The organism is Gibbsiella dentisursi, from assembly GCF_039539505.1.
GTDB classification, from domain to species: Bacteria; Pseudomonadota; Gammaproteobacteria; order Enterobacterales; family Enterobacteriaceae; genus Gibbsiella; species Gibbsiella quercinecans.
The window spans coordinates 1,492,436-1,607,778 of the sequence record NZ_BAABDG010000002.1 but is presented as its reverse complement, the minus strand read 5'-3'; the positions used below and the strand labels follow the sequence as shown (position 1 = coordinate 1,607,778).

General features: G+C 56.3%; 102 protein-coding genes, 1 tRNA gene, 1 pseudogene and 1 other annotated feature (1 of these 105 cut by a window edge). Of the genes and pseudogenes, 52 read left to right on the top strand and 52 right to left on the bottom strand.

What is annotated here, in order from left to right; all coding sequences use genetic code 11:
* Positions 1 to 282: 282 nt before the first annotated feature.
* Positions 283 to 1,233 (top strand): DUF1471 family protein YdgH, encoded by a 951-nt coding sequence (ydgH, locus tag ABFX35_RS07800; RefSeq protein ID WP_346080151.1) that lies wholly within the window; start codon positions 283 to 285, stop codon positions 1,231 to 1,233.
* Positions 1,234 to 1,470: 237 nt separating this feature from the next.
* Entirely contained in the window at positions 1,471 to 2,862 is a 1,392-nt protein-coding gene (locus tag ABFX35_RS07795) for an amino acid permease (protein ID WP_346080149.1), read from the top strand.
* A gap of 24 nt (positions 2,863 to 2,886) precedes the next feature.
* Here the strand turns inward: ABFX35_RS07795 and ABFX35_RS07790 are convergent, their stop codons facing one another.
* Entirely contained in the window at positions 2,887 to 3,300 is a 414-nt protein-coding gene (locus ABFX35_RS07790) for a hypothetical protein (protein WP_346080148.1), read from the bottom strand.
* A 239-nt stretch (positions 3,301 to 3,539) separates the two neighbouring features.
* Here ABFX35_RS07790 and folM point away from each other — a divergent pair, with 239 nt between their 5' ends.
* The 4 genes from folM (at position 3,540) to ABFX35_RS07770 (ending at position 7,884) form a co-directional block, all read left to right on the top strand.
* Positions 3,540 to 4,262: a dihydromonapterin reductase gene (gene folM, locus ABFX35_RS07785; protein ID WP_279023906.1), complete on the top strand. Its 723-nt coding sequence runs from the start codon at positions 3,540 to 3,542 to the stop codon at positions 4,260 to 4,262.
* A 65-nt stretch (positions 4,263 to 4,327) separates the two neighbouring features.
* Positions 4,328 to 5,050, top strand: a complete 723-nt coding sequence (gene rstA, locus ABFX35_RS07780) for a two-component system response regulator RstA (protein ID WP_279023905.1) — start codon at positions 4,328 to 4,330, stop codon at positions 5,048 to 5,050.
* The gene (gene rstB / locus ABFX35_RS07775; protein ID WP_279023904.1) at positions 5,050 to 6,354 is read left to right on the top strand and encodes a two-component system sensor histidine kinase RstB; all 1,305 of its coding nucleotides are present in this window, start codon (positions 5,050 to 5,052) and stop codon (positions 6,352 to 6,354) included. Before rstA ends, rstB begins: the two co-directional genes overlap by 1 nt.
* Before the next feature lie 33 nt (positions 6,355 to 6,387).
* On the top strand, positions 6,388 to 7,884 hold the full coding sequence (locus tag ABFX35_RS07770) for a carboxypeptidase M32 (protein WP_279023903.1): 1,497 nt from the start codon (positions 6,388 to 6,390) through the stop codon (positions 7,882 to 7,884).
* Positions 7,885 to 8,177: 293 nt separating this feature from the next.
* Here the strand turns inward: ABFX35_RS07770 and ABFX35_RS07765 are convergent, their stop codons facing one another.
* Positions 8,178 to 8,633 (bottom strand): hypothetical protein, encoded by a 456-nt coding sequence (locus ABFX35_RS07765; protein WP_346080146.1) that lies wholly within the window; start codon positions 8,631 to 8,633, stop codon positions 8,178 to 8,180.
* Between the two features lie 402 nt (positions 8,634 to 9,035).
* On the bottom strand, positions 9,036 to 9,947 hold the full coding sequence (locus ABFX35_RS07760; protein ID WP_279023899.1) for an alpha/beta fold hydrolase: 912 nt from the start codon (positions 9,945 to 9,947) through the stop codon (positions 9,036 to 9,038).
* 237 nt (positions 9,948 to 10,184) lie between these two features.
* Between ABFX35_RS07760 and ydgU the strand changes: the two genes are divergently transcribed.
* On the top strand, positions 10,185 to 10,265 hold the full coding sequence (gene ydgU, locus ABFX35_RS24250; RefSeq protein WP_095848765.1) for a small membrane protein YdgU: 81 nt from the start codon (positions 10,185 to 10,187) through the stop codon (positions 10,263 to 10,265).
* Between the two features lie 113 nt (positions 10,266 to 10,378).
* Positions 10,379 to 11,188, top strand: a complete 810-nt coding sequence (locus tag ABFX35_RS07755) for a trypsin-like serine peptidase (protein ID WP_346080144.1) — start codon at positions 10,379 to 10,381, stop codon at positions 11,186 to 11,188.
* Positions 11,189 to 11,219: 31 nt separating this feature from the next.
* Here the strand turns inward: ABFX35_RS07755 and hrpA are convergent, their stop codons facing one another.
* On the bottom strand, positions 11,220 to 15,107 hold the full coding sequence (gene hrpA / locus ABFX35_RS07750) for an ATP-dependent RNA helicase HrpA (RefSeq protein WP_346080142.1): 3,888 nt from the start codon (positions 15,105 to 15,107) through the stop codon (positions 11,220 to 11,222).
* A 271-nt stretch (positions 15,108 to 15,378) separates the two neighbouring features.
* On the opposite strand from hrpA, the gene ABFX35_RS07745 reads away from it, so the two are divergent.
* Positions 15,379 to 15,984, top strand: coding sequence for an FMN-dependent NADH-azoreductase (locus ABFX35_RS07745; RefSeq protein WP_279023896.1), 606 nt, complete (start codon positions 15,379 to 15,381; stop codon positions 15,982 to 15,984).
* Positions 15,985 to 16,069: 85 nt separating this feature from the next.
* On the opposite strand, the gene ABFX35_RS07740 is transcribed toward ABFX35_RS07745, so the two are convergent.
* Genes ABFX35_RS07740 through ABFX35_RS07730 form a run of 3 tightly spaced genes read right to left on the bottom strand, consistent with a single transcriptional unit; the run spans position 16,070 to position 19,207 of the window.
* Complete coding sequence (locus ABFX35_RS07740; RefSeq protein WP_279023894.1) at positions 16,070 to 16,390, bottom strand: YdbL family probable chaperone protein; 321 nt, start codon at positions 16,388 to 16,390, stop codon at positions 16,070 to 16,072.
* A gap of 10 nt (positions 16,391 to 16,400) precedes the next feature.
* Positions 16,401 to 16,577, bottom strand: coding sequence for a YnbE family lipoprotein (locus tag ABFX35_RS07735; protein ID WP_413541211.1), 177 nt, complete (start codon positions 16,575 to 16,577; stop codon positions 16,401 to 16,403).
* A gap of 17 nt (positions 16,578 to 16,594) precedes the next feature.
* Complete coding sequence (locus tag ABFX35_RS07730; RefSeq protein ID WP_346080139.1) at positions 16,595 to 19,207, bottom strand: YdbH family protein; 2,613 nt, start codon at positions 19,205 to 19,207, stop codon at positions 16,595 to 16,597.
* Between the two features lie 383 nt (positions 19,208 to 19,590).
* Here ABFX35_RS07730 and ABFX35_RS07725 point away from each other — a divergent pair, with 383 nt between their 5' ends.
* Positions 19,591 to 20,583, top strand: a complete 993-nt coding sequence (locus tag ABFX35_RS07725) for a 2-hydroxyacid dehydrogenase (RefSeq protein ID WP_095848772.1) — start codon at positions 19,591 to 19,593, stop codon at positions 20,581 to 20,583.
* Positions 20,584 to 20,639: 56 nt separating this feature from the next.
* Here the strand turns inward: ABFX35_RS07725 and ABFX35_RS07720 are convergent, their stop codons facing one another.
* Both ABFX35_RS07720 and ABFX35_RS07715 read right to left on the bottom strand, forming a co-directional pair.
* On the bottom strand, positions 20,640 to 20,906 hold the full coding sequence (locus tag ABFX35_RS07720; RefSeq protein ID WP_121552566.1) for a putative hemolysin: 267 nt from the start codon (positions 20,904 to 20,906) through the stop codon (positions 20,640 to 20,642).
* Between the two features lie 261 nt (positions 20,907 to 21,167).
* Complete coding sequence (locus ABFX35_RS07715; RefSeq protein ID WP_279023888.1) at positions 21,168 to 21,500, bottom strand: DMT family transporter; 333 nt, start codon at positions 21,498 to 21,500, stop codon at positions 21,168 to 21,170.
* Between the two features lie 294 nt (positions 21,501 to 21,794).
* Between ABFX35_RS07715 and nifJ the strand changes: the two genes are divergently transcribed.
* Both nifJ and ABFX35_RS07705 read left to right on the top strand, forming a co-directional pair.
* Positions 21,795 to 25,328, top strand: a complete 3,534-nt coding sequence (nifJ, locus tag ABFX35_RS07710; protein WP_279023886.1) for a pyruvate:ferredoxin (flavodoxin) oxidoreductase — start codon at positions 21,795 to 21,797, stop codon at positions 25,326 to 25,328.
* A gap of 183 nt (positions 25,329 to 25,511) precedes the next feature.
* Positions 25,512 to 26,369 carry an arginase family protein gene (locus tag ABFX35_RS07705; protein WP_346080135.1) on the top strand — a complete coding sequence of 286 codons (858 nt, stop codon included), beginning with the start codon at positions 25,512 to 25,514 and terminating at the stop codon, positions 26,367 to 26,369.
* Positions 26,370 to 26,441: 72 nt separating this feature from the next.
* On the opposite strand, the gene fraE is transcribed toward ABFX35_RS07705, so the two are convergent.
* Positions 26,442 to 27,485: a fructose-asparagine asparaginase gene (gene fraE / locus ABFX35_RS07700; protein WP_279023882.1), complete on the bottom strand. Its 1,044-nt coding sequence runs from the start codon at positions 27,483 to 27,485 to the stop codon at positions 26,442 to 26,444.
* 567 nt (positions 27,486 to 28,052) lie between these two features.
* Between fraE and ttcA the strand changes: the two genes are divergently transcribed.
* Positions 28,053 to 28,988: a tRNA 2-thiocytidine(32) synthetase TtcA gene (gene ttcA, locus ABFX35_RS07690; protein ID WP_095848778.1), complete on the top strand. Its 936-nt coding sequence runs from the start codon at positions 28,053 to 28,055 to the stop codon at positions 28,986 to 28,988.
* A 229-nt stretch (positions 28,989 to 29,217) separates the two neighbouring features.
* Here the strand turns inward: ttcA and zntB are convergent, their stop codons facing one another.
* The gene (gene zntB / locus ABFX35_RS07685) at positions 29,218 to 30,201 is read right to left on the bottom strand and encodes a zinc transporter ZntB (RefSeq protein WP_346080132.1); all 984 of its coding nucleotides are present in this window, start codon (positions 30,199 to 30,201) and stop codon (positions 29,218 to 29,220) included.
* Between the two features lie 255 nt (positions 30,202 to 30,456).
* Here zntB and ABFX35_RS07680 point away from each other — a divergent pair, with 255 nt between their 5' ends.
* Positions 30,457 to 30,705, top strand: a complete 249-nt coding sequence (locus ABFX35_RS07680) for a hypothetical protein (protein ID WP_346080130.1) — start codon at positions 30,457 to 30,459, stop codon at positions 30,703 to 30,705.
* A gap of 103 nt (positions 30,706 to 30,808) precedes the next feature.
* Here the strand turns inward: ABFX35_RS07680 and ABFX35_RS07675 are convergent, their stop codons facing one another.
* Together ABFX35_RS07675 and ABFX35_RS07670 are read right to left on the bottom strand one after the other, a co-directional pair.
* Positions 30,809 to 32,410, bottom strand: coding sequence for a peptide ABC transporter substrate-binding protein (locus tag ABFX35_RS07675; protein ID WP_346080882.1), 1,602 nt, complete (start codon positions 32,408 to 32,410; stop codon positions 30,809 to 30,811).
* A 251-nt stretch (positions 32,411 to 32,661) separates the two neighbouring features.
* Positions 32,662 to 33,012: a hypothetical protein gene (locus ABFX35_RS07670; protein ID WP_095848782.1), complete on the bottom strand. Its 351-nt coding sequence runs from the start codon at positions 33,010 to 33,012 to the stop codon at positions 32,662 to 32,664.
* Positions 33,013 to 33,178: 166 nt separating this feature from the next.
* Between ABFX35_RS07670 and mpaA the strand changes: the two genes are divergently transcribed.
* Both mpaA and tpx read left to right on the top strand, forming a co-directional pair.
* Positions 33,179 to 33,886 carry a murein tripeptide amidase MpaA gene (gene mpaA / locus ABFX35_RS07665; RefSeq protein WP_346080129.1) on the top strand — a complete coding sequence of 236 codons (708 nt, stop codon included), beginning with the start codon at positions 33,179 to 33,181 and terminating at the stop codon, positions 33,884 to 33,886.
* Positions 33,887 to 34,084: 198 nt separating this feature from the next.
* On the top strand, positions 34,085 to 34,588 hold the full coding sequence (gene tpx, locus ABFX35_RS07660) for a thiol peroxidase (RefSeq protein WP_095848784.1): 504 nt from the start codon (positions 34,085 to 34,087) through the stop codon (positions 34,586 to 34,588).
* A gap of 96 nt (positions 34,589 to 34,684) precedes the next feature.
* Here tpx and tyrR read toward each other — a convergent pair whose 3' ends face one another.
* The 7 genes from tyrR to pspA form a co-directional block, all read right to left on the bottom strand.
* On the bottom strand, positions 34,685 to 36,256 hold the full coding sequence (tyrR, locus tag ABFX35_RS07655; protein WP_346080127.1) for a transcriptional regulator TyrR: 1,572 nt from the start codon (positions 36,254 to 36,256) through the stop codon (positions 34,685 to 34,687).
* Between the two features lie 278 nt (positions 36,257 to 36,534).
* Positions 36,535 to 37,596 (bottom strand): TIGR01620 family protein, encoded by a 1,062-nt coding sequence (locus tag ABFX35_RS07650; protein ID WP_346080125.1) that lies wholly within the window; start codon positions 37,594 to 37,596, stop codon positions 36,535 to 36,537.
* Entirely contained in the window at positions 37,593 to 38,990 is a 1,398-nt protein-coding gene (locus ABFX35_RS07645; protein WP_279023868.1) for a YcjX family GTP-binding protein, read from the bottom strand. The genes ABFX35_RS07650 and ABFX35_RS07645 overlap by 4 nt, the downstream gene beginning before the upstream one ends.
* Entirely contained in the window at positions 38,971 to 39,237 is a 267-nt protein-coding gene (gene pspD, locus ABFX35_RS07640; RefSeq protein ID WP_095848788.1) for a phage shock protein PspD, read from the bottom strand. The genes ABFX35_RS07645 and pspD overlap by 20 nt, the downstream gene beginning before the upstream one ends.
* Positions 39,238 to 39,327: 90 nt before the next feature.
* The gene (pspC, locus tag ABFX35_RS07635) at positions 39,328 to 39,687 is read right to left on the bottom strand and encodes an envelope stress response membrane protein PspC (protein WP_279023866.1); all 360 of its coding nucleotides are present in this window, start codon (positions 39,685 to 39,687) and stop codon (positions 39,328 to 39,330) included.
* Positions 39,687 to 39,914 carry an envelope stress response membrane protein PspB gene (pspB, locus tag ABFX35_RS07630; RefSeq protein WP_095848790.1) on the bottom strand — a complete coding sequence of 76 codons (228 nt, stop codon included), beginning with the start codon at positions 39,912 to 39,914 and terminating at the stop codon, positions 39,687 to 39,689. The genes pspC and pspB overlap by 1 nt, the downstream gene beginning before the upstream one ends.
* A gap of 61 nt (positions 39,915 to 39,975) precedes the next feature.
* Positions 39,976 to 40,641 (bottom strand): phage shock protein PspA, encoded by a 666-nt coding sequence (pspA, locus tag ABFX35_RS07625; protein ID WP_121552559.1) that lies wholly within the window; start codon positions 40,639 to 40,641, stop codon positions 39,976 to 39,978.
* A gap of 184 nt (positions 40,642 to 40,825) precedes the next feature.
* Between pspA and pspF the strand changes: the two genes are divergently transcribed.
* The 7 genes from pspF (at position 40,826) to ABFX35_RS07590 (ending at position 49,195) form a co-directional block, all read left to right on the top strand.
* Positions 40,826 to 41,848, top strand: a complete 1,023-nt coding sequence (pspF, locus tag ABFX35_RS07620; RefSeq protein WP_346080121.1) for a phage shock protein operon transcriptional activator — start codon at positions 40,826 to 40,828, stop codon at positions 41,846 to 41,848.
* A gap of 453 nt (positions 41,849 to 42,301) precedes the next feature.
* The gene (gene sapA / locus ABFX35_RS07615) at positions 42,302 to 43,954 is read left to right on the top strand and encodes an ABC transporter substrate-binding protein SapA (RefSeq protein ID WP_346080119.1); all 1,653 of its coding nucleotides are present in this window, start codon (positions 42,302 to 42,304) and stop codon (positions 43,952 to 43,954) included.
* Positions 43,951 to 44,916, top strand: coding sequence for a putrescine export ABC transporter permease SapB (sapB, locus tag ABFX35_RS07610; protein WP_279023859.1), 966 nt, complete (start codon positions 43,951 to 43,953; stop codon positions 44,914 to 44,916). The genes sapA and sapB overlap by 4 nt, the downstream gene beginning before the upstream one ends.
* Positions 44,903 to 45,793 carry a putrescine export ABC transporter permease SapC gene (sapC, locus tag ABFX35_RS07605; protein ID WP_279023857.1) on the top strand — a complete coding sequence of 297 codons (891 nt, stop codon included), beginning with the start codon at positions 44,903 to 44,905 and terminating at the stop codon, positions 45,791 to 45,793. The genes sapB and sapC overlap by 14 nt, the downstream gene beginning before the upstream one ends.
* Positions 45,793 to 46,785, top strand: a complete 993-nt coding sequence (sapD, locus tag ABFX35_RS07600) for a putrescine export ABC transporter ATP-binding protein SapD (RefSeq protein WP_279023855.1) — start codon at positions 45,793 to 45,795, stop codon at positions 46,783 to 46,785. Before sapC ends, sapD begins: the two co-directional genes overlap by 1 nt.
* A gap of 1 nt (position 46,786) precedes the next feature.
* Complete coding sequence (sapF, locus tag ABFX35_RS07595; RefSeq protein ID WP_279023854.1) at positions 46,787 to 47,599, top strand: putrescine export ABC transporter ATP-binding protein SapF; 813 nt, start codon at positions 46,787 to 46,789, stop codon at positions 47,597 to 47,599.
* A gap of 399 nt (positions 47,600 to 47,998) precedes the next feature.
* Entirely contained in the window at positions 47,999 to 49,195 is a 1,197-nt protein-coding gene (locus tag ABFX35_RS07590; RefSeq protein ID WP_346080115.1) for a CMD domain-containing protein, read from the top strand.
* Here ABFX35_RS07590 and ABFX35_RS07585 read toward each other — a convergent pair.
* Positions 49,163 to 50,080, bottom strand: coding sequence for a LysR family transcriptional regulator (locus ABFX35_RS07585; RefSeq protein WP_346080880.1), 918 nt, complete (start codon positions 50,078 to 50,080; stop codon positions 49,163 to 49,165). The two genes, ABFX35_RS07590 and ABFX35_RS07585, sit on opposite strands and share 33 nt — an antisense overlap.
* Positions 50,081 to 50,403: 323 nt before the next feature.
* On the opposite strand from ABFX35_RS07585, the gene ABFX35_RS07580 reads away from it, so the two are divergent.
* From ABFX35_RS07580 to ABFX35_RS07570, 3 genes are all read left to right on the top strand, one after another.
* A complete protein-coding gene (locus tag ABFX35_RS07580; RefSeq protein WP_346080113.1) occupies positions 50,404 to 52,704 on the top strand; it encodes an FdhF/YdeP family oxidoreductase in 2,301 nt (766 codons plus the stop codon).
* A gap of 196 nt (positions 52,705 to 52,900) precedes the next feature.
* On the top strand, positions 52,901 to 54,835 hold the full coding sequence (locus ABFX35_RS07575; protein WP_346080878.1) for an exoribonuclease II: 1,935 nt from the start codon (positions 52,901 to 52,903) through the stop codon (positions 54,833 to 54,835).
* Between the two features lie 224 nt (positions 54,836 to 55,059).
* On the top strand, positions 55,060 to 57,126 hold the full coding sequence (locus tag ABFX35_RS07570; RefSeq protein ID WP_346080111.1) for a carbon starvation CstA family protein: 2,067 nt from the start codon (positions 55,060 to 55,062) through the stop codon (positions 57,124 to 57,126).
* A 51-nt stretch (positions 57,127 to 57,177) separates the two neighbouring features.
* On the opposite strand, the gene fsa is transcribed toward ABFX35_RS07570, so the two are convergent.
* Positions 57,178 to 57,843 carry a fructose-6-phosphate aldolase gene (gene fsa / locus ABFX35_RS07565; RefSeq protein ID WP_279023213.1) on the bottom strand — a complete coding sequence of 222 codons (666 nt, stop codon included), beginning with the start codon at positions 57,841 to 57,843 and terminating at the stop codon, positions 57,178 to 57,180.
* Positions 57,844 to 58,166: 323 nt separating this feature from the next.
* On the opposite strand from fsa, the gene osmB reads away from it, so the two are divergent.
* Positions 58,167 to 58,379, top strand: a complete 213-nt coding sequence (gene osmB, locus ABFX35_RS07560) for an osmotically-inducible lipoprotein OsmB (protein ID WP_095848806.1) — start codon at positions 58,167 to 58,169, stop codon at positions 58,377 to 58,379.
* Between the two features lie 165 nt (positions 58,380 to 58,544).
* Here osmB and yciH read toward each other — a convergent pair whose 3' ends face one another.
* Entirely contained in the window at positions 58,545 to 58,871 is a 327-nt protein-coding gene (gene yciH, locus ABFX35_RS07555) for a stress response translation initiation inhibitor YciH (protein ID WP_121552552.1), read from the bottom strand.
* 10 nt (positions 58,872 to 58,881) lie between these two features.
* Positions 58,882 to 59,610, bottom strand: coding sequence for an orotidine-5'-phosphate decarboxylase (pyrF, locus tag ABFX35_RS07550; RefSeq protein WP_346080109.1), 729 nt, complete (start codon positions 59,608 to 59,610; stop codon positions 58,882 to 58,884).
* 252 nt (positions 59,611 to 59,862) lie between these two features.
* On the opposite strand from pyrF, the gene ABFX35_RS07545 reads away from it, so the two are divergent.
* Positions 59,863 to 60,114 (top strand): hypothetical protein, encoded by a 252-nt coding sequence (locus tag ABFX35_RS07545; protein WP_095848809.1) that lies wholly within the window; start codon positions 59,863 to 59,865, stop codon positions 60,112 to 60,114.
* Between the two features lie 122 nt (positions 60,115 to 60,236).
* Here ABFX35_RS07545 and lapB read toward each other — a convergent pair whose 3' ends face one another.
* The 3 genes from lapB to pgpB form a co-directional block, all read right to left on the bottom strand.
* Positions 60,237 to 61,409 (bottom strand): lipopolysaccharide assembly protein LapB, encoded by a 1,173-nt coding sequence (gene lapB / locus ABFX35_RS07540; RefSeq protein ID WP_095848810.1) that lies wholly within the window; start codon positions 61,407 to 61,409, stop codon positions 60,237 to 60,239.
* 6 nt (positions 61,410 to 61,415) lie between these two features.
* Positions 61,416 to 61,715, bottom strand: a complete 300-nt coding sequence (locus tag ABFX35_RS07535; protein WP_095848811.1) for a LapA family protein — start codon at positions 61,713 to 61,715, stop codon at positions 61,416 to 61,418.
* A gap of 301 nt (positions 61,716 to 62,016) precedes the next feature.
* Complete coding sequence (gene pgpB, locus ABFX35_RS07530) at positions 62,017 to 62,772, bottom strand: phosphatidylglycerophosphatase B (protein WP_279023205.1); 756 nt, start codon at positions 62,770 to 62,772, stop codon at positions 62,017 to 62,019.
* A 279-nt stretch (positions 62,773 to 63,051) separates the two neighbouring features.
* Here pgpB and ribA point away from each other — a divergent pair, with 279 nt between their 5' ends.
* Positions 63,052 to 63,645: a GTP cyclohydrolase II gene (gene ribA, locus ABFX35_RS07525; protein WP_095848813.1), complete on the top strand. Its 594-nt coding sequence runs from the start codon at positions 63,052 to 63,054 to the stop codon at positions 63,643 to 63,645.
* 70 nt (positions 63,646 to 63,715) lie between these two features.
* On the opposite strand, the gene acnA is transcribed toward ribA, so the two are convergent.
* From acnA to topA, 3 genes are all read right to left on the bottom strand, one after another.
* The gene (acnA, locus tag ABFX35_RS07520) at positions 63,716 to 66,388 is read right to left on the bottom strand and encodes an aconitate hydratase AcnA (protein ID WP_279023203.1); all 2,673 of its coding nucleotides are present in this window, start codon (positions 66,386 to 66,388) and stop codon (positions 63,716 to 63,718) included.
* Between the two features lie 232 nt (positions 66,389 to 66,620).
* Complete coding sequence (gene cysB, locus ABFX35_RS07515) at positions 66,621 to 67,595, bottom strand: HTH-type transcriptional regulator CysB (protein ID WP_095848815.1); 975 nt, start codon at positions 67,593 to 67,595, stop codon at positions 66,621 to 66,623.
* A gap of 357 nt (positions 67,596 to 67,952) precedes the next feature.
* Positions 67,953 to 70,550 (bottom strand): type I DNA topoisomerase, encoded by a 2,598-nt coding sequence (gene topA / locus ABFX35_RS07510; protein WP_279023200.1) that lies wholly within the window; start codon positions 70,548 to 70,550, stop codon positions 67,953 to 67,955.
* Positions 70,551 to 70,976: 426 nt separating this feature from the next.
* Between topA and ABFX35_RS07505 the strand changes: the two genes are divergently transcribed.
* Complete coding sequence (locus tag ABFX35_RS07505; protein WP_279023198.1) at positions 70,977 to 71,228, top strand: YciN family protein; 252 nt, start codon at positions 70,977 to 70,979, stop codon at positions 71,226 to 71,228.
* A 51-nt stretch (positions 71,229 to 71,279) separates the two neighbouring features.
* Here the strand turns inward: ABFX35_RS07505 and sohB are convergent, their stop codons facing one another.
* Positions 71,280 to 72,326, bottom strand: a complete 1,047-nt coding sequence (gene sohB, locus ABFX35_RS07500) for a protease SohB (protein ID WP_279023197.1) — start codon at positions 72,324 to 72,326, stop codon at positions 71,280 to 71,282.
* Positions 72,327 to 72,665: 339 nt separating this feature from the next.
* Between sohB and ABFX35_RS07495 the strand changes: the two genes are divergently transcribed.
* Positions 72,666 to 73,427, top strand: a complete 762-nt coding sequence (locus tag ABFX35_RS07495) for a YciK family oxidoreductase (protein ID WP_279023195.1) — start codon at positions 72,666 to 72,668, stop codon at positions 73,425 to 73,427.
* Positions 73,428 to 73,439: 12 nt separating this feature from the next.
* Positions 73,440 to 74,030, top strand: coding sequence for a cob(I)yrinic acid a,c-diamide adenosyltransferase (gene cobO, locus ABFX35_RS07490; protein ID WP_279023194.1), 591 nt, complete (start codon positions 73,440 to 73,442; stop codon positions 74,028 to 74,030).
* 47 nt (positions 74,031 to 74,077) lie between these two features.
* Here the strand turns inward: cobO and rluB are convergent, their stop codons facing one another.
* The 4 genes from rluB to rnm all read right to left on the bottom strand — a co-directional run bounded on the left by rluB (position 74,078) and on the right by rnm (position 77,149).
* The gene (gene rluB / locus ABFX35_RS07485; protein ID WP_279023192.1) at positions 74,078 to 74,974 is read right to left on the bottom strand and encodes a 23S rRNA pseudouridine(2605) synthase RluB; all 897 of its coding nucleotides are present in this window, start codon (positions 74,972 to 74,974) and stop codon (positions 74,078 to 74,080) included.
* 144 nt (positions 74,975 to 75,118) lie between these two features.
* Complete coding sequence (locus tag ABFX35_RS07480) at positions 75,119 to 75,481, bottom strand: Rap1a/Tai family immunity protein (protein ID WP_346080103.1); 363 nt, start codon at positions 75,479 to 75,481, stop codon at positions 75,119 to 75,121.
* Positions 75,482 to 75,592: 111 nt separating this feature from the next.
* Positions 75,593 to 76,213 carry an L-threonylcarbamoyladenylate synthase gene (locus ABFX35_RS07475; protein ID WP_095848823.1) on the bottom strand — a complete coding sequence of 207 codons (621 nt, stop codon included), beginning with the start codon at positions 76,211 to 76,213 and terminating at the stop codon, positions 75,593 to 75,595.
* Between the two features lie 42 nt (positions 76,214 to 76,255).
* Positions 76,256 to 77,149: an RNase RNM gene (rnm, locus tag ABFX35_RS07470; RefSeq protein WP_346080100.1), complete on the bottom strand. Its 894-nt coding sequence runs from the start codon at positions 77,147 to 77,149 to the stop codon at positions 76,256 to 76,258.
* A gap of 231 nt (positions 77,150 to 77,380) precedes the next feature.
* Positions 77,381 to 77,484: a sequence feature (Trp leader region), on the top strand.
* Between the two features lie 24 nt (positions 77,485 to 77,508).
* On the opposite strand from rnm, the gene ABFX35_RS07465 reads away from it, so the two are divergent.
* The 6 genes and pseudogenes from ABFX35_RS07465 (at position 77,509) to ABFX35_RS07435 (ending at position 84,569) form a co-directional block, all read left to right on the top strand.
* Positions 77,509 to 79,071, top strand: coding sequence for an anthranilate synthase component 1 (locus ABFX35_RS07465; protein WP_279023185.1), 1,563 nt, complete (start codon positions 77,509 to 77,511; stop codon positions 79,069 to 79,071).
* Positions 79,071 to 80,668 (top strand): annotated as a pseudogene (gene trpD, locus ABFX35_RS24245) (bifunctional anthranilate synthase glutamate amidotransferase component TrpG/anthranilate phosphoribosyltransferase TrpD). Before ABFX35_RS07465 ends, trpD begins: the two are co-directional and overlap by 1 nt.
* A 3-nt stretch (positions 80,669 to 80,671) precedes the next feature.
* Positions 80,672 to 82,033 carry a bifunctional indole-3-glycerol-phosphate synthase TrpC/phosphoribosylanthranilate isomerase TrpF gene (gene trpCF, locus ABFX35_RS07450; protein WP_346080876.1) on the top strand — a complete coding sequence of 454 codons (1,362 nt, stop codon included), beginning with the start codon at positions 80,672 to 80,674 and terminating at the stop codon, positions 82,031 to 82,033.
* Positions 82,034 to 82,073: 40 nt separating this feature from the next.
* Positions 82,074 to 83,264: a tryptophan synthase subunit beta gene (gene trpB / locus ABFX35_RS07445; RefSeq protein WP_279023181.1), complete on the top strand. Its 1,191-nt coding sequence runs from the start codon at positions 82,074 to 82,076 to the stop codon at positions 83,262 to 83,264.
* Complete coding sequence (gene trpA / locus ABFX35_RS07440) at positions 83,264 to 84,070, top strand: tryptophan synthase subunit alpha (RefSeq protein WP_121552539.1); 807 nt, start codon at positions 83,264 to 83,266, stop codon at positions 84,068 to 84,070. The genes trpB and trpA overlap by 1 nt, the downstream gene beginning before the upstream one ends.
* 184 nt (positions 84,071 to 84,254) lie before the next feature.
* Positions 84,255 to 84,569 carry a BON domain-containing protein gene (locus tag ABFX35_RS07435; protein WP_095848831.1) on the top strand — a complete coding sequence of 105 codons (315 nt, stop codon included), beginning with the start codon at positions 84,255 to 84,257 and terminating at the stop codon, positions 84,567 to 84,569.
* 49 nt (positions 84,570 to 84,618) lie between these two features.
* On the opposite strand, the gene ompW is transcribed toward ABFX35_RS07435, so the two are convergent.
* Positions 84,619 to 85,263 carry an outer membrane protein OmpW gene (gene ompW, locus ABFX35_RS07430; RefSeq protein WP_279023178.1) on the bottom strand — a complete coding sequence of 215 codons (645 nt, stop codon included), beginning with the start codon at positions 85,261 to 85,263 and terminating at the stop codon, positions 84,619 to 84,621.
* Positions 85,264 to 85,547: 284 nt separating this feature from the next.
* Between ompW and ABFX35_RS07425 the strand changes: the two genes are divergently transcribed.
* The 4 genes from ABFX35_RS07425 (at position 85,548) to yciA (ending at position 88,169) form a co-directional block, all read left to right on the top strand.
* Positions 85,548 to 86,012: a YkgJ family cysteine cluster protein gene (locus tag ABFX35_RS07425; protein ID WP_279023176.1), complete on the top strand. Its 465-nt coding sequence runs from the start codon at positions 85,548 to 85,550 to the stop codon at positions 86,010 to 86,012.
* Between the two features lie 150 nt (positions 86,013 to 86,162).
* Entirely contained in the window at positions 86,163 to 86,915 is a 753-nt protein-coding gene (locus tag ABFX35_RS07420; RefSeq protein ID WP_279023174.1) for a YciC family protein, read from the top strand.
* A gap of 222 nt (positions 86,916 to 87,137) precedes the next feature.
* Positions 87,138 to 87,677, top strand: coding sequence for a septation protein A (locus tag ABFX35_RS07415; protein WP_279023172.1), 540 nt, complete (start codon positions 87,138 to 87,140; stop codon positions 87,675 to 87,677).
* 63 nt (positions 87,678 to 87,740) lie between these two features.
* Positions 87,741 to 88,169: an acyl-CoA thioester hydrolase YciA gene (yciA, locus tag ABFX35_RS07410; protein ID WP_095848836.1), complete on the top strand. Its 429-nt coding sequence runs from the start codon at positions 87,741 to 87,743 to the stop codon at positions 88,167 to 88,169.
* A gap of 68 nt (positions 88,170 to 88,237) precedes the next feature.
* Here the strand turns inward: yciA and ABFX35_RS07405 are convergent, their stop codons facing one another.
* Both ABFX35_RS07405 and ABFX35_RS07400 read right to left on the bottom strand, forming a co-directional pair.
* Positions 88,238 to 89,023, bottom strand: coding sequence for an energy transducer TonB (locus ABFX35_RS07405; RefSeq protein WP_346080094.1), 786 nt, complete (start codon positions 89,021 to 89,023; stop codon positions 88,238 to 88,240).
* 511 nt (positions 89,024 to 89,534) lie between these two features.
* Entirely contained in the window at positions 89,535 to 90,188 is a 654-nt protein-coding gene (locus tag ABFX35_RS07400) for an epoxyqueuosine reductase QueH (protein WP_279023168.1), read from the bottom strand.
* A gap of 171 nt (positions 90,189 to 90,359) precedes the next feature.
* On the opposite strand from ABFX35_RS07400, the gene ABFX35_RS07395 reads away from it, so the two are divergent.
* Entirely contained in the window at positions 90,360 to 90,656 is a 297-nt protein-coding gene (locus tag ABFX35_RS07395) for a YciI family protein (protein ID WP_095848839.1), read from the top strand.
* Positions 90,657 to 90,838: 182 nt separating this feature from the next.
* Positions 90,839 to 91,420, top strand: coding sequence for an electron transport complex subunit RsxA (gene rsxA / locus ABFX35_RS07390; protein WP_279023166.1), 582 nt, complete (start codon positions 90,839 to 90,841; stop codon positions 91,418 to 91,420).
* A gap of 59 nt (positions 91,421 to 91,479) precedes the next feature.
* Here rsxA and ABFX35_RS07385 read toward each other — a convergent pair whose 3' ends face one another.
* Complete coding sequence (locus ABFX35_RS07385; RefSeq protein ID WP_279023164.1) at positions 91,480 to 92,493, bottom strand: Ppx/GppA phosphatase family protein; 1,014 nt, start codon at positions 92,491 to 92,493, stop codon at positions 91,480 to 91,482.
* Between the two features lie 368 nt (positions 92,494 to 92,861).
* On the opposite strand from ABFX35_RS07385, the gene ABFX35_RS07380 reads away from it, so the two are divergent.
* Positions 92,862 to 93,353 (top strand): Dps family protein, encoded by a 492-nt coding sequence (locus ABFX35_RS07380; protein ID WP_121552533.1) that lies wholly within the window; start codon positions 92,862 to 92,864, stop codon positions 93,351 to 93,353.
* A gap of 44 nt (positions 93,354 to 93,397) precedes the next feature.
* Here the strand turns inward: ABFX35_RS07380 and ABFX35_RS07375 are convergent, their stop codons facing one another.
* A complete protein-coding gene (locus ABFX35_RS07375) occupies positions 93,398 to 93,574 on the bottom strand; it encodes a YciY family protein (protein ID WP_095848843.1) in 177 nt (58 codons plus the stop codon).
* A 322-nt stretch (positions 93,575 to 93,896) separates the two neighbouring features.
* Here ABFX35_RS07375 and cls point away from each other — a divergent pair, with 322 nt between their 5' ends.
* Positions 93,897 to 95,357, top strand: coding sequence for a cardiolipin synthase (cls, locus tag ABFX35_RS07370; protein WP_279023160.1), 1,461 nt, complete (start codon positions 93,897 to 93,899; stop codon positions 95,355 to 95,357).
* 56 nt (positions 95,358 to 95,413) lie between these two features.
* Positions 95,414 to 95,737 carry an HI1450 family dsDNA-mimic protein gene (locus ABFX35_RS07365; protein ID WP_346080090.1) on the top strand — a complete coding sequence of 108 codons (324 nt, stop codon included), beginning with the start codon at positions 95,414 to 95,416 and terminating at the stop codon, positions 95,735 to 95,737.
* Positions 95,738 to 95,803: 66 nt separating this feature from the next.
* On the opposite strand, the gene oppF is transcribed toward ABFX35_RS07365, so the two are convergent.
* The 6 genes from oppF to ABFX35_RS07335 all read right to left on the bottom strand — a co-directional run bounded on the left by oppF (position 95,804) and on the right by ABFX35_RS07335 (position 102,650).
* Entirely contained in the window at positions 95,804 to 96,805 is a 1,002-nt protein-coding gene (gene oppF, locus ABFX35_RS07360) for a murein tripeptide/oligopeptide ABC transporter ATP binding protein OppF (RefSeq protein ID WP_346080088.1), read from the bottom strand.
* Positions 96,802 to 97,806: an ABC transporter ATP-binding protein gene (oppD, locus tag ABFX35_RS07355; RefSeq protein WP_346080874.1), complete on the bottom strand. Its 1,005-nt coding sequence runs from the start codon at positions 97,804 to 97,806 to the stop codon at positions 96,802 to 96,804. Before oppD ends, oppF begins: the two co-directional genes overlap by 4 nt.
* A gap of 11 nt (positions 97,807 to 97,817) precedes the next feature.
* Positions 97,818 to 98,726 (bottom strand): oligopeptide ABC transporter permease OppC, encoded by a 909-nt coding sequence (gene oppC, locus ABFX35_RS07350; RefSeq protein WP_346080086.1) that lies wholly within the window; start codon positions 98,724 to 98,726, stop codon positions 97,818 to 97,820.
* Positions 98,727 to 98,739: 13 nt separating this feature from the next.
* The gene (gene oppB / locus ABFX35_RS07345) at positions 98,740 to 99,660 is read right to left on the bottom strand and encodes an oligopeptide ABC transporter permease OppB (protein ID WP_346080084.1); all 921 of its coding nucleotides are present in this window, start codon (positions 99,658 to 99,660) and stop codon (positions 98,740 to 98,742) included.
* 79 nt (positions 99,661 to 99,739) lie between these two features.
* On the bottom strand, positions 99,740 to 101,377 hold the full coding sequence (gene oppA / locus ABFX35_RS07340) for an oligopeptide ABC transporter substrate-binding protein OppA (protein ID WP_095844458.1): 1,638 nt from the start codon (positions 101,375 to 101,377) through the stop codon (positions 99,740 to 99,742).
* Positions 101,378 to 102,005: 628 nt separating this feature from the next.
* The gene (locus ABFX35_RS07335) at positions 102,006 to 102,650 is read right to left on the bottom strand and encodes a YchE family NAAT transporter (RefSeq protein WP_095844459.1); all 645 of its coding nucleotides are present in this window, start codon (positions 102,648 to 102,650) and stop codon (positions 102,006 to 102,008) included.
* 543 nt (positions 102,651 to 103,193) lie between these two features.
* Between ABFX35_RS07335 and adhE the strand changes: the two genes are divergently transcribed.
* On the top strand, positions 103,194 to 105,881 hold the full coding sequence (gene adhE / locus ABFX35_RS07330; RefSeq protein WP_346080082.1) for a bifunctional acetaldehyde-CoA/alcohol dehydrogenase: 2,688 nt from the start codon (positions 103,194 to 103,196) through the stop codon (positions 105,879 to 105,881).
* 221 nt (positions 105,882 to 106,102) lie between these two features.
* Here adhE and ABFX35_RS07325 read toward each other — a convergent pair whose 3' ends face one another.
* Positions 106,103 to 106,693: a thymidine kinase gene (locus tag ABFX35_RS07325; RefSeq protein ID WP_095844461.1), complete on the bottom strand. Its 591-nt coding sequence runs from the start codon at positions 106,691 to 106,693 to the stop codon at positions 106,103 to 106,105.
* A 698-nt stretch (positions 106,694 to 107,391) separates the two neighbouring features.
* On the opposite strand from ABFX35_RS07325, the gene hns reads away from it, so the two are divergent.
* A complete protein-coding gene (hns, locus tag ABFX35_RS07320) occupies positions 107,392 to 107,799 on the top strand; it encodes a histone-like nucleoid-structuring protein H-NS (RefSeq protein WP_279023148.1) in 408 nt (135 codons plus the stop codon).
* Positions 107,800 to 107,972: 173 nt separating this feature from the next.
* Here hns and ABFX35_RS07315 read toward each other — a convergent pair whose 3' ends face one another.
* The 5 genes from ABFX35_RS07315 to rssA form a co-directional block, all read right to left on the bottom strand.
* On the bottom strand, positions 107,973 to 108,983 hold the full coding sequence (locus ABFX35_RS07315) for an NAD-dependent epimerase (protein ID WP_095844463.1): 1,011 nt from the start codon (positions 108,981 to 108,983) through the stop codon (positions 107,973 to 107,975).
* 9 nt (positions 108,984 to 108,992) lie between these two features.
* Positions 108,993 to 110,336: a UDP-glucose dehydrogenase family protein gene (locus tag ABFX35_RS07310; protein WP_346080079.1), complete on the bottom strand. Its 1,344-nt coding sequence runs from the start codon at positions 110,334 to 110,336 to the stop codon at positions 108,993 to 108,995.
* A 42-nt stretch (positions 110,337 to 110,378) separates the two neighbouring features.
* Complete coding sequence (galU, locus tag ABFX35_RS07305; RefSeq protein ID WP_346080077.1) at positions 110,379 to 111,296, bottom strand: UTP--glucose-1-phosphate uridylyltransferase GalU; 918 nt, start codon at positions 111,294 to 111,296, stop codon at positions 110,379 to 110,381.
* Positions 111,297 to 111,480: 184 nt separating this feature from the next.
* A complete protein-coding gene (gene rssB / locus ABFX35_RS07300; protein WP_346080075.1) occupies positions 111,481 to 112,494 on the bottom strand; it encodes a two-component system response regulator RssB in 1,014 nt (337 codons plus the stop codon).
* Positions 112,495 to 112,599: 105 nt separating this feature from the next.
* A complete protein-coding gene (gene rssA, locus ABFX35_RS07295) occupies positions 112,600 to 113,514 on the bottom strand; it encodes a patatin-like phospholipase RssA (RefSeq protein ID WP_279023144.1) in 915 nt (304 codons plus the stop codon).
* 171 nt (positions 113,515 to 113,685) lie between these two features.
* Here rssA and ABFX35_RS07290 point away from each other — a divergent pair, with 171 nt between their 5' ends.
* The 3 genes from ABFX35_RS07290 to ABFX35_RS07280 all read left to right on the top strand — a co-directional run.
* Positions 113,686 to 114,150, top strand: a complete 465-nt coding sequence (locus ABFX35_RS07290; protein ID WP_346080073.1) for a YchJ family protein — start codon at positions 113,686 to 113,688, stop codon at positions 114,148 to 114,150.
* 70 nt (positions 114,151 to 114,220) lie between these two features.
* A complete protein-coding gene (gene purU, locus ABFX35_RS07285) occupies positions 114,221 to 115,069 on the top strand; it encodes a formyltetrahydrofolate deformylase (RefSeq protein ID WP_279023142.1) in 849 nt (282 codons plus the stop codon).
* 208 nt (positions 115,070 to 115,277) lie between these two features.
* Positions 115,278 to 115,343 (top strand) — tRNA-Tyr (locus ABFX35_RS07280); it runs 19 nt beyond the window's last position.

Here is a 115,343-nt window from a genome sequence, read left to right as displayed (position 1 = left end):
TAACCCTATCGGACCGATAACCTCATGGCCCCGCAGGCGGATGCGTCAAAGGTAAAAGTTGGAAATCTGTAGATAACTAATCTTGATAGAGCCAAACAGTTTATTATTGAAACTTATAACAATTTAAACATCATGACAGGAAAACACCGCAAACCGATTTGTCCAGCGTATGCAACAAAATGCTGAGACAGTTACGGAGGTACATGTAATAATCGGCGGCTGAATACCACTCAACAGTTCAGCACGTTATCAATGTTAATGCGCTAGGCGAAAGGATTTTTTATGAAGCTGAAGACCACGATCATCGCGTCTGCCCTGCTCTCTCTTACCGCTCTGTCTGCTCATGCGGCACAGGAATTAACGCCAGAGAAAGCAGCGGCCATTAAGCCGTTTGATCGCATCACCATTAGCGGCCGCTTCAATGCTATCAATGAAGCCGCCGATGCCGTATCCCGCCGTGCAGATAAACTGGGTGCCGACGCGTTCTACATTCAGGACATCAACAACAGCAACAACGGCGGCAACTGGCGTGTTACTGCGGACATCTACCATAAAGATGCCCCGGCGGTGAGCCAGGAACAAAACTATCGCGAATTTAATGGTGTGAAAGAGCTGCCGAAAACCGAAGCTTATCTGCTTGAACCTTACGATACCGTCAGCGTGAGCGGTTTTTACCGCAGCCAGCCAGACATCAATGACGCCATCTCGCGTAAGGCGAAGGAAAAAGGCGCTTATTCGTTCTTTATCGTGCGCCAGGTTGACGCTAACCAGGGCGGTAACCAGTATGTCACCGCCTATGTTTACAAAGCCGATGCGCCAAAACGCGTCGTGCAAAGCCCTGATGCCATCCCGGCCGATTCAGACGCCGGCCGCGCAGCGCTGGCCGCCGGTGGCGCGGCAGCAGCCAAAGTGGAGATCCCAGGTGTGGCCTCTTCTGGCTCCCCTAGCCGCAACGTAGGCCGTTTCTTCGAAACCCAGTCTTCCACTGGCCAACGCTATACGGTCACCTTGCCGAACGGCACGAAAATTCAGGAAGTGAACAACGTCACGGCGGCGCAAATGCAGCCGTTTGATTCCGTCACCTTCACCGGCCACTTCAACAGCATGACGGATGTTTCCACCGAGGTGGCGAAACGCGCCGCGGCCAAGGGCGCCAAGTACTACCACATTACCCGCCAGTGGCAAAACAAGAGCGGCGGCAACCTGACCGTCAACGCCGATCTCTTCAAATAATCTGCAGCGTCAGCCTCTTCTGCGGGCAGGCCGGTTGGCCTGCCCGTTTTTTTCCGTAATCGAATAATGAATAACTTTTTACCCACCCCGCATATTCAATCATTGCATGCTGTAGCCTCCCACCGTAAAATCTGCGGCAAAAATTAGGGTAATCCTCTTTTTAATTGCGAATGGTTATTACTTTGTTGCAACCATTTAATGCCCCGTAGTTGATTATTCTGCATTCAAGGTCTGTCATTGGAAAAAAAACTTGGTCTTACCGCATTAACCGCACTGGTGCTCAGCTCCATGCTTGGCGCTGGGGTGTTCAGCCTGCCGCAGAACATGGCCGCAATCGCCAGCCCGGCGGCACTGCTGCTGGGCTGGGGGATCACCGGCGTGGGCATTCTGTTCCTGGCGTTCGCCATGCTGTTGCTGACCCGGCTGCGCCCCGATCTGGACGGCGGCATTTTTACCTACGCCAAAGAAGGCTTTGGCGATTTGATCGGTTTTTTCTCTGCCTGGGGTTACTGGTTGTGCGCGGTGATCGCCAACGTGTCTTATCTGGTGATTGTCTTTGCCGCCCTGAGCCTGTTTACCGATCGCAGCGGCGTGGTGATTTTTGGCGACGGGAATACCTGGCAGGCGTTGCTGGGGGAATCCTTGCTGCTATGGATGGTTCATTTGCTCGTGCTGCGCGGCGTACAGACCGCTGCCGGCATTAACCTGGCGGCGACGCTGGCGAAGCTGTTGCCGCTTGGCCTGTTTACCGTGCTGGCTATCTTCGCATTCAGGCTGGATGTATTCACCCTGGATTTTCACGGCGTGGCCCTGGGCAAACCGGTTTGGGAACAGGTCAAAAACACCATGCTGATCACACTGTGGGTGTTTATCGGCGTGGAAGGCGCGGTGGTGGTCTCCGCCAGGGCGCGCCAGAAGAAAGACGTTGGCCGCGCTACCCTGCTTGCCGTGCTGGCGGCGCTGGCGGTTTACCTGCTGATAACGTTGCTCTCTCTGGGCGTAGTGCCGCGGCATGAGCTGGCACAAATGCGCAACCCGTCAATGGCCGGATTGATGGTGACGCTGCTCGGCCCATGGGGCGATATTATTATTGCCGCAGGTTTGGTGGTATCGGTCTGCGGCGCCTACCTGAGCTGGACCATTATGGCGGCGGAAGTCCCGCTATTGGCGGCGCAACACGGCGCTTTCCCCAAAATTTTCCGCCGGCAGAATCGCCACCACGCCCCGGCCGCTTCGCTGTGGCTGACCAATGGCGCAGTGCAGGCCGCACTCTTGCTGATTTGGCTGACCGGCAGCAACTATAACGCATTGCTGACCATCGCTTCCGAGATGATTTTAGTGCCGTATTTTCTGGTGGGCGCGTTCTTATTTAAAATCGCAAGGCAACGCCGGGATAACCGCCTGCTGCTGGTGGCTCTGGGCGCATGCGCCTATGGCCTGTGGTTGTTGTACGCTTCAGGGATAATGCACTTATTGATGTCGGTGCTGTTGTATGCGCCTGGGCTGCTGGTCTTTACCGCCGCCCGCCGCAGCCATCAGGCCGCTGAACTGCTAAACCGGTTGGAGAAAGGCGGGGTTTGCCTGCTGCTGCTGGCTACCGTGCCCGCCGGCTGGTTCTTACTGCATTAGTAAAGCTGGCCGGGCAAGCCCCGGTCAGCCGTCCTGACAATGGGTGATAACGATGCGCTCCCCCACTTGAGCAATCACGATATGCGCAGCGCACTCACGCTGAATGGCCTTCAACTGCCCGGCATCCAACGCGTAAGGCAGTTGAATATCAAAGGCCGACAGCCCTTGTTTCTCCGCCAGATCGATCAGCCGCACAATATTGGTTTCATCGCTGACTTGCGTCGAGACCACCTGCAACGCCAGCTCTTTTAAGCGCTCGTTACGCGTTTGTGCCGCCGCAGCGCCACGCGATTTTAAAACCATGCCAAAAATTGGCATCACGCCATAAATGGCATCGACAAAACGCCAATGCTTCTTGCACGATGCGGACAGAAAATCCATGTAATCAAAACAGATTTTCTCACTGTGCTCGACGGATGCAAGGTGACTGCTGCTCATCCCTTCCTTCCTCTCATGGCCAGTGGATACATCCCTATTGGGGACTCAACGCGAAGCCCTGCCCCAAATAATTAGCGTTGCAGGCCGGCGGCAACCAAACAAACCCCGATGGGCTTACTCAAGTAAGTGATTCGGGAGCCAACACACCTGTAACTTGAAGTATGATGGGTATACCTATTTTCCGCCGTATAATGGCATAATTCCCCTACTGTTTGCCAGCCTGCTCAGGAGCTTTATTAATGGAATCACATCACCCGGCCCCCATACTGATTACTGGCGGCGCCCGCAGGATTGGGCTTGCACTCGCCAGGTCATTTTTACAGCGGGATATTCCGGTGATCATCGCTTACCGCAGCGATTACCCTACGCTGGCGGAATTAAAACAGCTTGGCGCCATTTGTATTCAGGGTGATTTTTCCACTCACGAAGGCATCTACCATTTTGCCGGGCGCGTACAGCAGGCCGCGCCCAAACTGCGAGCGATTATCCATAACGCCAGTGCCTGGCTGGCGGAATCATCCGATATGCCGCCGGAACAGGTTATGGCGGCGATGCTGCAAATCCACGTCTATACGCCCTATCTGCTTAATCAGTTGCTGGAGCAGAACCTGCGCGGCCAGGGGCTGGCCGGCGCGGACATCATCCACCTGACCGACTACGTGGTGGAAAAAGGCAGCGATAAGCATATCGCCTATGCCGCCAGCAAAGCCGCGTTGGACAACATGACGCGCTCATTTGCCCGCAAGCTGGCGCCGGAGGTGAAGGTGAATGCCATCGCCCCTTCGCTGATCCTGTTCAACCCGGGCGATGACGCTGCCTACCGCCAGCAGGCGCTGCAAAAATCGCTGATGAAAATCGCGCCGGGTGAAAATGAGGTGGTCAACCTGGTCGATTATCTGTTGGGCAGTTGCTATGTCACCGGGCGCACCCACGGCGTCGACGGCGGCCGCCCGCTGCGCTAAAGGCATGGCGCAGGCCATAGCGGCGCGTTATGCTGCTTACGGTGTCCCTAACGAAACGACGAATAATGCATAAAATTGTTTTTGTAGAAGACGATCTGGAAGTGGGCAAACTGATCGCTGCCTATTTAGGTAAACACGACATCGATGTGCTGATTGAACCACGCGGTGATACCGCCCAGGCGCGTATTGAGCAAGAACAGCCGGATTTGGTGTTGCTGGATATTATGCTGCCGGGCAAAGACGGTATGACGCTGTGCCGCGATCTGCGCCCGATATTCCCCGGCCCGATTGTGCTGCTCACCTCGCTCGACAGCGATATGAACCATATCTTGTCGCTGGAGATGGGCGCCAATGACTATATTTTGAAAACCACGCCGCCGGCCGTGCTATTGGCCCGTCTGCGGCTGCATCTGCGCCAACACGGCAACCAGCCGAAAGAAGCGCTGACGCAAGCCATTACCCCGCATAACACCCTGCATTTTGGGCTGCTGTGCATCGATCCGACCAACCGGCAGGTGACGCTCGGCGATGAAAATATCACCCTGTCCACATCGGATTTTGATCTGCTGTGGGAGCTTGCCACCCACGCCGGGCAAATCATGGATCGCGAAGCGCTGCTGCAAAACTTGCGTGGCGTGAGCTATGACGGGCAGGATCGCAGCATTGATGTGGCGATCTCACGGCTGCGCCGCAAGCTTTACGATAATGCGCTGGAACCTTTTCGCATCAAAACCGTGCGCAACAAAGGCTATCTGTTCGCACCGAACGCCTGGGATGCGGTGCAGTAATGAAAAAACTTTTCATCCAGTTTTTTCTCCTGCTTTTTGTCTGCTTTCTGGTGATGACCATGCTGGTTGGCTTGGTCTACAAGGTTACCGCCGAACGTGCCGGCCGGCAGTCAATGGACGATCTGATGAAAAGCTCGCTGTATTTGATGCGCAGCGAGCTGCGGGAAATCCCGCTTAAAGACTGGAATAAAACCATCGCCACGCTGGATCTGAACCTGTCTTTCAAACTGCATATTGAGCCGCTGGGCAAACAGGCGCTGAGTGAAGATTTGAAAAAGCGCCTGCGGCAAGGGGAGATTGTCGCGCTCGACGATCAATATACCTTTATGCAGCGCATACCACGCAGCCATTACGTTCTGGTGGTCGGCCCGATCCCTTATCTGTTTTATCTGCACCAGATGCGCCTGCTCGATCTGGCGGTGCTGCTGTTAATCGGCATGTCCCTGGCGCTGCCGGTGTTTCTCTGGATGCGCCCGCACTGGCGCGATTTAATGAAGCTGGAAAACGCCGCGCAGCGCCTGGGCGCCGGGCACCTAGATGAACGCGCCCATTTTGAGCCTACCTCCAGCCTCAGCCGGCTTGGCGTGGCGTTCAACCAAATGGCTGATAACATCAATACCCTGATCGCCAGCAAGAAACAGTTGATTGACGGTATCGCGCACGAGTTGCGCACGCCGTTGGTGCGGCTGCGCTACCGCCTGGCGATGAGTAATAACCTGACGGATGACGAACAACAGGCGCTTAATCGCGATATCGGCCAGTTGGAATCGCTGATCGATGAACTGCTGACTTACGCACGCCTGGATCGCCCGCAGGTGGCGCTGAATATCGGGCCGATTGATTTACCCGCCTGGCTTGAGGATAAAATTGCCGATGTGCGCCTGATCCACCCTGACCGCGAAATTTTGCTGGATATCCCGCATCCGGGCAACTTCGGTGGCGCCGATGTGCGTTTAATGGAACGGGTGCTGGATAATCTGGTCAACAATGCATTGCGCTACTGCCGGCAACGGCTGCGCATTAGCCTGTGGCTGGATGGCGATTTGGCCTGCCTGCAGGTTGAGGACGATGGGCCGGGCATCCCACTGGAAGAGCGTGAACGGGTATTCGAACCCTTTGTTCGCCTTGATCCCAGCCGCGATCGCGCCACCGGCGGTTGCGGGCTGGGCCTGGCCATCGTGCATTCCATTGCCCAGGCATACCAGGGGCAGGTTTTTGTTGAGGGGAGCCCGCTAGGCGGCGCCAGTTTCCGTTTCTGCTGGCCCGTGAAACACCCTCTTGGTTTAACCGCCGAGCCGGTTTAACGCCCGCCGGCCGCAGGCACTTGGGAGCTGACTATGACTGCTGCAACATCTTCATCCGCCTATGGCGAACTTTGTACTCTGTTCACTCGCCTGGCGCGTTTTGATCATCTTTCTGCCATCGCCGGTTGGGATATGCAGACCATGATGCCGCCCGGCGGCAGCAAAGCGCGAGCAGAAGCTTTGGCAGAACTCAGCGTGCTGCGGCACCAGCTTTTGTCGGCACAGACAACCGGCGCCCTGCTCGATCGCGCCTGGCAGGAAACGCTAAGCGATGTTGAGCGCGCCAACCTGGTGGAAATGCGGCGCCAGTATGATAATGCCGTGGTGGTGCCGGCCGATCTGGTGGAGGCCAAATGGCTGGCCGGCGCGCGCTGCGAACATGCCTGGCGTGTGCAGCGCCCGGCCAACGACTGGCAAGGCTTTGCCGAAAACCTGCAGGAGGTGGTGAAACTCAGCCGCCAGGAAGCGCAGATCCGTGCGCAGGCCGCAGGCTGCGGCCGCTATGACGCCCTGCTGGCTATGTTTGAGCCCGGGCTGCGCAGCAGTGAGTTGGATCGTATTTTTGCCGATCTGACCACCTGGCTGCCGGATCTGCTGCAACGGGTGGTCGCTAGGCAGCAGCAGGAAGCGGTTCTGGCGCCGCAGGGGCCATTCGACATTGAGCGCCAGCGCCAATTAGGGCTTAGCGCGATGAAATTGCTCGGCTTCAACTTTGACGCCGGCCGTGTGGACGTTAGCGCACACCCCTTCTGCGGCGGCGTGCCGGAAGACGTTCGGATCACCACCCGCTATAACGAAACGGAATTTCTTACGGCGTTGATGGGCATCGTGCATGAAACCGGCCACGCCCGTTACGAACAGAACCTGCCGCGCGAATGGCTGGGACAACCGATTTCCTCCGCCCGCTCCACCGCCATTCACGAATCACAAAGCCTACTGTTTGAAATGCAGTTGGCGCGCACCGAGGGTTTTCTAAAGCACCTGCGCCCATTAGTGGTTGCACAGTTTGGCGAACAGCCGGCGCTGGCTGAAGACAACTTCATCCGCCTTAACCAGCAGGTAAAACCGGGCTTAATCCGCGTTAACGCCGACGAAGTCAGTTACCCTGCGCACATCATCCTGCGCTATGAAATAGAAAAGGCACTGATTGAAGGCGATATCGAGGTGGCGGATATCCCCGCGTTGTGGAACGAGAAAATGCAGCGCTATCTGGGGCTGGACACCGTTGGCAACTACCGTGACGGCTGTATGCAGGATATTCACTGGACCGATGGCGCCTTTGGTTACTTCCCTACCTATACGCTGGGCGCCATGTACGCGGCACAATTGTTCAATGCCGCACGCCAGGCAATCCCAACGCTGGATAGCGATATCGCCCAGGGTAACCTCACCTCGCTGTTCCATTGGCTGCAACAAAATATCTGGCAACACGGCAGCCGCTACCCGACGGCCGAGTTAATCGGCAACGCCACCGGCGAGCCATTAAATCCACGTTATTTCCGGCAACACCTGGAAAGCCGTTACCTGTAATCAAAGACGGTATTCGCCTCCGTAAATACTCTGCGCTATTACATAGCGCAGAGTATCTGGTGGATTAATTTTTAGGTTCAAGACAATGGCTGAGCATTTCAACGAGGAAAAAGAGCGAGAGTTCAAAAATGTAAGTCTGCAACCATCGTCTTTGTAGCTTAATGACCATTGTCACTTTATGATCATCATCAGCAATAATTAACTTATTTTTTAAAAATGCCATTTGATTTATTTATGCGCATAATAATACCTTATTTCAACATCGGTCATATGCATACATGTAGGGTATAATATCATTTGGTCTGCCACATACGGTATTGCCCCCAAAATCTGATTTCTGTAACATAATCTTGAGGAGTACCATCAGTAATAATATTTAGAGTCTTTCTCATCCCTAAACTCATAACATGGCATTCATTGCTGACTTTTAAGCTATGGGAACCGTTTTCAAGGTATGCCGTCACAAACTGATTTTGACGGAGTAGCGCCACATCTTTATTATCAATAGAAACCAAGAATTTGCACACCCCGCCACTTCCACCACCAATAAATTGCTTCAATCGAGTAATGGTGACTTTTGTTTGTTTCTCTGCTGGGTTTGGAACGACCATCTGTTCGTTTAAAACTTTTTCTGCCGGGCCATATGGTCGGGCACAACCAGCTAATGTTAAAACTGCCAATACTAAAACTATTTTTTTCACATCATCACCTATAGCAAAAATAGCGGCCATAAAGATATGGCTAAACAAGGATTACTACTTAGTAAAATTTAAATCGATTATTTTTAAACCAATCTGTTATTACAAGATGTTAATAGTAGCAGTATTTAAAATCAGAATCACCGCCCAAACTCGCTATATTTAAAATATAGCGCTCTAGTCATATCAAGAGATATAATAAGCATCGAAAGCGTGGAGAGTACTTGCCCGCGAACTTAGTCTATCTGACGAAGTGACAATAAAATCCGCTATTCCGCCAATATATCCCCCCCTACCGTCGTACCTCCCTGGCGGTTGGCGTAGGGATGTTACATAGCGCTATATCGCTGCGTCTTTGCACTACTGCTGCAGATTGCTGGTTGTACTGCCTCTAGATGTATGTTGTAACTAAAATCACTGCCGCATTGCTACTTTCCGTTGGCAATGCCCCCTTTAATCTCCCGCCGCCAGGGCGTGTTTAGCAATCATTTCGGCCAACTGCGGCCGCAGCGGCTGCGGCAAATCATGCCCCATGTCGGCGATAATTTGCAGCCTGGCGTTAGGTATCGCCCGCGCTACTGCCACCCCGCCGGCTTTGCGCACCAGACGATCGGCGCTGCCGTGGATCACCAGCGTCGGCACCTGAATACGCCGGCTATAGCGGCGCAGATCTCCGCTGCCTAACAGGGCCGACAATTGGCGTTGTAACCCCTCGCTATCCACGCCGCGTGCGCAGATGCGCGCCACCATGGCATCCAGCTCGTGCTCATCCATGGGATAGGCTTTACTGGCGATCTTGCGCAGGTGCGCCTTGATGTATGCCTGTTGCTGTTCCGCGCTGCCCACCGCCGGCTTTTTCAACAGCAGGTAAAGCAACGATGGCGAAGGCGGCGGCAATAGTGGCTGATTGGTGCTGGAGAACAGAATACTCAGGCTGCTTACGCGCTGCGGATACTCGGCCGCCAACACCTGGGCGATCATGCCGCCCATAGAGCCACCGAGCACATGGGCGCGCGCAATCTGCAAATAATCCAGCACCTGCACAGCGTCCGCCGCCATGTCCGCCAGCGAATACGGTACCGGCGTCTGCCAGCCGAGCTGGGCACGCAGGATCAAGCGCCACAGCGGCAGGCGCCGCCGGCCCTGCGTTTTGCCCGACAGCCCCACATCGCGGTTATCAAAACGAATAACACGCAGGCCACGCTTAACCAGCGCCCGGCAAAAATCATCCGGCCACAGCAACATTTGGGCGCCGATGCCCATGATCATCAATAACGCCGGCGCATGTTCATCGCCCCAATCCTCATAGGCTATCGGTACGGCGCCGCCGGCCGTCACCCCACTGCGGATAGCTATATCAGTCATGTTCATTCCTGTTATCGGCGGCCCAAGGTGGCCAGTAATACAATCATCATAGCGGGCCCGGCCGGTAAAACCCAGGTTGTACATTGGGTTACATACCGAAACCAATAGTTTACGGAAAGCATTGCGGCCGTTCTTTATGATATCCACTCTGGCGCCGGGCTGAAATACCCGCTGCCGCCAGCGGCCATTGCATCAACCCCCGGTTCACCGGGCGTTTTATTATCGGGGGGCATACCCATGCTGCAGCGTTATCGGTTCGAAATCATATTGGTCATTTTGATCGCCTGTGGCCTGATCGCCTTCTTTTTTTATCTTTAACCCCGTTTGGCGTAATGCCGGAATTGTCGAAAAACCATTGCCGGGCACCCGTGCGCGGGTTAAGTTAGCGCGATGAATTTATGGATGTTCTGTCGTTGTCAGGCAAGAGACTTATGCATAAACCCCTATTGCTGTTGCTGTGCGCGTTTCCACTTTCATTATCCTTATCAGCCCAGGCTGACGAATCGCTCGCCGAGCAAACGCGGCTGTTCTTCGGCAAGGACGACCGCGTCAAAATAACGGAAACCAACACCTTGCCCTGGCAAGCCATCGGCCAGGTTGAAACGGCCAGCGGTAATCTGTGCACCGCAACGCTGATTTCCCCACACCTGGCGCTCACCGCCGGGCACTGCGTGCTGGCGCCGCCCGGCAAGCTGGATAAGGCGATTGCCCTGCGGTTTGTGGTTAATAACGAGCATTGGCGTTACCAGGCCGGGAAGATTGAAACGCTGGTGGACAGAAAGCTGGGGAAAAAACTGCAGCCGGATGGCGAGGGCTGGATTGTGCCGCCGGCCGCGGCGGCCTACGATTTTGCTCTGATCCGCTTGAAAGATCCCAAGCCGTTGCCCATCACCCCACTGCCGTTGTGGCAAGGCGACAGCAAAGCGCTGACCCAGGCGCTAAAAGAGGCCGGGCGGTTGATCACCCAAGCCGGTTACCCGGCCGATCACCTGGGCGATTTGTACAGCCACCAAAACTGTAAAATTACCGGCTGGGCGCAACAGGGCGTGCTGTCACACCAGTGCGATACCCTGCCAGGCGACAGCGGCTCCCCGTTGTTGCTGAAAACCGCAGAAGGCTGGCGGCTGATCGCCATTCAAAGCTCCGCCCCGGCGGCAAAAGACCGCTACCGCGCCGATAACCGAGCGCTGGCGGTAACCGCCATCAGCGATGCCCTGCAGGCACTGGCGGCCAGAAAGTAACGCGGCCGGCTTGCTGCAGGCTGCCTTGCGCCTATGCCGATAGCTGATCGATGGTTTGCAAGATACGCTTGTCGGAGATCGGGTACGGCGTACCCAACTGCTGAGCAAACAGGCTCACGCGCAGCTCTTCAATCATCCAGCGCACTTCTTTCACCTCATCGTCCTCCCGGCGTTTGGCAGGCAGCTTGTTGAGCCACTGCTGCCACGCCTGCTGCACCTGCTCCACCCGCAGCATCTGCGCGCGGTCACGGTGCGGATCGATGCTGAGCTTCTCCAGCCGGCGCTCGATGCCGTGCAGGTAGCGCTGGGTATCCGCCAGGCGCTTCCAGCCGTTGGCGGTGACGAAACCGCGATAGATCAGGCCGCCAAGCTGGGTTTTGATGTCGGAAAGCGCCAGCGCCAACGATATATCCACGCGCCCTTTCAAACGCTTATTGATGTTGAATACGGTCGTCAGGATTTGCTCCACCTGTTTGGCGATCTCGACCACCGTTTCATTTAGCTCGGCGCGCACCTTCTCCTGCAACGCGGCAAACTGCGTTTCCTGCCACACCGGCCCACCGTGCTCGGCAACCAGTTTATCCACCCCGCAGGCGATGCAGTCGTCGATCAGATCCAACACCTTGCCGTACGGGTTGAAATACAGCCCCAGTTTGGCTTTGTTGGGTAATTTCTCATGCAGGTATTTGATTGGCGATGGGATATTCAACAGCAGCAGGCGGCGCGTGCCTTGCCACATCATCTGCTGCTGTTCCAGTTCGCTGTCAAACAGGCGGATTGCAACGCTGTCTTTTTCATCGACCAGCGCCGGGTAGGCCTTCACCGCGTAGCCGCCGCGTTTTTGTTCGTAGAACGCCGGCAGGTTGCCAAAACTCCAGACGTGCAGATCGCGCTGCTCCAGCCCGTCATCAGCCACGGCGGAAAGCGTTTGCTGCACTTTATCCTTCAGGCTGAGTTTCAGCGCCGCCAAATCCTTTCCCTCGCGCAGCGCTTTGTTTTTTTCTCCCACCACGCGGAAGGTCACTTTCAGGTGATCGGGCACCTGATCCCACTGCCAGTCATCACGTGACACCGTAACACCCGTCATGCGGCGCAGTTCCCGCTCCAGCGCATCCAGCAGCGGCATGTCCAGCGAGGTCACCCGCCCCAGAAACGCTTCCGCATAGTTGGGCGCCGGCACGAAATTGCGCCGCACCGGCTTCGGCAATGATTTAATCAGGGCGATAATCAGTTCGCGCCGCAGGCCGGGAACCTGCCATTCGAAGCCGGCTTGCTCAACCTGGTTGAGGATCGGCAACGGGATATGCACCGTGACGCCATCGGCGTCGGCGCCCGGCTCAAACTGGTAGCTCAACCGCAGCTTCAGGTTGCCCTGGTGCCAAGCGTTCGGGTAATCCAGCGCGCTCACCTTATTGGCACCGTCTTTGATCAGCATCTCTTTTTCAAAACTGAGCAAATCCGGCTGCTGCGCGGCGGCGGTTTTCCACCATTGATCAAAGTGACGTGCCGAAACCACCTCGTTCGGGATACGACGATCGTAAAAATTAAACAACGTTTCATCGTCCACCAGAATATCGCGGCGGCGCGACTTGTGCTCCAGCTCTTCCACTTCGGCCCGCAGCTTGAGGTTGGCGCCAAAAAACGCATGCCGCGTCTGCCAATCCCCTTCCACCAGCGCGTGGCGGATAAACAGCTCGCGGCACAGCAGCGGATCGATACTGCTGTAATTCACCAGGCGCGCCGCCACGATCGGCAGGCCAAACAACGTGACCTTTTCCGTGGCCATCACCGCCCCCTGCGATTTTGACCAATGCGGCTCACTGTAGCTGTGCTTCACCAGATGCTGCGCCAGCGGTTCCACCCACTCCGGTTCGATACGCGCGGCAATCCGCCCCCACAGGCGGCTGGTTTCCACCAACTCGGCCACCATCACCCACTTCGGCGGCTTCTTGAACAGCCCCGATCCAGGGAAAACGGCAAAGCGGGCGTTGCGCGCGCCGGTGTATTCCTGCTTATCCGCGTCTTTCTGGCCGATGTGCGACAGCAGGCCGGTGAGCAGCGCCAGGTGAACGGCGCGGTAATCGGAAGGCACGCTGTTCACCGGCAGCCCCAGCTCTTTCACCACCTGGCGCAGTTGGGTGTAGATATCCTGCCACTCACGCACCCGCAGGTAGTTCAGGAATTCATTGCGGCAGAGCCGGCGGAACTGGTTCGATGAATGCTCTTTCTGCTGCTGTTGCAGGTAGTCCCACAGGTTGACGAACGCCATGAAGTCGGAGTCTTTATCGGCAAAGCGGCGGTGTTTTTCATCCGACGCCTGCTGTTTTTCCAACGGCCGTTCACGCGGATCCTGAATGGAGAGCGCCGCGGTGATGATCATGACTTCGCGCACGCTGCCGGTTTTTTGCGCTTCCAACACCATGCGCGCCAGGCGCGGATCGATCGGCAACTGCGCCAACTGCCGGCCCTGCGGCGTGAGCTGGTAATGCCCGCTGGCGGCGGTTTTGATGGCGCCAAGCTCTTCCAGCAGGCGCACACCGTCTTGAATATTGCGTTTATCCGGGGCTTCGACAAACGGGAACGCGGCGATATCCCCCAGCCCCAGCGACGTCATCTGCAGGATAACCGATGCCAGGTTGGTGCGCAGAATTTCCGGATCGGTAAATTCCGGGCGGGAGAGAAAATCCTGCTCGGAGTACAGCCGGATACAGATACCTTCCGAAACGCGGCCGCAGCGCCCTTTACGCTGGTTGGCCGATGCCTGGGAAACCGGTTCGATCGGCAGGCGTTGCACCTTGGTGCGGAAGCTGTAACGGCTAATGCGTGCGGTGCCCGGATCGATCACGTATTTGATGCCGGGCACGGTGAGCGAGGTTTCCGCCACGTTGGTCGCCAGCACAATGCGGCGGCCGTGGTGCGATTGGAAAACGCGATTCTGTTCGCTGTTCGACAAGCGGGCATACAGCGGCAGCACTTCCGTGTGCGGCAGATTCAACCGCGCCAACGCATCGGCGGTATCGCGGATTTCACGCTCGCCGCTCATAAAGATCAGAATGTCCCCCGGCCCTTCGCGGCCAAGTTCGTCCACGGCGTCAAAAATGGCCTGTAGCTGATCGCGCTCAGTATCGTCGGCATCATCCACCACCGGGCGGTAACGCACTTCAACCGGGTAAGTGCGGCCGGAAACCTCAATAATCGGCGCGTTGTTGAAATGGCGCGAGAAACGCTGCGGATCAATGGTCGCCGAGGTGATAATCACTTTCAGATCGGGGCGTTTCGGCAACAGTTCGCGCAGGTAGCCGAGGATAAAATCGATGTTCAGGCTGCGTTCGTGCGCCTCATCGATGATCAGCGTATCGTATTGCATCAATAGCCGATCCTGCTGGATCTCCGCCAACAGGATACCGTCTGTCATCAGTTTGACCAGCGTGTTGTCGCCAACCTGATCGTTAAAGCGCACCTTGTAGCCCACGCTGCCGCCGAGCGGGGTTTCCAGCTCATCGGCGATGCGGTTGGCGACGGTGCGTGCGGCCAGGCGCCGTGGCTGGGTATGGCCGATCACGCCTTTCACCCCGCGCCCCAGCTCCAGGCAGATTTTTGGCAGCTGCGTGGTTTTACCCGAACCGGTTTCACCGGCGACGATCACCACCTGATGATCGCGGATCGCATTAAGAATATCGTCTTTTTTCTGGCTGACCGGCAGGCCGGCCGGATAGGTGATTTTCGGGCACGATGCCTGGCGCTGCTGCACCTTCAGGCGTGCGGCGGCGATATCCTGGGTTATTTCGTCGATGACGGCCTGCTGCGCCGCAGGATCGTTTATTTTTTTGCTGCCGTGCAGCCGGCGGCGCAGGCGTTGTTGATCACGGAGCATCAGTTCATTCAACGGGCCTGATAGTGCCGCGAGCGGTGATTTCACTGTCGGTATTCCTTGTTTCTTCGCTGCCCGGATGACGTTTTGAGCAACGTTTTCAAAATGGGATCAGCAATTTTCAGCTGCGGCGCCTAGGGTAGCACATCGCAAAAAATTCCCGTAATCCATCTGGTTAGCGCAAACCATGCTCATTCAATAAAATCGAACGAAGATCTCGAAATATTCCGCTATCTCTGTTGAGGAAAGCTATTTACAGTGTGTTCCATGCAACGGGCATAAGCCCTGATGTCACCGTCACAACTGAAAGGAATTATTGATGAGCAACGTACTGGTTCTTAAATCAAGCATCCTGGCGACCTATTCACAGTCTAACCAACTGGCTGATTTCTTTGTTGAGCAGTGGTCTGCAACGCACAGCGGCGATACCATCACCGTGCGCGATCTGGCTGCCGATCCGGTTCCGGTTCTGGACGGTGAACTGGTCAACATTCTGCGCCCTTCCGATGCGCCGCTCAGCCCACGCCAGCAAGACGCGTTGGCGCTGTCTGACACACTGATCGCCGAACTGCAGGCCAACGACATCATCGTGATCGCAGCGCCGATGTACAACTTCAACATTTCCACCCAGTTGAAGAACTATTTTGATCTGATCGCCCGTGCCGGCGTGACCTTCCGTTACACGGAAAATGGCCCGGAAGGCCTGGTTAAAGGCAAACGCGCGATCATCCTGACCAGCCGCGGCGGCATCCACAAAGGCACGCCGACCGATCTGGTTGAGCCATACCTGCGCCTGTTCCTGAGCTTCATCGGCATCACCGACGTAGAGTTTGTCTTCGAAGAAGGCATTGCCTATGGCCCGGACATGGCGACCAAAGCCCAGGCCGAAGCCAAGGCCGCACTGGCAGAAATCGCCGGCGCCTAACGCCGCCTGTTTATCACCTGCGTTATCCTCATAATAATCAAAAGTGTCTACATTATTGCGCGCCATCAGGCGCGCTTTTTTTATTTTACTTTTTCAACCATTGGCCGTTGATGCCGCGCACATACTCCCCGGCCGGCGCCCGCGCCACCAATTTCTGCCCCGCCATCCGCGCCACCTCATCAAGCGCGATGCTGTTGCTGGCCGCCACCTGCTGGTATTGCTCGGTGCGCCCGGTATTAATACGCTCGACCAGCGCCAGCGTTTGCGCGTCCTGCTTTAGCGGCGCCACATAGCCGCTCAGCGTTTCGCCTACGCGCCCTTGCTGCTTGGCCTCGTTCAGCGTCAGCGCCATTGCCGTGCCGCACACCAACCAGGCCGCCAACAACCACAGATATCGTTTTTTCATACCCAGCCCCTTAGAACAGATCGCTGCGGTTTTTCAGCATATTTTCCACGTCTTTATCCACTTTGATATGGATCTCATGCTCAATCTTGACGTTCATATTAATGGTTATCGGGTCTTTAGGCGTGGCCACTTCAATGCGCGGCACACAGCCGGCAAGGCCACAAACAGAGAGTACGGCAGCCAGCATCGGCCCGGTCACGGTCTTCATTGTTGATCCCCAGATTTTGAGAGGGCCTGCTCCAGCCACTCTTGTAAATTGTCGCCAAAGCGTAAACTACGCCAGAGTTGGAACACGTTTTCCTGATGGCTGTAGTTGAGAATAACCTCGCGTTTGGCGTTTTTCTGCGGGTTTAACCCCTCAATCTTCGCCCGCAACGCCAATTCGCCCAGGTTATTGAGATCGACCCGGGCCTGGGTGCGGTTAATTTCCATATAGCGCAGCCAGTCGATAGCCATGCCGCTGACTAAATTTTTGCTGCCAATGGCATCGGCCATGTCTTTATCCAAACGCAGCGTCAACATACCGGCATTGGCGATCCAGCCGTTGCGCACCAGCCACTGCGGATCGTTCAGGTACAAAGGCAGTTCGCCGTTCACCCGGCCGGACATGGCAAACTGCTTGGGCTTGAGGGCGGTAAACAGCGCGCTAAGATCGATCCGTTCCAGCTTCAGCACCGCGGCGGCGTGCTGCGGCAGGCGCAGCGCCGACAGGCTGATATGCCCGTTCAACATATCGACGCCTACGTTGCTGAGCGTCAGCGGCCGCGCTTCACTGTATGGGTAGCTGCCTTGCAGATCGGCAGTGATATTCTGCATCTGGAACAGGTTATTCAGCGCCGCTATCCGCAGCGCCACCGGCTGCCTGGCGCCCAACTGCCAGATGTGATCCTTCAGCCGATAAGGCAAAACAAAATCCAGCCCGCTGACGTCACCGTCTTGCAACCACAGACCGCCGTTTTTCACCACCCAGTGCCCGCCGGCCTCAAAACCTTGCTCGCGCGCAGCGGAAAATGCCGCCTGGGCATAAAATTCGCCGTTGTTCAGCGTGATGTTGGCGTCTTTAGCCAGCAATGGCTGGAATACCGTCAATGACTGCTTCGGCCACCAGCCCTCGCCGCGCAAACGTTCGCCGTCCCAGCGGCCACGCAGCTTAATCGGCCCAATATCCCGCGCCTGCAGTTGCCCGCGCAACAGGAAGTGTAAAGGATCGCTCCCGGCAAGTTGCAAATCCAGCACCGGCGCCGGCAGGCGCCCGCCGTTGCTGAAACCAATCTGCTCCGCCACCAGTTGCAACGCCCCGCCGAGCGATGGGGCTGCATCACCCCGCTGCCACACCAGCGGTTCACGCAGGCTAAGGCGCGGCGCCGCTACGGTGACCAACCCATACTGCAGGCGATCAAAACCGCTGGAGAGACGTTCGAGCACCAGCGTCGGCCCTTGCCAACGGCCGCTGCCCGCCACATCCCAATTAGCCTGCAGCGGCGGAAGGCGGCCACGGCCCCAATAGCGCCACTGCCAATCGCCGCTGTCCGGCCAGAAATCCTGCGCCTTGCCATCCAGATGCACATGCACCTTGCCCCAGTAACTGTCACTGGCCCGGATTATCGCCTGTAAACGCCCACTGATCCCGGCCAGCGTCACGTTAACCCCGGCCAACGGCAAACGCATCTCTTCCAGCTTCATCTCTGGCGATACATTGCCCCAGGCCCGCAATAACGAACCCGGCTGCAGCGATAACGTGGGGTTCAGCGCACTGCCGCCGATCACACCGGGAATCGACGCCGTGGCGGAAAAATCCGCAAAGTTGGCCTGTCCGGTCAGGCGGAAGGCCAGATCGCTATCAACCAGGCTCAGTTTGCCCGGCCCCAGCGTCAACACGGCGTTACCTTTGCCGTTATGCCCCGCGGTGATCACATTGAGGCGGGCGCTGATCTGCATCGCATCCAGCCCCTCGGCCCAGTTGCCTACCCCGGCGCTGACGCCGCCGCTCAGCGGTTGGCCGGCGTATGGCCAGCGCCACTGCCCCTGGTTGATGTTCAACGCCTGTGCGCTGACTGACCACGGCAGCGTTGCCAGCGGCTGCCCGGCGCCCTTTTCCTGCAGCACCAGTACCCCTTGCTGTTGCCGCCACTGTAGATCCAGCAGCAACGGTTGCTGCAGATACGGCGTCAGCATCTCCCCCTGGAGCGCCCCCTGTTCCGGCAGGCGATCCAGGCTGAGCGGCACGGTCAATTTGCCGTTGAGGTGCAAGGGCTGGGTGCCGCCAGGCGGCATTATCGTGAGGTTGTTCAGGGTGAGCTGCTGTTTATCGTCAAGCCATGCGGCCAGGCTGAGGTTATCGCCCTGGTAGCTCAACTGCTGACCGCCGCTGGCGGCATGCAACTGCAGTTTGCCGGCATACTGTTGCCATGGCAGCAGCGTGAAATGCGCCACGGTGACATCCAGCGCCGGCAACCGTTGCTGAAGCTTGTCGATAGAAAGCGGTTCGCCAGCGTTATCCCCTGCCGGGAGCCTGGCCAGGCAGGCGGTGTCCACACTGACGCGCTCACTGGCCAACAGCCAGCGCCCGTTCGCATAGCCCAGGCGGACCGCGCCCACCGTAGCCAGCGGGCAGTCCTGGGCGCGCAGGCTAAGCCCCGGCAACTGCAGTGCCCCCTGGTGCCAGCGCAATGGGCCGGCCAGTGTGAGTTGCGTGCCCGGCGGCAACCAGTGCGCAGCCAGGCGGGGCAACCAGCGCGGCAGGGTTTGCCACAGCGTGGCCAGCAGGATAGTGCCCCCAGCGGCAACCCCGATAACAATTTTCAGGCGCTTATTCATTAAATAATTGCTTCATTCCTGTTGAAGGCATCACTGTACCCGATGGCCGAAAGTATAATAGTAGGCCACGGCGGCAGTGAGCCTGTCCCTATTCTGGCCGTTATGATGGCATGAATTAGCCGGGGGATGAAGTTACCGGCCAAATTCGGCATTCTTCTTAATATAGGCAGTTAGTCGATAGCAGAGGTGTTAACCTGAATCCCAGAAGGGGTATTCGCAGAGAGAATTTTACATCTTTCGCCCTGGTTGATTAACAATCATAGAAATAGAAATAAAAGCACAAAAACAATTAGTTAACGCATCAATTGTAGGGTTGTAAATTCATTGTCCGATGGTGTGAAACTCATTAAGATGGCCGCAGGATCACAGTGGGAGAAACCACGATGAAATTGGCGATATACAGCACCAAACAGTATGACCGTAAATACCTCGAGTTGGTAAACCAGCAGTTCGGCTATCAACTGGAGTTTTTCGATTTTATGCTCAGCCCAAGGACCGCCAAAACCGCCGCCGGCTGTAATGCCGTGTGTATTTTCGTTAATGACGATGGCAGCCGCAAGGTACTGGAGGAGTTGGCGCAGATGGGGATCAAGATCCTCGCGCTGCGCTGCGCCGGCTTTAACAATGTCGATCTGGCGGCCGCCAGCGAATTGGGGATTAAAGTAGTGCGCGTGCCGGCCTATTCGCCAGAAGCGGTGGCAGAACACGCCGTCGGCATGATGATGTGCCTTAACCGCCGCATTCACCGCGCCTATCAGCGCACCCGCGATGCCAACTTCTCGCTCGAAGGGCTGATTGGCTTCAACATGTACAACCGCACCGCCGGCGTTATCGGCACCGGCAAAATCGGCGTGGCGGCGATGCGTATCCTGAAGGGCTTCGGTATGACGCTGCTGGCTCACGATCCCTATCCCAGCGAACAGGCGCTGGAACTGGGTGCCGAATATGTGCCGCTGAAAACGCTGTACGCACGTTCGGACGTGATTACCCTGCACTGCCCGCTGACGCCGGAAAACCACCACTTGCTGAATGCCGAAGCCTTTGCGCTGATGAAAAAAGGGGTGATGATAGTTAACACCAGCCGCGGCGGGCTGATTGATTCATCGGCCGCCATCGAGGCGCTTAAGCAACAAAAAATTGGCGCGCTGGGCATGGACGTCTATGAAAATGAGCGGGATCTGTTCTTTGAGGACAAATCCAACGATGTGATTCAGGACGATGTATTCCGCCGCCTTTCCGCCTGCCACAACGTGCTGTTTACCGGCCATCAGGCGTTCCTGACGGAAGAGGCGTTAACCAGCATCGGGCAGACCACGCTGAAAAACATCGAGCAGCTTTCACGCGGCGAACCGTGCCCCAATCTATTGAACGAATAAAACCGACGGGGTGCCTGCCGCACCCCGCTTCATGCCCTGCCCGTTAGCCGCGGCAATCAGCCGGCCGCGGAGCACGCTCCCTGGCCCAGCGCCCACTCTTCGCAACGCTTGCCGTTCGGCATCTGGCACATTTTCACCGCATCGCCATTCAAAGAATGAGCGATAGTAGTGACGCCGCCAGCGCGAGCACAGAGCGCACTGGTCGGTAACGTATTAATATTCAGGCTGGTTGCCTTTTGAACGGGTTCATCATTACTGCCGTTGCTGCTACAGGCAGCCAACAGCAACACGGCACTGGCAAACAACCCTCTCGCTACGATCATTCTTCCACTCCCGAACCGATATTACGCTATCCCCGCCAATTAACTTTTCACGATAACCCACGGAGCTAATTTGTGCAGATACAAACTGACCAAGCCAATAATTGGCCAGGCATTGACGTTTGACGATGTGCAGCGTCTAATTTAGACCGATAAATAAATAATGAAAATAGACTTTCACGTTTATTTCGGCACGAAAGAAAAAATAATCCACATAGGTTAAAACGCAGATAATGCCGCTCGTATCAACATATACAAAACTGCCTAGTGCACCGACGCCTTCGACCACAGATTAATCACCAAAACACCGGCGATGATCAACGCCAGGCCGAACACCGCCGGCCAGTCGAGCTTTTGCTGATAAATAAACATCGCGGCAATCGTCACCAACACGATACCCAGCCCCGACCAGAGCGCATACACAATCCCCAGCGGCATGGTTTTTACCACCACGGAAAGCCCATAAAATGACACGGAGTAACCGGCAACCACCAACAGCGAAGGCCAAAGCCGGGTAAAACCTTCCGATGCTTTAAGCATCGTCGTGGCAATAACTTCCGCAATAATCGCCATGATTAAATACATCAATCCAGACATAGGCTTCTTCCATGTGTCGTCATATTGACAAAAAAGGTTCTGCGCTACCGCAACCGTTTTAAGCGAAACCCGGCTGAAATAGCCGTAATACTGGCCCAGTATATTAGGGCAGCGTTAAACTGACGTTAAAGCAATGTGGCACCAACAAAAATTCCGTGCCACTCCCCCCGCCATTCTATTCATTCGGCCACACAAATGCGATAGAGAGCCAATGCGCCACTCTGCTAGACTTCGCCCATTACTGCAAAAGCACAGATCCTTTTGCAGCTTTGCGAGCAATGAAAGGTACTATTAATGATTACTACAGACGGTAATAATGCAGTAGCGTCCGTGGCCTATCGCACCAATGAAGTGATTGCCATTTACCCGATTACCCCCAGCTCCACCATGGCGGAACAGGCGGACGCCTGGTCTGGCGATGGCCGTAAAAATATCTGGGGCGACGTACCACGGGTGGTGGAAATGCAATCCGAAGGCGGCGCTATCGCCACGGTGCACGGTGCGTTGCAGACGGGCGCATTATCAACCTCGTTTACCTCATCGCAGGGCCTGCTGCTGATGATCCCCACGCTGTACAAACTGGCCGGTGAACTGACGCCGTTTGTGCTGCACGTTGCGGCGCGCACCGTCGCGACCCACGCGCTGTCAATTTTCGGCGATCACTCCGACGTGATGGCCGTGCGCCAAACCGGCTGCGCGATGCTGTGCGCCAGCAACGTCCAGGAAGCGCAAGATTTTGCCCTGATTTCACAAACGGCGACCCTTAACAGCCGCCTGCCGTTTATTCACTTTTTCGACGGTTTTCGCACGTCGCATGAAATCAATAAAATCGTTCCGCTGAGCGATGACACGCTGCAGCAAATGCTGCCGCAAGACGCCATCGCCGCACACCGCCGCCGCGCGTTGTCGCCGGATCATCCGGTGGTGCGCGGCACGTCCGCCAACCCGGATACCTATTTCCAGTCGCGTGAAGCCACTAACCCCTGGTACAACAACACCTACCAGCACGTCGCAGACGCCATGGCGAAATTCGGCCAGCTAACCGGTCGCCATTATCAACCCTTCGAATATTACGGCCACCCGCAGGCCGAACGCGTAGTGATCCTGATGGGCTCTGCCATCGGCACCTGCGAAGAAGTCATCGATACTCTGCTCACCCGCGGGGAAAAGGTCGGCGTGCTGAAAGTGCGCCTGTTCCGCCCCTTTGCGGCCGAACACCTGCTGGCGGTGCTGCCGCAAAGCGTCAGGAAAATCGCCGTGCTCGATCGCACCAAAGAGCCGGGCGCCCAGGCCGAACCGCTGTATCTGGACGTGATCACTGCGCTGGCGGAAGCCTTCAGCCGCGGCGAACGCGACACCCTGCCGTTAGTGATCGGCGGCCGTTACGGCCTCTCTTCCAAAGAGTTCGGCCCGGACTGCGCGCTGGCGGTGTTCAACGAGCTGGCGCAGGATAAGCCGCGCCCACGCTTTACCGTCGGCATCTTTGACGATGTTACCGGCCTTTCGCTGCCGCTCAGTGACGAAACCCTGCCTTCGCGCGCCACATTGGAAGCGCTGTTTTACGGGCTGGGCAGCGACGGTTCCGTCTCCGCCACCAAAAATAACATCAAGATTATCGGCAACAGCACGCCGCTGTTCGCCCAAGGTTACTTCGTTTACGATTCCAAAAAGGCCGGCGGTCTGACGGTTTCGCACCTGCGCGTAAGTGAACAACCCATCAATTCGGCCTACCTAGTCAGCCACGCCGATTTCGTCGGCTGCCACCAGTTGCAGTTTATCGACAAATATCAAATGGCGGAGCGGCTGAAACCCGGTGGGATTTTCCTGCTCAATACGCCGTACAGCGCCGATGAGGTATGGGGCCGTTTGCCGAACGAAGTGCAGGCGGTGCTGAACCAACGCCAGGCCCGTTTTTACATCATCAACGCCGCAAAGCTGGCGCGTGAATGCCAACTGGGCGCGCGCATCAACACCGTGATGCAGATGGCGTTCTTCCACCTGACGCAAATTCTGCCCAGCGACATCGCCCTGCAACAGTTGCAGGACGCCATCGCCCGCAGCTACAGCAGCAAAGGCCAGGAAATCGTTGAGCGCAACTGGCAAGCGCTGGGCGCCACCCGCGAAGCGCTGATCGAAATTCCGCTGCAGCCGGTTGACGACAGCAGCCCAATGCGACCGCCGGTAGTTTCCGATGCCGCACCGGACTTCGTCAAAACCGTGACCGCCGCCATGCTGGCCGGGTTGGGCGATGCGCTGCCGGTCTCTGCCTTCCCGCCGGACGGCACTTGGCCAGTGGGCACCACCCAGTGGGAAAAACGCAACATCGCCGAAGAGATCCCAATCTGGCAGCCGAACTTATGCACCCAGTGCAACCACTGCGTGGCCGCCTGCCCGCACTCGGCGATCCGGGCGAAAGTGGTGCAACCATCTGCTCTAGAGGGCGCCCCGGCTTCGCTGCAATCGCTGGACGTGAAGGCCCGCGATATGCGCGGCCAGAAATACGTACTGCAAGTTGCCCCGGAAGACTGCACCGGCTGTAACCTGTGCGTTGAAGTCTGCCCGGCGAAAGACCGCCAGAACCCGGAAATCAAAGCCATCAATATGGCTTCGCGGCTGGATAATCTGGTGGAGGAAAAACAGCACTACGATTTCTTCCTGCAGTTGCCGGAAATCGATCCTGCGCAACTGGAGCGTATCGATATCCGCACTTCGCAGTTGATCACCCCGCTGTTCGAATACTCCGGCGCCTGCTCCGGCTGCGGCGAAACCCCGTACATCAAGCTGCTGACCCAGCTGTATGGCGATCGCCTGCTGATTGCCAACGCCACCGGCTGTTCGTCGATTTACGGCGGCAACCTGCCGACCACGCCCTACACCACCAATGCCGAAGGCCGCGGCCCGGCGTGGGCCAACTCGCTGTTTGAAGATAACGCCGAATTTGGCCTGGGCTTCCGCCTGACGGTGGATCAGCACCGCAAGCGCGTATTGCGGCTGTTGGAAACCCTGGCGCCGCAGTTGCCGGCCCAACTGGTAGCCAGCTTGCAGATGCCGGATATCGCCCCGGAACCGCGCCGCCAGCAAATTGCCGAGCTGCGCGCGCAACTGATTGCCATCGACAGCGACGATGCGCGCCAGTTGGCGACCGACGCCGACTATCTGGTGGATAAATCCATTTGGCTGATCGGCGGCGACGGCTGGGCCTACGACATTGGCTTCGGCGGCCTGGATCACGTGCTGAGCCTGACGGAAAACGTCAATGTGCTGGTGCTGGATACCCAGTGCTATTCCAACACCGGCGGGCAGCAGTCGAAGGCCACGCCGCTTGGGGCCGTGACCAAATTTGGTGAGAACGGCAAGCGCAAGGCGCGCAAGGATCTGGGCGTCAGCATGATGATGTATGGCCACGTGTACGTGGCGCAGATCTCGCTAGGCGCGCAGCTTAACCAAACGGTCAAAGCAATTCAGGAAGCCGAAGCCTACCCAGGCCCTTCGCTGATCATCGCTTACAGCCCGTGTGAAGAGCATGGCTACGATCTGGCGCTCAGCCACGATCAGATGAAACAGTTGACCGCCACCGGCTTCTGGCCGCTGTACCGCTTTGATCCGCGCCGCGCGCAGGAAGGAAAAGTCGCGCTGGCGCTGGATTCCCGACCGCCAAGCAGCAACCTGAGCGAAACCTTGCTGAAGGAACAGCGTTTCCGCCGCCTCAACGCGCAGCAGCCGGACGTCGCCAGCGCACTGTATCAGGCCGCGGAAAAAGAGCTGCAGGAAAAATACGATTTCCTCAGCATGCTGGCTGGTAAAGCGGAGAAATCCACCAGCGAGTAAACCGCAAAGGGCGCGCCGCCGCGCGCCCTTTTTTTATTGCCTGCCGTCGCTACCGCCTTGCAGACCGCCCTCACATTCTGTTCATTCGCTTGCATTAATGGCATAGCCGAAAAGATATACTTGTTCACGTCATTGCGGCCATAAACCCGGATACGTTCATTTCTGCGACCGAGGAGCCAACCCATGATCCATCAGTTAATTTGTATTCCCTATGACTCCGGGCACCCTCATGCCCGGATGGGCGCTGGCCCCATGTACCTTGCCAAATATGGGGCCGTTGAGCGGCTGCAGCAGTACGGCTCGGTTATGCTGCAAACGCTCGACATATCCCCCCGATTCCCGACCGAAATTGGCACCGCCTTTGCGCTGCATCGCGCGGGGGCATCGGCGGTTGAAGCGGCCTTAAGGGCGGGCAAACGGCCCATCGTATTATCCGGCAACTGCAACAGTTCGTTGGGCACGGTAGCCGGCATACAACGCGCCGGCCCAGAGAAACTGCTGGGGGTGATCTGGTTTGATGGGCATGGCGATTGTAATACGCCGGCAACCTTCAACGGGGATTTTCTGGATGCGATGGGAATCAGCACCCTCACCGGCCGTTGCTGGCAGGCGCTTGTCACCACGGTTGCCGGCTTCCGCCCGCTTCCCGATGAAAATGTCGTCCTGGTGGGCGGCCACGGAGCCGATCTGGGCGACAAACGCGTTCTTTCCCAATCGGCCATTGAGCAGATCCCGCCCGATGCGGATATTCTCAACAGGCTGATGGCGGCAATACATCGCCTGACCGGCCAAGGCATTACCCAGATTTATTTCCACCTTGATGTCGATGTTCTTGATCCGACGTTTGGCATGGGGAATGAATTCGCGCCGCCGGGCGGGCTGCGGCCAGAAACGCTGATTCAGTGCGCCGAGTTGCTTTCTGCCCACGCTGCGGTGGCCGCGCTGGGGATCGCCTCTTTTGATCCCGCGCTGGATATTAACGGCACGGTTACTGAGGTTGCACTTGAGGTGATCGCCGCCATAGCGCGTAACGTGCATTAACAAGCGCGCGCTGGGTTACCGATAGCAAAAGGCCCGTATCGTTGCGGGCCTGTCGTGATTAGCGAGCTTAACTTAGTAAGTATGGAAATACTGCTGGATCAGCGCGGGATCCTTGGTTTGGGTCAACGCCGTCATTAGCAGAATACGTGCTTTGGCGGGGTTGAGGGAATCGGCAACCAGGCCGGGCTGGCCGTCATCCGGCGGCACCACACCGCTGCCGGTACGTGATGCCCTGACCACGATAATGCCGGCTTTTTGCGCCTTTTCAATCCCAGCCTTGCTTCTGACAGAAACCGAGCCGGCACCGGTGCCCACATAGATGATGCCATCCGCATGATGCGCGATGGCGGCATCATACATATATTCAGGATCGTCCTGGTAGCCATAGATCATCACTACCTTCGGCAATGTTTTGATATTGCGTGAATCAAACACCGAACGCAGCGTATGAATTTTATCAACGCGGGTTTCAAACTGCGGTTTGCCACCGACAATCACGCCTAAATAGCCTTGTTCCGGCGCCTTGAAGGTATCGAGAGTGGTTGCATTGGTTTTGGTCGCAAAGCGCGCCGCGGCAATGCGGTCATTCAGCACCACCATCACACCACGCCCTTTGGCCGCAGGATCCGCCGCTACCGTAACTGCCTCCAGCAGGTTCATCGGCCCGTCTGCGCTGATGGCCGTCGCCGGCCGCATTGCCGCCGTGAACACCACCGGTTTATTGCTTTTTACCGTCAGGTTGAGGAAATACGGCGTTTCATCTAACGTATCGGTGCCATGGGTAATCACCACGCCATCAACATCGTCGCGCGCCAGCAGTTCATTGACCCGCTGCGACAGTTTCAGGATGATGTCGCTGGTCATGTTTTCACTGCCGATATTGGCGATCTGCTCGCCATCAACCTGCGCCACATTTTTCAATTCAGGCACTGCATTTATCAGCGTCTCAACGCCGATCGCCCCCGCTTTATACCCGGTGGTCTGCGTATTGCTGGCGGCAGAACCGGCAATGGTGCCACCCGTGGCAAGGATCACCACATGGGGTAATTTTGTCGCGCTGAAAGCGCAAGTGGTTATTGTGAATAACGCTACAGCAAGCAATGCTCTAAAATTCATAGTTCAACATCCCCAAAAAAAAGAAACCAGCAAAAACTGGCGGCAACCCTAATGCAAACCCTGCGCCAGAATTTATCGCGTTAACCCACGGTATAATGTTCAAATATCAGACAAAAATACCTTTGCATCATTATTATGCCCCAAATCAGTGCATTGGTGCGCCATGCCGGGGCAATGAGCCGCGCTAACACCGGCACGGCCTGATCAAACCAGGGTAAAAACCGCGCTATTGGCGATTATTGTTCGGCACAAGGTGAGCGCGGCGTAAAACGCGCTGGCATTCGCCGCCGTAATCCGTACCATACGCGGCATACTTTTATACTCGTCATACTTCAAGTTGCAGGTGTGTTGGTTTTCCTACAACTCGAATTATTTAGTGTATCTAGGCTGGCGATTGCCAGCCGGTGAAACCCGTTTTTTATCGTGAATCGAATGGGGCATGATAAGGCGCAAATGATGTCTGTAATTTGTGGCGCACGGATTGAATAATCAGCAGGCCCGGCGACAGGCTTGCACGATGATAGGTTTTGCCCCAACGTTGCCCCTTTGAGATTGAGAAGTTTAAAAATGACAGAAAATCAGTCAGTTACTCCTAAAGAGCAGTATAACCTGAACAAATTGCAAAAGCGCCTGCGCCGCAACGTGGGTGAAGCCATCGCCGACTACAACATGATTGAAGAAGGCGATCGCATCATGGTTTGCCTGTCCGGCGGCAAAGACAGCTACACCATGTTGGAGATCCTGCGCAACTTGCAGCAAAGCGCGCCGGTGAATTTCTCTCTGGTGGCGGTGAATCTGGATCAGAAACAGCCGGGGTTCCCTGAGCACATTCTGCCCGCGTATCTGGAAAATTTGGGGGTGGAGTACCTGATCGTTGAAGAAAACACCTACGGCATCGTGAAAGAAAAAATTCCGGAAGGCAAAACCACCTGTTCGCTGTGTTCCCGCCTGCGCCGCGGCATCCTTTACCGCACCGCCACCGAGCTGGGTGCGACCAAAATCGCCCTTGGCCACCACCGCGACGACATCCTGCAGACCCTGTTTCTCAACATGTTCTACGGCGGCAAAATGAAAGGCATGCCGCCTAAACTGATGAGCGATGACGGCAAGCACGTGGTGATTCGGCCGCTGGCTTACTGCCGCGAGAAAGACATTGAACGCTTCGCGCAGGCCAAAGCCTTCCCGATCATCCCCTGCAACCTGTGCGGTTCACAGCCCAACCTGCAACGCCAGGTGATCGGCGATATGCTGCGCGACTGGGATAAACGCTACCCAGGCCGCCTGGAAACCATGTTCAGCGCCATGCAGAACGTGGTGCCCTCGCACATGTGCGATACCGAACTGTTCGATTTCAAAGGGATCCATCACGGCAGCGAAGTGGTGGGCGGCGGCGATCTGGCGTTTGACCGTGAGGAGCTTCCTCTACAACCGGTGGGCTGGCAGCCGGAAGATGCCGAAGACGCGCCGGTGGTTCAACGCCTGGACGTGCTGGAAATAAAATAAGCCCCGGCCTGCTGCAGCGCGGCGGCAGGCAAAAAAAATGCCGGCGTTTAGGCCGGCATCATACGAATTAAATGTGCTATGCAGTAATTCTAAATAAGAAAGTAAGACAATTATGGAGCGCAACGCCCATCGCTTGACGTTGCATTCACCTGCGAGATAAAGAATGCCGTAGTTTGCCCGGCCAAATATTGATTTTGCTCAATAGAAAACCGAATTATCCCCGCTTTCACTACAGCCAACGGCTGCGTTTCAGCCACCAGGCGACGCCCAGCACCAACCCCACCAGCATCAGGCAAAAGACGGCGAATCCATAGCTATCGGTATTGCCCGGGATCCCACCCAGGTTCACGCCAAACAGCCCGGTCAGAAAGGTGGTGGGCAGGAACACCATCGCCAACAACGACATGGTATAAGTACGGCGGTTCATGGCGTCCGCCATCACCGTGGTGATTTCGTCGGATAACACCGCGGTGCGGGCGATGCTGCTGTCCAGATCGTCCAGCGCGCGCCCCAAACGGTCGGAGATATCCTGCATTCGGCGGCGATCGTCATTTTCCATCCACGGTAAGCGCTCGCTGGCCAGGCGGGAATAGACGTCGCGCTGCGGCGCCATGTAGCGGCGTAGCACAATCAGCTGTTTGCGTATCAGCGCCAGTTGGCCACGCTCCGGGATCTGCTGCTCCAGCAAGGCGTCTTCCAGATCGATGATCTTATCGTGCAAATCTTCAATAAATTCGCTGGCGTGGTCGGTCAACGCATCGGAAATCTCCACCAGCCAGTCGCCGCTGTTGATCGGCCCGGTGCCGCTTTGCAGATCGTTAACCACTTCATCAATCGAGTACACCTTGCGGTGGCGGGTAGAAACAATCAGCCGATCGGTCATATACACCCGGAAGGTCACCAATTGATCCGGCCGCGAGTCGGCATTGAAGTTTATAGCGCGCAGCGTAATCATGGTGCCGTCGCCCAACCGGCTGACCCGTGGGCGGGTGCTTTCACCGGCCAAGGCTTCGCGCACCGAATCAGGCAGCAGCGGCGTGGTGTTCAGCCATTGCGCACTGGCCGGGTGGGCGTAGTCTAGATGCAGCCAGCAAGGCTTTTCACTGGTAATTGCGGCTTCATTATCGATGGGGGTTACACCGCCCTTGCCGTCAAACTGATAGGCATAGACCGCGTCAGAAACCTGTACTGTTCGCCCTTCAATGACATCCATCCGTCATCCCCTTTGTTGTGCCAATACGCGTGAGTCTAGCGTTAATAGCTTACAAATCAAAGACGCAGCTGGGGAGTAATTGCCGATAACGTAACGTGCAATTGCCCCTAACAGCCCGCAGGCCGGCCAGCGCCTTATCAAGCGATAACATAATCGCATCAATCATAATGAAAAAATAAAATAAAAAATTAACATAAGTTTGTTTAACCTCACTTATATGAGGCCTATACTCTATTTAACTACGAGGAGGTAGTTATGTTAAGAGATCACTTGAAAATCGATAAAAGCTGCACGTTAGAGAAAGTACGCAATATTCACCTGCATAACCAAGGCCAAGAAGAAATCAGCGAATTTATTGTGAAAGACGCTTCCGGCAAGCCGGTGGGCAAAGTTTCAGTACACGATCACTTCAGCACCCGCCGTTCTTACCCCACTTCTTACCGCGTGACGCAAACCGATATGGCCGGGCATGTCGTCGTTGATATCATGCCGGATCGGCTCTGATAACGGCACACTGATTCTATCCCCCGCCTCATCCGCAAAGGGGCCGCAATGACCCCTGACGCAGATAAGCGTGCTGAATGAAAAGCGCGTATGCCTTCCAACTTTAGTGCTTGATGATATACATCGTATGGCTGTACGCCACGTCTTCCGGATTGGTGATCGGGTAGCCTTTTACCCAAGGCTTAATCAAACGACCATTGGTATATTGATAAATCGGCGCAATCGGCGCCTGTTCGGCGATGATCTGCTCGGCCCGGTTGTAATCGGCGTTGCGTTCGGCAGGATCGGTTTCGCGGCTGGCCTGTTCCAACACCCGATCGTAATCGGCGCTGCGGAATTTGGCGATATTGCCGCTGTGGCTGGAAGTCAGCAACGAAAGGAACGTTGAGGCTTCGTTATAATCCCCCACCCAAGAGGCGCGGATCACATCGAAATTCCCGCTGTTGCGGCTATCAATGTAGGTTTTCCACTCCTGGTTTTGTAGTTTCACCTCCACGCCCAGCTTTTTCTTCCACATTGAGGCGACGGCGATGGCGATCTTCTGATGGCTTTCCGAGGTGTTGTACAGCAACGTCAGTTTCAACGGATTGCCTGGCCCGAAACCTGCCGCCTGCAGCAGCGTTTTGGCCTGTGCGTCCAGTTCGGCCTGGGATTGTTGTTTCAGCAGGCCGTTGTCCGGCGTGAAGCCGGCGGTAACGTCCGGAGTGAAATGGTAGGCCGGTTTTTCACCGGTGCCGAGTACCTTTTCGGCAATGATTTTACGATCGATGGCATAGGACAACGCCTGGCGCACCCGCACATCGCTGGTCGGCGGCCGTTGGGTATTGAAAGCATAATAATAGGTGCCGAGCTGATCCGGGGTGTACACCTGGCCAGGGATATCTTTCAACAGTTTCTGGTACAGGTTTTTCGGGAAAGACTCGGTAATATCGATATCTCCCGCCAGGTAGCGCTTGGTCGCGTTGGACTCCTGATTAATCGGCACAAAGGTGACCTTGGTCAGCACCGTATGGGCGTGGTCCCAATAGTGTGGGTTGGGCGCCAGCACCAGCTTTTCATTTACCACCCTTTCCTGCAGTTGATAGGCGCCGTTGCCGACCAGGTTACCGACTTTGGTCCAGTCGTTGCCGAACTTTTCAACCACCGCTTGCGGCACCGGGAACAGGCTGAAATTGGCCGTCAGGCTGGGGAAGTACGGTACGGGTTTATCCAACTGTACTTTCAGCGTATGGTCATCCACCGCGCTGACGCCCAGTTGATTAACCGGCAGTTTGCCGGCGATGATATCGCCGGCATTCTGGATGCCGGCCAACTGTGCAAACCAGGCAAACGGCGACAGACTTTTCGGATCTACCAGCCGCTGCCAGCTATAAACAAAATCTTTTGCCGTGACAGGGTCACCGTTAGACCAACGTGCGTCTTTGCGCAGCGTGAAAATGTAGGTCTGGTTATCGGTGGTGCTCCACGCCGTGGCCACGCCGGGAATGATTTTGCCGTTGGCATCCTGGTTCACCAGGCCTTCGAACAAATCGCGCGCCACCTGTGCTTCCGGCAGGCCCACCGCTTTGATTGGATCAAGCGAGGCCGGCTCATCCTTGATATGGCGCACGATTTCCTGCTTGTCCGCCAGCACGGTGCCGGCTGGCACCTCGGCAGCCACCGCGCTGTTGATCCCCATACTAACAAACACCGCGCACAGCGCCATCCGCCCTTTGATTCCCGCCATCGTCAATTATCCCCGTTAACCCTACGAATTATTTATCCTATATACCCAAAATAATTCGAGTTGCAGGAAGGCGGCAACACAGCGAACCCCCAGGAGCTTACTTGAGTAAGTGACTGGGGTGAGCGAGGAAAGCCAACACACCTGCAGCTTGAAGTATGAAGGGTATAGCACAAGATCGGCACCCACTAGCGCTTTAGCGGGGCGTTCAATACCAACCCACGGCAGGCAGCTTAGTCGTACAGGTGAATACTGGCGATCTGGTAGCAGAACTCTTCACCCTCTTCATCATCATAAATGGTGAAGTAGCCTTTTTCCGCCAGCGGGCTTTGTTGAATGTCAATGCGCTGCAACTGCCGGGCATTGATATCGTCATAGCCGTAATCCAGATAAAAGGCAGCGTTTTGGTAGTCAATATGCAGCGTGAATGGATAGTTGGATTCGTCACCGCGGCCATCGTCGTTTCTCACTACGCCAAACCATGCCCCCTGGCGGATCTGTTTTTCATCATCCACACCACACAGCAACGTCAGGCTGTCATTTTCGTTTTCGGTGTAGCGGGCAATTATTCTGGCAATGGGCATAGAACATCCTCTTGATATGGTTAGGCCGATGCCTGGATAGTATAACAACAGCGTCAGCGCATATGGCATCAGCCACACAGTAAACATTATCTGTCGCTAGCGGCACAAGCCTAATACACTGAATAAAATAATTATCACCTTTTCCTGGCGCACGGAGCGATAAACCATGATCCCACCACGCCCGCGCAGTGAACGTGGCCAATTGACCATAGCCGGTGAAAGCTATGGCAAATCGTTATTGGGCGCACCGCTGCTGTATTTCCCCGCGGCAACCGGCACCACCGAAGCCGGTCTGGTGCTGGCCGGTACCCACGGTGACGAAACCGCCGCCGTGGTGGCGCTATCATGCGCGCTGCGCAGTATTGCGCCCAACCAGCGCCGGCACCATGTGGTGTTGGCCGTGAACCCCGACGGCTGCCAACTGGGGCTGCGGGCCAACGCAAACGGCGTGGATCTCAACCGCAACTTCCCCGCCGCCAACTGGCGCTCCGGCGATACGGTTTACCGCTGGAACAGCGCGGCCAAGACGCGGGATGTGCGCCTTTCCACCGGCGGCCGGCCCGGCTCGGAACCGGAAACCCAGGCGCTGTGCCGCCTGATCCATAGCCTGAAGCCGCAGTGGGTAGTTTCCTTTCATGAACCGCTGGCGTGCATTGAAGATGCCGGCAGCTCGCGCCTTGGGATCTGGCTGGCGCGCCAGTTTGCCCTGCCGCTGGTGAGCAGCGTTGGTTATGAAACGCCGGGATCGTTTGGCAGTTGGTGCGCGGATTTATCGTTGCCGTGCATCACCGCAGAACTGCCGCCGATTTCCGCCGACGCGGCCAGCGAACAATACCTTGAGGCGATGGTGGAACTGTTGGCCTACCGCGCCTGACCCCGCTTTCGGCCATGCCGTTAGCGGTTGCAGCCGGTTGATTTATGGCGCAGTTTAACCTGGCGGACACAGTCTATTAGCAAACTTTATATATCCAATTTACCCATGTTGACATAAACTTGCGTCACGAGTAAGCCGCAGGCGGTATTCGTATCGGCTGTGCCCTTTGTTATCAACACCTGTAAAAGGAACCCAGCAATGACCCAGACAGTACATTTTCAAGGCAACCCGGTAACCGTTGACGGTAAACTGCCGCAAGCTGGCGAACAGGCCAAGCCTTTCACGCTGGTCGCCAAAGACCTGTCCGACGTAACGCTGAATAGCTTCGCGGGGAAACGCAAAGTTCTGAACATTTTCCCAAGCATTGATACCGGCGTCTGCGCCACATCCGTGCGCAAATTCAACCAATTGGCCAGCGAATTGGATAACACCGTGGTGCTGTGCATCTCTTCCGATCTGCCGTTTGCCCAGTCCCGCTTCTGCGGTGCGGAAGGGTTGACCAACGTGGTTACCCTGTCCACCCTGCGTGGCGCCGAGTTCAAACAGGATTACGGTGTGGCGATCGCCGCAGGTCCGCTGGCCGGCTTGACTGCGCGCGCGGTGGTGGTGTTGGACGGCCAGGATAAGGTGATCTACAGCGAACTGGTGAATGAAATCACCAACGAGCCTGATTACGATGCAGCGCTGGCGGCTCTGAAATAAAGCGCCAGAAGCCAGGCATTTCTTGGTTTGAATAAACAATAAGCAGCGCAACCGCGCTGCTTATTTGTTCTTATCGCCGCATTGCGCGGCGCGGGGTTATTCTTCGCCGTCGTCTGCCGCCTTACGATTGCCCAACCCATACTCACGCAGCTTGTTGGCGATCGCCGTATGGGATACGCCCAGCCGCTTTGCCAGCTTGCGCGTGCTCGGGTAGGTGCGATACAGGCGCGTCAGCACCGAGCGTTCAAAACGCTTGCTGATATCGTCCAGCGACCCATCCAGCGCCTCATCGCCCAGCGGTATTTCCGATTCAAACTCCGGCAGCACAATATCCTGCGGGCGCAGTTCATAGCCTTCGGTTTGGGTGAGCGCACGGTAAATGGCATTCTTCAACTGGCGCACGTTACCGGGCCAGCCGTATTTGCTTAGAAAGGCATTCAGATCGTTAGAAAGCTTGGGCCGCGCCACGCCCTGCTCGTCGGCAAAGCGCGCCACGAACAGCTCGGTCAACGGCATGATGTCCTGCGGACGTTCGCGCAGCGGTGGGATGTTCAGCGCCAGCACGTTAAGGCGGTAGTACAGATCTTCACGGAACTCGCCGCGCTGCACCAGTTCGATCAGGTTCTTCTGCGTGGCGCAGATCACGCGCACATCCACGTGCACTTCGTGCTCTTCACCCACACGGCGGAAAGTGCCGTCGTTGATAAAGCGCAGCAGTTTGGCCTGCATCCGCGACGACATTTCGCCAATCTCATCCAGCAACACCGAGCCGCCGTTCGCCTGCTCAAAGAAGCCTTTCTTGCCTTCGGTCGCCCCCGGATAGGCGCCTGGCGCATGGCCGAACAGCTCGCTTTCCGCCACGTCATCCGGCAGGGCCGCACAGTTCAGCGCCAGGAAGGGTTGCTTGCCGCGCGGGCTGCGCAGATGGCAGGCGCGCGCCAGGATGTCTTTACCGGTGCCGGTTTCGCCAATCAGCAGCAGCGGCGCGTCCAGCATCGCCAGTTTGCGCGCCTGTTCCAGCACCTGGCGCATTTTCGGGCTGGTGGCGACGATATGTGCAAATTCGCTGTCGTCATTAACCGCCAGATTCTGCAACTGGCGCCCCATGCGCGCGGTGGATTTCAGCATCACCACGGCCCCGACCGTCGCCTGCTGCTGGCTTTCGTCTTCCAGGCAAATCGGCGTGATCTCCATCAGGAAATCCTGGCTGCGGATCACTACCCGCTCGGAGTGCGGCGTACTGTTGCCGGTCTCCAGCCAGCGGCCGAAATTATAACCGCCGATCAGCGCCCCGGCGGTCTGGTTGCGCAGCTTGTCCTCATCCAGGCAAAACAGCGCCTGCGCCGCCGGGTTAGCCAGTTCGACCTTCCCTTTCATATCAATGGAAAATACCGGTTCCGGCATCGATTGCAGCAGCGCACGCAGCGAGCGATGCTCATGCTCCGAAGGCATAAAGCTCACGGTGCGCACATCGGTCACGCCGTCGATACGGCGGATCTCCATCATCAGCGTGCTGAAGGTGTCAAAATCCAATTGGGCAAAATTCAGGTAAATTCGGCCGATCGACGCGATCTCGATACCGCGCAAATCGATATTACGCAAAACCAAAAGATCGAGCAGCTCTCGGGCCAGGCCGAGCCTGTCTTCGCAAAATACTTCCAAACGCATCAGTAAGACCTTCTCTCTGCAGGTGCGGGATAACTGGCAACGATAATACTCTCTCCCCCTGCGGGGAAGAAGCCATCTGTCAGCAAAAGTTGACAGGAATCCGTATTCGCGTGCTTTCCGATGGCTTTTGCACCAGGCAAGCAACAATCGGCGATGATTTACCACACGGCTGGTGGATGATTGCACGGGGCGGCGGTTTTTTAGCGCAACATCTCGCGGGCGGCAAATTAACCTTACGCCGCAGTGTTGGCTGCGCCCGGCCAGGCGCAGCCGGCGGGCTATTTATCCTTTTTGGCCCCTTTCGCCATCACGTCTTTCAACTGGCCGATCAACTGGCCACGGAAATCAGACAGCTTTGGCTTATCGCCATCCAGCCACGGCAACGGGCGGCACAGCTCCATCGCCTTTATCCCAAGGCGCGCGGTCAGCAGGCCGGCGCCGATGCCCTGCGCCGCCCGCGCAGAAAGGCGTGCCGCCAGATCCTGCGATACCCAGTCCATCCCCACTTCTCGCACCAGCTCCGAAGCGCCGGCAAAAGCGATGTTGAGTAACACCAGCCGGAACAGACGGATACGGCTGAAATAGCCCAGCTCAATGCCGTATATCGCCGCGATACGGTTAATCAAGCGGATATTGCGCCAGGCGATAAACGCCATGTCCACCAGCGCCAGCGGGCTGACGGCGATCATCAGCGTCGATTCCGCCGCCGAGCGGCTGATTTCCCGCCGCGCCTGTTCGTCCAGCACCGGCTGCACCAGGCTGGCGTACAGCGCCACCACTTCACGATCGTTTTGCGTTTCATGCAGCGATGCCTGCCAGCGCTGCAAGGCCGGGTGGCCCTGATCCAGGCCGGCCTGGCGCGCCAGTTTCTCGCAAAACGCCCGCCCCTGGCCCAGGCCGTGGCTGTGCAGCAATTCACGCGCCACGTCACGCTCCTGCGCGCGCTGGCGCAGGCGGTACAGGCGGCGCCATTCGGTCGCCAGCGCCCCCACGCCGGCAAAGACGATCAAACCGCCGGCGACGCCGCCGCCAAGGGCAATCCAATCCTGCTGTACCCAGGCGTTATGCAGCCACTGCACGCCCTGCGCCACCACGCTGACGCCGAACAGCGCCAGCCCGGCGTTAACCATCTTGCGCCACAGGCTGCGTTTAGGTTTCAGCGCCGCGTTAACGATGCCTTCAGCGCGCCCTTCCTCATCCTCCAGTTGGCGTTCCGGCTCAGCCGGGTGAAAATATTCCGCCTGGCGTTCGTCAAAGGTCAGGCCCGAACGGAGCGGCGGTTCTTGCGGCGGCTGCAACGGCGTTTCGAAATCAATACGGGGTTTCAATGGTTCGCTCATCGCAACTTATCTCCCAGTAAAAACGCCATCACGGCATCCAGCCGGATATGCGGCAACGGACTATCCGGGCTCATCGGGCGTGGACGAAAGGCGTCAAAGTGGAACCCCTGATTTTGCCAAAACGGCAGCCCCGGCAAACGGGCCGGCACTTCGCCGGGAAAGACCGTCAGCGGCGCGCCGTCTGCCAGGCGGTTGCCTTTCAGCGCCGGAATAAGCTGGCCCTGATACTCCACCATGCCGCTTTCGGTCGCCTGCACCGAAGCCAGGCCGACGCAGTCCATACTGATGCCTTCAAAGGCGGCGTTTTGCCACGCTTCCTGCACCAGTTGCTGCAACAGCGAAACCAGGTTGGCGTGCTGATCGGCAGTGATGTGGTCGGCCTTGGTGGCAGCGAACATCAGCTTGTCGATGGTGGGAGAAAACAGACGGCGGAACAGGGTGCGTTTGCCATAGTGGAAACTTTGCATCAGTTGGGTCAACGCCAGGCGCATATCGTTGAACGCCTGTGGCCCGCTGTTGAGCGGTTGCAGGCAATCGACCAAGACGATCTGGCGATCAAAGCGCACAAAGTGCTCTTTATAAAAATCTTTAACGACCGACTGGCAATAGTAGTTAAAGCGGGTGCGCAACATCCCGAAATTACTCTGTTTATCCGCCTGGGCCAGCTTCGTTTCGCCGCTGTCATCAATATTCGGCCACGGGAAAAACTGCAACGCCGGCGCGCCGGCCATATCCCCCGGCAGCACAAAGCGCCCGGGCTGGATAAAATGCAGCCCTTCGGCTTTGCAGCGCAGCAGGTAGTCGGTATAAGCCTGGGCAATCGCCGCCAGCCGGTTTTCGTCGGCGGGCGCCAGCGGATCGAGGGTTTGGCACAGCGCCAGCCAGGGTTTGGCCCATTCGGCGCGCTCGCCCTGCAACAGCCCGGCCATCTGGCGCGACCAGGCCAGGTAATCCTGCTCCAGCATCGGTAAATCGAGCAGCCATTCGCCGGGGTAATCGACAATTTCCAGGTAGAGGGTGGATGTCTCTTTGAAATGTCGCAGCAGCGAATCAGTGGAGCGGTAGCGCAGTGCCAGGCGGATCTCGCTCACGCCGCGCGTCGGCGTCGGCCAGCTCGGCGGCACGCCGTACAGTTGCGCCAGCCCTTCATCATAGGTAAAGCGTTGGATGCCCAGATCGCGTTGCGGAATGCGTTTCACGCCCAGCAAGCGCTCCTCGCGCGCGGGGGAAAACAGCGGCAAGCGCGCGCCGCTGTGAATATGCAGCAATTGGTTGACGAATGCGGTAATAAAGGCCGTTTTGCCGCTGCGGCTCAGGCCGGTGACGGCCAAACGCAGGTGGCGATCCATCCCCCGGTTGACCAGTGCCGTTAACTCATTTTGCAGTCGTTTCATTATTCTCCTTGGCAAAGCGCCCAAAGGCCTTGGTTAACCCTTTGCGAAACATCGGTTCCAGTATCATAGCCAGGATCAGGCGCAGCGGCTTGCGGCTAACGGTTTTCAGCAGCCATGAGGTGGCGCCCGCCGGCCCATAGCTCATTAGCGCTATGATGAGCACTTTCGCCAGTGTCTTCAACACTGCACCTGCCCCTTGTTTAAATGCATGCGATTTTGGGGCGTTCGCGCTTAAAGTTTTCGTCATTATGCTTGCCCTCCGGCATTAGATATGGGGAATACAGGCGCACCTTTGGCCCGCCATCCGGCATGATGCGGGCCTTTGATGGTAGGCGGGTTACAGGTTGCGAAAGCGGCTGCGCACGCCGAAGGCGTCGGAAGTGACATAACGCTCAATCTGGCGCAGCTGTTGTTCGCCGCTGCCCAACTCATACTCCAGTTGGTCCAGCAACTGGCGCGGCGTTTTCTGCTGTTCGCCGGCAAAGCTGCTGGAGGGCGCTTCGTCCAGCACAAACGCCAGTACGATATAGGCCACCACGGTAAAGAAAAACAGCCCGAAAAACAGCGACAGCACCACGATCACGCGAATCAACCGCACCGGCACGTCCAGATAGTGTGCCAGGCCGGCGCAAACCCCTTTCAGCATGCCCTCTTCCGGCACGCGATACAGTTTCTTACTGCCCAACGGATTGCTCATTAAGACTGTCTCCAGTTCGGGTGTTCTGCATCCAGAATTTCTTCCAGCGCCTGAATGCGTTCACGCATACGTTTGGCGTTGTCCGTCAGTTGCGCCAGGCGTTGCATTTCCTGGCCGCTGAGTTGGATACCGTTCTGCTGGCGATTGCTGTAATGCAGCCAAAGCCAAATCGGTGCGACAAACAACACGAAAATTGTCAACGGGATGGCAAGTAACAAGGCAGTCATTGGTTTTCCTTCTTATTCATTTTGATTGGGCGGCCACACTCACTGTGGCCACGCCGCTACATTACTCTGAACGGTTCATTTTTGCTTTTAGCGCCGCCAACTGTTCACTGATGGCGTCATCCGCTTTCAGTTCAGCAAACTCCTGATCGAGCGATTTCTTTTTACCGATGCTGACGCTTTCCGCTTCGGCTTCCATATGGTCGATGCGGCGTTCGAACTGCTCAAAACGCGCCATCGCTTCATCCAGCTTGCCGCTGTCCAGTTGGCGGCGCACGTCGCGTGAAGAAGACGCCGCCTGGTGGCGCAACGCCAGCGCCTGTTGGCGGGCGCGGGTTTCGGTCAGCTTGTTTTCCAGCTCGCCGATCTCGCCTTTCATGCGGCTTAGGGTTTCCTCCACCGCGGCCACTTCGCTGCTGAGCGTGGTAATCAGATCGGCGACCTTTTGTTTTTCGATCAGCGCCGCGCGGGCCAAATCTTCCTTATCCTTGCGCAACGCCAGTTCGGCCTTGTCCTGCCAGTCGCTGAGCTGGGTTTCCGCCTGCTCAATACGGCGCAGCAGGTGTTTTTTCTCTGCCAGCGCCCGGGCCGAGGTTGAACGCACTTCAACCAGCGTATCTTCCATCTCCTGGATCATCAGGCGCACCAGTTTTTGCGGGTCCTCCGCCTTATCCAGCAGCGTGTTGATGTTGGCATTCACGATATCGGCAAAACGAGAAAAAATACCCATAATTCACTTCCTCTTTGTTTCTGGCGGCGTCTACAGCGCCACATGAGTTGGTACAGCTTGCTACTGGATTAATCAAAACCCGTGCCAACTTTTATTACATTGAAATTTAAGGAATATTTATTTTTGACTCTCTGGCAGCATGCTGTAGAGTGAGTATTTTCACCAAACATTGGCGAATTTCATCATGACTACACCGATCGAAAACCTGCTGGGCGAGGCCAACTCATTTGTCGAGGTGCTGGAACAGGTTTCGCAACTGGCCAAACTGGATAAGCCGGTGTTGGTGATTGGCGAGCGCGGCACCGGTAAAGAGCTTATCGCCCACCGGCTGCATTACCTTTCCAACCGCTGGCAGGGGCCGTTTATTTCACTTAATTGTGCGGCGCTCAATGAGAACCTACTGGATTCCGAACTGTTCGGCCACGAGGCGGGCGCCTTTACCGGCGCACAAAAGCGCCACCTGGGGCGTTTTGAACGCGCCGATGGCGGCACGCTGTTTCTTGATGAGTTGGCAACCGCGCCGATGCTGGTGCAGGAAAAGCTGCTGCGGGTGATTGAATACGGCCGGCTGGAGCGCGTGGGCGGCAGCCAGCCGTTGCAGGTGGACGTGCGGCTGGTTTGCGCCACCAATGACGATCTGCCTGCGCTGGCCGCGCAGGGCAAGTTCCGCGCCGATCTGCTCGATCGGTTGGCGTTCGACGTGGTGCAATTGCCGCCGCTGCGCCAACGCCAGCAGGACATCATGTTGCTGGCGGAGCATTTCGCCATTCAGATGTGCCGTGAGCTTTCGCTGCCGCTGTTCCCGGGGTTCACCGCCAGGGCGCGTGCCACGTTGCTGGGCTATGGCTGGCCCGGCAATGTGCGCGAGCTGAAAAACGTGGTTGAACGCTCCGTTTACCGCCATGGCACCAGCGACAGCGAGCTGGACGAGATCGTCATCAACCCGTTCGCCCGGCACGATACGCCGCCGCCAGCCGCCCAAAGCGAACCAAATAGCCACCTACCCGCGCTGCCGCTGGATTTGAAAGTCTGGCAGTTGGAGCAGGAAAAGGCGCTGTTGGAAACGGCGCTGAAACAGGGCCGTTTTAACCAGCGCAAAGCGGCCGATCTGCTCGGGCTGACCTACCACCAACTGCGCGGAATGTTGAAAAAACATGCGTTAGTGCAAAACGGCCATGAAGAAGAAGACGGACAAATGGCGGGTTAATAGTCGGCGGGCAAAAAAAAAAGCCAGCACCCGAGCTGGCTTAAAAAACACTGGAAGCAATGTGAGCAATGTCGTGCCTTCCACAAAAAGCAACGAGGCGTTACCTTCCGTGAAGTGCAAGGTGATGATAATGGTTATCAGTATCAGCTGTAAAGTGCTTTGTTGAGAATTTTTCTCATTACCATATCAACATTGTGCGTTCTCCCCCCGGTAACGGGGGATCTGCAAATCCGTTACGCATTCAAAGGCGGGTAATCGTGCCCGATACGCCGCGGATTTGGCCTGCGGCGCTTGCCATGAAAACGCCCGCCGGCCAAAACCGGCGATTGCCCACTGCAATCTGCCGCAGAGTTGGCCAAAAAGTAGAAAATTCAACCATTTTTCGCAAGGAATTGGGTCGCTCGCCAGAGTACGGTACACTATCGCCATTGCTTAATAACTCATGAAGCGTCTATGCGTGCTTTACCCCTTTGGATACTGTCGTTGAGCTGCCTGGCAGGCTCCGCCATCGCCTCAACACCCGCTGCCCCTGCCGCCGCAGCGCCGCTGCCGGATATCCGCCAAAGCGGCTTTGTTTATTGCGTCAGCGGCATACTCAATACCTTCAATCCGCAGATGGCCAGCAGCGGCCTGACGGTCGATACCCTGGCGGCACAGCTGTACGATCGCCTGCTGGATGTCGATCCTTACACCTATCGCCTGATCCCTGAACTGGCGCAAAGCTGGGAAGTGCTGGATAACGGCGCCGCCTACCGTTTCCACCTGCGCCGTGACGTGCCGTTCCAGACCACCGCTTGGTTTACGCCAACGCGCCTGATGAACGCCGACGACGTGGTATTCAGCTTCGAGCGCGTATTCGATCAAAAACACCCGTATCACAACGTCAATGGCGGCGAATACCCGTATTTTGACAGTCTGCAGTTTGGCGATGCGATCCAGAGCGTGAAAAAGATTGATGACTATACCGTTGAGATCCGCCTGCAGGCGCCGGACGCCTCATTCCTGTGGCATATCGCAACCCACTACGCGCCGATTCTCTCGGCCGAATATGCCGGCGCGCTGACCAAACGGGATAAACAGCCGCTGATCGACCGTGAGCCGGTCGGCACCGGGCCATTTATGCTCAATGAATACCGCTCCGGGCAATATATTCGCCTGGCGCGTAATCAGGCCTATTGGAAAGGCCTGCCGCGCATGGCGCAGGTGGTGATCGATCTGGGCGCCGGCGGCACCGGGCGCTTGTCCAAACTGTTAACCGGCGAGTGCGACGTGCTGGCCTACCCGGCGGCCAGCCAGCTGTCGATCCTGCGCGACGATCCACGCCTGCGCCTGACGCTGCGCCCGGGGATGAACATTGCTTACATGGCCTTTAACACGGAAAAACCGCCGTTTAACAATGTGAAAATCCGCCGGGCGGTTGCGCTGGCCATCAATAACCAGCGCCTGATGCAATCCATCTATTACGGCACGGCGGAAACCGCAGCTTCGATTCTGCCGCGCGCCTCCTGGGCCTATGATAACGATGCGCACATCACCGAATATAACCCGGCGCTGGCCCGTGAGATGCTGCGCCAGGCCGGTGCAGAACAACTGCACTTAAAGCTATGGGTGCCGACCGCTTCACAGGCTTATAACCCAAGCCCGCTGAAAACCGCCGAACTGATCCAGGCCGATCTGGGCCAGGTCGGCATCCGGGTTGATATCGTGCCGGTGGAAGGCCGCTTTCAGGAAGCCCGCCTGATGGAGCGCAACCACGATTTAACCCTGACCGGCTGGGCCACCGACAGTAACGATCCGGACAGTTTTTTCCGCCCGCTGTTAAGCTGTGCGGCAATCCGTTCGCAAACCAACTATGCTCACTGGTGCAACCCCGCATTTGATGAGCTGCTGCAAAACGCCCTGCTGTCGCAACAGTTGTCACAGCGGATCGACAGCTACCAGCAAGCGCAAAAAATTCTTGAGCAAGAGCTACCGGTATTGCCGTTGGCCTCTTCGCTGCGCCTGCAGGCCTACCGCTATGATATCCGCGGGCTGGTGCTAAGCCCATTCGGCAACGCGTCGTTTGCCGGGGTGTACCGTGAATCTGACGAGGGGGCGAAAAAGTGATTATCTTTACCTTGCGCCGCCTGCTGCTGCTGGTGATCACACTGTTCCTGCTCACGCTGGTTAGCTTTAGCCTCAGCTACTTTACGCCGCATGCGCCGCTTAGCGGCGCCGGGCTGTGGGATGCCTACCGCTTTTACCTGGTCAGCCTGCTGCATTGGGATTTTGGCGTTTCCAGCATCAATGGCCAGGCGATCAACGCTCAACTGCGCGAAGTGTTTCCCGCCACCATGGAACTGTGCCTGTTGGCCTTTACCCTGGCGTTGTTTATCGGTATCCCGCTGGGCATTATCGCGGGCGTGATGCGCGGAAAATGGCAGGATACCGCCATCAGCACCTTCGCACTGATCGGCTTTTCCATGCCGGTATTCTGGCTGGCGCTATTGCTGATGCTGTTTTTCTCGCTGCACCTTGGCTGGCTGCCGGTTTCCGGGCGTTTTGATTTGCTATACCAGGTGCAGCCCGTAACCGGCTTTGCCCTGATCGACGCCTGGCTGTCGGATTCGCCGTACCGCACGGAAATGATCGCCAGCGCCCTGCGCCATATGGTGCTGCCGGTGGCCGCGCTGGCGGTGGCGCCGGTAACGGAAGTGATACGCCTGATGCGCATCAGCACCGACGATGTCAGCGACCAGAACTATATCAAAGCGGCCGCCATTCGCGGCCTGTCGCGCTTCACTATTATCCGCCGCCACGTGCTGCACAATGCGTTACCGCCGATCATTCCCAAGCTGGGGCTGCAATTTTCCACCATGTTGACGCTGGCGATGATTACCGAAGTGGTTTTCAGTTGGCCTGGGCTTGGGCGCTGGCTGGTAAACGCCATCCGCCAACAGGATTTTGCGGCGATTTCTGCCGGCGTGATGGTGATCGGCATGCTGGTCATCACCATCAACGTGCTGTCAGATATTTTGGGCGCTGCAACTAACCCGCTGAAACATAAGGAATGGTATGCCCTTCGATAACGTATACCGCGAAAAGAAAATGCCCAGCCCGCTGCGCTATACCTGGCGGCTGTTTTACGGCGATGCGCTGGCCATGATCGGCTTTTACGGCGTCATCCTGCTTTTGCTGCTGTCGGTTTTCGGCGGTTGGCTGGCGCCTTACGCGCTCGATCAGCAATTTCTTGGCTACCAACTGTTGCCGCCTTCCTGGTCGCGCCATGGCAATGTTTCTTTCTTCCTCGGCACTGACGATCTGGGCCGCGATATCCTCAGCCGCCTGCTGACCGGCACCGCCGCCACCTACGGTTCCGCGTTGATCGTCACCGTGGCCGCCGCCTGTTTCGGCGTGGTTCTTGGCGTCTTCGCCGGCGTTACCCACGGCCTGCGTTCGGCGGTGCTCAACCATATTCTTGATACCCTGCTCTCCATCCCTTCGCTGTTGCTGGCGATCATTGTGGTGGCGTTTATCGGGCCGGCGTTACCGCACGCCATGCTGGCGGTGTGGCTGGCGCTACTGCCGCGCATGGTGCGCACCATTTACAGTGCGGTGCATGACGAGCTGGAAAAAGAGTATGTGATCGCCGCGCGCCTGGACGGCGCCTCAACCCGACAGATACTGTGGTATGCCATTTTGCCGAACATTGCCGCCGTGCTGGTGACCGAATTCACCCGCGCGCTGTCAATGGCCATTTTGGATATCGCCGCGCTGGGTTTTCTCGATCTCGGCGCGCAGTTGCCTTCCCCGGAATGGGGAGCCATGCTGGGTGATTCGCTGGAACTGGTGTACGTTGCGCCTTGGACGGTGATGCTGCCAGGCGCGGCGATCCTAATTAGCGTGCTGTTGGTTAACCTGTTGGGCGATGGTATACGCCGGGCAATTAATGCGGGAGTGGAATAATGCCGTTACTCGATATCCGCAATCTGACCATTGAGTTTATGACCGCCGAAGGGCCGGTCAAAGCCGTCGATCGCGTCAGTATCACGCTCACCGAGGGCGAAGTGCGCGGCCTGGTCGGGGAGTCCGGCTCCGGCAAAAGCCTGATCGCCAAGGCCATCTGTGGCGTGACCAAAGACAATTGGCGGGTGACCGCCGATCGCATGCGCTTTAACGACATCGATCTGCTCCAATTGACGCCGCGCGAGCGGCGCAAACTGGTCGGCCACAATGTTTCCATGATCTTTCAGGAACCACAGTCCTGCCTGGATCCTTCTGAAAGCATCGGCCGGCAGTTGGTGCAAGCGATCCCCGGCTGGACGTATAAAGGCCGCTGGTGGCAACGCTTCCATTGGCGCAAACGCCGCGCCATAGAGCTGTTGCACCGCGTCGGCATCAAAGATCACCAGGACATCATGGGTTCTTTCCCCTACGAACTGACCGAAGGGGAATGCCAAAAGGTGATGATTGCCATCGCGCTGGCCAACCAGCCGCGGCTGTTGATCGCCGATGAGCCGACCAACGCCATGGAACCGACCACCCAGGCCCAAATTTTCCGCCTGCTGGCGCGGCTCAACCAGAACAACAACACGACGATTTTGCTGATTAGCCACGATCTGCAAATCATGAGCAAATGGGCGAACCGGGTAAACGTATTGTACTGCGGCCAAACGGTAGAAAGCGCCCAGTGCGAGGATTTGCTGGCCGCGCCGCATCACCCGTACACGCAGGCGTTGATCCGCGCCATGCCGGATTTTGGCCGTTCGTTGCCGCATAAAAGCCGGCTGAACACCTTGCCGGGGGCGATCCCCTCGCTGGAACACCTGCCGATTGGCTGCCGCCTGGGGCCGCGCTGCCCTTATGCACAGAAAAAATGCATCGAAGCGCCGCAGTTGCGCCCGGTCAAAACCCACCTTTTTGCCTGCCACTTCCCGCTGAATATGGAGGATAACTAAAATGGAAACGCTGTTGGAAGTGCGCAATCTGACCAAAACCTACCGCTACCGCACCGGGCTGTTCCGCCGCCAGCATGTGGAAGCGGTGAAATCCGTCAGCTTTACCCTGCGCGAAGGCCAGACGTTGGCGATCATCGGTGAAAACGGCTCGGGGAAATCCACGCTGGCAAAGATGCTCTCCGGCATGATTGAGCCCAGCGAGGGGGAACTGCTGATCGACGATCATCGCCTGGAATATGGCGACTATCGCTACCGTAGCCAGCGCATTCGCATGATTTTCCAGGATCCCAGTACGTCGCTCAATCCGCGTCAACGTATCGGCCAGTTGCTGGACGCTCCGCTGCGCCTGAATACCGATTTGGACAGCGCCGCGCGTGAACAGCGCATCAATCTCACGCTGCGCCAGGTAGGGATGCTGCCGGATCACGCCTATTACTATCCGCATATGCTCGCTTCCGGCCAGAAACAGCGCGTTGCCCTGGCGCGTGCGCTGATCCTGCAACCGAAAGTGATCGTGGCCGATGAGGCGCTGGCCGCGCTCGATATGTCAATGCGTTCGCAGATCATTAACCTGATGCTGGAACTGCAGGAAAAACACGGCATCGCCTATATCTACGTGACCCAGCACCTTGGCATGATGAAACACATCAGCGATCAGGTGCTGGTGATGCACGAAGGCGAGGTGGTGGAACGCGGCAGCACCGCAGATGTGTTGGCCGCGCCACTGCACGATCTCACCAAGCGTCTGATCGCCAGCCACTTTGGCGAGGCGCTGACCGCAGACGCCTGGCGGCGTGACGGCGGCCGCTTCTGATTGCCCAGCCGCAAACCGCGCCCTGATGGGCGCGGCAACCCCATCCTGCACGTGACGTTATCCATTAAACTCAAATGTAAATTACTTTTTAATATATCTCAGTATATTTTATTCACTTTAGTTATTTATTAGCACGTAACATTATTTTATCTCGCCATAACTATCGGTGAAGATATCCTGCACGAAAAGTCCACTCTTCAACAGGATATCAATCTGATGGGAAAGCAAGAGCACTGCCGGCCCGCCATCGCGGCTATCAGCGGAACATGCGCCGCAGCATGTTGTGATAACGGCCACCGCTACCCGCTTTCCCTTGCACTCCTGCGCAGCTGTTGCCCCTTCACTCAACCACCGCGCTTACCTGAACGGTGGTTTTGGTCATGATTAAGGATTAAGCCAATGGAACCGTTACGTCGACAACACAATACCCAGTGGTATCACGAAACCCAGAGCAGCGTATACAGCGGTAACCTGTTGGAGCCCGGCGCGGCCACCATCCGCGATCGCTTTCTGCAAGGCTTTGGCGCTTTGGCCGACGAAACGCTGAACGCCGCACTGACTGCGCGGGCAGGTGTGTTCGACGCCTCGCTGGCCTGTTACCACCGGCTGTTTCCCAAGCGCGTGGTGTTAAGCAGAAAAGTGACGTTGTCACTGTATGATCGCCTCAGCACCGCCCTGACCGTTGCCCAGGTGACCGGTATCCAGCCGCTTTGTAGCCACTACGCGGCCCGCCTCGCCCCGCTGGATAGCCCAGAAGCCTCGCGCAAAAGCAACATCCGCCTGGCGCAGATCACCCAATATGCCCGCCAGTTAGCCACACACCCTACACAGATCACCCCGCAGGCCCTGCAACAGTTGGTTGACGTTGAGTTGAGCACCGAAGATATCGTCACTTTTTCGCAAATCATCGGCTTCGTCAGCTATCAGGCGCGCGTTATCGCCGGCATCGCGGCGCTGGCCGGGCGGCCGGCGGTGGTGGTGCCGGGCTTCCCGGTGGTGGACGATGCCGAAGCCCTCGGCGCCGCAGAGCAACCGCAGGTATGGCAAGCGCGGTTGCCGGAAATCACGCTGGAGGCCGCCGCCGCCGAACAGTTGGACGTGCTCGATCAAAGCCACCCTGAGGCGCGTAATGACGCCTATTACCGGCTGCTGGCGCACGACGCCGCCGCGCTACGCGAACGCAACGGGGTCTTCAACCAGATTAACGCTGGTGACTATGGCCTGCCGGCCGAATTGAAAGCGCTGGCTGCGCTGGTGGTTTCACGCATTAACGGCAGCGCTTACTGCGTCGCCAGCCTGATACCGCAGGTGGCCGATGCAACACTGACCCATGCGTTGCTGGAAAGCGTCAATACCGCCCAGAGTACGGCTGAACCGCTGGCGCAGGCGGTGATCGCCACCGCCGCGGAGCTTACCCGCTCACCGGAGAAATTCACGCCGCAAAGCGTCCAACCGCTGTTCAATATCGGGCTAAGCCAGGCCCAGGTGCTGGAAGTGATCCTCAGTAGCGCGCTCTATGGCTGGGAAAACCGCCTGCGCCATAGCCTGGGTGATTTTGCGCCTTTAGCCGGCGCGGAAGAGAGCGTCTTGCAGTAGCCATGCCTGGGCGGCATCGAAAAAATGCTGGGCCAGCGGCGTGGCCCGCCCCGGTTCGGCAATCACCACCGCCGCATGCCGCGACATCGGCGCAATAGCGAGCGGGCGGCGCTGCAAATCTGGCGTCATCTGCGCCAGCAGATTGCCGCGGGGAAACAGCCCGCAGCCCAACCCTACCCAAATCCCCTGCAACAGTTGAAAGATGGACGTGGTCTCCAGGCGCGCATGCAGCGCCAGGCCGGCGGCGTGAAAGTGATGATCGAGATAGCGGCGGAAATAGCGCGTCGGTTCCGCCAGGCATAGCGGCAGCGCGGCAACCTGCGCCAACGGCAACGGAGCTTCTCCCAGCAACTGCGGGAAATGCTGCGGATGAAACACCAGGTCTATGCCGCCGTCGGCGAGCGGCTGCGACTGAAAATGCAGCTTTTCCAGCGTGGGCAGTTCAAAAAAGCCGATGCCGATGTCCACCGTATGCGCGGTGAGCGCATCCAGCAGTTGATCGGCACTGAGCACCGCCACCCGGTAATCAAGCTGCGGGTAGCTTGCGCTGACGGCCTTCAACATCTGCGCCAGCGAAACGCTGCACTGCGGCACCGCACCGATGCGCAACCGGCCGTTCAGACCGTGCTTGAGCGATTCCACTTCCAGCTTCAGCCCCTGGTAGACCGAGACGATCTCCCGCGCCCACGCCAGCACCCTTTCCCCTTCGGCAGTAAAGCCCTCAAAGTTGTTGCCGCGATTAATCAACGCGACGCCCAGTTCCTTTTCCAGGTTCTTCAGGCGCATGGAAAGCGTGGGCTGGCTGACGAAGCTGGCTTCGGCGGCGCGGCCAAAATGGCGTTCCTGTTCAAGATTACACAGGTAGATCAGTTGCTTGATGTCTATTTTTTTATTCCAATCAGCGACAAAAAGATAAAAGACGATTCACCTGACGGCGGTTTCAGCTTTCCAGCCACTGGCAGCCGGATAACCGCCAGTTTATCATCGAACGCGTTACCCGCGATAAACAATCAGGCCCGGCGATTTGTGCAGAGCGGGAATGGCATAACGTTCGCGCCCTTGCAACCGTGATAAACCGCCTCTATCCCGCCATTGCCTTATTCAATTAGACGCTATGTCGCCACACTCCTACACTTGTGACATAACAGACTCAAAAACGTAAAGAACCATTTACTTTTTGATTACAGTCATCACCTGCGAAGATCATTATGAAATTCAAACCGGCAATTAAACCCTACACCGGCGCAGCCGGCGGCTGGGGTTCGTTAGAAGCCACCACCCGCTACGTGCTGGACAGCAAGCAGGCGCTGAAAAACCTGCGCAACCTGATGCGCGTTAACAAAGTGCGCGGCTTTGACTGCCCGGGCTGCGCCTGGGGCGACGACAACCACAGCACCTTCAGCTTTTGTGAAAACGGCGCCAAGGCCGTCAGTTGGGAAGCCACGCGCAATGCGGTGGATCCGGCGTTTTTTGCCGCCCATACCGTCAGCAGCCTGCGCCAGCAAAGCGACTACTTTCTGGAATATCAAGGCCGCGTAACCCATCCTATGCGTTACGACGCCGCCAGCGATCGCTACCTGCCCATCAGTTGGCCGGATGCGCTGGCGCTGATCGCCGAACACATCCGCCAGATGGACAACCCTAACCAGATCGAGCTGTATACCTCTGGGCGCGCCAGTAACGAAGCCTCTTACCTGTACCAACTGTTTGGCCGCATGCTCGGCACCAGCAACTTTCCCGATTGTTCGAATATGTGCCACGAAGCCAGCGGCGTGGGGCTAAAACAAAGTATCGGCGTGGGTAAAGGCACCATCCGCATGGATGATTTTACGCAAGCAGACGCCATTTTCGTCTTCGGCCAGAACCCGGGCACCAACCACCCGCGCATGCTGCACAGTTTGAAAGACGCGGCCCGGCGCGGCGCACGTATCGTCAGTTTCAATACCCTGCGTGAACGTGGGCTGGAGCGCTTTGCCGATCCGCAAAGCCCCATTCAGATGCTAACGCCGATCTCCTCGCCCATCAGTTCCGCCTACTTCCAGCCGAAGCTGGGCGGCGATATGGCCGCGGTGCGCGGTATGGTCAAAGCATTGCTGGAAACCCACCGCCAGCGGCTGGCGCAAGGCGAGCCGCCACTGTTCGATCTGGCGTTTATTGAGCAGCACTGCACCGGCGTTGAGGGCTATCTGGCACAGGTAGACGCCACCTCCTGGGCACAAATCACCCAGCAATCCGGCCTGAGTGAGGCGCAACTGCGCCAGGCGGCGCAGATTTATCAAAGCGCTGAACGCGTGATCTGCACCTGGGCCATGGGCGTGACCCAGCACAAACACTCGGTGGCGACGGTGCGTGAAATCACCAATCTGCAACTGCTGTTCGGCCAATTAGGCAAGCCGGGCGCCGGCCTGTGCCCGGTGCGTGGGCACAGCAATGTGCAGGGCAACCGCACCATGGGGATTGACGAGAAAGCGCCGCCGGCGCTGCTCGACAGCCTGGAGAAGCATTTTCACTTCACCGCGCGCCGTGAACACGGCCACAATACGGTAGAAGCGATCGAGGCCATGTTGCGGGGCGAGGTCAAGGTGCTGATTGCGCTGGGTGGCAATTTCGCCGCGGCGGCGCCGGATACCGACCGCACCGCCAGCGCCCTGCGCAACTGCGATTTAACCGTGCATATCAGCACCAAGCTCAACCGTAGCCATCTGATCACCGGCCGAAAAGATGCCCTGATCCTGCCGACGCTGGGGCGCACCGAATGCGACATCCAGGCCAGCGGGCCACAGTTTATTACGGTGGAAGACTCCTTCAGCATGGTGCACGCCTCGGAAGGCGTGAGTAAACCGTTGGCGGAAACACAGTGGTCTGAAACCGCCATTGTCTGCGGTATCGCCGATGCGGTGTTGGGCAAGCGCTATCTCGACTGGCCGGCGCTGGCGGAGGACTATGCGCAGATCCGCAATCTCATTGAAGCAACCCTTCCCGGCTTTCAAGACTTCAACCAGCGCTGCGAACAACCCGGCGGCTTTTACCTTGGCAACGCCGCCGCCGAACTGCGCTTCGCCACGCCAAGTGGCAAGGCCGAGTTCAGCGCCGCCGAGCTGCCGGCAACGCTGTTCCCGCAACCGGCGCCGTTCACCTTGCAAACCCTGCGCTCGCACGATCAGTACAACACCACCATCTATGGACTGGACGATCGCTACCGCGGCGTGTACGGCCAGCGCGAAGTGCTGTTCATCAACCCTGCAGATCTGGCCGCGTTGGGCATGCAAGACGGCGACGAGGTAGAAATCGAAACGCTGTGGAACGATGGGATCACGCGGAAAGTCCAGGGGTTCAAACTGGTGAGTTATGACATCCCGCGCGGCAACCTGGCGGCCTACTACCCGGAAACCAACCCGCTGGTACCGCTGGCCAGCTTTGGCGACGGCACCGGTACGCCGACTTCCAAATCCATTCCGGTGGCGATCCGCCGCTGCGCTGCGGCACCAAAAACCTTGAGGATCGCCTGAAAATCCGCCCGCGGTATGCGCCCCTTTGCTCCCGGCCTTGAGGGCCGGGTTTTACCGGCAATCGCCCCGTCCACCCATCAGGTAAAATGATGCGCAGCAACGGGAAAACCGTGATGTTACGCTTGCCCGCAGCGGGTGATTAGCGTAAAACTGTCTGCCGCAAATCATGCCACTCATAACCCATTCACTGGACGATATGTTTCAAGACAACCCGCTGCTGGCGCAGCTTAAACAGCAACTTCACTCTCAGACCCCGCGCGTCGAAGGCGTGGTGAAAGGTACTGAGAAAGGTTTTGGCTTTCTTGAGGTCGATGGCCAGAAAAGCTATTTCATCCCACCGCCGTACATGAAGAAAGTCATGCACGGGGATCGTATCGTTGCCACCTTGCATACCGAAAAAGAGCGTGAGATTGCCGAGCCGGAAACGCTGGTTGAACCGTTCCTGTCGCGCTTTGTCGGCCGGGTGCAGAAAAAAGACGATCGGCTGTCTATCGTGCCGGATCATCCGTTGTTGAAAGACGCGATTCAGTGCCGCCCGGCGCGCGATCTGGCGCATAACTTCCAGGCCGGCGATTGGGCGGTGGCGCAAATGCGCCGTCATCCGTTAAAGGGCGATCGCGGCTTTTACGCGGACCTGACCCAGTTCATCACGACCGGTGACGATCACTTCGCGCCGTGGTGGGTTACGCTGGCGCGCCATAATCTGGAAAAAGAAGCGCCGGAAATGGTCAGCATGCAAACGCCGGATGCCAGCCTGCCGCGTGAAGATCTAACCGCACTGGATTTTGTCACTATCGACAGCGCTAGCACCGAAGATATGGATGACGCGCTGTTCGTGCAGGAAAACGCCGACGGCTCGCTACAGTTGACGGTCGCCATTGCCGATCCAACGGCGTACGTCGCCGAAGGCAGCCAACTGGATGATATCGCTCGCCAGCGCGCATTCACCAACTATCTACCGGGCTTTAACATCCCGATGCTGCCGCGCGATCTGTCTGACGATCTGTGCTCGCTGCGTGCCAACGAACACCGCACGGTGCTGGCCTGCAACGTCACCGTCGGCGCTGACGGCGCGCTGGGCAGCGATATTCGTTTCTTCGCCGCAGAAATCGAATCCAAAGCCAAACTGGCGTATGACGACGTTTCCGACTGGCTGGAAGGCATTGCCGGCTGGCAGCCGCCAAGCGACGCCATCGCGCGCCAAATCACCCTGCTCAAGCGCGTGAGCGATGCCCGCAGCGCCTGGCGCACCCAACACGCGCTGGTGTTTAAGGATCGCCCGGATTACCGCTTTGTGCTGGGCGAAAAAGGCGAAGTGCTGGATATCATTACCGAACACCGCCGCACGGCCAACCGCATCGTGGAAGAGTGCATGATCGCCGCCAACGTCTGCGCCGCCATCGTGCTGCGCGATCGGCTGGGCTTTGGCATCTATAACGTACACAGCGGCTTTGATCCGGCGCTGGTTGAGCAGGCGGTTGCCGTTCTGCAGGCCAACGGCGTGGAAGCCGAGGCGGAAAAGCTGCTGACGCTGGATGGCTTCTGCGAACTACGCCGCCATCTGGATGCGTTGCCGACTTCGTTCCTCGACAGCCGCATTCGCCGTTTCCAGACCTTTGCAGAAATCAGCACCACGCCGGGGCCGCACTTTGGCCTGGGGCTGGAAGCCTACGCCACCTGGACGTCGCCGATCCGCAAATACGGCGACATGGTGAACCACCGCTTGCTCAAGGCAATTATCAGCGAACAGGCGGCTGAAAAACCGCAGGAGGAAGTCACGGTGCAGTTAGCAGAACGCCGCCGCCTGAACCGCATGGCGGAGCGCGACGTCGGCGACTGGCTGTACGCGCGCTTCCTGCAAGACAAGGCCGGTACGGATACCCGCTTCAATGCGGAGATCATCGACGTAACCCGCGGCGGCCTGCGCGTGCGCCTGGTGGACAACGGTGCCGTTGCCTTTATCCCGGCACCGTTTATCCACTCGGTGCGTGACGAGCTGGTTTGCAGCCAGGATACCGGCACTGTGCAGGTGAAAGGTGAAGAGGTGTATCGCCAGGGCGATGCGCTGCAAGTCACTATCGCCGAAGTGCGCATGGAAACCCGCAGCGTGATTGCCCGGCCGGCTGCCTGATCGGCCGCCGCGGCGTTGACTCAAGGCGATGCTTGGCATCGCCTTTTTGTTGGCCGCAATAACCGATGGCCGGCACACATCATCTTGTTTTTACCATTTACCCTACCGCGCTCACACTTCTTATTCATCCGGCTTCTTTTTGTACACAAAACCCCTATTTTTAACCTGTTAGCCACCTCTCGAAAATAATTATTTTACCTCTGTATACCAAGGAGTCGTTGACTATGAAAAACGTCAAGTCCGGGATTATCTGGCTGATAGTGGCGTTCGTCGGTGCGTTTGCCTTCGCGATGCTGGCCCTAAGCCGGGGTGAGCATGTGAACGCGGTCTGGCTGGTCGTGGCCGCAGTGGCCTGCTACAGCATCGCCTACCGTTTCTACAGCCTGTTTATCGCTAAAAAAGTATTCGAGTTGGACGATCGTCGGCTAACGCCGGCGGAACGGCATAACGATGGCCTGGATTATGTACCGACCAACAAATGGGTGCTGTTCGGCCACCATTTTGCGGCTATCGCCGGGGCCGGGCCGCTGGTCGGCCCGATTTTGGCCGCGCAAATGGGCTTCCTGCCCGGGACGATCTGGATCCTGGTCGGCGTGATGATGGCCGGGGCGGTGCAGGACTTTCTGATCCTGTTTATCTCAACCCGCCGCGACGGCCGTTCGCTGGGAGAAATGGCCAAACAGGAACTGGGCGCCTTTGCTGGCGTGGTAACTATGCTTGGGGCGCTGGGCGTGATGATCATCATCCTGTCTGCGTTGGCGCTGGTGGTGGTTAAGGCGCTGGCCGATAGCCCGTGGGGTCTGTTCACCATCGCGGCCACCATTCCCATCGCGCTGTTTATGGGGATTTACATGCGCTTTATCCGCCCGGGTAAAATCGCGGAAGTCTCCATCATCGGCTTTGTATTGATGATGCTGGCGATCGTGTATGGCGGCAACGTGGCGCAGCACCCTTACTGGGGGCCTTTCTTCACGCTGCACGGCACCACCCTGACCTGGGTGCTGGTGATTTACGGCTTTGTCGCTTCGGTGCTGCCGGTGTGGCTGCTGCTGGCGCCGCGCGATTATCTGTCGACCTTCCTGAAAATTGGCGTCATCGTCGGGCTGGCGATTGGGATCGTATTCGCCATGCCGGAATTGAAAATGCCGGCGGTGTCGCGCTTTATCGATGGCAGCGGTCCGGTGTTCTCAGGCGCCTTGTTCCCCTTCCTGTTCATCACCATCGCCTGCGGCGCGATCTCGGGTTTCCACGCGCTGGTTTCCAGCGGCACAACGCCAAAACTGGTGGAACGCGAAAGCCACATCCGCTTTATCGGCTATGGCGCGATGCTGATGGAATCGTTTGTCGCCATTATGGCGCTGATCTGCGCCTCCGTGCTTGAGCCGGGCGTTTATTTCGCCATGAACTCGCCGGCGGCGCTGATCGGCACCACGGTAGAAAGCGCCTCGCAGGTGATTAACAGCTGGGGCTTTACCATCACGCCGGAAACCCTGGCGCTGATCGCCAAAGACGTGGGTGAGAATTCGGTGCTTTCCCGCGCAGGCGGCGCACCGACCTTTGCCGTTGGCATGGCCTACATCATCAGCGAGATCTTCAATAGCCGGGCGATGATGGCCTTCTGGTACCACTTCGCCATCCTGTTCGAGGCGCTGTTCATCCTCACTGCCGTTGATGCCGGCACCCGCGCCTGCCGTTTCATGGTGCAGGATCTGGTTGGCGTTGCCGTACCGAGCCTGGCCAACAGCCGTTCATGGTTCGGCAACCTGGCGGGCACCACTGTTGCGGTAGCCGGCTGGGGGTTCTTTGTCTATCAGGGGGTGGTGGATCCGCTGGGCGGCATCAACACGCTGTGGCCGTTGTTCGGCATCGGTAACCAGATGCTGGCGGCGATGGCGTTGATCCTTGGCACGGTGGTGCTGTTTAAAATGAAAAAACAGCGCTATGCCTGGGTGACCATTTTGCCTACCCTTTGGCTGTTCATCACCTCAATGACTGCCGGCTGGCAGAAAATCTTCCACGAGAAGCCCAGCATCGGCTTCCTGGCGCAGGCGAACAAATTCGCCGCCGGCATTGAGCAAGGCGTGGTCATCGCACCGGCGAAAACACTGCGGGATATGGAAACCATCGTATTCAGCAACCAGGTTAACGCCGCGCTTTGCGCTTTCTTTATGTTGGTGGCGGTCACCATGCTGGTTTCCGCGTTCCTGGCTATCCGCCGGGCGCTCCGTACCGATACGCCGACGGTACATGAATCAGAGATCGTCCTGCGGGAAAGCGCCAGCCGCAGCTAACCACGGCGCGCCATTCTGCCGCCTTACCGGGCGGCAGAATAAGCCGCATGGTTAACTCAACACCGTAGAGCCGAAGGCGCCCTGCCAATCCTGTTCAAATTTCTCCACCGCTGCCTGCACCGCAGGCGCGGCCAAAAACTGTTCCGCGACATCCACCGGCAACGTGATCGCTTCGCAGCCCGCCAGCAGGCAGGCCAGTGCCTGGCGTGGCGTTTTGAAGCTGGCGGCCAGCACTTTGGCATGCGGCGCGTGCAGTTTCAGCAGTTGTTGCAGTTCGCTCACCATCGCGATGCCGTCGCCCCCCTGCGCATCCAAGCGGTTAACGTAGGGCGCCACATACTCGGCGCCGGCCAGCGCCGCCAGCAGCCCCTGCCCGGCACCGTATACGGCAGTGCCGAGAGTCGGGATCGCCATCGCCTTCAGCTTTTTCATTGCCGCCAGCCCTTCGGCGGTGGCGGCAATTTTCACCACCAGGCCGGGCACCCGCTGGTTCAACAACATGGCTTCTGCGACGATGCGCTCCGCATCGTTGGCCATCACCTGCGCAAACAGTTTGCCGGTGCCGCCCAGCGCGTCGCGCAGCGCCGGTAAAACCTCCCAGACAGGTTTCCCTTCCCTGGCCAGGATGCTGGGGTTAGTGGTAACGCCGTGCAACGGCAGTATCCGTGCCAGCCGCTTAACGGAAATAACATCGGCGGTATCAAGGTAAAGCTCCATATCAACTCCTGCATCTGTGATAAGCCCATCTGTCTTACCGGCCATCATAAAGTAAAAGCGCGTGCACCGTTTGATACAAACCAAATAAAACGAGGTTCAGGCACCGGCAGACGCGCATTCCCGCCAAATATAGGATTATTTACCTATACCGGCCGGTATTGTTATTTATACTGATTTTGGCGGCAATAATAGCCAGCACGCCTGCGATGTGAAATATGACGGGCATACCGGTAAGGCAGACCCTAGCAGGTTTATTTTACGGACTCTGACTATACTTATTACTCAAGGCACTTACATACAGTCCTTGCTAAGGAGAAGTCATTATGATGAATAAACGTTTTGCCACCGCCGCAGTGGCCATTACTCTGGCAATGTCACTCACGGCCTGTTCCAACATGTCTAAACGCGATCGCAATACGGCGATCGGTGCGGGCGCAGGCGCCATTGGCGGCGCGGTATTAACCGATGGCAGTGCGCTTGGCACACTCGGCGGGGCTGCCGTTGGCGGGATTATCGGCCACCAGGTAGGTAAATAATATTATAAATTGCCAGATACCTCTGCCAGCAGGCGAGCAAAAGCCTTAGCGCTTTGACGTATTAACGAAAATAATTTCAGGTCTGTTCTCTTTTGTCTGTGGCGTTTTCTTGCATCAATAACCGCACCACAACATACCATGCCGCCCTGCGGCATGGTTTACACCTCAGCCGCCGGCCAGCTTGACCTTCATGCCTTTGGCTTCCAGCAGTTGCTTGAGAAGATCGCGTTTATCCCCCTGGATCTCAATCACGCCGTCTTTCACCGCGCCACCACAGCCGCATTTTTTCTTTAGCTCCGCAGCCAGTTTACTCAGCGCGGCATCGTCCTGATCGATACCGCTGATCAGGCAGACCCCTTTGCCCTTGCGGCCGCTGGTTTGGCGCTGAATACGCACAATGCCGTCCCCTTTGGGCCGTTGCGGCGCCGCCTCGGGTTGGTTAACCCGCCCAACGCCGGTGGAATAAACCAGGCGGCTATTACTGTCGTTCATCGTTAACTCCTTACGCCAGAGAGGCGCGAATCGCTTTCAGCGTGGCCGCCGGATCGGCCGATTGCGTGATGGGCCGCCCAATCACCATATAATCCACGCCAGCGGCCTGAGCCTGCACCGGCGTCATAATGCGGCGCTGATCGCCCGCAGCGCTGCCTTCCGGACGAATGCCCGGCGTCACCAGCTGGAACTGCCGGCCACAGGCCTGCTTCAGACGTTCGGCTTCGTGGGCCGAACAAACCACCCCATCCAGCCCGCAATCATGCGTCAGGCGTGCCAGACGCTCTGCATGTTCTGCCGGGCTGGCATCGATACCAATCGCCCGCAGATCTTCCGCCGCCATACTGGTGAGCACGGTAACGGCGATCAACAACGGCGCATCGGCACCATACGGCTGCAAGGCTTCTTTGGCCGCCGCCATCATGCGCGCGCCGCCGCTGGCGTGCACATTGACCATCCACACACCTAGTTCGGCCGCAGCGGCAACCGCGTGCGCGGTGGTATTCGGAATATCGTGGAACTTCAAATCGAGGAAAACCTCAAAGCCGCGCGCCTGCAACACTTGCACGAACTGCGGCCCGAACAGGGTGAACATCTCTTTGCCCACTTTGAGCCGGCAGTCTTGAGGATCAATACGGTCGACAAAAGCCAACGCCGCACCCTTATCTGCATAATCCAGCGCCACAACGATCGGTGATGAGTTCAAGTCATTGTTGTTCTTGTTATTTCCAGACTTCATTTCTTCTACCTTCTGTAAAATGGACATAGTTACGTCATTACCTGTAAAACCGACCGCCGCATTCTACATGCCAGCAGCGGGAAATCCCAGCCGCAGGGTTGCCAGGCCACCGTTGGCAGTATTTTTGTACAGCCTGCGGCGCAAGAAGTGTGCCGCGAAAAATGACGGTTATATTAAATTTTTATTACATACTGGACAGTTTAGTGCAGCTGGCATAGCTTGAGGTAACCCTACTGCAATAAAGGCTGCAAAATGAGCGAGATATCAACACTTACCATTAAAATCCCTCTGGAACTGAAGGACAAAATCAAGGCAGTGGCCCTTGAGCAGCAGCTTTCTCTGAGCGCACTGGTGTGCGAACGCCTGGAAGCCAGCTTTGCGGCGCCAGCTGTCCACCACAGCGAAGTGGATAACCAGAGCACCGAGGAAACGCCTGAACAACCACTGACGCCGAAAGAACTGAAGAAATTGCGCCAACTGTTAAAAAACAGCAAGAAGAAATAAGCCAAACGCTATAACCGCCTCTTGCTTCACGTTGCCGGTGTGTTGGCCCCGCCTACACACCGGCAACGTGTGCCGCCAACGCCACACCTGCCGCAGCAGTTAACCGCACAACCCTTTGTATTTTATTGCCCGTCCAGGCCACGGATCGGTTTAACCGATGCCCAGGCCCGGCATGACGGGCAGTGCCAGTAAAGTGAATGTGCGGTAAAGCCGCATTTGTGGCAGCGATAGCGCGGCTTGGTGCGGATCTGCTCGCCAACCATATCGCGCAACAACACCAGGCTCTCTTTGGCCCGCCCGTCCTCCGCATCCGCCAGGTGATAATCCATCAGGTGGTAAAACACGCGCATGGTTGGGTGACGTTGTAACTGACGGTTGATGTATAGCTGGGCCACATCGCGCCCTTCATGCTGTTCGACAATATCCGCCAGCATCAACTCGGCGGTTGCCCCGGTATTGTCTTCAACGCAGCGCCGCAGAAAATCGGCCCATTCGCCTTCTTGCTGTGGCAGGTGCCGGTAGCACTCTTGCAGCATCGGCAGCGTTTCGCTAACCAGCTCCTTATCCTGCTCCAACACGCGCTTGAGCGATTCCACCGCCCTGGCGTACTCTTCCTGCGCCATATAGATGCGACCGACCATGATGGAGACACGCGCACACTGTTTGTCCGCCGCCGCGGCGCGTTTCAACAGGCTCATCGCCTTATCCAGATCGTCGCTGCCCATCGCCTGCAGCGCCAGTTCGCAGTAAAAATGGGCGATTTCGATCCGCTGCTTCTCTTTTCCCAACTTGACCAGTTTTTCCGCCACGTCGATCGCTTTGAGCCAGTCACTGGTGGCCTGGTGGATGATCAGCAACTGCTGCAACGCGGAAATGCGGAAATCTTCCTCGTCGATAAGCTGGCCGAACATGTCCTCGGCGCGATCGTAAAGGCCGGCCGCCATGTAATCGCGGCCCAACTGCTGGATGGCCAGCAAGCGTTGTTCAAAGGTCAGGGAGGCGCTTTCCATCAGCGCCTGGTGGATGCGAATGGCGCGATCGACTTCTCCGCGAGAACGGAACAGGTTGCCCAGCGTTAGATGCGCCTCAACGGTATTGCTGTCTTCTTTCAGCATATCGAGGAACAGATCGACCGCTTTGTCCTGCTGGTTGGAAAGCAGGAAGTTCACCCCCGCCACATATTCACGCGACAAGCGGTTGGCTTCCTGCTGCTTATCATGCTGAGCACTTCTGCGCCCCATATACCAACCATAGGCGGCAGCAACGGGCAGCAACAGAAACAGCAGCTCTAACATAGAGGATTATTCCTTGCTGACAGCAGAGGGAACCGGCTCGGTTTGCGGCTCTTGCTGCAGTTCCAGCCGTTTTATTCTACGTTCAGCGCGCGCCAGCGCGATGCGGGTGCGCAGGTAAAACAGGCCGCAAATGATCCAGCCAAGGACGAAACCAACGCCAAACAGCGTGGCCAGCAGCGTGGATACGCGATAGTCACCTTGTGCTATCAGGTAATTAAAAGACACCACCTGATCGTTGTGCGCCCCCAGGGTGACGGAAATCACGAATATCACCAGAACCAGCAAAAAAATCAGCAAATATTTCACATTCTTTCCCGTAATGCCGAGTTAATCGGATGAATCAAGCCAATTTATGGCGTCCCTGCCCCTTAAGTTAGCATTTCCGCCGCTGGCAGGGAAACCCTCGGCACGATAAAAGCGGCCGTCTGCCGGGATATTCAGCAGTAAAAAGGCACAGTTAAGCCCATTGATGAGAAACCTTATCAAACTGGCGTATTTATCAGGATATGGGGGCAAATCGGAGCAAAACAACGCAGGCCGGACGGCGGCCCGCAAAATGGCCGCCGAATTTTGTGACATCGTCACCTTAATTGATATAACAACGGCCTTACTCGCGCTGGGCGCTGCGCTTTGGTTCCTGCTCCTGCGGCGCCAGCGGGCCGAACCAACGCTGCGCCAGACAGCATGCCAAGGTGACCAGCAGCCAACTGATCAGCGTGGCCATCGCCAGATCGCGCGGCCAGTGCATGCCGAGCAACAAGCGGCTGCCCATCACGCCCACCGCCCAAACCATCAGCACCGCCACGGTTTTATAATGGCGGCGTGGCCATAATAGCCCGACGCCCAGCAGCGCCCAGGTGGCAGCGAACATGGTATGGCCGGAGGGGAAAGCAAAGCCGGTTTCGAACTGCCAATGTTGGCGCAGCCATTGCGGCACCAGCGGCTGATCCAAAAGCTGCTGCTGCACCAGCGCGCTGCGCGCCTTGCGATGGAGCGAGTAAAAATACTTGCCCTCAACGCCATGCACCTGCTCCAGCCACACCACATAAGGCCGTGGCTCCTGCACTTGCTCTTTCATCAGGTTTTTCACCCCCTGGCCGATCAACACCGCGGCAGACAGCAGAACCACCAGCGCTATCGCCGGCTTTAGCCGAAAACGCAGGCACCACAGGAACCAAAGGGAAAGCAGCACGCTGGTTAACGTTCCCCAGGGCGATGTCACGGTTTCCGTGACCCAAAACAGGGCCTTCAATAGCGTTTCATTGCCCCCAGGCTGCCATTGCCAGCCCGAAAACCAGACCGCCAACGGCATAACCAACAGCAGAATGGCGCCCATCGCCGTGCGTTTTGCTATCTCTAACATTCGTTCATCCTTATGCTTGAACCCACCAGCAGTGTAACAATCTTGTCATCCCGGCAACATGGGCAAAATTAAACAGTATTTGCACCTATCGCAATAATAAGGCGGGTAAAACACCGGATGCTGCTTTGCTGAGCACCACTGAGCAAGAAGTTGTGGCAAAATAGCGCATATTTAACGAACGACAGTTCGCTGACGCGGGTTTTTAGTTCTGGTCATCAGGTCGTACCGGAAGTACGCTGCGCAACAGTGATTAAATCGGGTGTGTTTGTGGAGAGTAACATGCAGCTTAAACGGGTGGCAGAAGCTAAACTGCCAACACCTTGGGGCGATTTCCTGATGGTGGGGTTTGAAGAACTGGCTACCGGGCACGATCATCTGGCGCTGGTCTTCGGTGATATTTCAGGCGATACGCCTGTGCTCTCACGCGTACATTCGGAATGCCTGACCGGCGATGCGCTATTCAGCCTGCGCTGTGACTGTGGCTTCCAACTGGAGGCCGCACTGGAGCATATTGCCGAGGAAGGGCGCGGTATTCTGCTGTACCATCGCCAGGAAGGCCGTAATATCGGCCTGTTGAATAAAATCCGCGCCTACGCGCTGCAGGATAAAGGGGCTGACACGGTAGAAGCAAACCACCAGTTGGGTTTTGCCGCCGATGAGCGTGATTTCACCCTGTGTGCCGATATGTTCAAACTGTTGGGCGTGAATGCGGTGCGTTTGCTGACCAACAACCCGAAGAAGGTCGAGATCCTGACCGAAGCGGGCATCAATATCACCGAGCGCGTGCCGTTGATCGTGGGCCGTAACCCAAAGAACGAGCGTTATCTGGCCACCAAAGCGGCCAAAATGGGGCATCTGTTGGATCAACAATAACGCCGCCTTGCCATAAGCAGCCCGCCGCTTAACCCCGGCGGGCTTTTTCATCGCGCGATTAGCCTGCCCGTCACAACATTTTTCTGATCACGTAATGCAAAATGCCGTCGTTTTGGTAATAGACCAACTCATTGCCGGTATCAATGCGGCAACGCGTCTCTATCACGGTTTCCCGGCCATCGGCATAGCTGATATGCACCGGCACCGTCTGCCCGGGACGTAACGCCTGCAAACCGCTGACGCTGATCTGTTCATCGCCGCTCAGCCCCAGCGTTTTGCGCGTCACGCCCTGCGGGAACTCCAGCGGCAGGATCCCCATGCCAATCAGGTTGGAACGGTGGATGCGCTCAAAGGATTCCGCAATCACCACCCGCACCCCCAGCAGCCGCGGCCCCTTGGCAGCCCAGTCACGGCTGGAGCCGGAACCGTATTCCTTACCGGCGATCACCGCCAGCGGTACGTTTTCCTGCTGATATTGCATCGCAGCGTCATAGATTGGCATCTGCGCCTGCGACGGCACATGGCGGGTAATCCCCCCTTCCACCCCCGGCACCATTTCGTTGCGGATACGAATGTTGGCAAAGGTGCCACGCATCATCACCTCGTGGTTGCCGCGGCGCGAACCGTATGAGTTAAAGGCATCCGCCGCCACGCCATGCTCGCTCAGATACCGCCCGGCTGGGCTATCGGCCTTAATATTACCGGCGGGCGAGATATGGTCGGTGGTGACCGAATCCGCCAGGATCGCCAAAATACGCGCGTTTTTGATGTCCTGCACCGGCTCCGGCTGCGCTTTCATGCTCGTGAAAAACGGCGGATGGCGGATATAGGTTGAATCCTCCTGCCACGTATAGGTTGAGGAGCCCGCCACCTGTATCGCCTGCCAGTCGGCATCGCCGTTGAACACTTCACTGTACTCTTTGTGGAACATCTCGGTGCGCACTTTCGCCACCGCTTGCGCGATCTCCTGGCTGCTTGGCCAGATGTCTTTCAGATAAACCGGCTGCCCGTCGCGGCCCTCGCCCAGCGGTTGGTTGAGCAGATCGGTTTTCATGCTGCCCGCCAGTGCATAAGCCACTACCAGCGGCGGTGAAGCCAGCCAGTTGGTTTTCACCAACGGGTGGATACGGCCTTCAAAGTTACGGTTGCCGGAAAGCACCGCGCCCACCGTTAAATCGCCGTCTTTAATGGCCTGCTCGATCGGCGCCGGCAACGGCCCGGAGTTACCGATACAGGTGGTACAGCCGTAGCCCACCAGATTAAAGCCCAATTCCTCCAGGTAGGGCGTCAGCCCGGCGCTGGCGAAATAGTCGGTCACCACCTTCGAGCCGGGCGCCAACGAGGTTTTTACCCAGGGTTGGGTACGCAGCCCCTTCTCAACCGCCTTTTTGGCCAACAAACCGGCGGCCATCATCACGCTGGGGTTAGAAGTGTTAGTGCAGGAGGTGATCGCGGCAATCACTACCGCTCCGCTATGCAGCGTGTGGCTTGCGCCATTGAGCGTAAAGGGAACGGCGCCGGTGCCGGCGCTTTTGCTGCCGATCTCAAGCTCGGTTGCGGCATTGAACGCTGCCGGCACGTTGGCGAGCGCAACGCGATCCTGCGGGCGTTTAGGCCCCGCCAGGCTCGATTCCACCGTTGACATGTCCAGCGCCAATGTGCTGGTGAACACCGGCTCATCACCAGGGTTGCGCCACATGCCTTGCGCCTTGGCGTAGGCTTCAACCAGCGCGATCTGCTCATCGCTGCGGCCGCTGAGCGCCAGATAGCCCAGCGTAACGTCATCCACCGGGAAGAAACCGCAGGTGGCGCCGAATTCCGGCGACATATTGGCAATCGTGGCGCGGTCAGCCAGCGGCAAATCCGCCAGGCCATCGCCATAGAACTCAACGAATTTGCCCACCACGCCATGCTTACGCAGCATTTGGGTGACGGTCAGCACCAGGTCAGTGGCCGTAATCCCCTCTTGCAGCTTGCCGGTCAGTTTAAACCCTACCACGTCGGGGATGAGCATCGATACCGGCTGGCCGAGCATGGCGGCCTCGGCCTCTATGCCGCCCACGCCCCAGCCGAGCACCCCCAGCCCGTTAATCATGGTGGTGTGGGAGTCGGTGCCGACCAGGGTATCCGGGTATGCAATGCGCTTGCCGCCTTCCTCAGTGTGCCATACCGTCTGGCCCAGATATTCCAGGTTGACCTGGTGACAAATACCGGTGCCGGGCGGCACCACACGAAAGCGGTTAAACGCCTTTTGCCCCCAGCGGAGAAACGTATAGCGCTCGTGGTTACGCGCCATTTCGATACGCACGTTATCGCCAAAAGCCCGATCGTCACCGAATTCATCGACGGTGACCGAGTGGTCGATGACCAGATCCACCGGCGACAGCGGGTTCACCTGCTCCACATCGCCGCCCAGGCGTAGCACGGCTTCGCGCATCGCGGCTAAATCCACCACCGCCGGCACGCCGGTGAAATCTTGCATCAGCACGCGGGCCGGCCGATAGGCGATTTCACGATCCGCATGGCCGGTTTGCAGCCAGCTGGCAAGCGCGGCCAGATCGTCCTCCTGCACGGTATCGCCGTCTACGTGGCGCAGCAGGTTTTCCAACAAAACTTTCATGGATTTCGGCAACCGGTCGATATCCCCCAGTTGCCTGGCCACCAGCGGCAAGCTGTAGTAGTGGTATTCGCGATCCCCTACCGCCAGTTTATCCATACTTTTTGTACGCAGATCCAACGACATAGCTCCTCCTTTTTTATTATGTCAAAACAGGGTATTTAATGAGGTCTTTCTTAAAGATAACACAAACTTGATTTAACGTTCTGATAACAACAACAGGCACAGGCAATCAAACCCACAAAGCTGGCGTGATAGCGGAGGAAATGCGTGACGGTGGCGGTGAGACAGGAGATTAAAACGTGGTGAGCAGGATCGACAGGCGTTGGCCTGAAACCGATCCTGCCCGAAGATCGGGTTATTTCACCGGCAGCTTGATGTCCTTGAACATCGCTTCAATCTCTTCATTAGAACGCAGCGCTACCGCGGTATCAACTACGTCACGCGTTAGGTGCGGCGCAAAGCGCTGGATAAAATCATACATATAGCTGCGCAGGAAGGTGCTGCGGCGGAAGCCGATTTTGGTTGTGCTGTAGCTGAAAATATCGCGCGCATCAACGGTGACCAGATCCGGATCCTGAATCGGATCTACCGCCATGCTGGCAATCACCCCCACGCCCAACCCCAAACGCACATAGGTTTTGATCACGTCTGCATCGGTGGCGGTAAACACGATGCGCGGCGTCAGCCCCGCGCGGTTAAAGGCAGTGTCAAGTTCTGAGCGGCCGGTAAAGCCAAAGGTGTAGGTCACGATGGGATAAGCCGCCAGTTCTTCGATGTTAATCTGGCTTTTGCCCGCTAAAGGATGATCGGGCTTCACAACCACCGCACGGTTCCAGTGGTAGCACGGCAGCATGATCAAATCGTCATACAGGTGCAAGGCTTCGGTGGCGATGGCGAAATCAGCATTGCCTTTGGAAACAGCTTCAGCGATCTGGGTTGGCGAGCCCTGGTGCATATGCAGTGATACGCGCGGGTAGCGCTCAATAAATCCTTTGATGACGTTTGGCAGCGCATAGCGTGCCTGGGTGTGGGTGGTCGCGACGTACAGCGAACCTTTGTCCGGATAGGTATGTTCACCAGCAACAGCTTTGATGGCATCCACTTTGGAAAGCACTTCACGCGCGATACGGATGATTTCCTGCCCGGCAGGCGTCACCTGCGTCAGGTGTTTGCCGCTGCGGGCAAAGATCTGGATACCAAGCTCATCCTCCAGCATCCGCACTTGCTTGCTGATACCCGGCTGTGAGGTATAAAGCCCTTCGGCAGTCGATGACACATTCAAATTGTGATTAACCACTTCCACAATGTAACGAAGCTGCTGCAATTTCATTCTTATACCATCCTAGGTTAAACACTGCGGCTTAACCGCAGTCAGGTATATCGGCGTTACCCCGGTATAGTTGAACAGTCACAGGCTATAAACACGCCATGTTTCGCTCTGAAACAGATGCTGAGGCTGAAAATACCGCAAGTAATAAGCATTTTTCATAAGAAATGTTTTTATATAACCACTATACCACGCCACTGTGGCAAGTATAGATCCGTGTCACAGCATGGTAATGATTATTCTGGGTGATTATCAAGGCTAAGCCTGTTATTCAATTATGATAGCAGCCTGCGGCGAGATGGGGTTTCCACCAGTAAAAAACCAGCCACGGGGGCTGGTTTTCCAGGGGGACTATCTGGGCTATTTCTTACCTTCCGCCCATTTACCATCCACGTAGAAGGCGGACCAGCCAGTGGCTTTGCCGTCTTTTTCCGAAGACACATACTGCTGCTTGGTTTTGCGGCTAAAGCGCACCAGCGTTTTGTTGCCTTCCGGATCAACCGCCGGCGCATCCGCCAGATAGCGCAGTTTCTCCGGCAAACGATCCTTAAACCGCTGCAGCTCTTCCACTAACGGCGCGCGGGTTTCGCGCGATTTCGGGAAGGTGTTGGCGGCCAGGAACACGCCGGCGGCGCCGTCGCGCAACACAAAATATGCGTCGGACTTCTCGCACGGCAATTCCGGCAACGGCACCGGATCTTCCTTCGGCGGTGCCACTTCACCATTGCGCAGGATTTTACGGGTGTTCTTACAGTTTTCGTTGGTGCAGCCCATGTACTTGCCAAAGCGCCCCATTTTCAGGTGCATTTCAGCGCCACACTTGTCGCACTCAACCACCGGGCCATCATAGCCTTTCAGCCGGAACTCGCCCTGTTCGATCTCGTAACCGTCACAGGCCGGGTTGTTGCCGCATACGTGCAGCTTGCGCTGGTTGTCGATCAGGTAGCTGTCCATCGCGGTGCCGCATTTCGGGCAGCGGCGGCGGGCGCGCAGGGCGTTGGTTTCCGCATCGTCACCTTCGAGCACGTTCAGCACTTCGGTTTCCGGCACCAGGTTAATGGTGGTTTTACAGCGCTCTTTCGGCGGCAACGCATAGCCGGAGCAGCCGAGGAAAACGCCGGTGCTGGCAGTGCGAATGCCCATTTTACGGCCGCAGGTTGGGCAATCGATGCTGGTCAACACCATTTGGTTCGGGCGCATACCGCCCTCTTCCGGATCTTTTTCCGCCACTTCCAACTGTTCACTGAACTCGGCAAAAAACTCGTCAAGCACGGCTTTCCACTGGGCATGATTATTCGCCACCTGATCCAGGCCGTCTTCCATGCGCGCGGTGAAGTCATAGTTCATCAGCTCACGGAAGTTTTCTTCCAGCCGATCCGTGACGATCTCCCCCATTTTTTCTGCATAGAAGCGGCGGCTTTCTACCCGCACATAACCACGATCCTGAATCGTGGAAATGATAGAGGCATAGGTAGACGGGCGGCCAATCCCGCGTTTTTCCAGCTCTTTGACCAACGAGGCTTCACTGTAGCGCGCCGGTGGCTTGGTAAAGTGCTGGCTTGGGATCAGTTTTTGCAGATCCAGCTCGCTGCCCACTTCCACCAGCGGCAACGTGCGGTCTTCATCACCTTTTCGCAGCGCCGGCATAACTTTTGTCCAGCCGTCGAAGCGCAGGGTGCGGCCCTTAGCACGCAGTTGGTAATCGCCAGCGTTGACGATAAGCGTTGTGGAATCATACTGCGCAGGCGTCATCTGGCAGGCCACAAACTGGCGCCAAATCAGCTGATACAGTTTCTGCGCGTCGGCTTCCATATCCTTCAATTGCTCCGCCACCACGTTGACGTCGGAGGGACGAATCGCTTCGTGCGCTTCCTGCGAATTCTCTTTGCTGCTGTAGTGGTTAGCGGCTTTCGGCAGGTATTTGGCGCCGAAATTGTCGCCGATGTAACCACGCACCATGTTGAGCGCATCCTGGCTCAGGTTGGTGGAATCGGTACGCATGTAGGTGATATGGCCAGCTTCATACAGGCGTTGGGCCATCATCATGGTTTTTTTCACGCCAAAGCCCAGGCGGGTACTGGCGGCCTGCTGCAGCGTGGAAGTGATAAACGGCGCGCCCGGCTTGCTGCTGGTGGGTTTGTCTTCCCGATCCTGCACCGTGTAACGCGCGTTCTCCAACTGTTTGACCGCAGCGTGTGTCTGCTCACGGTTTACCGGTTTGAACGGCTTGTCGTGAGCATGGGTTACCGCCATCTGCAGCGCGGTTTCGCCCTTCGCCAGCAGATCGGCATGCAGTTCCCAATATTCTTCCGGCACGAAGGCTTTAATATCGCGTTCACGCTCAACCACCAAGCGCACGGCCACCGATTGCACGCGCCCGGCGGAGAGGCCGCGGGCGATCTTTTTCCACAGCAGCGGGGAGACCATATAGCCCACCACGCGGTCCATAAAGCGGCGCGCCTGCTGTGCGTTAACACGATCGATATTCAGCTCACCCGGCTGGCTGAACGCCTGCTGGATAGCATTTTTGGTAATTTCGTTAAATACCACACGGCTAAAGCGTTTGTCGTCACCACCAATAACTTCCCGCAGGTGCCAGGCAATGGCTTCCCCTTCGCGGTCCAAGTCGGTTGCGAGATAAATATGGTCAGCATTTTCCGCTAATGATTTTAACTCGGCGACAACTTTTTCTTTACCCGGCAAGATTTCATATTGCGCTTTCCAACCGTGATAAGGATCGACGCCCATTCGGTTAACCAGGGCCGTCTTTTCATCTTTTTTAACTTTCTTCTTGGCTTTTTCTTCGGTCGAGTCAGCGCTCTTTTTGCTGGCTGAGCCACTGGTCGGCAAATCACGGATATGACCCACGCTGGACTTCACCACGTAGTCATTTCCCAAGTATTTATTAATAGTTTTGGCTTTTGCCGGGGACTCAACTATTACGAGAGCTTTACCCATATTTACCTTTTAACCTAATTTATTTCTTCTAAAAAGAAGTCTTCTATCCTGCCGTGCCACGGCAATCCATATCGCTTTTTTATATTGCGGCACCCGGGCAAGAGATCAACATGTTTTTTCCTGATAGCCGCTCAATTACGCAACCGGGGTACAAGTGGCTGATCGCCGGGGGTTTTCATCAACGCCACTTAAGTATCTCAAGGCGCGTCCATGTAAGCCGTAAACAAAACCTTCCACCCATTACCACGAAATCCCACACTGTACCTGATAAAAAACGTTGCGCAACCTAATTAGCATGGAAAATGCATTTTCGCCAACTGCAATCTACCGAATGCCGCGCGCTACGCAAATAAACCATAGCCAGTTTGCGGATAAACACAAACCAGCGTTAGAATGCCGCCAGAGTTTATGATTGGAGTGTAATAAATGCATACGAATACCTCCCCGATCAACCGGGAAAGCCTTTTGGCTGAAGCAAATAACATCATCCGCGAGCACGAAGATTATCTTCACGGCATGGTAGCCACAGAGGTTGAACAAAAAGGCCACGTTTTAGTTTTCCGTGGGGAATTCTTTTTGGATCCGGACGGATTGCCAACGGCAAAAACAACGGCGGTGTTTAATATGTTTAAGCACCTCTCGCACAAACTGTCAGAAAAATATCATCTGATTGATTAGCGCCTAAAAAAACAGGGGCGCTGCGGCCCCTGTCTGGTGAAAACACTCGGCTTAAAGCAACGGCTTTTCACCGCGCTGCCACCAGCGCAACAGCAGGCGATCGGCGCTTTCTGCCGCACTGCCGGTGAAACGATCCATCAGGCGTTTACGGCGGGTATAACGCACCCCAATCACTTCATGGTTTTCCATTTCGGCGATCAGCAGATCGTCACTGGTGCCAACGGCGTCGATCAACCCTTTCTCCCGCGCCTGAATGCCAAACCAGTGCTCACCGGTCGCCACGTTGTCGATATCCAGCGATGGGCGCTGTTGATGCACAAACTGCTTGAACAGTTCGTGGGTTTCGTTCAGCTCTTCGCGGAACTTCTCACGCCCCTGCTCGGTGTTTTCACCAAAGAGTGTCAGCGTGCGTTTGAACTGGCCGGCAGTATGCAGCTCGACGTCAACGTCGTTTTTCTTCAACAGACGATGGAAGTTGGGGATCTGCGCCACGACGCCGATCGAACCGATAATGGCAAACGGCGCGGCAACGATGCGATCAGCCACGCAGGCCATCATATAGCCGCCGCTGGCCGCCACTTTGTCCACCGCCACCGTCAGGCGAATACCGCCTTTGCGCAGCCGCTCCAGTTGCGAAGCCGCCAAACCGTAGCCATGCACCACCCCGCCGGGGCTCTCCAGGCGCAGCAGCACTTCATCCTGCGGGGTCGCCACCGCCAGCACGGCGGAAATCTCTTCACGCAGCGAGGTCACTTCATGGGCATCCATGCTGCCTTTAAAATCCATCACAAACAGACAGGGTTTAACCACTGCCGCAGAACCGGATTTGACCCGCTGTTTCTTCAGCTTTTCATCCGCTTTGGTCTGTTTTTTAAACTGCTTGCTCCAGGCCTTTTGCTCAACGGCGTCCATACGCGCCAGGCGCATATCCCGCTGCATATCGCGGTACTGTTCACCCAGATCGGTCAGTTGCAACTCCCCTTTGCGCTGCCCTTTGCGCTGGCCAAGATTGACCACCAGCGCTACCAGTGCGGCGATTGCAATCACCACCGTGGCCACTTTGGCCAGAAACAGGCCATACTCAGATATAAACTCCACAGATTCCGCCTTGATTAACAGGTTGTTAGTATAACTCTGCCCATTTTAGCCAAGTGATGCCATGTCTGTCGCGGCTAAATACGCAAACTCACGGCTGAGGATACACTACGGGCCTTTCGCGTTGGGATTGTTCTGCTTTTGTTACAAAAGAATACCGATTTCACCGGCTAGTCATTGAAATGACGCTCCATTTCAGGCATATAACACAGATTATTCATCTAAATGATGAGGCAAATTCGCTGCGGCGCCGGCATAACGGTTGAGGTTTCAGCTCCCGTTCCGGCTACGTATCCCACTGGGGCGCCCGCGCAAGGGTTGCCCCCGGCACGAGGAATTATTGTGCATTACCAACCCAAACAAGATCTGCTCGATCAACGTATTATTTTAGTCACCGGCGCGGGCGACGGCATTGGCCGCGAAGCGGCGCTGACCTATGCCCGGTTCGGCGCCCGCTTGGTGCTGTTGGGCCGAACCGCAAGCAAACTGCTGGCGGTGCAACAGCAAATCGCCGAGTTAGGCGGCCTACCGGCCTTAACCATCACGCTAGATCTGCTGCACGCCACCCCGGAACAATGCCAACAGATCGCCGGTGATCTGGCCACGCAGGTGCCACACCTAGATGGCGTATTGAACAATGCCGGGCTGCTGGGCGATATCGTGCCGATGGCCGAAACCGACATTGCCACGTGGACGGAAGTGATGCAGGTCAACGTGAACGCCACCTTTATGCTCACGCAGGCGCTGCTGCCGCTGTTGCTCAAATCCCATAGTGCATCGCTGGTGTTTACCAGCTCCAGCGTCGGCCGCGTAGGCCGCGCCAACTGGGGGGCCTATGCGGTGTCCAAATTTGCCACCGAGGGCATGATGCAAGTACTGGCGGAAGAGTACAAAGGCAGTCATCTGCGGGTTAACTGCGTCAACCCGGGCGGCACCCGCACCCAAATGCGCGCCGCCGCCTTCCCTCTGGAAGACAGCAACAAGTTGAAAACGCCGGCGGACATCATGCCGCTGTATCTCTACCTGATGGGCGACGACAGCCGCCGCAAGACCGGTATGAGCTTTGATGCCCAACCCAAACGCAAGCCCGGCCCGGCGGAATAGAGGTTCACCAGTATGAGCGAAGATCGCCATCAACAACGCCAACAGCGCCTGAAGGAACAGGTTGACGCCCGCATAGCCAGCGCACAGCAAGAGCGCGGCCTGGTGTTGGTGTTTACCGGCAACGGCAAGGGAAAAACCACGGCGGCGTTCGGCACCGTCACCCGCGCCGTCGGCCACGGCCTGAAGGCCGGCGTGATCCAATTCATCAAGGGTGAATGGCCCAACGGCGAAAAGAACCTGTTGCAGCAACACAATGTGGAGTTCCAGGTGATGGCCAGTGGCTTTACCTGGGAAACCCAGGACAAAACGGCCGATACCGAAGCCTGCCTGGCGGTATGGGAACACGGCAAGCGCATGCTGGCCGACAGCAGCCTGGACGTGGTGCTGCTGGACGAAGTGACCTACATGGTCAGTTACGGTTACCTGCCGCTGGAGGCGCTATTATCGGCGCTGAAGCAGCGCCCGGCGCACCAAACGGCGATCATCACCGGCCGCGGCTGCCATCGCGAGCTGCTGGCACTGGCCGATACGGTGACGGAAATGCGGCCGGTAAAACACGCATTTGACGCCGGCATCAAGGCGCAGAAAGGGATCGATTGGTAGCAGGGAAAAGCGCCGTAGCCGCACCGCCGGGTGGGCTACGGCCGCGATCAGCCGCGCTTGGCGGCAGGTTTGGCAGGTTTGCTGCCCGGCGCGCTGCGGCGGCCGCCAGCAACTTGGCTGTGGCGTTTTACCGCGCGGCGGATCTGGTTCGCCTTCACGCGGCGGCGCTCACGCTCCACCGGCAATTTGCTGACCGTTTCCGGTTTCAGCTCCACCAGCTCACGCAGGTAGTTGATCGCTGGCAGATCCAGCTCGGCCCAACCACCACGCGGCAGCCCTTTTGGCAGATCAATATCGCCGTAGCGCACGCGAATCAAGCGGCTGACCTGGACACCGACCGCTTCCCACAGGCGGCGAACTTCACGGTTGCGCCCTTCGGTCAGGGTTACGTTGTACCATTGGTTGAGGCCTTCGCCGCCCTGGAAGCTGATGGTGCGGAATGCCGCCGGGCCATCTTCCAACTGCACGCCACGGTTTAGCTGCTTCATTTTTTCATCATCTACCTGGCCGAATACGCGCACCGCGTATTCACGCTCAACTTCACGGCTTGGGTGCATCAGGCGGTTGGCTAACTCACCGTCGGTGGTGAACAGCAGCAGGCCGGAGGTATTCACATCCAGGCGCCCTACCGCAACCCAGCGGGAGCCGCGCAGCTTCGGCAAACGATCGAACACCGTTGGCCGCCCTTCCGGATCGCTGCGCGTGCATAGCTCACCTTCCGGCTTGTAGTAGGCCAGCACCCGGCACACCGCTTCTGCGGATTCTTTGATCGAGACGATGTGGCCGTCCATGCGGATTTTCATCGCCGGCGTCACTTCAACGCGATCGCCCAGCGTGGCCACTTTGCCATCAACGCTGACGCGGCCTGCCTGGATCATCGCTTCGATTTCACGACGCGAGCCATGGCCGGCACGCGCTAAAACTTTCTGTAACTTTTCGCTCATTGAGCAACCTCTAGTGTCGCCTTCACAGGCGTCGGGGGGACTTCACTGCCGCCAGGAAGGCCACAGCAAAAACAATCATTTAGAAAAACCAAACCCGGTATTATACAGGCTTTGTGCGCACTTGGAACCTACAATCGTATTGCCTTAGTGCCGTTCACAGGGGAACGCCGTGGTCAGCGCCAGCATCACCACAGAAGGCGCGGAGTAGTGAAGTTGTTCGGGGTGATCATCAAGGTACTTCATGACGGCATCGGCAGCCATGCCGACGCTGATACCGGAACCGGGGCAAATATTGCGGTTGCCCTGCATCGCATAGCTGTCGAACACGCCGGCCACGTAGCCCATAAACAGCCCGCTGTTAAGGGCTTCGCTGGCGGTCACCGCCCCGGCCTTGTGCTTGGTGTAATCCTGCGTTTGCGCCAGCAGCGTGCTGCCGGAATAGAAACCGGCATGTGCCAACGCCGGCACCAGTAAGATCATCAGCATCAGAAATGTTTTGTTGATCATCGCCCTGCTATCCTGCCCGTTAACCGTATAGGGCAACCAGAATAGCGTTTTTTATGCTAAATAACTGCAAGGCTGGCACTTTTTCAGAAAACGGACAGGTGCCGCGGCCTGTCAACGAAACGGCGCAACGTCGCCGGCACCCTCACGCACGATAACCGGCGAAGACTCGGTCAAATCGATAACCGTAGTTGGTTGCTGGCCGAGGAAGCCGCCGTGAACCACCAGATCCACCTGTTTGCCCAAGCGATCGTTGATCTCTTCGGGATCGGATTCAGCGAAATCATTGCCCGGCAGCATCAGCGTGGTCGACATCATCGGCTCATTCAGCAATTCCAACAGTGCCAGCGCGATCGGATTGGACGGCACGCGCAGGCCGATCGTCTTACGCTTTTCATTCATTAACCGGCGCGGCACTTCCTTGGTGGCCTTGAGAATAAAGGTGTAGTTGCCCGGCGTGTTGTTTTTGATCAGGCGAAACGCGCTGTTATCCACGTAGGCGTAGGTGGAAAGCTCCGACAGATCGCGGCACATCAGCGTGAAATTATGGTTGCTGCCTAACTGGCGAATGTGGCAGATACGCTCCATGGCGTTCTTCTCGCCCAGCATACAGCCCAGCGCATAGCCGGAATCTGTCGGGTAGACAATCACCCCGCCTTTGCGCAGCACATCAACCGCCTGGTTGATCAGGCGTGCCTGGGGGTTGTCCGGGTGTATATAAAAAAGCTGGCCCATATCTTGCTCCTAAAAGTCGCTTCGCGAGCGGCCCCGCCCGCGTTAAATCTGTTCTGTGTTGTTGGCGCCTGGCGCCGGCCAATCGCGCCACACCGGCTCAACGCCGCCGGGCAGCCACAGTTTACGGCCCAGTTCGATCCAGGCGCAGGGCTGGTGAAAGTCAGACCCCTGGGAAGCCAATAACTGGTAATCCCGCGCGTAGGCGGCCAGTTGGCTGCGCTCATGCGGCGCCTGCTGGCACTGGGCCACTTCCATCGCGTCACCGCCCTGCATGGCGAAATACGCCAGCAGGCGCTTTAACCATTTTGCCGACAAATCGTAACGCCCAGGGTGCGCCATGACCGCCTGGCCGCCGGATTGATGAATCACATCAATAGCTTGTTCTATTGTACACCACTGCGGCGGAACATAACCGGTTTTGCCTTTTGCCAGGTATTTCTTGAAAACCTGCGCCAGATTATCCGCCACGCCAAACTGTACCAGGTAGCGCGCAAAGTGCCCGCGCGTTACCGCGCCGCTGCCCGCCAGCGCCTGGGCGCCCTCATAAGCCCCGGGAATGCGCGCTTTCGCCAGCCGTTCGCCGATCGCCTGGGCGCGCTGCCGGCGGCGCTCGGCCTGTTCGGCCAAAAGCTGAAGCAGCGCCGGGTGCTGGATATCCATACCCAGCCCGACAATATGTATTTCGTGGTTTTCCCACAGGGTTGAAACTTCCACCCCATTGATCAGTTGCAGCGGTAAGCGGTGGTGAGCGATAGCGGCGGCGGCTTCCGCCAGGCCGTCGGTGGTGTCATGGTCGGTAATCGCCAATACGCCGACGCGCATTTCCACCGCCCGCAGCACCAGTTGCGTTGGCGAAAGATAGCCGTCAGACGCGGTGGTGTGGCTGTGGAGATCGTACAGGGTGAATGCTGAAGAAGGTAACGGCGTGTGTGTCAAAAGAAATATCCGGCTATGGCTGGGAGGATTATCATAACCGTTAAGCCCGGCCGGACGGAAATCTATTCTCACCGCGCCGGTTATGCGCCCGCAAAGGTGCTGCCAGCGGCAGACAAAAACATTCTTCAGAAAGGGGTTGACTTTACCTCACTGAACCAGTTAACTAGTACACCAGTTACAGGTTAAATGATAATTCAAGAGAGCACATAAATGAGCAAGCAAACTTCTCTTCTTCGTTGGTGGCGCACCTCCCTTCCGCGGGCGGTATAATCGCGCATACCTGTCATTTGACACTGCAGATTTCCTAAGCCCGCATCGCATGCGGGCTTTTTTATGGACCAAATTCAACTGGAATCATCATGATAAACACCAAACCACAGCTGAAACTGCTCACGGCGCAAGCCGTCTACCGTGGGGATCCCACCAGTCTGTTCAACCAACTGTGCGGCGCGCGCCCGGCGACCTTGCTGCTGGAATCGGCCGAGATCAACAGTAAAGAAGATTTAAAAAGCCTGCTGGTGGTTGACAGTGCGCTGCGCATCACGGCGCTGGAACGCACGGTGACCATCCAGGCGCTGACCGCCAACGGCGCGGCCTTATTGCCGCTGCTGGACAACGCATTGCCGGCTGAAGTGGCGATTCAGGTGCTGCCCAATGGCCGCGTGCTGACGTTCCCGGTCATAGATAGCGTGCAGGACGAAGACGCGCGCCTGCGTTCGTTATCGGTATTCGATGCGCTGCGCACCCTGCTGGCCTTGGTCGAAACGCCGGTTGATGAGCGTGAAGCCATGCTGCTCGGCGGGCTGTTCGCCTACGATCTGGTGGCGGGGTTCGAAGATCTGCCAGCGCTGCGCCACGATCAACGCTGCCCGGATTTTTGCTTCTATCTGGCGGAAACCTTGCTGGTGTTGGATCACCAACACCGCACTACCCGCCTGCAGGCTAGCCTGTTCACCCCCGACGCCAGCGAAGAACAGCGCTTGCAGCAACGCCTGGAGCAGTTACAGGCGCAAATCAAGCAAACACCGTTGCCGATCCCTCAGCAACAGATTGAAGACATGCAGCTCAGTTGCAACCAAAGCGATGAAGAGTACGGTGCCGTGGTCAGCACCCTGCAACAGGCTATTCGTCACGGTGAAATTTTCCAGGTCGTGCCGTCCCGCCGTTTCTCACTGCCGTGCCCGGCGCCGTTGGCGGCGTATAAAACGCTGAAGGAAAACAACCCCAGCCCCTACATGTTCTTTATGCAGGATAATGAGTTCACGTTGTTCGGCGCGTCACCGGAAAGCGCGCTGAAATACGATGCCAACAACCGCCAGATTGAAATCTACCCGATCGCCGGCACTCGCCCGCGCGGCCGCCGCGCCGACGGTTCGCTGGATCTGGATCTCGATAGCCGCATCGAACTGGAAATGCGCACCGATCACAAAGAACTGGCCGAGCACCTGATGCTGGTGGATTTGGCGCGCAATGACCTGGCGCGCATCTGCCAGGCCGGCAGCCGTTACGTCGCCGATCTGACCAAAGTCGACCGTTACTCTTTTGTTATGCACCTGGTCTCGCGCGTGGTCGGCACCCTGCGTGAAGATCTGGACGTGCTGCACGCCTATCAGGCCTGTATGAACATGGGCACGCTCAGCGGCGCGCCGAAAGTGCGCGCCATGCAGCTTATCGCTGCGTCTGAAGGCTCCCGCCGCGGCAGCTACGGCGGCGCCGTCGGCTACTTCACCGCGCATGGCGATCTGGATACCTGTATTGTCATCCGCTCGGCGTATGTTGAAGACGGGATCGCGACCGTGCAGGCCGGCGCCGGGGTGGTACTGGATTCCGTTCCGCAAGCGGAAGCCGATGAAACAAGAAACAAGGCACGTGCCGTGCTGCGTGCTATCGCCAGCGCGCATCAGGCCAAGGAGGTGTTCTGATGGCGGATATTCTGTTACTCGACAACGTCGATTCCTTTACTTACAACCTGGTCGATCAACTGCGCGCCAGCGGCCACCGCGTGGTGGTTTACCGTAACCAGATCGCCGCCGATACCATCATCGAGCGCCTGCAACAGATGGAGCAGCCGGTGCTGGTGCTCTCCCCTGGCCCAGGCACGCCGGCCGACGCTGGCTGTATGCCGGAACTGCTGCAACGCCTGCGTGGGCAATTGCCGATTATCGGCATCTGCCTTGGCCACCAAGCCATTATCGAATCCTACGGCGGCCATGTCGGCCAGGCCGGCGAGATCCTGCACGGCAAGGCATCGCCGATTACCCATGACGGCGAAGGCATGTTTGCCGGCATGGTTAACCCGTTGCCGGTGGCCCGTTACCACTCACTGGTCGGCAGCAACATTCCCGCCGAACTGACCGTCAACGCGCACTTTGGCGAAATGGTGATGGCGGTGCGCAATGACGCGCAACGCGTTTGCGGCTTCCAGTTCCACCCGGAATCGATTCTGACCACCCACGGCGCGCGTTTGCTGGAGCAAACGCTGGCCTGGGCGCTGGCGAAATAAAGACAGGAGTGACCACCATGCAACCTATTCTTGAAAAACTGTACGGCGCCCAGCCGCTAAGCCAGCAGGAAAGCCAACAGCTGTTCGGCGGCATCGTGCGCGGCGAGTTGGAAAACAGCCAACTGGCGGCGGCGCTGATCAGCATGAAAATCCGCGGCGAACGTCCGGAAGAGATTGCCGGCGCGGCGCAGGCGCTGCTGGCGGACGCCAAGCCATTCCCGCGGCCGGACTACCTGTTCGCCGATATTGTCGGCACCGGCGGCGACGGCACCAACAGCATCAATATTTCCACCGCCAGCGCGTTTGTGGCGGCAGCCTGCGGAGCAAAAGTGGCGAAACACGGCAACCGCAGCGTTTCCAGCCGTTCTGGCTCTTCCGATCTGCTGGCCGCCTTCGGTATCCGGCTTGACCTGCCGGCGGAAGAAGCCCGTCAGGCGCTGGACGATCTGGGCGTTTGCTTTCTGTTCGCCCCGCAGTATCACACCGGGTTCCGTCATGCGATGCCGGTGCGCCAACAGCTGAAAACCCGCACCCTTTTCAACGTGCTGGGCCCGCTGATTAACCCGGCGCGCCCACCGCTGGCACTGATTGGCGTCTATAGCCCGGAATTGGTGTTGCCGATCGCTGAAACTCTACGCGTGCTGGGTTACCAACGTGCAGCGGTGGTTCACGGCGGCGGCATGGATGAAGTGGCGATCCATACCACCACCCACGTGGCCGAACTCAATAACGGCGTGATTGAAAGCTATACACTGAACCCGGCATCATTCGGCCTGCAAACCTACCCGCTGGAGGCGTTGCAGGGCGGCTCTCCGGAAGAAAACCGTGACATTCTGGCACGGTTGTTACAAGGTAAGGGCGAGCCGGCGCATGCCGCCGCAGTGGCCGCCAACGTGGCGTTGCTGCTGAAACTTTTCGGTAATGAAGACCTGCGGCAGAACGCACAGCAGGCATTGGACATGATACATAGCGGGCAGGCTTACCAGCGTGTGACCGCATTGGCAGCAAGAGGATAAATGATGCAGGAAACCGTGCTCAACAAAATTGTTCGTGACAAAGCGCAATGGATCGCAGCACGACAGCAACAACAGCCGCTGGCCAGCTTTCAAAACCAGATAACCCCCAGCACACGCAGTTTCTACCATGCGCTGCAGGGCAGCAAAACGGCGTTTATTCTCGAATGTAAAAAGGCATCCCCTTCCAAAGGGTTGATCCGTGAAGACTTCGATCCGGTCAGCATCGCTACGGTCTACAAAGATTACGCCTCGGCGATTTCCGTGCTGACCGATGAGAAGTATTTTCAAGGCAATTTCGAGTTCCTCACGCAAGTGAGCAAAACGGTAACGCAGCCGGTATTGTGCAAAGACTTCATCATCGATCCCTATCAGATCTACCTGGCGCGCTATTACCAGGGCGATGCGATTTTACTGATGCTCTCGGTACTCGATGACGATCAATACCGTCAGCTCGCCGCCGTAGCGCATAGCCTGAAGATGGGCGTGCTGACCGAAGTGATCAGTGAAGAAGAGCTGCAACGCGCGATCGCACTGGGTGCCCGCGTGGTAGGTATCAATAACCGCGATCTGCGGGATCTCAGCATTAACCTGGATCGCACCCGCAGCCTGGCGCCGCGCGTGCCGCACGGCGTGACGGTAATCAGCGAGTCCGGCATCAACAGCTATGGCCACGTGCGCGAACTTAGCCGCTTCGCCAACGGCTTCCTGATTGGCAGCGCGCTGATGGCCGAAGATAATCTGCGCGCTGCGGTGCGCAAGGTGCTGCTTGGCGATAACAAGGTGTGTGGGCTGACCCGGCCGCAGGACGCCGCCGCCGCTGAACAGGCGGGTGCTAACTACGGCGGGCTGATTTTCGTCGAACGCTCGCCGCGCTGCGTGGATATTGTCCGTGCGCGCAGCATCATCGCCGGCGCGCCGCTGAAGTACGTCGGTGTGTTCTGCGATGCGCCAGTGAGCACCGTGGCGCAAACCGCCAGCCAGCTTGGGCTGCGCGCGGTGCAGTTGCACGGTGCGGAAGACCAGGCCTATATCAACGCGCTGCGGGCCGAACTGCCAGCCGAATGCCAGATCTGGAAGGCGCTGAGTGTGAAAGACAGTCTGCCGGCGCGTAACCTGCAGCAGGTGGATCGCTATCTGTTGGATAACGGTGCCGGCGGCAGCGGGCAACGCTTCGACTGGGCCATGTTGCACGGCGAGAAACTGGATAACGTCATGCTGGCCGGCGGGTTAAGCGCCGACAACTGCGTTGCGGCCGCGCAGCTAGGCTGCGCCGGGCTGGATTTCAACTCCGGCGTGGAAAGCGAACCGGGCATCAAAGATGCCAATCTTCTGGCCGCGGTTTTTCAGACGCTACGCGCTTACTGATTCACAATCATTCTAATTAATGGATAAGACGGGAAAAAAAATGACGCTGCTTAACCCCTATTTCGGTGAATTTGGTGGCATGTATGTGCCGCAAATTCTGATGCCCGCGCTGCAACAACTGGAAGAAGCCTTTGTCAGTGCCCAGCGCGATCCGGCGTTCCAGGCGGAATTCAACGATCTGCTGAAAAACTACGCCGGGCGCCCCACTGCGCTGACGCTGTGCAAAAACCTGACGGCCGGCACCAAAACCAAGCTGTATCTGAAGCGCGAAGATCTGCTGCACGGCGGCGCGCACAAAACCAACCAGGTGTTGGGCCAGGCGTTGCTCGCCAAGCGCATGGGGAAAACCGAGATCATCGCAGAAACCGGCGCCGGCCAGCACGGCGTGGCGTCTGCACTCGCCAGCGCCCTGCTCGGCCTGAAGTGCCGCGTGTATATGGGCGCCAAGGATGCGGAACGTCAGTCACCCAACGTGTTCCGTATGCGCCTGATGGGCGCCGAAGTGATCCCGGTGCACAACGGTTCCTCCACGCTGAAAGACGCCTGCAACGAGGCGCTGCGCGACTGGTCCGGCAGCTATGAAACCGCCCACTACATGCTCGGCACCGCGGCCGGCCCGCACCCCTACCCGACGATCGTCCGCGAATTTCAGCGCATGATCGGCGAAGAAACCAAAGCGCAGCTTTTGGAACGCGAAGGGCGCCTGCCGGATGCCGTGCTGGCGTGCGTTGGCGGCGGTTCCAACGCCATCGGCATGTTTGCAGACTTTATCGATGAGCCGGGCGTTGGCCTGATCGGCGTGGAGCCGGCTGGCCTTGGGATTGAAACCGGCCAGCACGGCGCACCGCTTAAGCATGGCCAGGTCGGTATCTACTTCGGCATGAAATCCCCGATGATGCAGACCTCTGAAGGGCAAATCGAAGAATCGTATTCCATTTCCGCCGGGCTGGACTTCCCTTCCGTGGGGCCGCAGCACGCGCATCTGAACAGCATCGGCCGTGCGGAATACGTTTCCGTCACCGATGATGAAGCCCTGGATGCCTTCAAAGCGCTTTCCCGCCATGAAGGGATTATTCCCGCGCTGGAATCCTCCCACGCTCTGGCGCATGCGCTGAAAATGATCCGTGAAACGCCGCAGAAAGAGCAAATTTTGGTGGTCAACCTGTCTGGCCGCGGCGACAAAGACATATTTACCGTTCACGACATTCTGAAAGCACGGGGAGAAATTTGATGGAACGTTATCAGCAACTGTTTAAACGCCTGGCAAGCAACAAGGAAGGTGCGTTCGTGCCGTTCGTGACGCTGGGCGATCCTAACCCGGCCCTGTCGCTGCAGATTATCGATACCCTGGTAGAAAACGGCGCCGACGCGCTGGAGCTGGGCATCCCGTTCTCCGATCCACTGGCGGATGGGCCGACCATTCAGAGCGCGGCGCTGCGCGCCTTTGCCGCCGGGGTAACGCCTACGCACTGCTTCGAGATGCTGGCGGCGATCCGCCAAAAGCACCCCGATATGCCCATCGGCCTGCTGATGTATGCCAACCTGGTATTCCACAAAGGCATCGACGCGTTCTATGCGCGCTGCGCCGAGGTGGGCGTTGATTCGGTGTTGATCGCTGACGTGCCGTTTGAAGAATCCGCGCCGTTCCGCGCCGCAGCGCTGCGCCACGGCATCGCCCCGATCTTTATCTGCCCGCCGAACGCCAGTGACGATTTGTTGCGTGAAATTTCATCCCATGGCCGTGGTTACACCTACCTGCTGTCACGCGCCGGGGTCACCGGCACCGAAAGCCGGGCGCAGTTGCCATTGCATCATCTGGTGGACACGCTGCGTGAATACCACGCCGCCCCGCCGCTGCAGGGCTTTGGCATTTCCGAGCCGGCACAGGTACGCGCGGCGCTGCAAGCGGGCGCCGCCGGCGCCATCTCCGGCTCGGCAATTGTAAAAATCATTGAACAAAACCAGGCGCAACCGGCAGAGATGCTGGCCAAACTGGGTAAATTCGTCAGTGAAATGAAGGCCGCAACCCGCGCCTGACGCATCCCCTGTGGGCAGCCCGCTGCCCGCAGTTTTCCCCGCCGCATCGGCACGCCTATTTGAACTTCCGCGTTTCCTGTTCCACAATACTCTGGGTCCTACCTCTTTTCGCTTAAACAAGCAAAAACGGCAGGTTAAAAACCGAGCGTAGTTTCAAACAATAACATTGCATGGAGAGTAATTTATGAAGCTATTTAAGACCATTTCGGCCTTATGCATGGCGGCCCTGGTGGCCGTAGCGGTTAGCGCCTGCGCACCGACGGCAAAATCGGAAGGGACCGGCGGCTATATCGACGATACCGTCATTACCACCAAAGTAAAATCAGCCTTGCTGGCAGATAAAGGAATAAAATCCACGGAAATCAACGTAGAAACGTTTAAAGGACGGGTACAATTAAGCGGGTTCGTCAGCTCGCAGGCCGATGCGAACCGGGCGATTCAAATCACCCGCGGCGTGGCCGGCGTCAGAACCGTGGCGAACGACATGCGAGTCAAGTAGCGTTAAACAGGAGGCGCAATACTGCGCCTCCCCATGTAGGTATTCTGCATCAAAAGCGATAACCGGCCCCAAACATAAACACCCACGGATCCAACCGGGTATCAATGCTGTGATGACCACCGGCATTATCGTCAAAGCGGACTTTCGTTTCGATATTCATCCACCAGACCGACATATTCAGCAGCCAATGCTCATCCAGGTTGTAATCCAGCCCGGCCTGCGCCGCAACGCCCCATGAATTCTTCAGGCTCAGGTTACTCAACCCGGCTTCTTTACCGGTGTCATTGAATTTTTCATCAAAGAACATGGTGTAGTTCACGCCGACGCCCAGATACGGGCGCAGTTTATCCTGCCGATCGCCAAAGTAATACTGCGCCATCAGGGTTGGCGGCAAGTGATGGATGGTTGCGATATCGCCACTCACTCCCGAACCATGCAGCGAGACCTTATGGCGAAACGGCGTCGCGGCCAGCAATTCCACGCCGATATTATCCGTGACCATGTAACCGAAGGTCAGCCCAAGCTGGGTATTGTTGTTCGCATCGAATGAGCCTTGATTGAGCACGTCATCAGACCCCGTAGTAGGCCGAACGGTCGCGGTGCCGGCGCGGAACAAGAAATCACCGGCCTGATGCGCACTTGCCAACATCGGCGACATCATGGCCGCCAGTACCACCAGAGTTGTCTTTTTCATTATCCATTCCATTTGTGTGGTTAAAGTTTCAACGAATATACCTGCTAACGGGTATTTATGATCCAATCGAGATCACATCTTATGGGTAAAAATTTAAATTCCCACTGAAAACAAGGTTACCTAACACACTAATAAATAGCGGATTGATCTACATCAAAAATCACGGTTTATAGCAAATAGTGCGCCCCGTGAAATTTCAGTTGCTAAACATTCGGCCTCTGAGTAACGTCTTGCATCGATGTTGGTTTTGGTTGGTGGCCGTGAGGAGTCGGTGGGCAATCAAGATGAGCGAACTCAATAATCCCTGTGTTAGCTGTGGCGCCTGTTGCGCCTATTTCCGCGTATCATTTTACTGGGCTGAAGCCGATGACGGCGGCGGCGTTGTCCCCGCGTCGTTAACCGAGCCGCTCACCCCGTTTCTGCGTTGTATGCAGGGGACGAACAGCAAATCCCCCCGTTGTACCGCGTTGGACGGCGAGATCGGCAAAGCCGTTTCCTGTTCTATTTACCTCAACCGCCCGTCCCCCTGCCGGGAGTTTGACCAATCCGGCCTGAACGGCCTGCGCAACGAGGCCTGCGATCGTGCACGTGCACGTTACGGCCTGCCGCCTTTGCCGGTGGAAAAACCGCTGCCCCTGCCCAGCCCCAACGCTGCTGAAGAAATCAGCGCTGTACCACTGATGGGGTGCCACAGCGAAGCGGAACAGGGTACAATCACCGCTACAGCAGTGCACCGTTGTGGGGCGTAACCATTTCACCCGCTGGCAGTAAAAACTGTCGTCTTTTGCCAGGGCTACTCCTGGCAGGCGACGGGTAAAAACGCGCGTTGAAATCGTTCCCCTGCGGCGGCCAGATGGCGCTGCCCTACTTATCTCTGTTCTTAATGCCAAGGAGTCTGCATGCCTATCACGGCCAACACGTTGTACCGTGACAGTTTTAACTTTTTCCGCAACCAACTGGTCAGCATTTTGCTGCTGGCGCTGTTAACCGCGTTTATTTCTGTCCTGCTCAACCAGGTATTCAGCCCGAGTGCGGAACAGTTACAGATCCTGACAACGGCGGAAAATGACTTTACGTCCTCAACCGGGATTGGGATCCAGGAAATCATCCAACAGATGTCGCCCGAGCAGCAAATGGTGTTGCTGAAGGTTTCCGCCGCCGCTACCGTCTCTGCGCTGGTGGGGAATGTTCTGTTGGTTGGCGGGATGCTAACGCTTATCCGCCTGGTGTCTGAAGGGGTACAGACCAGCGCGCTGCGCGCAATCGGTATTTCTGCTCCTATCTTACCGCGCCTGCTGCTGTTGCTGTTTATCGGCACCTTGCTGATCCAGCTCGGCCTGATGCTGTTTGTGGTGCCCGGGGTTATTTTGGCGGTCGCGTTCTCGTTAGCGCCGGTGATTGCCACCGCAGATAAAAAAGGCGTATTTGCTTCGCTGAAGCAAAGCAGCAAGTTGGCCTTTGCCAACGCGCGCGTGATTGTGCCGGCCATGATGTTGTGGCTGGCGGCGAAGCTGCTGGTGCTGTTTCTGGTCAGCCATCTGTCGGCGATAACGCCAAACATTGCCAGCGTGGTGCTAACCGCGCTCAGCAATCTGATTTCAGCGCTGCTGCTGATTTATCTGTTCCGGCTGTATATGCTGCTGCGCGGCTAACAACGATTTTGCCACGCCAGGGCACGTCAAGCGACGTGCCCTCGTTATTTGGGGCTTTCGCGCTGTGCTGGCGGCCAGCAGATACAATCGTAAGGTTATGCAAATATTCGCCGGCCCTGCGGAATTCCCATAAATAAACGCCGATAATCAGCGTTTGCCTGCGGTACACAGACACAGCCGAATCCGGTATAGTCTGCCGATGAACAAATGATGGATTGATTTATGAAGCAATTTCTTGATTTCCTCCCACTCATCGTCTTTTTTGCTTTTTATAAGCTCTACGATATCTACGTTGCATCCGGCGCCTTGATTGCCGCCACGGCGTTGGCGTTGGTCTTTACCTGGGTTAAATACCGCAAGGTAGAGAAAATGACGCTCATCACCTTCATCATGGTGGCCGTGTTCGGCACCCTGACCGTGGTGTTCCACAACGATCTGTTTATTAAATGGAAAGTAACGGTTATTTATACGCTGTTCGCACTGGCGTTGCTGATAAGCCAACTGGTGCTGAAAAAACCGCTGGTCCAGCGCATGTTGGGCAAAGAGCTAACGCTGCCCGATCGCGTGTGGAACAACCTTAACCTGGCCTGGGCGCTTTTTTTCCTGGCCTGTGGCCTGGCGAACATTTATGTTGCCTTCTGGCTGCCACAAAGCGTTTGGGTCAATTTTAAAGTGTTCGGCCTGACGGCGCTGATGCTGGTCTTCACCTTGCTCAGCGGCGTCTATATTTATAAACATATGCCAACAGAACAGAAGAAGTAGCCCCCTGCATAATGCCCGCTCACCGGCGGGCTTTTTTGAACCACGTTATCAAAGCGGAAAGCGATGACACAACAACGACCTTTACCCAGCGGTGAGCTGGTATTACGAACATTAGCGATGCCGGCTGATACCAATGCCAACGGCGATATCTTCGGCGGTTGGATCATGTCGCAAATGGACATTGGCGGTGCGATTCAGGCAAAGGAGATTGCAGAGGGGCGCGTGGTGACCGTGCGCGTTGACGGAATGACCTTCCTGAAGCCGGTCGCCGTGGGGGACGTCATCTGCTGCTATGCCCAGTGCATACGCACCGGGCGCAGCTCAATCACCATCAATGTTGAAGTGTGGGTGAAGAAGGTTTCTTCGGCGCCTATCGGCCAGCGCTACCGCGCCACCGAAGCGGTGTTTACCTATGTCGCCGTTGACGACGAAGGCCACTCGCGCCCGTTGCCGGATGGCAAAAGGAACTTCCGCAGCGATAGCGGCGAATAAACGCCAGCTTTCGCCACGAAAAAGGGCCGCAGTTTAATGCGGCCCTTTTTTATGACAACCGGACAGACTCAGTTGACCGTCGTTGTGCCATCAAGCTTGAACACAATATTAATTGTGTGATTCTTAGTTGTTCTACCTTCATAGCGCCACTTGCGCAGCGCCAGGCGAACCTCACGTTCAAACATATTACGCGGCTCTGCAGACAGAATACGCACGTTATCCACGCGGCCGTCGCTGTCGATATCAAACTGCACCCGAACCCGGCCCTCAATCTGCAAGGCACGCGCACGCATCGGATAAGTCGGTTTTACCTGGCTGATGACCCGCGGCGCAACATCAAGTGAATCCCCCTGCACCGGCGCGTTCGGCGCCTGCTTGACCGGCGCATGCGCCAACGCGTTGCTCGGCGCATTATTCTCAAACGGCGAAGGATCACTCGGTGGCGCAATGCGTTTTTGTTCGCGTTTTATCGCCTTTTCAACCTTCGGCTTTGGCTTCGGTTTTGGCTTGGGCTTCGGTTTTTCCGGTTCAGGTTTAGGAATAGCCACCGGCACCGGCGGCGGCGGTTCTTGCACGACCTCCGGCTCGGGTTCTGGTTCTGGCTCAGGGTCCACAACCGGTTGCGGCTCCACCGGCTGTGGCTCAGGTTCTGCAGCGGACGGCGGCGGCGGTTCCGTCATGGTTTCGGAATTCACCATCATGACGCTGATAGGCGCCTCTTCCAGCCTTGGTAGCTCCATGGCCTGCTTCACGGACGCATAGAGTAAACCGGCCACCAGGGCACTGTGTAAGCCAACGGAAAGAACAATCGGCACTGACAAACGGCGAATAGGCAACATCTTTTTTAGCGGCATAATGATTCTGTTTCCTCGGATTCGCCAAGTTTAAATGCAAATAGCAATCATATTCAATAACGAAAGGCAAACTATCGCTTTAATCATGATTATTTGCCGTTAAAACCTGTAGTTAACAAGGTTATTGCGCCGTTTATAACCTGGCTTTTAACGCGATGACACGGAGTTTTAACCTTTTCTGGGGAGGTAAACGGAAAAGCCGGCAAAATGAACTGACTCGTTATCACGCCGCCCTGCGTTGCTGGTTGGCGCGACACACTCCCTCATGAATCAAGAGGCTTTCTATGCTGAAGCATCCGGCAACGCTATGCACTGATATAAAACAAAAAAATGTCGGAAGCCGCCGGCGACTTTTTGGCCAGCCTAAGGGAATGCAGCGAACGTTTAGCGATCTGCGCACGAAAAAAAACGAATAAAGGTTGAGCGGCTCAGGAAGCGGCACCCGCTGGCGGCAGATGCCCATCTTCATTAGGGCAGTAAATAAGCGTGCTTTCGGCCGGCACGCGATGCGTTACTCCTCATCACCGTAATACAATACGCCCAGTTTGATCAACGGCCGCCCCTGGGACTTGCGGTGCAGGTTGGCATCGCGCAGCGAGTAGACGCAGCCACAGTATTCCTGCTGGTAAAAGCGTTCGCGCTTGCTGATTTCAATCATGCGTGACGATCCGCCCTTCTTGCGCCAGTTATAATCCCAGTAAATCAAATCCGGGTATTTTTGCGCGGCGCGGGTACCGCAATCATTAACCTGCTGCATATTCTTCCAGCGGGAAATACCCAACGAACTGGAGATGACGTCAAAGCCATGTTCATAAGCATACAGCGCAGTGCGTTCAAAACGCATATCAAAACACATGGTGCAACGGATGCCGCGCTCCGGCTCATTCTCCATACCTTTGGCGCGGGCAAACCAATTATCGGTATCATAATCAGCATCGATGATAGGCACGCCGTGTTTTTCGGCAAAGCGGATGTTTTCTTCTTTACGCAGCAAATACTCTTTCTGCGGATGAATGTTCGGATTATAGAAAAAGATGGTGTACTCAATGCCGGAAGCCTGGATGGCCTCCATCACCTCTCCGGAACAGGGCGCGCAGCAAGAGTGCAATAACAGCTTCTTTTTCCCCGCTGGCAAATTGAGTTGTTCTCTTACCAGTTCCGTCATTTTTCCTCACCTCTCATTCATTTTCTGAATATATCATGCGGGCGGCATGATACGGATAAAAGACACTTGCTTCAAGGCATCCCCCCAGCACCGGTGAAAATCGTTCCCTTGGCGCATATTTTGCGCTACCTTGCTTTTACCGTTATATAGCAATGATTCTAAAGGTTAAACATGCTTTATCTGATTTACGCACAAGACGTTGCCAACTCACTGGAAAACCGCCTGGCCGCACGCCCGGCCCATCTAGCCCGCCTGCAGGCGCTGCGTGACCAAGGCCGCCTGGTGGTGGCCGGCCCAAACCCGGCCATTGACAGCAGCGATCCCGGCAGCGCCGGTTTTACCGGGTCCACGGTGATCGCCGAGTTCCCTTCATTAGCCGAAGCCAAAGCCTGGGCCGAGCAGGATCCCTATGTTGCTGCGGGGGTTTATGGTGAGGTCACGGTGAAGCCGTTCAAACAAGTGTTCTGATAAGCCCTTCAACTGACGCAATGCTCCAACGGATCGACACGCTTTTATAGCAACAGTATAGAAGCGTGTTGTTTCCACGCCGTATCATCTCGCCTTTCGTTCGTGCCTCCCCACCAAGCGCAGGGTTGTTGTTACTCGCCCATCACGTAATAATATGTTTCTAAATATGACGAGATAAAACCATGTCTGAGTACATCCTTTTGTTCGTGGGCACCGTTCTGGTTAACAACTTTGTTTTGGTCAAGTTTCTTGGCCTATGCCCATTTATGGGGGCGTCAAAGAATATCGACATGTCTATCGGCATGGGGTTGGCGACGACGTTTGTGATCACCCTGGTGGCCATGCTCAGTTGGGCGGCAAACCATTTTCTGCTTATCCCACTGGAGCTCACCTACCTGCGCATTATGGTTTATATCCTAATCAGCGCCGTGATCGTGCAGTTCACCGAAATGATGATGCGCAAAACCAGCCCGGCACTGTATCGGTTACTGGGTATTTTCTTGCCGCTGATCACCACCAACTGCGCGGTGCTGGCTGTACCACTGATCAGCGGTAACGTCGGCCACACGTTTCTGGAAGCCACCTTCTACGGCTTTGGCGCTTCCGTCGGTTTTTCACTGGTGATGGTGTTTTTCGCGGCAATGCGCGAGCGCCTGGCAGTTGCTAACGTTCCTGCCCCGTTCAAAGGTTCCTCTATCTCGCTGATCACCGCCGGGCTGATGTCGTTAGCCTTCATGGGCTTTACCGGCCTGGTGGAGGCCTGATCACGCAAAAGGCCCCCGTCGCTCGGAGGCCTTTTGCCGTTTAACACATCAATATGAGGTTACTGAATCAGGATCCCCTGAATCAGGCTAGCTTTCACGATGGTCACCTGCGGGATCGCCAACGCCTGCATAAAGCCTTCCACCAGTAACAGATTACTGACGTCGGTCGCGCGGTAATCCCCGGCCAGTTCCGAATCCCCTTTCCATACCTGGCGTTGCCCCACGCGCGCCAGATCGGCCTGGGTATAGGTGTTGCCCACGGGCTGCACCTGCGCTTTGATCGAATAGCCATGCACACCGCCAATGCCGATCACCCGGCGGGTTTTGATATCTTGTTTAATTTGCGGGCTAACGTGGGTGCGGGCATAAAACGCCACGTAACGCAGCACCGTATTGCGCAGCGAACCAATCGGGTTCGGCGTACTGTCTGCCTGCGGATCTTTGTTTTGCAACACCAGAGTGATGAAGTCTTTCAGGGTAACTGAAGCCAGCTTGCCCTGATAGATATCAGTGACCGTCTGGCCCCCCTGCTGGCGAAAGGCCGTCATTTGCATTGAGCCGCCGCCGATATCCCAAACCAGCAGATCCTCATTGCGCAGGCGATGATCATGCAACGCCGCCTTCGCCGACAGGAACCCCAGTTCGGCCTCCTCCTGCTGGGAAATGACCTTCAGTTGCACGCCGAGCTGTTGGTTAAAAGAGTCAATGACCTGTTGGCCGTTGGCCGCCGAACGAAATACCGCCGTCGCCACGCCGGTGATGCGCTGCGGGTGGAAGCTTTGCGCCTTCGTCACCAGCGCCCTCAACGCGGCCAGTCCTTGTTGCTGGATGGCGCTGCCCAGTTGGTTATTGGTCGATTTGGCCAGATCGGCGTTAAAGCCTACCGGACGCTGATCTTCATATAACACCTTGCCCAGCGTTTGCCGGCAAATATCCACCTGCGCCACCTGAATCTTGGTGCTGCCCGAGCCCATATCGATCCCTGCCCGGGTTTCAATACAGCGGTCGGCCATTGCCGAAAACGCGCTGGTTAATGCCAACAGCCCGACGAGCGTTATTAAGCTTTTTTTCATTTCACCATGCCATAAAGTAAGTAACACACATTCATATGAATACAATTACCTGTTTTTACACTTATTTTCCAATAGCACGCGCAATAATAAGGGTGTGAATCCTTGAATTATGCCGTTAAAAGACCACGTCCATTGCAGCATCACCCGCAACGGCGTTACCTGAATAATTCAGCGGTTCAGGCGGCCAATAGCGCCAACAGCAAAAAGACGCTTTTTCCGTTAAGGCATTGTGCGTACACTGTTTCCGGAGTTTGCGTTATAGATTGAACACGCCGATACACGCCAGGGTTAAGCATGTCCCGTTACCGTGTTTGTATGGTCCTTTATCTGTGTAAACCACCGGAACCAATAATCAGGAGAAGATTATTATGGCAACGACGAAAAAGTCAGCAAAAACCCACATTGGACTGGATGCGAAACACTCTGCAAAACTGTCTGAAGCGCTGAACGCGCTGCTGGCCAACTATCAGGTGCTCTATATGAACGTGCGCGGCTATCACTGGAATATTTCCGGCCCGCATTTCTTTGAACTCCACGTCAAATTTGAAGAAACCTATAACGATCTGCTGACGAAAGTGGATGAACTGGCGGAACGTATCCTGACGCTGGGTTATCAACCACGCCATGCATTCAGTGACTATCTGAAAACTGCAGATATCAAAGAAGATACCAACGTCACTGATGATAAGGGCACGCTGGGTGGCCTGCTGGACGGTTACTCCATCTTGCTGACTCAACAGCGTGAACTGCTGGCCCTGGCGGCGGAAGCCGGCGATGAAGGCACCTCTTCCCTGATGAGCGACTATATCAAAGAACAGGAAAAACAGGTCTGGATGCTGAACGCCTACCTGGGTAAATAATTCCCGGTGAAAAGCAAACAGTCCCATAAGGGACTGTTTGTTTGCTACCACTCGCAGGCAACCGCGAACAACAGCGAGCGGCGATGCTGCCCGTCCAGCCGATGCCGCACCCGCAGAATATGGCGGTTACTGCACGACTGGCGCTCCAGCCAACGATGGCGGCGGCGCTGCTGCTGGCGCAGCATACGCCAACGGCCCACTTCATTACGACTGTGTCTCATATCTTTCCCTCGCTATGCCAAGCGCATGCATTATAGCCCTTTCCATTCGTGAGCCAAGTCACGGATAAATCGGTAGCGTGCTAAAATACAACGGTAAAACACCCGCTTTCACCGTAGGTAAGTTCCTTAAGTCAATCATATTTATGTTATAAATAGACTCTTTGTTACGCAGTGACGTATTTCGGCGCAGGCGGCGCGTAATCGCGCCCTGGGCGCCGCCTGGGCGTTGCAACAGAATTAAGTGCCGGAAAGGGTTTCCCTCTTTTTCCAATCTGTGCATACACTCATCATTGGTGGTTTGCGAACAGGATATTTCGCCTTTATGACAACATTTTATACCGTAGTCAGTTGGTTATTGGTATTTGGCTACTGGCTACTGATCGCCAGTGTGACGTTACGCATTTTGATGAAACGCCGCGCCGTACCCTCCGCCATGGCTTGGTTGCTGATCATTTATATTCTGCCACTGTTTGGCATCGTGGCGTATTTGTCGTTTGGCGAATTAAATTTGGGCAAACGCCGGGCTGAACGTGCGAAAGCGATGTGGCCCTCCACCGCCCGTTGGCTGAGCGAACTGAAAGAGAGCCGCCGAATTTTCGCCACCGAATACAGCGAGGTGGCAAGCCCGCTGTTCGAATTGTGCAACCGTCGCCAGGGCATCGACGGCGTAAAAGGCAACCAGCTGCAACTGCTGACCACCACCGATACAACGCTCAACGCGCTGATCCGCGACATTGGGCTGGCACGCAACAATATTGAGATGGTGTTCTATATCTGGCAGCCAGGCGGGCTGGTGGATCAGGTTGCCGAATCGCTGATGGCCGCCGCCCGGCGCGGCGTGCACTGTCGCCTGATGCTAGATTCTGCCGGCAGCCTGCAATTTTTCCGCAGCGCCTACCCGGGCATGATGCGCAATGCCGGCATCGAGGTCGTCGAGGCGCTCAAGGTCAACCTGTTCCGCGTGTTTTTACGCCGGATGGATTTGCGCCAGCACCGCAAAGTGGTATTGATCGACAACTATATTGCCTATACCGGCAGTATGAACATGGTGGATCCGCGCTACTTCAAACAGGATGCCGGCGTCGGCCAGTGGGTGGATCTGATGGCGCGCATGGAAGGCCCGGTGGCCACCACCATGGGGATCGTCTATGCCTGCGACTGGGAAATTGAAACCGGCAAGCGTATTCTGCCACCGCCGCCAGACGTCAACATCATGCCGTTCGAACAGGAAAGCGGCCATACGATCCAGGTGATCGCCTCCGGCCCCGGCTTCCCGGAAGAGATGATCCACCAGGCCCTGCTGACGGCGGTATATGCCGCTCGTGAGCAGCTCATTATGACGACGCCCTATTTTGTGCCCAGCGACGATCTGCTGCACGCCATTTGTACCGCTGCGCTACGCGGCGTAGACGTCAGTATTATTGTGCCGCGCGAAAACGACTCCATGCTGGTGCGTTGGGCCAGCCGCGCGTTCTTCTCCGAGCTGCTGGAAGCCGGGGTGAAAATCTATCAGTTCGAAGGCGGCCTGTTGCATACCAAAAGCGTGTTGGTCGACGGCCAGCTTAGCCTGGTCGGCACGGTTAACCTGGACATGCGCAGCCTGTGGCTTAACTTTGAGATCACACTGGTTATCGACGATGACGGCTTCGGCAGCGACCTGGCCTGCGTGCAGGATGATTATATCGCCCGCTCACAGTTGCTGGATCCCGCCCAATGGCTGAAGCGGCCCTTCTGGCACCGTATCGTTGAACGCCTGTTCTACTTTTTCAGTCCATTGCTGTAAAAGCGGCGGCGGGCGTGCTTTAATAACGCCAAATCATTTTTCTCAGGATTTTATTTATGGATTTGAATAACCGCCTTACCGAAGACGAAACGCTGGAACAGGCTTACGACATTTTCCTCGAGCTCGCCGGCGATAATCTGGATCCGGCGGATATTCTGCTGTTCAACCTGCAGTTTGAAGAACGCGGCGGCGCCGAACTGTATGATCCCGCGGAAGACTGGCACGAGCACGTGGATTACGATCTGAACCCCGATTTCTTTGCCGAAGTGGTGATTGGGCTGGCGGAAGCTGACGGCGAACCCATCAACGACGTGTTCGCCCGCGTGCTGATCTGCCGCGAAAAAGATCACAAGCTCTGCCATATCTTGTGGAAAGAATAGCCGCTATCAGCGCACGCCGTTAAGGGCCTGCCCCACGTTAAGCAGGCAGGCCGTTGCCACATCCGCCTAGAGCGGATCTACTTTCAGGCAGGAAACCGCATGGCGGAAACTGCCCTCCAACAACGGGCGCGTAGCCGCGCACTCCGGCCCGGCAATCGGGCAACGGGTGCGGAACACACAGCCGGAAGGCGGGTTAATCGGCGATGGCAGTTCACCTACCAGCAGTTGCACCTGTTTATCTCTTTCCTTATCCGGATCCGGGATTGGCACCGCCGCCATCAACGCTTTGGTATAGGGGTGCAACGGATTATTGTAGACCTCCTCGTAACTTCCCAACTCCACCGCATGCCCCAAATACATCACCAGTACGCGATCGGAAATGTGTTTAACCACCGCCAGATCGTGTGCAATAAAAATCAGCGTCAGCCCCATCTCACGCTGTAACTGCTGCAATAGGTTCACCACCTGCGCCTGAATGGACACATCCAGCGCCGAGACCGGCTCATCGCAGATCACCAGCCGCGGCTCCAGAATCAACGCCCGCGCAATACCGATGCGCTGGCACTGCCCGCCGGAAAACTCGTGTGGATAGCGGTTAATCAGGTTCGGCAGCAGGCCCACCTTCTGCATCATCGCCTTGACCTTGGCTTTCACCTCCTGGCGAGGCATCTTAGGGAAATACGTGCCCAGCGGCTCCGCGATGATTTCGCCGATGGTCATCCGCGGGTTTAGCGACGCCAGCGGATCCTGAAATATCATCTGGATATCGCCACGGACCCGGTGCAATTCGGCCGCGCTCAGGCCGAGCATGTCTTTTCCAAGCCAGCTGACGCGGCCGCCGGTGGCCTTCACCAGGCCGATCAACGCGCGGGCAAGGGTGGATTTACCGCAGCCGGACTCCCCCACCACGCCGAGCGTTTCCCCGGCGAGCAGGCGCAGCGTAACGCCATCCACCGCTTTCAGGGTTTTCGCCGGCTGCCAGAACCAGCGTTTGGCATCATGCACAAGAAAATGGACCTTCAGATCGTCCACCTCCAGCAGCACCGCCTTATCATTTACCGTGCTCATACCAGCGCCTCCGTCGGTTTAAAACAGGCACGCCGGCGCCCTTTTGCAAACGGCGTTAACGGCGGCATACTGGCGCACTGTTCAGTCGCATACGGGCAACGCGGCTGGAACGGGCACCCGCTGGGCAACCGCAGCAAATTGGGCGGATTGCCGGGGATGGTCACCAGGGATCCGTCTTCGGCGTCCAGACGCGGCACCGCATTCAGCAACCCAATCGAATACGGGTGGCTCGGCGAATAAAAGACGTCGCGCGCACTGCCGTACTCCATCGTCTGGCCGGCGTACATTACCAGCACCTTATCGCAGATGCCGGCCACCACGCCCAGATCGTGCGTGATCATGATGATGGCGGTATTAAACTCCCGCTTCAACTCTCGCAGCAACGCCATGATCTGCGCCTGCACGGTCACATCCAGCGCGGTGGTCGGCTCATCGGCAATTAGCAGCTTCGGCTGGCACAACAACGCCATGGCGATCATCACGCGCTGGCGCATCCCGCCGGAGAACTCATGCGGGTACATGCGCATGCGCTTGCGCGCCTCGGGCATTTTCACCGCGTCCAGCATGCGCACCGCGGCGTCGAACGCTGCGCTTTTGCCCATGTGCTTGTGCAGCATCAGCACTTCCATCAGTTGTTCACCGACGCGCATATAGGGATTGAGCGCCGTCATCGGATCCTGAAAGATCATCGCGATTTCCTGCGCGCGCAGTTTATTGAGCTGGCGTTCCGGCAGGTTTAGAATTTCGCGGCCGTTAAAGGTTGCCGAACCGGTGATATGCCCATTGCCGGCCAGTAGCCCCATCAGCGCAAAAGCCGTTTGCGATTTGCCGGAGCCGGACTCACCGACAATCCCCAGCGTTTCCCCCCAATCCAGTTCAAAGTTCAGTGCGTTCACGGCGGTAACGTCGCCGTCCTGGGTTGAAAAACGCACCCGCAAATCATTCACCGCCAGCAGCGGCGGCGTAGATGTTGGCGGCATTAGATGGTCAATCGTGCTCATCATGGCACTCCTTAGCGGTCTTTCGGATCGAGGGCATCGCGCAGGCCATCGCCGATAAAGTTGAAACAGAACAGAGTGACAATCAGAAAGGCCGCCGGGAACATCAGCAGCCAGGGAGACACCTCCATTGCGTTGGCGCCGTCGCTCAGCAGCGCGCCCCAGCTGCTCAATGGCTCCTGCGTGCCGAGCCCCAGGAAGCTAAGAAAGGACTCAAACAAAATCATGTTCGGCACCAGCAGGGAAGCGTAAACCACCACCACACCCAGCACGTTGGGCACAATGTGGCGCAGCACGATGTTGCGAGTCGACACCCCGCTCACCTGCGCCGCTTCAATGAACTCCTTGCGCTTAAGGCTCAGCGTCTGCCCACGCACGATACGCGCCATGTCCAGCCAGGAAACCATGCCGATCGCCACAAAAATCAGCAGGATGTTTTGGCCGAAAAAGGTCACCAGCAAAATAACGAAAAACATAAACGGGAAAGAATTGAGGATTTCCAACAGCCGCATCATCAGCGAATCGATCTTGCCGCCAAGATAGCCGGACAGCGAGCCATACAGCGTGCCGACGATCACCGCCACCAGCGCGGCCGCAATGCCGACCATTAGCGAAATACGCCCGCCAATCGCCACACGCACCAGCAAATCACGACCGGAGGAGTCGGTGCCGAAATAGTGGGCGGAGGCCAGGTTCGGCGCGGCCGACATCATTTCCCAATCGGTATCGTCATAGCGAAAGGGCGATAGCCACGGCGCCAACACCACAAACAGTGCGATCAACGCCAGCAACACCAGGCTGCCAACCGCCGCATGGTTGTGCATAAAACGGCGGCGGGCGTCTTGCCATAGGCTGCGCCCTTCCACGTCGAGTTGTTCGCTAAACTGCGCCAAAGCCGCGCCGTTTTTTTTCTTTAGGATCATACCGGCGCTCCGATTAATAACGTATTTTCGGATCGATGACGGCATACAGCACATCAACAATCGCATTGAACAGAATGGTCAAAGCGCCGACCAGAATCGTCAGGCTTAACACCAGCGAGTAATCTCGGTTTAGCGCCCCGTTAACGAACAGCTGGCCGATGCCCGGCAGGCCAAATATCGTTTCAATCACCATCGAACCGGTAATAATGCCGACGAACGCCGGCCCCATGTACGACAACACGGGCAGCAGCGCCGGTTTCAGCGCATGGCGCAAAATAATGCGCCGCATTGGTAGGCCTTTGGCACGGGCGGTGCGGATAAAATTGGAATGCAGCACTTCTATCATCGAGCCACGCGTAATGCGCGCAATGCTGGCAATATAAGCCAGCGAAAGCGCCACCATCGGCAGGATCATAAACTTCGGCGCACCGCCGTTCCACCCCCCGCCCGGCAGCCATTTCAGGATGATGGCGAAGATCAGCACCAGCAACGGCGCCACCACAAAGCTGGGGATCACCACGCCGGTCATGGCCAGCCCCATCACGGTGTAATCCCATTTGCTATTCTGCTTTAGCGCAGCCACCCCCCCCGCGCTCACCCCGAGGATCACCGCCAGCAAGAATGCCGCAGCCCCGAGTTTGGCGGACACCGGGAAAGAGGCCGCCACCAGATCGTTAACCGAATAGTCTTTGTATTTGAATGAAGGGCCAAAATCCCCATGCGCCAACTGCGCCAAATACTGGCCGTACTGTTTCCAGAGCGGATCGTTTAAATGGTATTTGGCTTCAATGTTGGCCATCACCTCGGGCGGCAAGCTCCGCTCCCCGGTGAACGGGCTACCGGGCGCCAACCGCATCATGAAAAATGACAGGGTGACCAAGATAAACAGCGTCGGGATCGCTTCCAATAAACGACGAAATATAAACTTAAGCATTGCCTTAGCCCTTTGCAGCCTGATAACGGCTTCTTATTGCCTTGTGCGCCAGCGGTAAACGCCGCCGGCGCTGACCGTATCAATGCTTGATGATGTACAGGTTTTTATCGTACACGTTATCAAGCGGATCTTTGCCGGTATAGCCGCCGACATAGGGTTTCACCAGCCGGGTATTGACATAGTAATAGACCGGCACGATCACCGAATCCTGATCCAGCTGCGTTTCCGCTTTCTGATACAGAGCGGCACGCTCATCTTTGGTTTTTACGGTTAAAACATCCGATATCAGGCGATCGTAGGCCGCGCTTTTGTAGTGCGAGGTATTGCTGCTGCTGTTTGACTGCATGATATTCACGAATGAGCTTGGCTCGTTGTAATCTGCACACCAGCCCGCACGCGCAACATCAAAGGTGCCCTGATGGCGGGTATCCAGGAACGTTTTCCACTCCTGGTTTTCCAGTTTGACGTTCACGCCTAAATTTTTCTTCCAGATGGCCGCGGCGGCAATCGCCAGTTTCTTGTGCAAATCAGAGGTGTTGTACAGCAGCGAGAAGGTCAGCGGTTTGCCAGGGCCATAGCCGGCTTCCGCCAATAGCTTTTTGCCCGCTTCATTACGCTGCTCCTGCGTCCAGCCAAACCACGCCGGCGGGGTGAGTTTAGCGCCGTCGGTATAAGGCGGAGTAAAACTGTAGGCGGGCAATTCGCCTTGGTTTTTGACTTTATTAACGATGATGTCGCGATCGAGCCCCAGTTTCAGCGCTTCGCGCACGCGGGCGTCGGTAAACGGCGCTTTCTGGGTGTTCATTTCGTAATAATAGGTGCACAGGTAAGGATCGACGTGCAGCTCGTTGGGGATATCTTTTTTCAGCTTCTGGAACAGTTCAATCGGCAAATAGTTATAGGTCATATCAATTTCACCGGCCCGATAACGGTTAACGTCAGTAACCTCGGAGGTTATCGGCAGGAAAGTCACCTTGTTGATCACGGTTTTCGCGTTATCCCAATATTCAGGGTTACGCTCTAGCACAATGCGCTCGTTAACCACCCACTCTTTCAACTTGTAGGCGCCGTTGCTGACATAGTTCTGCGGCAAGGTCCATTTTTCACCGTATTTTTCCACCGCCTCTTTATAAACCGGCTTCATCGCATAGTGCGGGGTCATTTCCACCAGGTAAGGCACCGGCTCGCTTAAGGTGACCTGGAAGGTATGATCGTCGAGCGCTTTTACCCCCAGCGTCGATTTGTCTTTTTTGCCGGCGATAATGTCATCAACGTTTACCACATGAGCAGATTGCAGATAGCTGGCATAGGGTGACACCGTTTGCGGATCAACGATCCGTTGCCAGCTATAAACAAAATCCTGCGCCGTCACCGGCTGGCCATTAGACCATTTGGCATCTTTGCGTAAGTGGAAAGTCCAAACCTTAAAATCCTGGTTGTCCCAGCTTTCCGCCACGCCGGGTACGATGGCACCGTTGAGATCGTTATTCGCCAGGCCTTCGATCAGATCGCGGGTGACGTTATTTTCCGGCACGCCTTCAATCTTGTGCGGATCAAGCGACTGCACCTCCGCGCCGTTGTTTTTGACGATTTCCTGTTTTTCGGCCAGTTGCACTCCCGAAGGAACCTCTGCAGCTAATGCGTTTATGCTGCCGGCCCCGGCCAGCGCGGCAATAACGCCGGCAGCCAGGAGCGATGGTTTTGTGATGTTGGTCATATTATTACCCCATTTTATTATCGCCATACCATCATGGCGTTGGAGCCAGGCCTGGTTATCAGGCCACCATTCACAACGCTGCGAATCAAGCAACGCTGCAATATTCACACAGGCCCTGAATTCGCTGCCAACAGGGCTAAGGTTCGCCGACTTATTATCGGAGGCACTTTTTATGGCGCCGTTTTATTCCTGGGGCTAACGTGAAAGCGCCCTAATGAATATCTGGCGAATGTGAGCTGCAAGCGCCACACACCGCCCTAAGCGCACGGCTTGCGGTTAAACAAACTTTTATACGGCAAAGCCCATGGTGAAAGAATAAACAACCAATGATTAGCAATCTAACACTAATAACATCGGTTCTTGTCCGAAACAAGCCTTATAAAAGATAGGGGAAAGGTAACGCCAATGGTGAATGGGAAGATGCGGAAGGGTAAAAAAGGCAGGCATGCCACGTCACTGCGCCACCAGGATTGAACATTAATAGACACCTGCCCTACCACAGTGCAGGATGATGAAATAAGAGGCATTCAATGCACTTTATTACAGCAGGTTAAATTAATTTAAAAATTAAAATTTATTTTAAAAAGTGAAGCATCAACGCCACTTGCCAGGATAAATAGCCTGCAGCTTAAAGCAGGCCAGGGAATATTGTCTTGATGCCGGTAACAATGAATTCAATGCCCAATGCCATCAGCAGTAGCCCCATAATACGTGTGATAACGTTAATACCGGTTTGCCCCAATAAACGCACCAGCAAAGGTGCAGCCCGGAACAACAGCCAGCAACAGAAAGCAAACAGGGCAATCGCCAGGGTAAAACCCAGCAGGTTTTGCCAACTGTGGTAACGCGAGCTCCAGACGATAGTTGAACTGATAGCCCCCGGCCCGGCCATTAATGGCAATGCCAGCGGCACCACGCCGATGCTTTCACGGATTGCGCTTTCTGATTTTTCCTGCTTGTTTTGCTTATCTTCCCCCAGCTTGCCGCTGATCATCGACATCGCGATAGTCACCACCAGAATGCCGCCGGCGATGCGGAAAGAATCAATAGAGATACCGAACAGGTTCAGGATGCCACCGCCGAGAAACAGCGAGATCCACAGGATAATCGCCACCGACAAATTGGCGGTCAGGTTGGTCTTGTTGCGCCCCGCTTCTGCCTGGTAACTGGTCATGCTGATAAATACCGGCAGAATGCCCACCGGATTGACCAGCGCGAACAGGCCGACAAAGAATTTAATATAACCGGAAAAATCCAACAGAGACTGGCTCACGAATCACCCCACATTGAACACTGCCACCTAAGGCTGCTATAAAGGTAACCGCTACCGGACACATTGAGGGGCTACACGACGCGCTAATGTAATCGAATTGCTCTTACGGATCCATCCGCGGAAAATTGCATTTTTATCTCTCCGTGGCGGAGGAAACAAAATATTACGCTGCAGTTAACGTCATATGTGGTTTTTTACTGTTTTAGGTTAAAAATGACAGGCGCCTCACTGCAGATAGTAACGCATGCGCATTAATTCATTGCTGAATGGTGTCAGCATGAAACTTTTATGACGTACGTCACAAAATCGCCCCCCCATAATAGGGTAAGCTCTTGGTCGTAGTCAGAGCGATGAACAGCAGAGGCCCGCTGTTCGCCACTTTAGCTACGGCTCCCCTAACATGCAGGGCAAAGCTCTTTAAGTAAATCAGCGGTACAAGCCAGGAAGGGCATGGGCGCGAACCCCCTTTCCATTCATCCTGTCTATACTTGATGCTTGCACGGCTTATTTACTGAAAGAGTTTAACATTATCAGGAGAGCACTATGGCTGTAACAAATGTCGCTGAATTGAACGAGCTCGTTGCCCGCGTCAAAAAAGCCCAGCGTGAGTATGCCAACTTCACCCAAGAGCAGGTTGATAAAATCTTCCGTGCTGCTGCCCTCGCCGCCGCCGATGCCCGTATTCCTCTGGCCAAAATGGCCGTTGAAGAATCCGGAATGGGGATCACCGAAGACAAAGTGATCAAAAACCACTTTGCATCCGAATATATCTACAACGCGTATAAAGATGAAAAAACCTGTGGCATCTTATCCGAAGATGACACTTTCGGTACCATCACGATTGCAGAGCCAATCGGCCTGATTTGCGGTATCGTGCCAACCACCAACCCAACTTCTACCGCTATCTTCAAAGCGTTGATCAGCCTGAAAACCCGCAACGGTATCATTTTCTCGCCACACCCACGCGCCAAGAATGCCACCAATAAGGCGGCGGACATCGTACTGCAAGCGGCCATTGCTGCCGGGGCGCCAAAAGATATCGTCGGTTGGATCGACCAACCTTCCGTCGAGCTGTCCAACCAGTTGATGCACCACCCTGATATCAACCTGATCCTCGCCACCGGTGGCCCAGGCATGGTGAAAGCCGCCTATAGCTCCGGTAAACCGGCAATCGGCGTTGGCGCTGGCAACACCCCGGTCGTGGTAGACGAAACCGCCGATATCAAGCGTGTGGTCGCCTCTATCCTGATGTCAAAAACCTTTGATAACGGTGTTATCTGTGCCTCTGAACAATCCGTTATCGTGGTTGATTCAGCTTATGATGCCGTGCGTGAGCGCTTTGCCTCCCATGGCGGCTACTTGTTGCAGGGTAAAGAGCTGAAAGCGGTTCAGGACATCATCCTGAAAAACGGCGGCCTGAACGCGGCCATCGTTGGCCAGTCAGCGCCAAAAATCGCTGAAATGGCGGGCATCACCGTACCTGCCAACACCAAAGTGCTGATCGGCGAAGTGAAAGTGGTCGATGAATCCGAACCGTTCGCGCATGAAAAACTGTCGCCTACCCTGGCGATGTATCGCGCCAAAGACTTCGAAGATGCCGTGGTTAAAGCAGAAAAACTGGTTGCCATGGGCGGGATTGGCCACACCTCTTGCCTGTACACCGACCAGGACAACCAGCCGGCTCGCGTTGCCTTCTTCGGCGACAAAATGAAAACCGCACGTATTCTGATCAACACCCCGGCTTCACAAGGTGGTATCGGCGATCTGTACAACTTTAAACTCGCTCCGTCGCTGACGCTGGGTTGCGGTTCCTGGGGGGGTAACTCCATCTCCGAGAACGTTGGCCCGAAACACTTGATCAACAAGAAAACTGTAGCGAAGCGAGCAGAAAACATGTTGTGGCATAAACTTCCAAAATCCATCTACTTCCGCCGCGGCTCACTGCCGATCGCGCTGGAAGAAGTTGCAACCGACGGTGCAAAACGCGCCTTTATCGTGACCGACAACTATCTGTTCAACAATGGCTACGCTGATCAGATCACTAAGGTGCTGAAGCACCACGGCATTGAAACCAAAGTCTTCTTCGAAGTGGAAGCCGACCCAACCCTGAGCATCGTGCACAAGGGCGCAGAGCAGATGAACGCCTTTAAACCGGACGTCATTATCGCGCTGGGCGGCGGTTCACCGATGGACGCAGCCAAAATCATGTGGGTGCTGTATGAACATCCGGAAACCCACTTCGCGGATCTGGCGTTGCGCTTTATGGATATCCGTAAACGTATCTACAAGTTCCCGAAAATGGGCGTGAAGGCGAAAATGATCGCCATCACCACCACCTCCGGTACGGGTTCAGAAGTGACGCCGTTTGCGGTGGTTACCGATGATGCAACCGGCCAGAAATACCCACTGGCTGACTACGCGCTGACCCCGGATATGGCGATTGTCGACGCCAACCTGGTGATGAACATGCCGAAATCCCTGTGCGCCTTCGGCGGCCTGGATGCGGTAACCCACTCACTGGAAGCCTATGTTTCCGTACTGGCGAATGAATACTCTGACGGCCAGGCGCTGCAAGCGTTGAAACTGCTGAAAGAATACCTGCCGGCCAGCTACAAGGAAGGGGCGAAAAACCCGATCGCCCGCGAGCGTGTGCACAACGCAGCGACTATCGCCGGTATCGCTTTTGCCAACGCCTTCCTGGGCGTGTGCCACTCAATGGCCCACAAATTGGGTTCAGAGTTCCACATTCCACACGGCTTGGCTAACGCCCTGTTGATCTGCAACGTTATTCGCTATAACGCCAATGACAACCCGACCAAACAGACTGCGTTCAGCCAGTACGATCGCCCGCAGGCACGCCGCCGCTATGCCGAAGTGGCCGATCACCTGGGCCTGAGCGCACCTGGCGACCGCACAGCACAGAAAATCGAGAAACTGCTGGCTTGGCTGGAAGAGCTGAAAACCGAACTGGGCATCCCGGCTTCAATTCGTGAAGCGGGCGTACAGGAAGCCGACTTCCTGGCGAAGATCGATAAACTGTCCGAAGATGCATTTGATGACCAATGTACCGGCGCAAACCCGCGCTATCCGCTGATTGCCGAACTCAAGCAAATCATGCTGGATACCTATTATGGGCGTGAATACAACGAAGCCCATGAGCACGCGGCAAACACCGTGGTTGAATTGCCAACGGCCAAAGCCGAGAAGGCTGAGAAAAAAGCAAAAAAGTAACGCTTGCATAAGCTGACAAAAAACCCGCCAACACGGCGGGTTTTTTTATTCCTGCTAATACGCACAACCAATCAGCCAAAAACACACCCCGGGTTACCCCCGAAAACAATGCCCCGCACTACGGCGGCTCTGCGGCCCACTAGGGCGACGAAAAGCATTGAGCAATGCGCGTGTGTACCTATAGCAACAACCCCCTTGATAACAGGGCTTATAGGCGTTTTTTAGCCGGCTCCCGCTGCCTGAATAGCCTCTTTGTAGTGTTTACGGCACACCGACAGGTAACTTTCATCGCCGCCAATCACCACCTGCTCCCCCGCATGTACCGCCCGGCCGTTTTCATCCAAACGCAGCACCATGTTTGCCTTGCGCCCGCAGTGGCAAATGGTTTTCAGCTCAACCAGCTTATCGGCCCAGGCCAGCAGGTATTGGCTACCCGTGAATAATTCACCTAAGAAATCGGTACGCAGGCCATAACACAAAACCGGAATATTCAGTTGGTCAACAACATCACATAACTGCGCAACCTGCGATTTGGTCAGGAACTGGCTCTCATCGAGCAGCACGCAGTGAACCGTTTGCTGTTGATGCTCCTGATTAATTATTGTGTAAAACTCGGTATCATTATTATAGAGCTGCGCCTGCGATGACAGGCCAATACGCGAGCTAACTTTCCCGACGCCAAAGCGATGATCGATTTCAGCGGTAAACACCAGCGTGCGCATACCACGTTCTTGATAATTATATGAAGATTGTAATAGCGCAGTAGATTTCCCTGCATTCATAGCAGAGTAATAGAAATAAAGCTGAGCCATGGGCCCTACCCCAACAGTATAAAAAACACGCAAAGAAAAGATATCCGAGTGTAACATAGGCACCGGATGATGTTCAGCGGTGCGGAATCAATTTTAACTAAATTAATAAGCATCCGTATGCAATAAATGGCAGAACGGGGCCTGCGGTGCCTGCCGCATTTTTACATCAATTGACCAAGCCTAATCCCGGAACACTATTAATTGCTGCTAATGATTAAACCACAGAGGGAATGCCGGCGCCTGCAGCTATAGGTAACCACACTGATACCGAAGAATGATTATTGTGATGGTCATAAACCTTGTCTATTAAATGGCGCCTGGCGGGTTGATAGCAATTTAATCCTTATCTGGACAGTGACACTTCCTGACAGAACCTTTACGAATACCCCTATGCTTTACACTGTCTGTAAGAGAATGGGCGTGATTTAGCCCACAGAATTATATATAAACAGTTAATATAACCCAGTAACGAAAGGCTTTTCCCTGGCCTGACACAGCGCACATAGCCGGAAAGCTGGCTTTTACAGAGAGCAAGTAATAGCCCCAAAAGCCATCTATATTTGTCGGCTGAATCTAAATAAACGTTTCTTTAAGGAAAATCTGACAACTCTTCGCAATTTGGCTATTGCAGAAAATAAAATAGCACTCTATTATTATCCGGACATGCCCCCCCACCAATATAATTTGAGACTAGGACAATGAGCGAAGCATTAAAGATTTTGAACAACATCCGTACTCTACGTGCACAGGCAAGAGAATGCAGCCTGGAAACGCTGGAAGAGATGCTTGAGAAACTGGAAGTTGTCGTGAATGAACGTCGTGAGGAAGAAAGCCAGGCGCGCGCTGAAATTGAAGAACGCACGCGTAAACTGCAACAATATCGTGAAATGCTGATTGCAGACGGTATTGATCCAAACGAACTGTTGCAAACCATGGCAGCAACAAAATCAGCCGGTAAAACCAAACGTGCGGCTCGTCCGGCTAAATACCAATACAAAGATGAAAATGGCGAACTGAAAACCTGGACCGGCCAAGGCCGTACTCCTGCGGTGATTAAAAAAGCTATCGAAGAACAGGGTAAATCTTTGGAAGATTTCCTGCTGTAATCGTTTCTTCTGCGTGTAAAAAAGGCTCCCTTGTGGAGCCTTTTTGTTTATCAGCACCCGCCCCGCCGCGTTCTGTGCGGCATACCCAGGCAGTGTCTTTATTCCCAGACAGTGTCAGGTAAAAGAAAAAGGGAGCCAAAGCCCCCTTTTACCGTACTGTTTAATAGCCTGCGTTATTGCACTTTGTAAAAAGATTTATACCATTCAACAAAACGTTTAACACCTTCCTCTACACTGGTAGCAGGCTTAAAACCAATCGCCTGATAAAGCGCTTCGGTATCTGCGCTGGTATCCAGCACATCGCCAGGTTGCATGGGCAGCATATTTTTACGGGCAATAATGCCCAGGGCATGTTCCAGCGCGCTGATATATTCCATCAGCTTCACCGGGCTGCTGTTGCCTATATTATAGACATGGTATGGTGCGGAACTGCTGGCAGGTGAACCCTGCTCAACGGTCCAATCCGCATTAGGTTGCGGCACAATGGCCTGTAAACGCACGATCGCCTCGGCAATATCATCGATATAGGTAAAATCACGGTGCATCTCACCGTGGTTATATACATCAATGCTGTCACCCGCCAATATTGCCTTGGTGAATTTAAACAGCGCCATATCCGGGCGCCCCCACGGGCCATACACAGTGAAGAAACGCAGCCCCGTGGTGGGCAAACCATATAAATGTGAGTAGCTGTGCGCCATTAACTCATTGGCTTTTTTCGTTGCCGCATACAACGACACCGGATGATCGACCGAGTCATCAGTAGAGAACGGCAACTTACGGTTTAACCCATATACCGAACTGGACGATGCATAAACCAAATGCTCGACCTTATTATGGCGACAACCTTCCAGCACGTTTAAATGGCCAACCAAATTTGAGTCCGCATACGCCAACGGATTTTCCAGCGAATAACGCACCCCGGCCTGTGCGCCAAGATGAATCACCCGCTGAAATTTATGCTCGGCAAACAGCGCCGCCATCCCTTCCCGATCGGCCAGATCCAGTTTAATAAACTGGAACGCAGGTTTATCCGCCAATAAGGCAAGACGCGCCTGCTTTAAGCTGACATCGTAATAATCATTCAGGTTGTCGATACCGACAACCTGATGCCCGGCGGCCAACAGGCGCTCGGCAACATGATAACCAATAAAGCCGGCAGAGCCTGTAACCAGGAAGTTCATACGCACCTCTTAAAAATTAGACTTCACCGATGCGCCACGGCCGATGCCGTAATAGGTAAAGCCACGGCTTTCCAGGCGCTCTGGATCGTAAAGGTTACGGCCGTCGAAGATTACCGGGTTTTTCAGAGCGCTCTTGATCACATCAAAATCTGGCGCACGGAAGCTTTGCCATTCAGTGCAGATCACCAAAGCATCGGCACCGTGCAGCGCGGCCTCTTTCGTGCCCATCAGTTTCAGATCGTCACGGTTGCCATAAATGCGCTGCGCTTCGTTCATTGCCTCTGGATCGTAAGCCTGTACCTTGGCACCGGCAGCCCACAGCGTTTCAACCAGCACGCGGCTGGAAGCTTCACGCATATCGTCGGTGTTCGGTTTGAAGGCCAGCCCCCACAGGGCGAAGGTTTTGCCATTCAGATCTTCACCAAAGTAATGTTTGATGAACTGGCTCAGCTTGTATTTTTGCTGATAGTTAACCTGTTCCACCGCCTGCAGCAGCTTAGGCTGGTAGCCAATGGCCTCGGAGGTGCGGATCAGCGCCTGCACGTCTTTCGGGAAACATGAACCACCGTAGCCGCAGCCAGGGTAAATGAAGTGATAACCGATGCGGGAATCAGAACCGATGCCCTGGCGCACTTTTTCGATGTCCGCACCCAACATTTCCGCCAGGTTCGAGATTTCGTTCATAAAGCTGATTTTGGTCGCCAGCATGCAGTTGGCGGCATATTTGGTCAGCTCCGCGCTGCGAATATCCATCAGGATCATGCGATCGTGGTTGCGGTTGAACGGTTCGTACAGTTCACGGATGGGTTCAATCACATCTTTGTTGTCAGTCCCGATAACGATGCGCTCTGGGCGCATGCAGTCGGCCACCGCGGCGCCTTCTTTCAGGAATTCCGGGTTAGAAACCACGTCAAACGACAGATCGCTGCCGCGTTTTTTCAGCGCTTCAGCCATCACCTGGCGAACTTTATCCGCAGTCCCTACCGGCACGGTGGATTTATCGATAACCACTTTGTGTTCGTTCATGTTTTCTGCGATGGTGCGCGCAACGGCAGTAACGTACTTCAGATCGGCAGAGCCGTCTTCATCAGGCGGCGTACCCACGGCGATGAACTGAATAACGCCATGTTCCACGCCAGCTTTAGCATCGGTGGTGAAATGCAGGCGACCGGCTTCGTAGTTCTGTTGCACCAGCGGCGTCAAACCGGGTTCATAAATCGGGATATTCCCCTTTTTCAGGTTCTCGACTTTCTTTTCGTCAACGTCGATACACATGACATCGTGGCCCACTTCAGCCAACACCGCCGCCTGTACCAGACCGACATAGCCAATACCAAAAACTGTTACTTTCATTGGAAAATCCTAGTTTTTAAAATTAAAGACAAAGGTTAAAAGTTACTTCTTACCGGCTGGTATAACCTGCTGCAGCCAGTGAGAAAAATCAGTGCCAAGCGTGGCATGACGCATGCCGTATTCCACAAACGCCTTCATATACCCCAGTTTGTTACCGCAATCATGGCTGACGCCCTTCAGGTGATAGGCTTCCACCGGTTCTTGCTCCATCAACAGATCGATAGCGTCGGTGAGTTGGATCTCATCGCCGGCGCCCGGTGGTGTTTTGGCCAGCAGCGGCCAAATATCCGCAGACAACACATAGCGGCCAACAATGGCCAAATTGGAGGGGGCTTCACTCGGAGATGGTTTTTCCACCACGCTCACCATGGGCGCACTTTCGCCCGGTTTGAGTTGGTGGCCTTTGCAGTCGGCAATACCATAGCTGCCGACGCTTTCGTGTGGCACCGGCTCAACCATAATCTGGCTAACGCCGGTTTGCTCGAAACGCTGTAACATCTCGTGCAAGTTGTCTTTTTTCAGGTTCGCGCTGTATTCATCCAGAATGACATCCGGCAACACCACCGCTACCGGCTCATCGCCAACCAGCGGGTGGGCGCATAGAATGGCATGCCCCAGCCCCTTGGCAACGCCCTGGCGCACCTGCATAACCGTGACGCCTTTCGGGCAAATTGATTGGACTTCATCCAGCAACTGGCGCTTAACGCGCTTTTCCAGCATGGCTTCCAGCTCAAAGCTGGTATCAAAATGGTTTTCGATTGAATTCTTGGAGGAGTGCGTAACCAGGACGATTTCGTTGATGCCGGCGGCGATGCATTCGCTAACGACATATTGGATCAGGGGCTTATCAACCAGCGGCAGCATCTCTTTGGGGATGGCTTTGGTAGCCGGTAACATGCGCGTTCCCAATCCCGCAACCGGGATCACTGCTTTTCTGACTTTACGGTTTAAAGCAGACATTATTTCCTCTCTTGATTCTGGCTCAGATTATGAGCTTTATCTGCCATACAAAAACTCTCGGAGTATACCAGCTTATGCCTGCTGCGTATTAACCTGAGAGTAAATAGGAAGAAATTAGGACAATTACCCAGCGCGGGGAGCATAATCTTAAATAAAATGAGATGCGTCTGACTACTGGTATTTTTTATTCATCACTCAACATCAGGCTCAGGCGGCCGCCGGCGCCCCATACCTGGCACTGCCAGGCATCGCAACGGTGGCTGATTTGGTTCATGTAAGTGGCCCCCAGCATACCCAGCGGCACCCCATTGCTAAGCTGGATTTGATTATTCCCGGTATTTAGATTGGCATGCAAACCCGCAGAAACCAGCAGCAGATTTTTATATTCGGTGTGATAATAGCCAACCAACAATGGGAATTGTCCGGCCAATTTACCCTGCCGCAATAATTGATTAACTTGCTTTAGCAAAGTTGACATCTGCGGCAAACGATGTTGTTGGTTTGCCAAATGGTCCTGTAACAACCCATTAAATAATGCGCGCAATAATAAAGCGGCCAATACGCCATTATCGCCAGCCCGGGTAACGTCCAGGCAGTAGAAGGCCAAATCGCTGCCCGATAATGCGGCAATATCCAGCACCAGGCCGGGATGTTCCGTGGTCGTCAGTTGGCGATAATTGACCCGGCGGTTGGCAATACTCTGCTGGACCGGCGGTTGCAGTTGTTTCAGCAGCCTTACCGCCTCGTCTGGGTTTTTGCTTAGCGCCTCCCAATCCTGGAACAGATCGATTTCTTCAAGCGCCAACGAGGTAAAAACATTCGGGTACAGACAGGTGAAGACCGCCTCACGCAGAATATCGAGATTCTTAAGCGGTTTGAGCAACACATCCTGTACGCCCAGGCGCAATACCTTGGCGATATCCGCCATTTTATCCGTGCCGGAGACGATCAGTACCGGGATCTTCACGCCCGTTAGCCGCAGGTGTTCGACAAACTCGATACCGCCCATTTCCGGCATGGCCAGATCGCACAGTATCAGATCGGGCCGGCTTTCTTCCAACAGGCCAAGAGCCTGCAAACCGTTGGTCGCCTCAATGGTATCCGCCCCCAAGGACTGCAGGTAGGCAACCAGCACAGAACGAAAAACCCGCTCGTCCTCGACGATCAGAATACGTTTGTGAGTCAGTGGTAATACCATCGGTTGAGCCCCTTGCCTATTTCCTTAGGTAATAGTGGCCCAAAATGGTCACTTGTGCTTGTCTGATATCAAACTGTCCGTTGAGTTCCATCGCTGAACCGAGGTTTACTTGTTCTTAACTAAAGGCAATAGCATATCAATTTGTTTTTCGACCGCCAGTTCCCCGGCGGCGATCGCTTCATTGGCGCGGTGAAAATCCAACGTTGATATCTGCGGACAATAGGGTTGGATCAGTACATCGGGCGGATCCCCGGCCATGCGCGCCCGCTTGATGCGGTTTTCCAGCACTTGAATCGAGGTGCTCATTATCTCCATTGCCGTGGGTGTGACAGAAGCTTTTTTCAGCACCACCTTGCCGATACGCGCCCGTAAACGGCTCCGCCAATTACGCGTTGCCCCATCGTCAACCATGCTGCCAATATCTTCGCTTTCGCTGCGCATGGAAAAAAGATCCTGTTGCATCAGGTGAGCGTCGTGTTGCAGATCAACCGCAATGACGACATCGGCCCCCAGCGCGCGGGTTAAGGATATTGGCACCGGATTAACCACGGCGCCATCAACCAGCCAGTAACCATTGAACCACACCGGTGCCAACAGGCCGGGTATGCTGCAGGAGGCGCGCACCGCCTGGTTAAGATCGCCTTCAGTCAGCCACAGCTCACGCCCGGTGCTCAGGTTGGTCGCCACGGCAGCAAATTTTCGCGAGCACTGCGCAATGTCATCCACCTGCAGCAATTGGGCAACCGCATTGAATACCCGCTCGCCGCGCAGCAAACCGCCGCGTTGCCAGGATAAATCCATCAGGCGGATCACATCCCAATAGCTAAACGAACGCACCCAGCTTTCCACCGCCGGTAGGCGCTGGCAGGCATAGGCCGCGCCCACCAGCGCGCCCATCGAACAGCCGGCGACGATATCGGCCTCTATCCCCAGTTTCTTTAACGCGTTGATCACGCCGATATGCGCCCAGCCTTTTGCCGCACCGGAACCCAATGCCAGACCAATTTTAATCTGCCGCATAACCCTGCCTTTTCCGCCAAATGTTCGGCTGTGCCCGGCAATAGGCGTGGTGCCGCCGTTACGCCCATCGCCCCTTGCCACAATTGAATCGTTATGGGGTAACATATACGATAAATCCCCCTTAATAACAGCCATGGTCGGGAATACCGGCCAGCACACACAGGAGTTATTTTGTCTGAATTGTGCCCCTGCGGCAGCGGACTGGAGTATAGCGCATGCTGCGCCCCCTTTATCAACGGCATACAGCATGCTCCCACCCCTGGCCATCTGATGCGTTCGCGCTTTAGCGCCTATGTTAAGCACCATGCCGACTATCTGATTGCCACCTGGCACCCGGATTGCCATGCGCAACAGTGGCTTGATGCCATTCGTACTGGTTTTGAAGATACCGAATGGCTTGGCCTGACGATTATCAGTGAGGAGACTGGGAGTCACCCGCAAGAGGGGTTTGTTGAGTTTATCGCTCGCTTTGTCGATCTTGGCAGCGGGGCAACACAGGCCATTCATGAACGCTCGCGCTTCCTTCGCCTTGACCAACGCTGGTACTATATCGCCGGCACCAAGCCACGGCCTGGCAGAAACGCAGTTTGCCCTTGCGGTTCTGGCAAAAAATACAAGAAGTGTTGCGGGCGCTAGCCGCCTGCTACCCGTGTAAAAACATCACCTGCAGCGCAGGTATTGAGTCACAGACAGGATTTTCGTTCCTATGCCACACCAAAACGTACAAAGAAAAATATTACGCACCATCTGCCCAGACGCCAAAGGGCTGATCGCCAAGATCACCAACATCTGTTTCCAGCACCAGCTCAATATCGTGCAGAACAATGAGTTTGTCGATCATCGCACCGGCCGCTTCTTCATGCGCACCGAACTTGAAGGCGTATTCAACGACGCCCAACTGCTGGCCGATCTGGATGAAGCGCTGCCATCGGGCTCCGTACGCGAGCTGCAAAGCGCCGGCCGCCGCCGCATCGTCGTCCTGGTCACCAAAGAGGCACACTGCCTGGGCGATCTGTTGATGAAAAGCGCCTACGGCGGCCTTGATGTGGAGATTGCCGCGGTCATCGGCAACCACGACACGCTGCAAACATTGGTCGAGCGCTTCGATATTCCTTTCCATCTGGTGAGCCACGAAGGCCTGACGCGCGAACAGCACGATCAGCAGATGATCGCCCAGATCGACCAATATCAGCCGGATTACGTGGTGCTGGCAAAATACATGCGCGTGCTCACCCCGGCCTTTGTTCAGCACTACCCGAACCAGGTGATCAATATCCACCATTCGTTCCTGCCGGCCTTCATCGGCGCGCGCCCTTATCATCAGGCCTATGAACGCGGCGTTAAAATCATCGGCGCCACCGCGCACTATGTGAATGACAATCTGGATGAAGGTCCTATTATCATGCAGGATGTCATCAACGTTGATCACACTTTCTCCGCGGACGATATGATGCGCGCCGGGCGCGATGTGGAAAAAAATGTCCTGAGCCGGGCATTAGATAAGGTGTTGGCACAGCGGATATTTGTCTACGGCAACCGCACGGTAATCTTGTAATTGCCTAACACAGCGGTGCCTTTCGTTCACGGAAGCACCGCTAAGAATAAAAAAACGGCAAACAATTCATTTTCTGCATTTCAAGGCTTTACACTCGCGTTTCATTTGATATGATGCGCCCCGCTTTCCGAGATAGCGGCAACGCATCACCGAGAGCAGGAAGCCGGTCAGCTTCCTGGAAGTAAAATTCGTTAACCACGAATTTCGTGGTGGGGTTCCCGAGCGGCCAAAGGGAGCAGACTGTAAATCTGCCGTCACAGACTTCGAAGGTTCG

Bases quoted from the DNA above. Each gene is read 5' to 3' on its own strand.
- ABFX35_RS07790 (WP_346080148.1), bottom strand. From the start codon at position 3,300: ATGAGCAGCAGTCACCTTGCATCCGTCGAGCACAGTGAGAAAATCTGT.
- ABFX35_RS07395 (WP_095848839.1), top strand. From the start codon at position 90,360: ATGCTTTATCTGATTTACGCACAAGACGTTGCCAACTCACTGGAAAAC.
- purU (WP_279023142.1), top strand. From the start codon at position 114,221: ATGCCACACCAAAACGTACAAAGAAAAATATTACGCACCATCTGCCCA.
- ABFX35_RS07760 (WP_279023899.1), bottom strand. From the start codon at position 9,947: ATGACTGATATAGCTATCCGCAGTGGGGTGACGGCCGGCGGCGCCGTA.
- ABFX35_RS07645 (WP_279023868.1), bottom strand. From the start codon at position 38,990: ATGAAACGACTGCAAAATGAGTTAACGGCACTGGTCAACCGGGGGATG.
- galU (WP_346080077.1), bottom strand. From the start codon at position 111,296: ATGTCTGCTTTAAACCGTAAAGTCAGAAAAGCAGTGATCCCGGTTGCG.
- adhE (WP_346080082.1), top strand. From the start codon at position 103,194: ATGGCTGTAACAAATGTCGCTGAATTGAACGAGCTCGTTGCCCGCGTC.
- lapB (WP_095848810.1), bottom strand. From the start codon at position 61,409: ATGTTAGAGCTGCTGTTTCTGTTGCTGCCCGTTGCTGCCGCCTATGGT.
- oppB (WP_346080084.1), bottom strand. From the start codon at position 99,660: ATGCTTAAGTTTATATTTCGTCGTTTATTGGAAGCGATCCCGACGCTG.
- ABFX35_RS07680 (WP_346080130.1), top strand. From the start codon at position 30,457: ATGTTAAGAGATCACTTGAAAATCGATAAAAGCTGCACGTTAGAGAAA.
- ABFX35_RS07545 (WP_095848809.1), top strand. From the start codon at position 59,863: ATGAGCGAGATATCAACACTTACCATTAAAATCCCTCTGGAACTGAAG.
- trpA (WP_121552539.1), top strand. From the start codon at position 83,264: ATGGAACGTTATCAGCAACTGTTTAAACGCCTGGCAAGCAACAAGGAA.
- ttcA (WP_095848778.1), top strand. From the start codon at position 28,053: ATGACAGAAAATCAGTCAGTTACTCCTAAAGAGCAGTATAACCTGAAC.
- cysB (WP_095848815.1), bottom strand. From the start codon at position 67,595: ATGAAATTGCAGCAGCTTCGTTACATTGTGGAAGTGGTTAATCACAAT.
- pspC (WP_279023866.1), bottom strand. From the start codon at position 39,687: ATGAGCAATCCGTTGGGCAGTAAGAAACTGTATCGCGTGCCGGAAGAG.
- nifJ (WP_279023886.1), top strand. From the start codon at position 21,795: ATGATTACTACAGACGGTAATAATGCAGTAGCGTCCGTGGCCTATCGC.
- ABFX35_RS07580 (WP_346080113.1), top strand. From the start codon at position 50,404: ATGAAATTCAAACCGGCAATTAAACCCTACACCGGCGCAGCCGGCGGC.
- ABFX35_RS07740 (WP_279023894.1), bottom strand. From the start codon at position 16,390: ATGAAAAAACGATATCTGTGGTTGTTGGCGGCCTGGTTGGTGTGCGGC.
- sapD (WP_279023855.1), top strand. From the start codon at position 45,793: ATGCCGTTACTCGATATCCGCAATCTGACCATTGAGTTTATGACCGCC.
- ABFX35_RS07375 (WP_095848843.1), bottom strand. From the start codon at position 93,574: ATGAGACACAGTCGTAATGAAGTGGGCCGTTGGCGTATGCTGCGCCAG.
- ABFX35_RS07385 (WP_279023164.1), bottom strand. From the start codon at position 92,493: ATGAAAAAAAGCTTAATAACGCTCGTCGGGCTGTTGGCATTAACCAGC.
- tpx (WP_095848784.1), top strand. From the start codon at position 34,085: ATGACCCAGACAGTACATTTTCAAGGCAACCCGGTAACCGTTGACGGT.
- oppD (WP_346080874.1), bottom strand. From the start codon at position 97,806: ATGAGCACGATTGACCATCTAATGCCGCCAACATCTACGCCGCCGCTG.
- rluB (WP_279023192.1), bottom strand. From the start codon at position 74,974: ATGAGCGAAAAGTTACAGAAAGTTTTAGCGCGTGCCGGCCATGGCTCG.
- rstA (WP_279023905.1), top strand. From the start codon at position 4,328: ATGCATAAAATTGTTTTTGTAGAAGACGATCTGGAAGTGGGCAAACTG.
- fsa (WP_279023213.1), bottom strand. From the start codon at position 57,843: ATGGAGCTTTACCTTGATACCGCCGATGTTATTTCCGTTAAGCGGCTG.
- ABFX35_RS07745 (WP_279023896.1), top strand. From the start codon at position 15,379: ATGAGCAACGTACTGGTTCTTAAATCAAGCATCCTGGCGACCTATTCA.
- ABFX35_RS07415 (WP_279023172.1), top strand. From the start codon at position 87,138: ATGAAGCAATTTCTTGATTTCCTCCCACTCATCGTCTTTTTTGCTTTT.
- ABFX35_RS07720 (WP_121552566.1), bottom strand. From the start codon at position 20,906: ATGATCGTAGCGAGAGGGTTGTTTGCCAGTGCCGTGTTGCTGTTGGCT.
- oppC (WP_346080086.1), bottom strand. From the start codon at position 98,726: ATGATCCTAAAGAAAAAAAACGGCGCGGCTTTGGCGCAGTTTAGCGAA.
- ydgH (WP_346080151.1), top strand. From the start codon at position 283: ATGAAGCTGAAGACCACGATCATCGCGTCTGCCCTGCTCTCTCTTACC.
- ABFX35_RS07380 (WP_121552533.1), top strand. From the start codon at position 92,862: ATGGCAACGACGAAAAAGTCAGCAAAAACCCACATTGGACTGGATGCG.
- pspB (WP_095848790.1), bottom strand. From the start codon at position 39,914: ATGACTGCCTTGTTACTTGCCATCCCGTTGACAATTTTCGTGTTGTTT.
- fraE (WP_279023882.1), bottom strand. From the start codon at position 27,485: ATGAATTTTAGAGCATTGCTTGCTGTAGCGTTATTCACAATAACCACT.
- ABFX35_RS07590 (WP_346080115.1), top strand. From the start codon at position 47,999: ATGGAACCGTTACGTCGACAACACAATACCCAGTGGTATCACGAAACC.
- pyrF (WP_346080109.1), bottom strand. From the start codon at position 59,610: ATGAAGTCTGGAAATAACAAGAACAACAATGACTTGAACTCATCACCG.
- ABFX35_RS07575 (WP_346080878.1), top strand. From the start codon at position 52,901: ATGTTTCAAGACAACCCGCTGCTGGCGCAGCTTAAACAGCAACTTCAC.
- folM (WP_279023906.1), top strand. From the start codon at position 3,540: ATGGAATCACATCACCCGGCCCCCATACTGATTACTGGCGGCGCCCGC.
- ABFX35_RS07365 (WP_346080090.1), top strand. From the start codon at position 95,414: ATGGATTTGAATAACCGCCTTACCGAAGACGAAACGCTGGAACAGGCT.
- pspF (WP_346080121.1), top strand. From the start codon at position 40,826: ATGACTACACCGATCGAAAACCTGCTGGGCGAGGCCAACTCATTTGTC.
- ABFX35_RS07725 (WP_095848772.1), top strand. From the start codon at position 19,591: ATGAAATTGGCGATATACAGCACCAAACAGTATGACCGTAAATACCTC.
- rssA (WP_279023144.1), bottom strand. From the start codon at position 113,514: ATGCGGCAGATTAAAATTGGTCTGGCATTGGGTTCCGGTGCGGCAAAA.
- cls (WP_279023160.1), top strand. From the start codon at position 93,897: ATGACAACATTTTATACCGTAGTCAGTTGGTTATTGGTATTTGGCTAC.
- acnA (WP_279023203.1), bottom strand. From the start codon at position 66,388: ATGTCGTTGGATCTGCGTACAAAAAGTATGGATAAACTGGCGGTAGGG.
- ABFX35_RS07705 (WP_346080135.1), top strand. From the start codon at position 25,512: ATGATCCATCAGTTAATTTGTATTCCCTATGACTCCGGGCACCCTCAT.
- ABFX35_RS07670 (WP_095848782.1), bottom strand. From the start codon at position 33,012: ATGCCCATTGCCAGAATAATTGCCCGCTACACCGAAAACGAAAATGAC.
- ABFX35_RS07425 (WP_279023176.1), top strand. From the start codon at position 85,548: ATGAGCGAACTCAATAATCCCTGTGTTAGCTGTGGCGCCTGTTGCGCC.
- rsxA (WP_279023166.1), top strand. From the start codon at position 90,839: ATGTCTGAGTACATCCTTTTGTTCGTGGGCACCGTTCTGGTTAACAAC.
- ABFX35_RS07730 (WP_346080139.1), bottom strand. From the start codon at position 19,207: ATGAATAAGCGCCTGAAAATTGTTATCGGGGTTGCCGCTGGGGGCACT.
- topA (WP_279023200.1), bottom strand. From the start codon at position 70,550: ATGGGTAAAGCTCTCGTAATAGTTGAGTCCCCGGCAAAAGCCAAAACT.
- sapA (WP_346080119.1), top strand. From the start codon at position 42,302: ATGCGTGCTTTACCCCTTTGGATACTGTCGTTGAGCTGCCTGGCAGGC.
- yciH (WP_121552552.1), bottom strand. From the start codon at position 58,871: ATGAACGACAGTAATAGCCGCCTGGTTTATTCCACCGGCGTTGGGCGG.
- ABFX35_RS07675 (WP_346080882.1), bottom strand. From the start codon at position 32,410: ATGGCGCTGTGCGCGGTGTTTGTTAGTATGGGGATCAACAGCGCGGTG.
- ompW (WP_279023178.1), bottom strand. From the start codon at position 85,263: ATGAAAAAGACAACTCTGGTGGTACTGGCGGCCATGATGTCGCCGATG.
- trpB (WP_279023181.1), top strand. From the start codon at position 82,074: ATGACGCTGCTTAACCCCTATTTCGGTGAATTTGGTGGCATGTATGTG.
- ABFX35_RS07770 (WP_279023903.1), top strand. From the start codon at position 6,388: ATGACTGCTGCAACATCTTCATCCGCCTATGGCGAACTTTGTACTCTG.
- osmB (WP_095848806.1), top strand. From the start codon at position 58,167: ATGATGAATAAACGTTTTGCCACCGCCGCAGTGGCCATTACTCTGGCA.
- hns (WP_279023148.1), top strand. From the start codon at position 107,392: ATGAGCGAAGCATTAAAGATTTTGAACAACATCCGTACTCTACGTGCA.
- ABFX35_RS07755 (WP_346080144.1), top strand. From the start codon at position 10,379: ATGCATAAACCCCTATTGCTGTTGCTGTGCGCGTTTCCACTTTCATTA.
- ABFX35_RS07315 (WP_095844463.1), bottom strand. From the start codon at position 108,983: ATGAACTTCCTGGTTACAGGCTCTGCCGGCTTTATTGGTTATCATGTT.
- rstB (WP_279023904.1), top strand. From the start codon at position 5,050: ATGAAAAAACTTTTCATCCAGTTTTTTCTCCTGCTTTTTGTCTGCTTT.
- ABFX35_RS07570 (WP_346080111.1), top strand. From the start codon at position 55,060: ATGAAAAACGTCAAGTCCGGGATTATCTGGCTGATAGTGGCGTTCGTC.
- ydgU (WP_095848765.1), top strand. From the start codon at position 10,185: ATGCTGCAGCGTTATCGGTTCGAAATCATATTGGTCATTTTGATCGCC.
- tyrR (WP_346080127.1), bottom strand. From the start codon at position 36,256: ATGCGTTTGGAAGTATTTTGCGAAGACAGGCTCGGCCTGGCCCGAGAG.
- cobO (WP_279023194.1), top strand. From the start codon at position 73,440: ATGAGCGAAGATCGCCATCAACAACGCCAACAGCGCCTGAAGGAACAG.
- yciA (WP_095848836.1), top strand. From the start codon at position 87,741: ATGACACAACAACGACCTTTACCCAGCGGTGAGCTGGTATTACGAACA.
- zntB (WP_346080132.1), bottom strand. From the start codon at position 30,201: ATGGATGTCATTGAAGGGCGAACAGTACAGGTTTCTGACGCGGTCTAT.
- ABFX35_RS07420 (WP_279023174.1), top strand. From the start codon at position 86,163: ATGCCTATCACGGCCAACACGTTGTACCGTGACAGTTTTAACTTTTTC.
- ABFX35_RS07480 (WP_346080103.1), bottom strand. From the start codon at position 75,481: ATGATCAACAAAACATTTCTGATGCTGATGATCTTACTGGTGCCGGCG.
- ABFX35_RS07475 (WP_095848823.1), bottom strand. From the start codon at position 76,213: ATGGGCCAGCTTTTTTATATACACCCGGACAACCCCCAGGCACGCCTG.
- pgpB (WP_279023205.1), bottom strand. From the start codon at position 62,772: ATGTTAGAGATAGCAAAACGCACGGCGATGGGCGCCATTCTGCTGTTG.
- ABFX35_RS07715 (WP_279023888.1), bottom strand. From the start codon at position 21,500: ATGTCTGGATTGATGTATTTAATCATGGCGATTATTGCGGAAGTTATT.
- ABFX35_RS07435 (WP_095848831.1), top strand. From the start codon at position 84,255: ATGAAGCTATTTAAGACCATTTCGGCCTTATGCATGGCGGCCCTGGTG.
- ABFX35_RS07400 (WP_279023168.1), bottom strand. From the start codon at position 90,188: ATGACGGAACTGGTAAGAGAACAACTCAATTTGCCAGCGGGGAAAAAG.
- mpaA (WP_346080129.1), top strand. From the start codon at position 33,179: ATGATCCCACCACGCCCGCGCAGTGAACGTGGCCAATTGACCATAGCC.
- rssB (WP_346080075.1), bottom strand. From the start codon at position 112,494: ATGGTATTACCACTGACTCACAAACGTATTCTGATCGTCGAGGACGAG.
- ABFX35_RS07650 (WP_346080125.1), bottom strand. From the start codon at position 37,596: ATGAGCGAACCATTGAAACCCCGTATTGATTTCGAAACGCCGTTGCAG.
- ABFX35_RS07310 (WP_346080079.1), bottom strand. From the start codon at position 110,336: ATGAAAGTAACAGTTTTTGGTATTGGCTATGTCGGTCTGGTACAGGCG.
- trpCF (WP_346080876.1), top strand. From the start codon at position 80,672: ATGCAGGAAACCGTGCTCAACAAAATTGTTCGTGACAAAGCGCAATGG.
- ABFX35_RS07505 (WP_279023198.1), top strand. From the start codon at position 70,977: ATGCATACGAATACCTCCCCGATCAACCGGGAAAGCCTTTTGGCTGAA.
- sapC (WP_279023857.1), top strand. From the start codon at position 44,903: ATGCCCTTCGATAACGTATACCGCGAAAAGAAAATGCCCAGCCCGCTG.
- sapF (WP_279023854.1), top strand. From the start codon at position 46,787: ATGGAAACGCTGTTGGAAGTGCGCAATCTGACCAAAACCTACCGCTAC.
- ABFX35_RS07465 (WP_279023185.1), top strand. From the start codon at position 77,509: ATGATAAACACCAAACCACAGCTGAAACTGCTCACGGCGCAAGCCGTC.
- ribA (WP_095848813.1), top strand. From the start codon at position 63,052: ATGCAGCTTAAACGGGTGGCAGAAGCTAAACTGCCAACACCTTGGGGC.
- pspD (WP_095848788.1), bottom strand. From the start codon at position 39,237: ATGACGAAAACTTTAAGCGCGAACGCCCCAAAATCGCATGCATTTAAA.
- ABFX35_RS07405 (WP_346080094.1), bottom strand. From the start codon at position 89,023: ATGCCGCTAAAAAAGATGTTGCCTATTCGCCGTTTGTCAGTGCCGATT.
- ABFX35_RS07735 (WP_413541211.1), bottom strand. From the start codon at position 16,577: ATGCTGGCTGCCGTACTCTCTGTTTGTGGCCTTGCCGGCTGTGTGCCG.
- oppF (WP_346080088.1), bottom strand. From the start codon at position 96,805: ATGAGCACGGTAAATGATAAGGCGGTGCTGCTGGAGGTGGACGATCTG.
- pspA (WP_121552559.1), bottom strand. From the start codon at position 40,641: ATGGGTATTTTTTCTCGTTTTGCCGATATCGTGAATGCCAACATCAAC.
- oppA (WP_095844458.1), bottom strand. From the start codon at position 101,377: ATGACCAACATCACAAAACCATCGCTCCTGGCTGCCGGCGTTATTGCC.
- ABFX35_RS07325 (WP_095844461.1), bottom strand. From the start codon at position 106,693: ATGGCTCAGCTTTATTTCTATTACTCTGCTATGAATGCAGGGAAATCT.